We start from the raw sequence: 115,343 nt of genomic DNA on the forward strand, positions 1-115,343 counted from the left end.
CGAAGTTGAAGGCGACGATGGAGTTGCACATGAACTCGGCTTCCCGCAGCGAGTACGTGTTGATGTCGTCGCCGAGGTGCCTGATCATCAGTGAGAACAGTGCACGCCCCTGGCTGTGCATGGAACGCCAGCCCAACAGCTGATGCAGAACGACATCGGACACATCTTCGGGGTACATCGTCATCAACTGATTACGCGTATCCGGCGACGGACGCTTGATGTACTGGTCGATCTTTGCTTCGGCGCCCGGCGCGAATGCCCACGTCGCAGATGCCCAGTTGCCGGCGTACTGACGCATCGACGGCAGGAACGACACCAGATCGGGTCGAAGGTTTCCGAGAATGGGGAAGAAAGCAAGGGCTGCAATAATTCCCGCTGTGATCCAGGGTGAAGACATGGCGCCGAGGCCGTAGCCGTCCCACGCCGGGAAGCCCAGGAACAGGAAGACCGAGGCGTAAGCGAACAGAAGATTCCATTCCAGCGGAACGGCCAGCGGGAAGGTCGACGCGATGAAGAGATGGAATCCGACCATGAGGATCACGGCGAGGATGGTGAGTGTCTTGTTCGTCGAGAACAGCAGTATCAACGGGGTGACGATTTCGACCATCGTTCCGGCCACGTGTGCGACCCCGCCGCCGAGGTGCGAGGGCCGCAGATCCTCCGGGAAATTCCGGTAGTGCGCACGTTTGATCTTCTTCGACGGGATCCACGGCGTATTGCTGAGCATCGGGGGGACCACCAGCGAGAAGTGACGGCCGAACTTCGAGACACCGGCACCGATCCACACCATGACGATCAGCAGTTTGAGCGCCAGAATCATGTCGACGAAGGGCAGGAACGTGAAGAAGAAGATCGCCGGCAGGTACTGCTCACTACGGGCAGCGATGAAGGGCACCTTGTCCCGCAACCCGAGAATCACCATGAGCACGAGGAAGGAGTACAAGACCGTCGGGCGTACCAGTCCGGCATTGTCGGCGATTGCCGAATCGATTCCTGTGGTGTGAACGCCGGGAAGAACCGCGGCAACAAGAAGATTGGCGACTACGGCGACATAGATGAAGACGTCGAACACCGTGCGGGTGTCACCCGAGGTGAGCGGCACCTTGCCCGGCCACGGTGGAAGGCGAATCGTGCCGGGGCGGATCCAGTAGAGAACTCCACCGGTCATCGGTTTGAAGTGGCCGGCCAATGGACCCCAAGACCCTGCCAGGCCCAGGATTTCGAGCATCATGGTCCAGATGATGAGTTTCTGGTAGACGATCGGCTGGTTCCACCATGATCCGATGTCGAACCACGAGAGGCCGGAAGTCAAAGTGGCAACGGCTGTTCCAGCTGCCAGGTAGAGGAACAACAGTTTCATGATGTAGACGGTGTGGACCATCTTCGGTGTACCGAAGCCGTAATCCACCCAGTGCGTGGACATGTCACGCAGACGCTCGAGAAACGGCTTGTCCATGAAGGTTGCCGGATCGACGGGAGGGAAGTTTCCTTCTTTGAATCCCATGATGTGCTCCTGAAATACGGAATGTGGGCATGACGGATCGACTCGACGCACGTAGTCGAGTTGTGCTGGTATTACGGGGAAGGGACTAGTGAGCGGGAGTTGCGCTCAAAGCTCGTCTCATTCCGGGTTTGTCGATCTTGCCCACCGGGTTTCGGGGAAGCGTATCGACGACGTAGATCGCCACTGGCACCTTTACTCGGGTGAGCAAGGCCGTGACATGTTCGAGCAGTTCGCCTTCGGTGACGGGCGCGTCGGGGTAGGCAACGACATAGGCAACTGGCACCTCTCCGTAGACCTGGTGCGGAGCGCCGATGACGGCGGCCTCGAGCACGGAAGGATGTGTGGCGAGCGAATTTTCGATCTCCTTGGGGTAGATGTTCTCGCCCCCACGGATGATCATGTCCTTGATGCGATCGACCAGGGTCAGGTAGCCGTCTTCGTCGAGGACCCCGACGTCGCCGGTATGCAACCAACCATCCTTGACGGTCTTCGCGGTCTCCTCCGGCTTGCCCAGATAGCCACGCATCACGTTGCCGCCCTTGATGACCACCTCTCCGGCAATTCCGACGGGAGCAAAGGTTCCGTCCTCGGCAAGAATGGCAATCTGCTGGCCGGGCAACGCCGGGCCGACCGTACCCAGTTTGCGCAGGCCCTCCACAGGATTACAGGCCGACGCACAGGTCCCCTCGGTGAGTCCGTAACCCTCCACGATCACGAAACCGAAACGCTGCTCCGCGCGTTCGAGGAGTTCCTTGCTGATCGGCGCCGCACCGCACACGGCAAACCTCAAGGACGACGTGTTGATCGAGGCGTCTTCCGGCTGCGAGGTCAGCATCGCGTAGATTGCCGGCACCGCCGAGAAATACGTGGGGCGAAGCCGCGCAACGTCGTCGAAGAATCTCGAAACCGAGAACTTCCCGGTGACACTCACCTGTCCGCCGACAAGCAAGGGCGTCAGGACGCTGACGCAGATCGCGTTGACATGGAACAACGGCAGAATCAGCAGGCAGTGATCCGCGCCGGTAACACCGATGTTCTTGCCCATCGACGAAGCCATGAACTGCAGGTTGGAATGCGTGAGCATCACTCCCTTGGGCCGTCCAGTGGAGCCGCTGGTGTAGATGAGCAACGCCAGATCGTCTGCTGCAAAATCGATTCCGGGTCGGGGATCGGTCGGCGGCACTGTCGCCAGATCGTCGACGACCAACACCGCACGGCCACCCGAGGGCGCATCGGCAGTAGCGGTGATGACCAACTCGGCCCCGGAGTCCGCGATCTGGTAATCCGCTTCGTTCGCGGTGAACATCGGATTGATGGGCGTAGCTGCAGCACCGATGCGCCAGGCAGCCATGATCGCGATCAGCAACTCGGCGCGATTGGGCAGCATGATCGCCACCACGTCACCGAGTCCGATTCCGAGTCCGGCCAATTGCGCGGCAACAGCTTCCGTACGATCTGCGAACTCTTCATACGTGAGTTCGACGTGGTCGTCCCGCAGGCACGGCTTCTTCCCGTACTTCTCCGCAAGATCCCAAGCCAGATATCCGATGTCCGCCACGAGAGTCAGCACCTTTCATTCGTGTGTGACTCAAAACACTATCGGCGTCCTGTGGCCGAAGAAACGGTCTCAGGGGATCAACTTATCCAGGTTCTTTGTTCCCTGAGCACAACGCCGCAAGGGCGGCGAACATCAGATCGAGGGCTGATGCAACACTTCGTGGGCACGTCGGGTCACCACTTCGGAGATCCGGCGCAAGACGGGTGACGACAGTTTCCACTGCTGCCAGTACAGCGGAACGTCATCCACGAAGTCCGGATCGAATCCGATCAGCACTCCGCCGCGATCGTCTTCGCCGCACTGCAGGTCCGGTATCAACCCCCACCCGTATCCCCGTCTGACGGCGTCCGCGAAGTCTGCCGATGACGGAACAAGATGGCGAGGCGGATCTGCCGGGTGGCCGACCTTTTGATCGAGGTACCGATCCTGCAGCAGATCCTTGCGATTGAACACCACCAGCGGTGCCTCCGAAAGGGATTCGGCCGTGACACCATCTGCGAACCAGCGACGGCAGAACTCTGCGCTCGCCATCGGCCGATACCGCATGATGCCCAACCGACTGGAGGTACACCCTTGAATCGGTGACGCAACCGACGTGACGGCAGCCATGACCGAACCGTCGCGCAGCAGTTCGGTGGTGTGGTCTTGATCGTCGAGATGAAAATCGAAACTGACTTCTTGCGTGAACTCCGCGAGGGCCCCGAGAACCCAAGTGGACAGCGAATCGGCATTAACCGCGATCGAGACGCGGGCGAAGGTGTTCGAACCGTTTTCCAAACCGAGTTCTCGCACGGTGTCACGCGACAGTGCGTCTATCTGACGGGCAAGACGCAGGACTTCTCTCCCGGAATCGGTGACCTGGATGGGTTTGGTGCGCTGCACCAGGATCCGGCCAACTGAGGTCTCGAGAGCTTTGATTCGTTGGCTGACCGCCGAAGGCGTGATGTGCAGCTTCCGCGCCGCCGCCTCGAAGGTTCCCTCGTCGACCGCAGCGTGCAATGCCCTCAGTTGCTCGAAATCCAACATAATCTGAAGCTACTCTGATGCGGCCTAAGAATCATTAGCTGGACTGAATGAAATCTGAGCGGCAGGCTCGACAACATGCTCAGCACCAACGACCCTGCGTCGGCCCTCGTCGGTTTCGGAGTCGGACTGTCATTGATCGTCGCAATCGGCGCCCAGAATGCGTTTGTTCTTCGCCAAGGTCTGACGCGATCGCACGTACTCCCGATCGTCGCAGTGTGCGCGTTGTCAGACGCAATTCTGATCCTTGCAGGCATCAGCGGAATCGGGACCCTCCTCGAACACGCACCGTCGCTGATCACGTTCGTTCGTATCGCCGGTGCGGTCTTCCTCCTCAGCTATGCAATCTTCGCCGCCAAGCGGGCGCTTCGACCCCAGACGCTGGCGCCGGATCAGCACGGCAACGGTTCGAGGCTGGCCGCCGTCACGATGGCATTGGCTCTCACCTGGCTCAATCCACACGTTTACCTCGACACCGTGGTGCTCATGGGTTCAATTGCCAACGGTCGCGGCGAAATCGGACGTTGGTGGTTTGCGGCCGGTGCCATCACCGCGAGTGTGGTCTGGTTCAGCGCCCTCGGTTACGGCGCACGTCTGCTGACGCCGCTTTTTGCGAAACCCAACGCCTGGCGGATTCTCGACGCTCTGATCGCCGTGATGATGGCGGTTCTCGGAATCAGCCTGCTTGTCGAATTGTGACTCGGCTGCACAACCTCGATCCGACACTGCGGTATCGGGATGGGTTACCGTCCAAGGTGAGCAAGCTCAATTCACCTGTCGCGAGTTGTGACCATCAGGTAGGGCTGATCACGATGACCGAGGACGACGGCGGCACCGAACCGCGTGACTCCAACCGCGGACTGAGTTTGCTGTGCCTTCTCGCTGCGGTCGCCGGCGTCGGGGTCGGATTTGTCGGCGGCGCGTTCCGTTGGTGTCTGATCAGGGCCGACGAACTCCGTCGGACGATCGTGAATTGGGCGCATCACGTTCCGTACGTCGGGTGGCTCGTGCCGGTCGTCCTGGTGGCCTTGTGCACCGTGCTGGCCGTACTGATCGTCAGACGAGTCCCCCTCGCAAAGGGAAGCGGCATCCAGCACGTCGAGGCGGTGTCCCGCGGCGAAGCGAAACCGCCGGGAATCAATCTCGTGCCTGCCAGATTCATCGGCGGCCTCTTGGCGATCGGCTCCGGTCTGGTTCTCGGCCGCGAGGGCCCCACCGTACACATGGGTGCGGCGATCGGGGCAGAAGCGGGACGGCGGGCCCGCCTTGCCGAACCGGACGTCGCCATGCTGCAAACATCCACGGCCGGAGCAGGACTCGCCGTCGCGTTCAACGCGCCGATCGCCGGGGCACTGTTCGTCTGCGAGGAGGTGACGCACTCATTTCGGCTGCGCACCGTGCTGCCAACACTTTTCGGTGTTTCGGTCGCGGTGGGCTGTGCACGACTTGTCATCGGTGACCAACCCGATTTCGAGGTCGGCACCGTCCCGACGCCTCAACTCGCACTCTTGCCACTGTTTGTCGTCTTCGGAATCCTCACGGGGCTACTCGGTATCGCCTACAACCGCTTGATTCTGGGTCTACTCGACGCCGTTGCACGACTCGACAGGATCCCGCCGACTGTCATCGGCGCAACGATCGGCGCCACCATCGGCCTGACGCTGTTCCTCGACCCGCTGGCCAGTGGGGGCGGCGACGTTCTTGAACAGATGATCGTCGGCGGAAGGACCTTCGTACTGCCGATCCTGCTGCTGTACTTGGCGGTTCGGTTCTTCACTGGCCCGCTCTCGTATGCCGCTGGAACCCCCGGCGGACTGTTCGCTCCCTTACTTGCACTCGGCGCACTCTGGGGGTCGATCTTCACCGGACTGTCGAGCTTCGTGCCCGGAGTGGACGCCGGGCTCACGGTCACCATGGCCACCATCGGCATGGCTGCCTTCTTCGGCGCTGTAGTGCGCGCACCGTTCACCGGCATCGTGATCGTGGTCGAGATGACAGCGGTGACGTCGACGCTAATTCCGATGCTCGCTGCCACTGCGGCAGCGGTATTCGTCGCCACCGCGGCAGGGTCGGCACCTATCTACGACAGTCTCCGAGAACGGATGTTGGAAACTCGACACCCACCTCTGCGATGATCACGATCGACATCGTACCCGACCAATGCGTAGGCAGAGGAGCATTCATGACCCCACAAAGTCTTCACCGAGATAGGCGCGTCGGGTAGCGTCTGGGACCTACCGTCGACCGTTGAATCACTGCGAAACGAACCCATCGACAGCGACGGCATCGAAGTTCACAACTTGACCGGTCGCATCATCGACGACGGATACGTCCTGACACAGTGGGATTCACTCCGTGGCGTGCGTCGAGCGCGGCGCACATCCCTGTGGCGCCGCGCCCCGGCCGGATGGCGACTGGTACACCATCAAGGCACCCCGCTCCACTGATTACGCACCGCAAAATCTGCGACAACTCTCTAGATCAAGGGTGTTCCGACGTAGTTCTCGGCGATCAGCGTTCGTCCGGCGACCGAACGCGTGACCATGTCCAACTCGGCCAGTTGACGGCGATGCCCGAAACCGCTGTCGTCTGGCAAGCGATGGAGCATCGACGACATCCACCACGAGAAGTGCTGCGTCCGCCACACACGCGGCAGCACCGTTTCGGTGTACCCGTCCAACATCTTTCGGTCGGACGAGGTGAAGAAACTGTCCATTGCCTTCGCCAGAGCGTAGACGTCGGCGATCGCGAGATTCATACCCTTCGCACCGGTCGGCGGCACGGTGTGCGCCGCATCGCCGGCAAGAAACAGGTTGCCGTGCTGCATCGGTTCGCATACGAAGCTGCGGAACTGAAGGATCGATTTCTGAAAGATCCTGCCGTCCTTGATCTCTGCTCCGTCGCCGTCGACGCGCATGTGCAGCTCGTCCCAGATTCTATCGTCGGACCAGTTGTCCACGGAGTCGTCCGGATCGACCTGAAGATAATGACGCTGAACCTCGGGGGTCCGCGTGCTGATCAGTGCAAACCCACGCTCATGGTTGGCGTAGATCAATTCTTCCGATGACGGCGGAGCCTCGGCCAGGATGCCGAACCACGCGAAGGGATACTGGCGGAAATGATCCGTTCGGATCGACGGTTCGGGAATCAGCTTTCGCGTTTGCGTACGTGATCCGTCGCAACCGGCCACCAGGGCGCACTCGAGCTTCTGGTCGTTTCCGTCCGAGTCGACAAAAGTGATGCTCGGGCGATCCGATTCGTGATCGTGCACTTTCGCGTCGGACACTCCGAACCGAATGTCCCCGCCGTCAGCGAGACGTCGCGCGATCAGATCCTTGAGCACCTCGTGCTGCGGATACACCGTGACGGCGCGCCCGTCGGTCAATTCGTCGAACGCAATTCGGTGCCCTCGCCCGCCGAATCGCAGCTCGATTCCGTGATGTTCGAGGCCCTCCCGCTTCAGTCGATCACCGAGTCCGGTCTCGACCATGAGATCAACCGTGTTCTGTTCGAGCACGCCGGCACGAATGGTGCCTTCTACCTCTTCACGGGTGCGACATTCCAGGACTACCGAATCGATTCCCTTCAGATGCAACAGATGCGAGAGCATCAACCCGGCGGGACCACCACCGACGATTCCGACCTGGGTGCGCGAAGAAGACATACAGAGAACTCCTGAGGTGAGTGACGATTGAGACCACCATCGACCACGATCACTCCCCTGAACAGCTGTAATTTCACTCAGTGAAAGACCGAATACGAGCTATCCAAGTCCGCCGCCACCAAGCCCGCGTGAAATTCCACGGGCGGCCGCGACCAAGGCCGGCAGTAATGGAGCCGGATCCTGCTCCACCGGAACAACTGTCGAGACCGCTGCGACGACATTGCCGCCGGCTTCGCGGACCGGAGCGGCGACGGCAAGGGTTCCGACGTTCAGATACTCACGGCAGACGACAAATCCGGTGCGTCTGATCTCGTCGAGAGTTGCTCGCAAAATCCGCTCGGACGTAATGGTTTTGGGAGTGAACGACTCGAGACCGGCCTGGAGGACGTCGTCGAGAAGCTCGGTTCCGCCGTGCGCGAGGAGAATCAATCCACCGCTGGACGCGTGCAACGGCAATCTTCCCCCGGCCCGACCGACAACGGTGACAGCACTACGCGAGGACAAGCGCTCGAGGTACAGCGCCTCGGTACCCTCACGAACGACCAACTGCACATTCTCCCGGGTGACCTCGTACAGGTCCTCGAGGAACGGCAACGCCACCTGCCGCAGGCCGTGAGCGCCGGGAGCAAGAGCGCCGATCTCCCACAACCGCACTCCGACCTGGTACTTGCCGTCACTCCGACGCTCGAGTGCGCCCTCAGCCACCAACTGCCCACACAGCCGATGAACGGTGGGCAGAGGTAAACCGCTGCGACGACTGATCTCCGACTGCGTCAACCGCGGCGATTTCGCGTCGAAGGCACCGAGCACGATAAATGCCCGGCCGATCAACGAACGGTCGCCTGATGCCATTCACACAGTGTGACAGGGCAGTGCCACTAAGAATCCACTGTGACTGGCATCAGGCGAAACGTGTTCAGGCGGTGCGGAGCTACGCGGAGTGCGCCAATTCCGGTTCGCGTTCGGTCACCGGCGGCGCGGCCTCGATCTTCATCGGTTCCTGCGCGTAGTGGAAGTGCGGACGACGGTGACCGATGAACGAACCGAACCACGACATCACAGCGACGTACCGGTTGCGGAAGCCCACCAGATACATCACGTGCACGGCCAGCCACATGAACCAGGCGATCGTGCCCTTGAACTCGACCTTGCGGACGCGACATACAGCGCTGAATCGGCTGATGATCGACATGCTGCCCTTGTCGAAGTACTTGAAAGGCGTTCCGGCCTTGACCTTTCCGTTCACAGTCTTCGCGGCGTGACGGCCACCCTGCATCGCAACGGGCGACTGACCGGGCAGACCGTTGAGCGAAGTCATGTCGCCGATGGCAAAGACGTTGGCGAACCCGCCGACGGTCAAGTCCGGATTGATGAGCAGACGACCTGCGCGGTCACTCTCACAACCGGTTGCCTCTCCGAGCACTGCGGCGAAGTCGTTGGCGCGTACACCGGCCGACCAGATGACGGTCTCGGCGTCGATGCGCTTCTCTTCCTTGGTCTTTGCCGAAGAAACGGTGACACCGTGCTCGTCGATGGCGGTGACCATGGTGTTGAGGACTACCTCGACACCCGACTTCTCGAGCGAGGCCTGCGTGTACTCACTGAGCTTGCCGCCGAAGGCCGGAAGCGCAACGCCGGCGCCCTCGACCATGGTGACCGTGACCTCGTCGGCACTGATGTTGTTGATGGCCTTCGCAAAGTAGCGACGCGCCAGTTCCTTGATCTGTCCGGCGAGCTCGACGCCGGTCGCGCCGGCACCCACGACAACGAAGCTCAGCAGGTTACGGCGAACCAGCGCGTCGTTGGTGGTGTGCGCTTCCTCGAAGCAACGCAGGATCTGCTTACGCAGTACCTCGGCGTCCTCGACGGTCTTGAGCTTGTAGGTGACCTTTTCGAACTCGTCATGACCGAAGTACGCCTGCGTGGCACCGGTGGCTGCGATGAGCGAGCGGTACCCGAGCGTGTGGCGGGTGCCCGAGGCTTCGTAGACGACGGTGTTCTCTTCGGCGTTGACCTCGACGACGCGGCCGAGGCGGACGTCGGCGTTGGGGTACTTCTGCAGGATCGTGCGGATGGGCGGAGCAACTTCGCCGGCCGACAGGACACCCGTCGCCACCTGGTAGAGCAGCGGCTGGAAGAGGTGCTCGGTGGTGGCGGAGATGAGAACGAACGGCGTCTTGGACTTCGCGAGGGTCTTGGCCGCGGCGAGGGCTCCGAATCCCGAACCGACGATCACAACCTGAGTCTTCTCGTGTCCAGTCGCGTCGATGTCGGCGCGACCCGCAGCTGTTCTATCCACAACGAACTCCTCAACCAAATTGAAAGTATGACTATTACGGTATGGACTGATCATGGGTCGGGTCCAGCTAGCTGGAGTATTCGCAAGACTGTTATCTCGATTGCTCATAAGTAAGCTGTCCTCATGGACTTCCGCCAACTCAAGTACTTTCTCGTCGTGAGCGAGGAACTGAGCTTCAGTCGCGCCGCCGAACGCTGCTTCATCTCGCAGTCGGCGATCAGCCATCAGGTCGCACGGCTGGAGAAGGAGCTCGGGGCGACACTCTTCGAGCGCTCGACCCGGGCGGTTCGCCTGGCCCCGGCAGGATCGCGACTGGTTCCCATCGCGCAGCAAGTCCTCAGTCTCGAAACGATGGCGTACTCCGTCGCACGAGACCCGAGAGCCCGGATCCGAATCACGGGAAACATGAGCTTTGCCGCTCAGACGCTGGACGCCATCGCACACGTGCGCGAACTTCATCCGGACCTGGACGTCGAGTTCGTCATCAAGAGCTTTGCCCACCGCATGGATGCTGTGGCCTCCGGTGACGCGGACATCGCCCTGATTCGCGGCGGCGTCGACCGCCCCGGACTCGAACCCTTGGACCTCGGCGTCGAAGATCTGCTGGTCGTCATGTCGAGCCGACACCCCCTAGCCGGCCAGCAAAGCGTCGACCTCAATGATCTGGCCGCATATCCCCTGCTCCTGCCGCCGCGCCAAAGTCAGGTGCTCATTCACAAGGTGGTCGAGGACGCATTCCGCGAGATCGATCGACGCGTCCAACTGGGCCCCGCAATCCCGAGCGATCACACAGCCACACTGGACGTGATCACCAACCCGCGCGCCTGGACCCTGCTCTATTCGATCACCGCAGGCGAATCTCCGCGCGCTGGAATCAGCTTCATGCGAGAATCGCACGGCCGCTTGCGCATTCCCGTCTCGGGTGTGACCCGCAGCGGCGCTACCCACTCCACCGAGTTCGCCGATCTGATCCAAGCACTCAAGGACGCCATGAATCCGTCTTTCACTGAGTGAAAGTGTGATGGCGATCGACCCCCTCACAGAGCAACGTGGTGGGCAACCATGTGATGCGGCGCGCGGTTGCATCCCTTTACCGAGGAGCGGCCATGACGCGTTTGCTGAGCGAACCTGTGTGGGAATCGAAGATCTTCGACGGCGAATGGGTTCGCGGTAGCGCCGACGATCGTATTGTCGTCGAGCCGGCCACCGGCAAGCAGTTGACGACGGTCGGCATGGCAACACCCGACGACGTGGCGGCCGCTGCAACAAAAGCTACTGCAGCTCAGAAGAATTGGGCGGCAAGGCCATACACTGAACGAGCCGCCGTTCTACGCCGCGCCGGTCAACTGTTCGAGCAGTACGCCGACGAAATCGGCGAATGGGTAATCCGCGAGGCCGGCAGCATCCCGGCCAAGGCCGGGCTGGAAACCCATACCGCTGCCGAAGAGTGCTACAACGCAGCAGCTTTGGCCGCACACCCTGTCGGAGAGGTTCTGCGCTCGGAGCAACCTCGGCTGAGCTTCTCTCGTCGCGTACCCGTCGGAACCGTCGGCGTCATCGCGCCGTTCAACTTCCCCATCATTTTGTCGATCCGTGCAGTCGCTCCCGCACTGGCGCTGGGCAATTCGGTGATCCTCAAGCCTGACCCGCGCACGGCGATCTGCGGCGGTGTGGTTCTCGCTCGCATCTTCGAAGAAGCAGGCTTGCCCGCCGGAGTGTTCAGCATGCTGCCGGGCGGCGCTGACGCCGGTGAGGCAATCGTGGTTCATCCGAGCGTTCGCGTCATCGCATTCACCGGGTCGACCCGAGCTGGACGCGCGGTCGGCGAACTGGCGGGCCGCTATCTCAAGCGCGCTCATCTTGAACTCGGCGGCAACAATGCGCTGATCGTCATGGATGACGTCGACCTCGAAAAGGCGGCATCTGTCGGCGCTTTCGGATCGTTCATGCACCAGGGACAGATCTGCATGACCACCGGCCGCCAACTGGTCCACGAAAGTATCGCCGCCGACTACACCGCACTCCTTGCCGAACACGCCGACAAGCTTCCGGTAGGCGACCCGTTCACCGGTCAGGTCGCACTCGGACCCATCATCGACGCCAAACAACGCGACCACATCCACTCTCTGGTCAACGGAAGCATCGCGGCCGGAGCAAAACTGGCTGCCGGCGGCACCTACGAGGATCTCTTCTACCGGCCCACCGTGCTAGCCGACACCCCACTGACCGCGCCGGCCTTCGCCGACGAGGTCTTCGGGCCGGTCGCACCGGTGACCTCCTTCGCCACCGTCGAACAAGCCGTCGCCATAGCCAACGATTCCGAGTACGGATTGTCGCTGGGCATTCTGACCTCCGACGCCATGCGCGGACTCGAACTCGCCCAACAGATTCCCACCGGCCTGGTCCACATCAACGATCAGACGGTCGGCGACGAAGCCGTCATCCCGTTCGGCGGCATGGCGTCTTCGGGTAACGGCGGCCGTGTCGGCGGTATCGGTGCAAACCTCGATGCCTTCACGGAAACACAATGGGTGACGGCGCAAAGTGCACTCCCGGTATACCCCTTCTAGAACGAATTCACAGGGCACGTCCCACTCGGTCGCTGACCAGCATTGACGGGATCGATCTCGCGGACTTACCATCCAGAGAAAATTACTTCGCCACATTAAGCATTTTCTCTTGTTGTTCCCGAGAAGGACCCGTTGACGAACACAGTTACGACGAGCAGTGCCGCGAGCCCCAGCGCTACGCCAACTGCCACCGATTCCCCGGACCAGTCCGTAGCAAGATCGCCGCGCCGGGAGGCCGTGATCATCGGCGCTTTGAGCCTGGCAGCGATGATCGTCTCGATGATGCAGACGCTGCCGGTTCCGATCCTGGGACGGATTCAGTCCGACCTCGGAGCCTCGTCCGCCGGCGTCAGTTGGGTGACGACGGCGACCCTGCTTTCCGCTGCCGTCTTCACTCCCCTGCTGGGACGCTACGGCGATCAGCACGGCAAGAAGCGCACCTTGGTCGGCGTCCTCGTCGTCATGGTGATCGGTTCGATTGTCGCGGCATTGGCGCACAATCTGCCACTGCTGATCCTCGGCCGTGTACTCCAGGGAACAGCCACCGCGATCTTCCCTCTCGCACTCTCGGTCTTGCGCGAAGAGATACGACCACAGAAGCTTCCCGGCGCCATGGCCCTGGTCAGCGGAACTCTCGCGTTCGGCAGCGGTCTCGCCCTCGTGGCCACCGGTCTGCTCACATCGGCTCCGGATGCCGACTACCGCAACGCCTTCTGGATGGCCACCGGATTCGCAGTGCTGGCCTTGATTGCCGTCGCCACGCTGGTCCCGCCCACCACGCACAAAAGCGGTGGGCGCGTGGACCTCATCGGTGCGCTGAGTCTGGGCGCGGCACTACTTCTGCTTCTTCTGGCGATTTCTCAAGGCCACCAATGGGGGTGGTTGTCGCCCTTGACCGTCGGTGTTTTCGTGGCCTCGATCGTGATGTTCGCAGTCTGGGTGTGGATCGAGAAGATCGTCGACGAGCCGCTTGTCGACATGCGGATGTTCGTCCACCGCCCGGTGATGATGGCAAATCTTGCCGGCGTCGTGGTGGGCTTCGGCATGTTCGCGAACTTCCTCGGGATCTCGTATCTCGCACAACTTCCCCGCGATCTCACCGGATACGGCTTCGACGCGAGCATTCTGCGTGCGTCGGTCGAATTCCTGCTGCCTGGCGCGATAGTTTCGCTGATCGCCGCCCCGATCGGCGGTCGTCTCATCAGACTCCGTGGGCCGCGATTCGTTCTGGGACTCACTGCGATCCTGGGCGCGGTGCCGTTTGCGTGGCTCGCGTTCGATCACACCCACACCGCGTCGGTCATCGGTGCGGGCATGGTGATCGGCGCCGCCCTGAGCCTCGGCTATGCAGCCATGCCCGCCATCATCATGTCCAATGTGCCGCATCATCAGAGCGGCATCGCCAACGGCATCAACTCGATCTCACGTTCCACCGGTAGCGCCATCGGCAGCGCAGTAGTGACAACGATTCTGGCGTCGATGACAATCGCGAACCTCCCCGAAGGGGTTCCGGCGATGCCAAGCGAATCTGCCTTCACCGTCACGTTCGCGACCGCGGGCGTTGCCTTCGTTCTGGTGGGACTTGTGGGGTGGCTGGGGCTGCGACCGGCACGCTCCCCTTCCGCTTCCGAACAACCTCCCGCTGCGTGAGATCGGCAGTACCGCAGAGACTTAGACGGAACGTAGCCTGCGCACATGGCAGGTGAGACTCTCTACGTGATCGACCGGATCGTCACGAATCCCGGATGCGGGCAGAAGTTCGTCGACGAATGGCGTGCCGGCTACCTGCCGAACGCCCGGCGACGCAGCCTGACCCTCGACAACATACTTGTCAGTCCGCCGTTGTGGTCCGAGTACGAACCCAACGTCGTGACTATCACGTGGACCGTCGACGGAGCCTCCGGTTGGTGGGCAATGACTCGTCTGAGTCGCGGCGACACCACGCTTCGGCAGTGGTGGGATGCCATGGAACCACTCATCTGCGAACGTAGCCGCACCATGGCGGCTGCTGCCGACGACGTCGAGGCACTGGCCGATGTATAACGTCACGAGGGTTGTTTTTGCTGCCGACAGCACGGACTCGGACGGCTGGGCGAATGCGGTGAACACCATTGCGGCAGTGGCAGAATCGTCGGGCGCAGTTCGCCATCTCGTCACCGCTACTCTGCCCGGCGCCATCAACGGCGGAGATCTGATCGTTTATCTTCAGTTCGCGAATGAAGCCTCGTGGCGGGCCAATAGCGATTCCGTCGACGCCGAACTTCACCACGATGCCATCGAACGCTTTCACGGCGCCGAGTACGTTTCCGGAACCGAGGGTCGCTCGCGCGCCACGGGCCCGAACGGGGTGTATCGAGCGTTGCTGATTCGCGTTGAACCCACTACCTCCGAGGACGAAATCGAACGCTTCGAAAGCGACTTGCTGAAGATGCCCGGGCATATCTCCTCGATCGCTGCCTGGCGACTCAGTCGGGTGAGTGCGGCGACCGGCGCAACACCTGCATGTGACGAAGCACCGTGGACCCATGTGTGGGAGCAGGAGTTCACCGACCTCGAATCACTGCAGACCCAATACCTCGATCATCCGATCCACTGGGGCGTCGTTGATCGATGGTTCGATCCCGAATGCACCGAAGTCATTGTGCGCGAAAGAATCTGCCATACCTTCGGCGAACTGGGTGACGAGATCCTATCGAGCGGCGGCTGATACCTCGCGGATCATCGCCCAAACTTTCTGGCGTGCCGGCTCTGTGAGCGACAATGACGGAATCGTGAGGAACCCGTGAAACAACCCGTCGAAGCGATGATGCTGCACGGGGACGCCGGCCGAGGCAAGCAGTTTCGCGTACTCGTCACCGGACGAGCACGGCGGATCCAGCTCGGCTGTCACGACAACAGCCGCGGGAAGATCAGCGAACGACTCTGTCCGAGTGGGTATCACCCGCACGTCATCTCGGCGTTCGGGAGCATATTGGTCCCAGTACCACTTCATGGCCGTGGTCGTGTTGTAGTGGTCGGTACCGTAGAGACGGTAGGACTCGGTGTCGAAATCGTCGTCGATCACCGGATAGATGAGAACCTGCGCCGCAACCGCCGGCCCCCCACGATCGCGGGCGGCGATGGCAACTGTCGCAGCAAGATTGCCGCCCGCGCTGTCGCCGGCAAGGACTATCTTGCTCGGGTCTGCGCCGTACTGTGCCGCGTGTTTCGCCGCCCACTCCAATGCGGCGTAGACGTCGTCGTGTGCTGCCGGCGCGGGGTGCTCAGGGGCCAGACGATAATCGACGGAGACGACGACGGCGCCAACCCCTTCTGCCATGGACCGGCAGAATTCGTCATGGCTGTCCAGGTCACAGAACACGAAGCCTCCGCCATGAGCGAAGACGACCAGCGGTATGGCGTCGGAGGAAGTGTGCGGGCGGTAGACGCGGATCGCCAGATCTCCACCGGGGCCCTCGATTGCGAGGTCTTCGACCGTACGCAAATCGGGAAGCCGCTCCAACGGGGCGCGTCGATTCCGAAGCAGAGCACGTAACTCCGACGGCTCGAAGCTGGTGACATCCGGAAATGCGGCGTTGAGCGTGGCCAGCATGGTGATGACTTCCGCGTGAATTGTCATGTGCACTCCTGATCTCGGACGTCGGGCATCCGCCAAGGTAGATCGCGCGCGGCCGAGTGAGAACACACCTTCCCGATCAGTGGTCTGTTTGGTTACGAGAAGTCGTGAGAAACGAAAAGGGAGACCACACCTCGTTGTGTGGTCTCCCTTTTCGATTAGTTCAGCCGATCAGGCGTCAGCTCCTACTGCGAGCATCCACCTTGTCGTCATCGTCGTCGTGCTCGCCGGCAGCAAGCGCGATGTCGGAAGACTCGACGCCCCCATTCGGGCCTGTCTTCTCGAGGTCGACCGGTGCATCACCGGACGCAACCTCTTCGGCCTCAGGCTCTTGCGGTAGCGGCTTCTTGAGGCTCAGGATGATCGAGCCTGCCAAGACCACGATGATCACCGCGAGGCTGACCAGCGAGGGGATCTCGGGGATCGACGTGCTGATCACCTTGTGGCTGGCCTGCATGATCAGCTTCACGCCGATGAAGGCGAGGATGATCGACAGACCCTTGGAGAGGTAGTGGAACTTCTCGAGCAGACCCGAGAGCAGGAAGTACAGGGCACGCAGACCCAGGATCGCAAACGCGTTACTGGAGTACACGATGAACGGGTCGTCGCTCACTGCCAGGACTGCCGGGACGCTGTCGACTGCGAACACGAGGTCGGCGGCTTCGATGGCGACGACGACGGCGAACAGCGGTGTTGCGACGCGCTTTCCGGCTTCCTTGACGAAGAACTTGGTTCCCGCGTACTCCTCGCGAACCGGCATGATCTTGCGCAGCAGGCGAACTGCCAGCGACGTACCCGGATCGAAGCTCTCGTCGTCGTCCTTGAGCAGCTTGTAAGCGCTGTAGAGCAGAATGGCGGCGAAGACGAACAGCACGGCCGTGAACTTGCTGACCACGGCAACGCCGGCAGCGAGGAAGATTCCGCGGAAGATCAGGGCGCCGATGACACCGAAGAACAGCACACGGTGCTGGTACTCACGGGGCACCTTGAAGTAACCGAAGATCAGGGCGAACACGAAGAGGTTGTCGACCGAGAGGCTCTTCTCCAACAGCCAGGCTGTTGTGAATTCGACGCCCGAGTTCACCCCCAAGGTCAGGGTGACAACCACCGCGAACACGAGAGACAAACCGACCCAGAGTGCACTCCACCAGGCCGCTTCCTTGAAGCCGATGACATGCGCGCCGCGGTGGGCGAGCAAGTCGATGAGCAACATGACGACGATGACTGCGGCGAACGCGGCCCACGCCCACATGGGAACGTTCATCGCTGACCACCTACCCGAATGGCACTGATGACTGCGGTCACGGGGAGCTCCTTCACTGGGTTCGGACGGCCGTCTCGCCGTCTTCTCCAGTGTTCCTTGCCGACTTCTATCCATCCCTGTCGAAATATCGACGACTTTTGTATCTAAAGTTGCCGAGATCATGCAATCTAAAGGTGTTGCATCCGAAACCGCCGTTGGAAGGCAACTTGTTCTAGCCTGGCAAACATGAGCACCTCGTTGTACTACTCCGCCGTCCGCTCCACACCGCTGACCGACGACGAGAAGGCCGAAGTCGACCGACTCATCGCCGTCCACAACGACGAATTTCCGTTCGACTACGAGGTCCTGGACCTCTACCCGTCGGATATCCCCAACACTCTGCTCAACGGCTCGACCAAGATCTCGAGCGATCCGACCGAGGTGATTCCGTCACTCGTCTACTGGTTCAACGCACTGACCGAACTCCGGCGAGCGGTGCCCGACGCCGACTGGGACGTTTCACTCGACGACACCCCCGCAGATTGGGATGACAACTCCGGCTACTCGCTCCCCGGACTCGATGACATGCAGTAGCGAATCACGGCGCCGGCGCGATGGTGGCTCCGTAGCTCTCCAGTGCGATGAGGGCCAACTCCGTCGGCAGCCGACGCTGGTCGACGCTGCGACCCAGTAGCTTTTCGGCCTGATCGAGTCGATACCGCACGGTGTTCTTGTGCAGGCCGAGGGCTGCGGCAGTAGCGGCCGCGGTGCAGTTGTTCTCGTAGTAGACCCGGACGGTGTCACGGATGCGCGTCGTGACGCCGTCCGCGCCGGCCAGGCCTTTCAGTTCCCGAGCCACCAACTCACGCAGTTCGCCCAGATCTTCGGTGAGCAGACAGGGAACCTGAACATCCTCGTAGACGGTGATACCCGGCGAGCCCCCGGAACGGACCGCCACGCGCTGCGCGGCGAGCGCCTCGCGATGACTGCGAGCGAATCCTTCCATTCCGTAACCGCTCGCTCCCACTGCAACGCGAAGATCCGAATGCCGGGCATCAACATGTGACGCCCACTCCTGGCCGTCGAAATGCGCGACCCACGACCACAGCTCACGCGCGCCCGAAGGCAAAGTCAGAACACGCTCGCCATTGGACTCGTCCACAAAGGTACGGGCGTACGAGTCCAACCGCGCCAATACGTCTGCAGCCGGGTCGGTGTCGTCCGTCCAGAGAACAAACGCCGTGTGGTGGCGCCGCATCGGATAGTCCAGGATCCGGGACGCTTCGTCGGAGTGAAGGGCTTCGCCCGCGACAATCGCGTGCACCGTCTCGGACCGACGCGCAAAAGCGCCGCGCGCCAAGCTCTCCCGCTCCTTCGCGTACGTCGCGACCAACAATTCGGTGGTCACTTCCAGCCATCTCATCGCCGAACCCCACACTCGAACCAGAAGTGCGCGTTTGAGTTCCGGACCTATCGGGAGTGCTTCTATCGACTCGTCGACGAAACCCAGCATCGCGAGGCGTCCGGTGCCGTAGATCTTGAGCAGGACCCGAAGATCCATACCGCGCCGAGCGACGGTGAGTGCAAGCGCAACCGACTCCGCCGGCGGCGTGACCTCTTGGGAACCGCCCGCGATCGCCGCCACGATGACGCGGAGCTGCGCCGCGGTGCTCGCATCCACATCGCGTCGTAGCTCCCGATCAGCCGCTACCTCGGGATTGGCCTCGGCAATGGCGTCGTCGATGCGTTGGACGAAACCGTCGATCACCTCCGGCTGGAGATAGATGGGTGCGAGATTCGCAATCCAGCCGTCCAACTCCGATGTTTCCATGGCGCCTCCCCGAATTGTGACTTAGTCATAAATCTATCGCCTTGGTTCGGCCAACAAGGCCTATCTACCCAACTTCAACTGGTCCACAATCACATCTCACTGCAGTTTCACGTCGCTGCAGATTTACGTCACTGCAATCCCATCCCTCTAGTTTTTGGAGACGCTCGCGATATGAACAAGCCTTTCGACGGTCAGGTAGTGGTCATCACCGGTGGCGCCAGGGGCATCGGATACGCCACCGCGAAACGGCTCATCAGCCTGGGCGCGAGGGTCGCGATCGGCGACATCGACGAAGCCACTCTCGCGCAGGCTGCAAAAGATTTGGGCATCCGTACGTTCGGGCGTCTCGACGTCACCGACCCCGCGTCGTTCTTCGACTTCCTCGACACCGTCGAAGGTGAACTCGGCCCGATCGACGTACTGGTCAACAATGCGGGCATCATGCCGGTCGGACGGATCGTCGACGAGGACGACACCGTGACCAGACGCATCATCGAGATCGACGTCCTCGGCGTGATCACGGGAACCAAACTCGCACTGCGACGGATGCTTCCACGCGGACGTGGACACGTCATCAACATCGCTTCGCTTGCCGGCGAACTCCCGTGCCCCGGTTTGTCGACGTACTGCGGCGCCAAGCATGCGGTGTTGGGCTTCACCGATTCTGTCCGCAAGGAAGTTCGTGGCACCGGAGTGAACGTCTCGTCCGTACTGCCGACGCTCACCAACACCCAACTCACTTCCGGGACTTCGGGAATGAAGGGTTTCCGTGAGGTTCAGCCGGAGGAAATCGCCGAAGCAATCGTCGGCTTGATCACCAAACCTCGACCACGCGTGCGCATTACGCGAGTGTCCGGACTGCTTGTCCAGGCACAGGGTTTCGTACCCCGACGGCCTTACGAGGCATTGAGCCGACTGTTCGGCGTCGAGACGCAGTTTCTCGGCGACGTCGACACCGCCGCCCGTGCTGCCTACGAGGAACGGGCGCGCACCAGCTGATCAGGCCAGCTCCGTGGCCGGCCAGTCGAGCAACTTCGCGCCCAACACGGCAGCGTGGAGCGCGAAGCTGTCGTTGGGGTCGTTGACGTTCTGGCCGGTGAGTTCACGGATACGGTCCAAGCGGTACGTGACCGCCCGGACCGACAAATGCAGGTCTCGGGCGGTCTTTGCCGTATTGCCGCCGGCGGAGAAGTATGCGAGCAGGGTGTCGATCATCGGCCCAGCGCCGCCACGCGCCTCGAGCAGCGGCGTGAGCAGGGTGTGGATCAGGTCGGTGACCGCCGGCCTGTCGTTGACCAGAACGCGGTAGACCAGCAGGTCACGAGCATCGATGATCGGTGCGGTCAACGACAGGCGCTGCGCCAGGTCCAGTGCGTCGAGCGCCTCCCGGTACGACGCCACGACGCCCGAAGCAGTGGTGCGAGGGCGCCCGACAGCGATCTGCCAGGTGCCGTCCAAAGCACGCCGCTGCAACTGAACTCGCCCGTCGTCATCGGTTCCCGGTCCGAGAGCCGACCGAATACCCGCCAGCACGTGGTCGACGGCATCACGGTCCGGCGCCGCGAAAACGACGACCAGTTTGCCGCTCTTGCTGGCAACCAACGCGTCGGCGTCACCCTTGCTGCCGAGCACGGCACGTTCGACGGCCCGCACCAAGGGATTGTCGTCGGCGAACTCGCGCGTCGCGGTCACGACCGCGACGGCATGCGGACCGCTGAGATGGAGCCCGAATCCCGAAGCACGACCTAACAATCCGACGACATCGGCTCCACCGGTCAACAGGTCGTCGACGAACTCACGGCGTGCCGATACCTGCGAGCGGACCAGAGAACGCCTGGCCAACTGAAATCCTTCGGCCAGTTCGGCGACGGCATCGTCGACGGCGCGGAGCATGACTTCGCCGGCCGAGACGACGGCAGTCGGATCCGATTGTGCCGCAATAACAGCGGGGAGCTCACTCCACAGGCGCCAAGCCGAGGAGAGATAAAGATCGAGCAAGGCTCGCAGGGCAACACCCTGCTGCGCCGCTTCTTCACCACGGGCGCGGAAACGATGCAGCTGACGACGCTGCAGCGGTTTTCCTTCACAGACAGCATCGCTGAGCACGTCCAGGAAATCACCCAGCAACTCGACGGGTAGGCCACCGGCGTCGTCCGCCCCTGCCGCGGCAACCCGGCGGATGGCGTCGTCAGGTACCCCGGTTCGGCTCACCCTCGCATTCTCTCACTGTCAGCGGAATTGCCCGGCGTCAGGAAAGGCGCATCGAACCCGTGTCGATGTACCGCTGATGGAACGAGAATGCCTCGCCCAGGATGTGCGGCGTCTGCCCCGCGCCCGGCTGAGCGTCGGCGCGAGCGATGTAATCGCGGAGCAGTGGCCGGAACTCCGGGTGAGCACAGTTGTCGACGATCAGGCGCGCGCGTCGCCGCGGAGACAGACCGCGCAGATCGGCCAACCCCTGCTCGGTGACCAACACCTGCGTGTCGTGCTCGGTGTGGTCGACGTGCGGAACCATCGGCACGATCGCCGAGATCTCACCCCCGCGGGCCGTCGACGGACTCAAGAACATGGACACGTAGCCGTTACGAGCGAAGTCTCCCGAGCCGCCGATTCCGTTCATGATCTTCGTCCCCATGACGTGCGTCGAGTTCACGTTGCCGTAGATGTCGGCCTCGAGCATGCCGTTCATGGCGATGATTCCGAGTCTGCGCACCACCTCTGGGTGGTTGCTGATTTCCTGCGGGCGGAGCGTGATGTGGTTGCGGTAGAAGTCGATGTTCGCGGTCAGTTCTTCGATGCCCTCGTCGGTGAGCGCCAAGGCCGTCGACGACGCATGCGCGACGGTTCCGTCCTTGATCAGCTTGAGCATCCCGTCCTGGATGACCTCGGAGTAGCAGGTCAGGCCGCGGTACGGCCCCCGATCGAGACCGCCGAGGACCGCATTGGCAACATTGCCGATGCCTGCCTGCAGCGGAAGCAAGGTATCCGCCGGCATCCGTCCGGCGCGCACCTCGAAGTCGAAGAATTCCAGGACGTGGCCGGCGATCGCCTCACTGACGGCGTCGGGTGCAGTGAGAGGGCTCGCGCTGTCTCGGCAGTCGGTCTCGACAACGGCCACAACCTTCGCGGGATCCACTCGGAATGTCGTCTGGCCGATCCGGTCTTCGACGCGGGTGATCTCGAGAGGCTTGCGATGCGGCGGCAACGCGGTGCCGTAGTAGACGTCGTGGATGCCTTCCATCGCCTCGGGCACCCAGGAGTTGACTTCGAGAATGACCTTGTCTGCGACGTCGAGCCACGTCTTGTTGTTGCCGATCGACGCGGAGGGAATCAGTTCACCTGATTCGGTGATACCGGCGACTTCGACGACCGCGACGTCGACGTTGCCGTAGTAGCCCTCCCACACCTGCTGAGCAACGTGGGAGAGATGGATGTCGACGTAGTCCATGCGACCGTCGTTGATGCGGCGACGCGCGGTGGCCTCGGACTGATACGGCATACGCAGCGCGATTCCGTCGACCTCGGCGAGCAGCCTTTCGGTCTCGGTGGACACCGAAGCACCGGTCAGGAGATTGATCGTGAAGTTCGATCCGTTGCCGCGGGTGTGGTGAATGCGCTCGGCCAGTGCCGGAATGATCACCTTGGGAGTACCGGCGCTTGCGAAACCGCTGATCGCGACCGTGTCGCCGGGGTGAATGAACTTCACAGCGTCGGACGCGGGCATCACCTTCGACGCAAAGGCTGTGGCGCGGATGCGGCTGGAGGTGGCTTTGTGTCCGGTCTCACCGAAAGATGAACTCACGCCACCAGGATAAACAGGGCACATCGGAGCGATTTACGGGGATAACCCAGACAGAATCGCTCCGACGTGCTATCCGCTCGGGTCAGCTGACGACGCCGTAGGCGCCCTCGCCGACCAGGCTTGCAATTCGATATTTCTGAATCTTGCCCGAGCCGGTCAGAGGAAATGCTTCTGCACTGAACCACTCCTTGGGTGCTTTGTGGCGTGCCAGTCGCTCGGTGCAGAACTCGACCAGTTCGGCTGCGGTCGGCTGGTCGGACTCGTCTTTCCACCTGATGACGGCAACCACCCGCTCGCCCCATACCTCGTCAGGCACACCCACGACCGCCACATCGAGGATCTTCGGATGTGTGAAGATCACGGACTCGACCTCTCGCGGATAGATGTTCTCCCCGCCGCGGATGATCATGTCCTTGAGCCGGCCGGTCACCCGGACGTATCCACGCTGATCCATCGTCCCCAAGTCGCCGGTATGTAACCAACCGTCCTTGTCCACGGTGGCGGCCGAAGCCTCCGGGTTGCGGAAGTATTCGGTCATGACGAGGTACCCGCGCGCGCAGATCTCACCTTGTTCGCCGAGTGGCACGCTGTCCCCGGTCACCACGTCGGAAATCTTCACCTCGACCTGCGGCAACGCGAGACCGACCGTCTCCGATTTGTCTTCGGGGGTGTCGGCGGGGCTGGTCTGCGTGATCACGGGGCTCGCCTCGGTTTGTCCGTAGACGATGCTGAACCCCGCACCGAAGGCCGATTCCACCGTGCTCACGAGTTCGGGCGGGACCGACGACCCACCCGACACGACCACCGAACAGGCCGAGAAATCGCGGCTCGCGAAGCTGGCGTCGTTGATCATCGCGATCAGCATAGTCGGAACTCCACTGACCACGTCGGCCCGAAAGCGTTCCGCCGCATCGAGAACCGCAGTCGGGTCGAAATACTGGATCAGACCGATGGACATTCTTCGCTGTGCGGCGCCGAGGACCAGGATGCCGCACCCAGCGGTGTGGAAGAGCGGCATCGCCGAGACCACCGAACCCCGTTCGGGGAATTGACCTCTCCGACTGACGAAATCGGCATTGTTGACCAGTCCTCGGTGATGCAGCAGCGCACCTTTGGGAACTCCGGTGGTTCCCGACGTGTACTGGATCTGCGCATTGTCGTCAGGAGAGACTTCCGGCAGTGCGCCCCGTTCGCCGGCCCAACCTCGAACCTGACGATCCCAGTCCTCGAAGTTCACTGCCAGAACTTCTGCTCCCGCAATCGAAATCGCCTCGGATGCCACCGCTGCCATGTCGCCGCCGCGGAACTTTCCGGTGTGGAAGAGCCCGCGGGACTGGGACTGCGACAGGACGTACGCCAATTCCTCCGCACCCAATGCCGGATTGGCAGTCACCAGAACCATTCCGGCAAGCGCGGCGCCGTACTGCAGAATCATCCACTCCGGAATGTTCGGAGCCCAGACCGTTATCCGGTCGCCGCGGTCGAACTGCGACAAGAGGTAGTGCGCGCACCCCTCCGCTTCACCCAGGAGTTCCGCAAAGGTCCAGGTGCGATCCGTCTCGGAGGCACCGGACAACGAATGCGATTGCGTCGGAACCACTTCTCGGATTGCAATCAGGTTCGGCGAGTCCGCGGCGCACTCTCGGAGCAGCCCGCCGACCGTTTGTTCCACTATCGGGTCCGACACGTCCGCGGGGAAGTACGACGTTTCGAGAACACTGCTCATCTCACATCCACTTTCTTTTCGGAAGGGGTGTCGGATTCGGGAAGCGGCCCGCCTCCGTCTGGAATCTTGCGGCCGGAATCGCGGTACTGCACCGCGGCGTGAAATCCGTCGCGTTCGGCAAAATCCTTGAACCAGCGCCCTTCCGGCGAGTGACGCGTAATTCCGTCGAACAGGGTTGCCAGTACCTGGGTGCCCTGCAACCCCATGTTGTCGTACGCCTGATTGATCATCATCTTCTGCATTGCCAATTGATTGAGCGGGACACCGGCGATGCGATCCGCCAACGCCTCCACCGCAGCGTCCAGTTCGTCGGCCGGCACCGATTCGAGCGCCAATCCCCAATCGGCGGCGGTGACACCGTCAATGGTGTCTCCCGTCAACAACATTCGCTTGGCGCGTTGCGCCCCGAGGCGGTACACCCACATAGCTGTGGTCGGGCAACCCCAGACGCGAGCAGGCGGGTATCCGATGCGGGCGTCGTCAGCCATGATCAGCATGTCGCAGGACAGCGCAATATCGCTTCCGCCTGCGACTGCATGACCCTGAACTTTGCAGATGGTCGGCTTGAGCGATCGCCAGAGGGTGAAGAAGTCATCGGTGTTCTGCTTCATGCCCCGAAAGTCCTTGATGGGGTCCCACACCGGGCCTTGATTCCACTTTCCGTCGAGATCTCCTTCGGCGAACTTCTTGAGGTCGTACCCGGCGCAAAACGCCTTGCCTGCGCCTTGCAAGATGATCACGCGAACGTCGTCGTCGTCATTGGCCGCCGCAACTGCATTTCGGATGTCCGACGGCATCCGATCGTCGATTGCGTTGAGCCGATCGGGGCGGTTCAGGGTGATGTACGCCTTACCACCAGAGGTCTCGTATTTCAGGGTCGCAAAATCTGTCATCATCGGTCCTGTCGATCGAGCGCATCTCGAACGAAACGAGTTGCGCTAGTTCTGGGTGAGCAGCAGGCGAACGACGCCCGCCCATTGACTGATCGAACGACGCGCAGAGGCATCGCTCTTGTGTACCGCCCGGGACAACGCCAAACCACGGAGCATCAGCACGGTTAGATCTGCAATTTGCGAATAGTTCTCGGAAGCAACAATTTCAGGCCCGAACGCGTCATGGACAACTCGCTGCAAATCCCGCCCGGCGACGCGCTCCGATTCGCGGAGAACCTCCGCCAACACCGGATCCGTCCGAGCCGCCGACCACAGTTCGAGTTCCGCTTGGAACGGCGGCTGAGTCAACGCCGAATACAAAGCGGAGATCGAATTCTCGATCGTATCCACCGACGGGTCTTGTCGAGACATCGCCGACCTCACCGCCGCCTCGTTCCGCACGACGATATTCGACACCAACGCGGCAGTGAGCTCCTGCATATTCGGAAAGTGGTGCAGGAGAGCGCCCCGACTGACTCCGGCAGCCGTTTGAACCGACTGCGTCGTCAACGACGAATACCCGTCCGCTATCAGTAAATCCGTTGCCGCATCGAGAATCCGGTGGCGCGTGGCTTCGCGCTGCGCGTCACGCAGGGTCACGGTCACACCTCCAGTCTCTCGAGTGGCATGGCTCACAGTTTCACAGTCCATTCAGACTGTCAACGGTTGAAGACCTCCGGCGTACCCTCGATCCACCGGACCTCGGACTGATCGGAGCAACAAGTGAGAACCTCACCGCCGACCGTCTCGCTGACGCTCGATCAACTTGCCTCACGCGCCGCTTCACTGATCACCGACAACGGCCGATACATCCTCGGCATCGCGGGAGCCCCTGGAGCCGGGAAATCGACGGCTTCACAGGCAATTGCGCAGAAACTGGACTCACTGTGCACCGTCGTCGAGATGGACGGCTTTCACCTTGCCAATCGGGAACTCGACCGACTCGGCAGGCGTGGACAAAAAGGCGCTCCGGAAACTTTCGACGCCGACGGATACGCGGCGCTTCTACACCGCCTCCGATCGGCAGACTCCATTGTGTACGCGCCCGTCTTCGATCGCGAGATCGACGAATCAATCGGCAGCGCAACCGCTGTCGAGCCTCGAACACCGTTGATCGTCACCGAGGGAAACTACCTCCTCCTACCAAACGGCAGCTGGCCACAAGTACGAGCGGCGATCGACACCGTCTGGTACCTCGAGGTTCCGGAGGCGACACGCACGCAGCGGTTGGTGAAACGCCACAGCCGCTTCGGGAGGAGTTCCGAAGCGGCCGCGGACTGGGTGAGGCGGGTGGATCAACCGAACGCCGACGTAATCGCAGCGGCCAGGTCACGTGCGGATCTGATCGTGGAGATCCGCACGTGACTGCCAAAGTTCGGCAGCTCCCCACACTCACCCGTCATCCAACTGAACGGCGAAGACTACGGTAGTTTGGATTAAAAACCCTGGTCAAGTCGATTTCAGATCTCCATACATACGTACGTATGGATCCTCTTTCGCCATCATCCTCGGGGCAACAAACTCTACCGCTGGTCGTCGCCGTCAGTTTGTCTCCTCAGTGAAACTCGACAGTTGCGCAGCAAACAGATTCAGTACGTTTGCGGTTATTCGTTCGGTGAAAGGATCCCGGTGAATCAGTCCACTGACCCACTCGGTCGTCCCGGCATTGAAAACGGTTCCGAGACCGCGCTGATGTGTCGCCACCATTCCCGAACCGTATTCGAACTCGCGCAGATGCTCGGGGAGTTCTCTCCCATAGGCACTTTCGAAGATTCCCGACAACTCGGCGAAGGGCACACCAATCGGAGCGGTGCCGTTCCAGTTGTCCCGTGACCCCGATACTGCCGGCGCCATTGCGATGATTTCCAGATCCTCTGGTGCACCGTCGACACCGGTGGCGTACGGCAGACCCTTCCTGAACGTGTAGTCCGCACCGTCCATTGCGAAGGCGGCAATACAGACCGGCGCGATTCCGAAGTTGTCACCGTAATACAGGTCGGTTCCGTTCAATGCCCAATGATCGGGCCGGTATACGGTAAAGCCGCCGGATGACCTCGGAGTTGTTGCACCGTAACGGTTGTACACCCCCGCCATCGCGGTCAAACCCATCGTCCACGCGCCCGGCCGAGCAATCTCGGGGGAATCCCATGCCGTGGTGACGCGGGTGGGGTCTACTTCTCGTATGGGATCGTCGAAGGGGTTCTTGTAACAAATCTGCGCGTCACCTTCGATGCGTACCTGCCACAGGAAGTTCCCGCCGAATCGCGCCAGGCCGCCTCCTCCTTCGACAAATGCGTCGAGACGATCACGCATTTCCCACGACCAGTACTCGTCGTGACCGACGACGACTGCACACGAATATCCGCGCAGCGCTGAAGGATCCTCATGTAGGTCGTGCTGGGTGATGTGGTGTACGAGAAACGCTTGCTCCTCCGCCCACACCGTGAACGGGCGTTCGTACGTCGCCCAGAATGCGTCGGCGTGATGGCGCGAGTATCCGTTCACCCAAGCCCATTCGTACGGCGGGTGCCGCGGAACCCATCCGATTCCCGGCATATCGGTGTGAATGTTTCGCGCTGCACCTTCGGGTTTGCGCAACATCCCGCGCGCGATGGGACGCTGCGTCGACGAAATCGGTGTCGCCACGTCGCCGAAACCGTCCGGGGCACCACGGAAATTGTTGGCTCCGCCCCAGTCGTTGTAGGCCAACATCGTGCTCGTGGTGTGGATGAGGACCATGTCAGCGTGCTCGGGTTCACGTGCCTTGACAATGAAGAAGCCCTCACGTTCGACGACCACACCTTCGTGGCGCATTCGAACCAGGATCAGGTACATCCCCGAAGCCCAATTCGGTGCAACGGTGAAGGCAACGGATTCCGACCAATCACACCCGGTCGCATAGGCGTCGTCCGGCGTCGACTGTTGTTTGCCTGGTAGCCCGATGTACTTGACGATGCTCTGTGGGCGCGCGCCGTCACGGACCACCTCGATGTCGTATTCGTCAGCGGTGGTGTGGACCCGCACCGAGACGGTGTCGCCGGCGAAGTAGGAGAACTTGTCTGCGTAGACCCAGATCTCAGGTGCACCCGGAATCAATCCCGGCCGTTCGACCAAACCACCAGTGGCCGACCACGCGGCAGCAGCACCCGCGCGACGTGGACGGGTTTTCTCTCTCATGGGGTAACTCCGTGGATCGTCGTATTTAGGCGCATGGACTGGGAATGAGGGTGCCCGAGGTCGACCGAATTTCACTCGAAGTTGTCCCGGTGTTCTACGAGCGTGCCGAAACGTTTCGGCATAGTCAATAGCTTTGATGAAACGATTCGGCGCAATTTCTTCGACTGAACAATCGTCCGCCAGGTTCCCCCTGCCGAAACGATTGGGCGTTACTCTTGAGTAGAAACCGCCCAGCAACTAGAGGACGCGACCCCGATGATCACGCCGAACGTCCCGACGCTTCGCGATGTCGCGACAGCCGCCGGCGTCGCCGTGTCCACAGTTTCCTACGCACTCAACGGCAAGGGCAGAGTCGACTCTGCCACCCGGGCGCGTGTTCAAGAGGTTGCGGATCGCTTGGGTTACCGAGCCAATCGGTCAGCACAAAACCTTCGCTCGGGTCGAACCGCCACCCTCGGGTTGATGCTCCCGGCTCCGGACGAGCCTTCCTCGGCCGAGTACCTCAACTTCGACTGGTACGGCCGTGTGGCGACCGCCGCCACACAGGCAGCGTTCCACGCCGATCACTCACTCCTGTTGTTGCCGTCGATGAAAGACCCGAACGGACTGCGTCGCATCGAGATGGACGGTGTGATCGTCGTCGACCCGATGATGCACGACCCTCGCGTCGACATCTTGAAGAAACTCGGAATACCTTCTGTCGTAGTGGGTCCCGGCAACCCTGAGCAATTCGGATGGAGTATTTCGCCGGATCTCTTCGCCACGACCGAAACGCTCTTGAACCACCTCACCGAACAGGGCGCAACGGATATCCTTGTCCTCAATCCCGGAATGGATTCGGCATGGACTCGCGCAACGACCATCGCTTACCTCGAATGGTGCCGCATCCACGGCGTGTCGCCCCGAGCCACCGACGACCTGGCGTCGTTCGAGGGCGTCAATTCCGTCGAACAACTCGTCTCCGCGGCATACGGGGCGACTCACAAAGCACTGACATCCGAGAATCCCCCTGACGCGATTCTCTCGGTCATCCTCGGTTGCGCCCCCGCCGCTGCACGAGCGGCGCTCGATCTCGGCCTGTCAATTCCCGGAAGTATCTTGATCGCCCAGGACAGTGACGAGCCCGCTCTACTGATCTCCGATCCCCCGATCACCGCCGTCGACTTCTTCCCCGAAGAACAAGCAGCTTTGGCGGTGGATGCACTGCTCGCCCTGATCGACGGTGACGAACCCTCTGCGCCGACCCACACCCGTAGCGAACTACGAATACGAGCAAGCACCGCAAATTCGCTCACCCCATGAATTCACTCGGCACCGATAGACTGATTTCCTGACAATCGTCCGTCGCAGACCGAGAGGAATCAAGCCATCGCGCACCGCTCCCGCGACCGCTTGGCCAGGTACCTCGCCGTAGCGCTCGTCTGCATCTTCACGCTCGTGATCTCGGTCGCCAGCGCCACCGGTCTCGACCGCGATGTCCCTGCGGTACGCATCGCTTACGCCGCTGCCGCAGATGCTTTCGGCGATCTGTATCTTCCACCCGGATCGGACGGTGACCTGCCAGTCGTCGTATTGATCCACGGCGGCGGCTGGGCGCAGAAGAGCAATCTGGAGTACGCGGGTGCGTGGGCAAAAACGCTGACCCCCTACGGAATTGCGGTCTGGAACATCGAATACAGACGTATAGGTGGGCAGGGCGGTTGGCCGACTACTCTCGCCGATACCGTTGCGGCGACCAACGCGCTTGCCGGCATCGTTCAGGAAAAGGCCTCCGGGCGACTGGATTTGGGTCGCGTGCACATCGCCGGATACTCCGCGGGCGGACAACTGGCCGCGTGGGTCGCGTCGCGACCACAACAGGACACGGATGCTCCCGCGCCTGACCTCACCGTGCCGATTCGTTCGGCGACGATCATGGCCGGCGTCTTCGACATGACACTCGCCGCAACCGCGGGCAAAGATCGATTTGTTCGAAATCTTCTGGGCGGCATGCCGGTCGATCACCCTGACCGTTACCGCATCGCGTCACCGATCGAACATCTCCCCACCGGGCTCCCCGTCACGGCGATCCACGGACTCGGCGACAAGGTCGTGTCGGTCGAACAGAGCCGGCGCTATGCCCGTGCCGCACGAGCAGCAGGTGACGTGGTCGATCTGATCGAACTACCCGGCGTCGGCCACGGCGACTTCGGCAACCCGACAACCAACGCCTGGGCTATCACCAAGCAAGCAATAATCGATCACGTAAACACTCCTTGAGCAGGTGAAACCGCCTACTGTGAGCATGATCGCCCGCAAAAGGATTAGCTGAAACCAACTCCATGACGTACGGTGGGCTTATCAGAGGGCAGCCGTCAGTCAGGCAGCCGGTCGCTTCGCCCGGAACGACAGTTCCAATATTCGTTCCAGGGGCAGACTTCCAGTTCGGTGCAAATCCGCGCCTTTGATCACTACGCACTTTCATCAGTCCCGCAGATTGTTGACCAGGCCGAAGGCTCCGACAGAGTCCGCCGCCAATCGCGTACCGACTGCACCAGTATCAACATGCGCTACACACCGCACGGGTCCAAAACCCATGTGGTTCAAAGGAATACCTTGTACAACACCATGATTCACCCCGACGACACGAACAACCAGACGAACAGTGTCCCGACAAACGGACTACGGATCCCGACCAATTCGGGCCGTCTCCGCGAACGGGCTCTCGAAATTGTCTGCACGCTCTACCGCTGCAGCACCGACGAAGCCGCCGACCTGCTGGTACGACATTCTCAGACCAACAACCTCAAGGTCACCAGCCTGATCAAGGCGCTTGTCGCCTTGATCGACGAGGACACCTCCGGCACCGGCTACGGAAGCAACAACGCTCTGGCGTCTCACTTCTGGCTTCGCGAGATCAGGAATCTCAGCCAGGCCCACCGACGCAGCGATCACTTTCACCGCCATCTCGTCGGCGCGTAACAGTCGCTGAACGACAACTGACCTGAAACGACAACTGGGGCAGTACACGGAAATCGTGTACTGCCCCAGCTTCGTATTTTCAGTTGTCAGGCGGAAGCTGATTCTCGGCAGTCAGGCGGAAGCCGATTCTCGGCAGTCAGGCGGAGGCCGATTCCTTGTTGAGGTCCTGCCGGACGTCGTCGGTATCCGTCGCCTCGTCCACATGCTGCGGAGCGAAGAGCAGGCAGACGATGCTCAGGATGCACATGCCGATCAGCAGTGCGATGACCGGCCAGATGCTGCCGGTTGCCTTGTACATCAGCGTCGAGACCAGCGGAGACAATCCGCCGAAGATCGCGCCGGCACCCTGGTACGCCAACGAGATGCTCGTGTAGCGCGCCTGCGGCTTGAACATCTGCGAGAGAACGGCGGCGATCGGACCATACGTGGCAGCAAGCACCAGTCGCATGACCGCAAACGTCAGGAAGATCAGGAACACGGATCCGGACTTCAGCACCAGGAACTGCGGCGCTGCGAGTATTGCGACCGCAGCAAGACCCCAGATGACCACGCGGACGCGCCCCACCTTGTCGCCGAGCCACGCCACGCCCAGGGTCGCGATCAACTCGACCACTGCAGCGACACTGAGCGCGTTGAGGATCAGCGTCTCCGACAAGCCGACGTCGGGGTCGGTCGCGTATGCCGTGATGAAGGTCGTCACGAGGTAGTAGCCGCCGACTGCGACCGGCAAAATGCCGATGCCCAGGATGATCGGACGCCAGTTGGTCACCAGCGCGTACTTGAGCGGCAGCATCTCCGGGACGTCCGCGGACTTCACCTCGGACTCGAAGACCGGGGACTCCTCGACCTTCAAGCGAACGACCAAGCCGACCAGAATCAGCAGTGCCGAGCAGAGGAACGGCAGACGCCAGGCCCACTCGCGCAGAGCGTCGTCGCCGAAGGTGGAGAGAATGCTGAAGAAACCGGTGGCAAGAAGGGCGCCGGCCGGGTTGCCCAGCTGAGCGAATCCGCCGTAGAAGGTCTTCTTGTCCTCGGGAGCATGCTCGACGGCCATCAGGACTGCGCCACCCCATTCGCCGCCAACGGCGAAGCCCTGGACGAAGCGGAGCACGACCAGCAGCAGCGGCGCCCAGAACCCGATCGACGCGTACGTGGGCAACATGCCGATGAGGAATGTTCCTGCACCCATCAGCGTCAGGGTGACAACAAGGGCGGTGCGTCGGCCCATCTTGTCACCGACATGGCCGAACACGATTCCACCAAGGGGGCGGGCGAAAAACCCGACGGCGTACGTCGCGAACGCCGCCGCAACGCCGGTCAGGCGATCGGTTCCGGGCGGGAAGAAGATGTCACCGAACACCAGGGCGGCTGCCGTGGCATAGACGTAGAAGTCGTACCACTCGATGGTTGTACCGACGAAGGCTGCAAATCCCGCCTTGCGGGCCTTCACGATCTGTTGCTCTCGGTTCATTACTTTTCCTCGGTGGTCGAAGTGCTCGACAATAGGTGGTTATAACCTGAATGTGCGAGTTCGCCGTCGATCCAGGTCTCCCGGACCTCGATCTGCGCAATCGCGTCGGCCGGAACCTCGAGGAGATCCGCGCCCAGAATCACGAAGTCGGCCCGCTTGCCGACCGAGATGCTGCCAAGTTCCGCTTCACGACCCAGCGCACGCGCGCCGTTGAGCGTGTGAGCCTGCAGTGCCTGGTCGGCGGAGATGCGGAGTGCATCGGAGCCGAGCTGATGGCCCTGACGCGTCACACGAGTGACGGCCGCCTGAATGGCCTCGAGCGGCTTGGGCTCTGCGACCGGGGCGTCGGAGCTGATGGTCACGGGAACCTCGGCAGCGATGAACTCCCCGAGCGGGTTGAACCGCTCGCCCGGAGTGCCGATCGCCGCGGTGACGCCCTCACCCCAGTTGTAGTAGTGCTGCGGCTGGTTCACCGGGTAGACACCGGCCAGGTTCATCCGGGCGATCTGCTCGGCCGTCGGGAGTCCGCAGTGCTCGATGCGGTGACGCGCGTCGGCGTCGGGGTGAGCCTTCTGCGCTGCTTCGATGGCGTCGAGCACCATGTCGATGGCGGTCGGCGACTGTGCGTGCGTGGCGGTCTGCAGACCCACGGAGTGTGCCTTGGCAATGAGCTCCGAGTAGTCCGCCGGCTCATGGTAGAGCTGGCCGGTGCGGCACGGGTCGCCCACGTAGCCGTCGGGGAAGTACGCGGTCCAGCCGCCGAGAGTGCCGTCGGCGTAGAACTTGATGCCGCCGAACGCGAGCCGCGAATTGCCGAAGGCGCCATGCATTCCCGTGTCGATGACGTGATCGAGGAGATGGCTGAGCATGTACATGCTGACACGCGTCTTGAGCTGATCCTGCTCGGCCAGACGCAGGTACATGTCGAATTCACGACGCGTCACCTGGCAGTCGCCGATGGTGGTGACGCCGCCGGCCAGGAACTTGTCCTGAGCGACCGACAGCTGGCGAAGGTGCTCTTCCGGCTCGTCCTCGAGATGGAAGTTGGGTCCGTGATGGCCGACCTTCACACCGTTGACACCGGTGAGGATGTTGCACGCGGCGTCGGACAGCTCGCCCGTCAACTCGCCGTCTGCGTCTCGGAAGAACTCGCCACCGGCCGGGTTCTCAGTGCTCGCATCGATGCCGTGCTTGTCGAAAGTGAAGGAGTTGACGACGCCGCCGTGACCGCTCGCGTTCATGAGGTAGACCTCGCGATCGGTGGCCACCTGATCGAGCTCTTCCTTGAGCGGATGACGCCCTTCGATCAGGTTGCGGTGCTCATAGCCGTATCCGCGAATCGGGACACCTGCAGGAGCTGTGAGTGCCGCTTCCTGAAGCAGGGCAATGATTCCGGGAATCGAGTGCGCCTTCTCCGGCCCGCAGTCCACCCAGCTGAGCATCTGTCCGTACATCAACGGGTGTGCGTGCGGATCGACGAATCCGGGGACGACGGTGGCGCCGTCGAGTTCGACCACCGCGGTCGTGCGAGTGCTCAGGCGTCGCGCCTCCGTGCGGCATTCCTCGAGTGTCCCCACCGCGGCAAAGCGGTTTCCGAACACCAGGAACGCTTCGGCTCCCGCCGTGCTGTCGTCAACGGTGTGGATCTTGGCGCCGGTGAAGATCGTGGCGGTGGCGTCGAGCGGCGAGGCTTCGTGCGTGTGCAACTTGCGCATGGTGGTCCTTCGTCGAGATGGTGGTGCAGGTCACTGCGTGTTGAGCGAAAACTACGCCCTGACCTGGAGCTATGCAATGCATCAAAGTTTCAGACCAGGTGGTACACAACTTTTTTGTACAAGTTTTCGAGCATTTCTGCACTTATCCACATCATCTATGCCCACATGCGACTGTTCTAATAGGAAGCTCATACAGAAAAATCTCTGGAAAAGTTGGGGCATCCATGACGGTCGATCTCGATTCCAAGCTCATAGCTGCTCTTCAACGCAATGGGCGAGCGACGTACCGCGAACTGTCCGTGGCGGTCGATGCCCCACGCGCGGCAGTGTCCACCAGGGTGCAGGCACTACTCGACTCGGGAACGGTGTCCGTGGTTGCCGTCGCACACCCCGAACTTCTCGGCCTGAAGGCACTCGCACACGTGTCGATCGCCGTGTCCGGACCGATGACCCCGGTACTGGACGCGTTGATCGGATCCGAGGCTGCGGTCTACATCTCGGCAGTCAGCGGGCAGTACAACGTGATCGCAGAACTTCGGGTGCCCAGCCACGACGATCTGTACCGCGCCATCGCCGAACTCCGCTCACAGCGTGGCGTCAGATCCGTGAGCACGCTGGTCTACGTCGACGTCATCAAGGGAATCTTCATGCCCGAAACCGCTTTACAAGCCGACATCCGACTCGATTCGACGGACGTCACCTTGATCGAACTGCTCGAACGCAACGGGCGCATGCCATTTCTCGAGCTGGCCGAACACACCGGCCTGTCGCCGAGCGCTGTGCGCAATCGCGTCAATCACCTGATCGCGAGCACGGCACTGCGCGTCGGCGCTGTCGTCAAGCGGCGAGGTGGTGGCCGGACGCTGGCGATGGGCATCGGCGTCAATCTGGGCTCACGGGACGACAACGCGGTATCGGAGATCGAGTCCCTGCCCGGAATCGAATTCCTCGCGCGGACCCTGGGACGGTACGACGTGATCGCGACGGTCGCCGCCAACTCGTCCAACGACCTCCATGCCCTGTCCGAGCGAATCCGGGGCATCGACGGTGTCAGCGGCTTGGAATCATGGGCGCATCTCGAGGTTTTCAAGGAGCACTACGCCCGCAGCCTGGACGTGCGCGGATAATTCCCAAGTCATTGACCCACTCGTGAGAGCACGCTAACCTCGGACAAAGTCATTGACTCACTTACCCGAGGTGGCACACATGTCCGACTCCGGACGCAAGGTAGACATCGTCGCTGCAGCGATCGAGGAGGCGATATCGACCGGTCGATGGCCCGTCGGATCAAAACTCCCGCCGGAGACCGCACTGGTCGAGGAATTGGGAGTCGCCCGAAACACCATGCGCGAAGCGGTACGGGCGCTTGCACACGCCGGAGTTCTGTCCGTTCGTCATGGTGGCGGCGTGTACGTCATGGCGGCGTCGCCGGTCGAAGGACTACTCGGGCGCAGGCTCGCCAGAGGTGACGTTCTCGACGTACTGAGCCTGCGACGCGGACTCGAGGTCGAAGCCGCGCGACTTGCAGCGCAGCGCCATACCCCCGAAGATCTCGCGCGGATACATGCAGCCTGGAATGCCCACCCCGGTCACGTCGGCGGCTTCACTGTCGAAGCCGGCATGGCCCTGCACCTTTCGATCGTCGAGGCGTCCCACAATTCCGCACTGATCGACGTCTACCGGGGAGTCCTTGCCGCCGTGACGGATTCGCTGTCCGCCGTCAGTGTCGGTCCAGGTTTCCACGTCGACGAGCACCGACCCTTGATCGCAGCCATCGAGGAACGCAACCCCGACGAAGCAGCGCGCGCGGCGGGCGCAGCGCTCGATACGGTCATCGACGCAGTCGAAAGGAGCTTGGCGTGAATCAGGGAAACTGGAATGGTACGACGTATTCGCCTCTTGCCGAGCAACTCTCACCGGCATCGACGGAGGCACTGCGCACGATCGGGCATGTGAGCACGGTGTACGACGTCTGCGCCGGAACCGGGAACTTTGCGCTCCCGGCGGCTCAGTCAGGCATGACGGTCCACGCACTCGACCTCTCCGCCAGCCAGCTCGAGGTCGCACGCAAACGCTGGATTCCCCACCCCGGCACTACCCAACCCACCTTCACGATCGGCGATGCGCAGTCTTTACCCTGGCCGCATTCGAGTGCCGACGCCTGCGTCAGCATCTTCGGGATCATCTTCTGCCCCGACCCCTCGATTGCCCTCGCAGAGATGATGCGGGTGACCCGGCCAGGCGGAAAGATCTGCGTCGCAACGTGGTCGGAGAACGGGTGGGCAGCAGCACTCCGCCGGGAGGCCGCCTCGGCATGGAATGGCATCACACCACTACCGACGACATGGTCGAGCTCGAGCGAATTCGAGAAGGCGGCAGCCGGATTGGAGTCGGTGAGCTCGGCCTCCCACCTGCTCGAGTGGGAACTACCAGCCGAATCGGATCCCGTCGAGGAACTGTGCGACCAGGCACCGGCGTTGAAGAACTTTCGCGAGGCCGTTCGAAGCACCGGGAATTGGGCTTCGATGTCAGCGCATCTCCGCTCGACGCTCGAGCCCTATCTCAGGTCGAGTGCGACAGGCCCCGTCGCCACCAGCGAATACATCCTCCACGTTGGCACTGTCCCGAACTCTGACACCGCGCTCTTCCGAACGCGCGGGTAACCCTTTTGGCCGGATACGGTCTCTTCACCGTCCACCGACCCGAAGAGGCCCGCTCGATGTCCGAATCGAACTCCCTGCCCGAATTGAAGCAAGCATCGCAGCAAGCATCGAAACAAACGTTGTCCATGACCGTCCTCATGACGCCGGACATGTCCAATTTTTCGGGCAACGTTCACGGCGGAACGATTCTGAAGTTTCTCGACCAGGTCGCCTATGCGTGCGCGAGTCGATACGCCCAGACGTACGTCGTGACCCTGTCGGTGGATCGTGTGGTGTTCCGCGAACCGGTGCATGTCGGAGAACTCGTCACGTTCAGCGCTTCCGTCAATTACACCGGGCGCACCTCGATGGAAATCGGAATACGCGTCGAAACCGAAGACATTCTTCTCGGAAAATCTCGACACACCAATAGTTGCTACTTCACGATGGTCGCAATGGGCAGCGACGGAAAACCGGCCGAGGTACCCCAACTCCGGCCGACCGGAACAATCGCGAGGCAGCGATTCGAGGCCGGTCGTCGGCGTCGTGAACTGCGCAGAGAGAACGAGCTTCGTGAACAGTCCATCCGGGCTGCAGTTCGGGACTTAACGCCCGAACACGATGACTAAATCCAGTAAAATTTAAGTTATAACCTTATGCATTAAACTGATCGAGTGACTTCGAAGGCACGGGAAAACTATGACGTTGTGATTGTCGGCGCGAGCATCGCGGGATGCGCGGCCGCAATCATGTACGCCCAGCAAGGTCTGCGGATAGCGCTTCTCGACGCTCGCTCCGACATCCGGGCGCACAAAGTCCTGTGCACTCACCACCTACAACCCTGCGGTGCCCCGATCTTGCAACGACTCGGCGCCACGGAAAAACTGCTCGCCCTGGGAATGGTGGAAACCGTTCCGAAATTCTGGACCCCGTGGGGAATGATCACCCCTGATGCTGCAGAGAACTCACCGCCGCCTGGATTCAACGTCCGAAGGGAAACTCTCGACCCCCTCCTGCGCCAACTCGCGAACGACTACCAGAACGTCGACCTTCTTCTCGGACATCGCGTTTCCGGACTACTGACCAAGAACGGCACTACTGCAGGCGTCTACGGCACCGAACAGGGTTCGGCCTTCACTGTCGAAGCACGATTGACCGTCGGAGCAGACGGCAAGGATTCGACCGTCGCACGATCCGCGCGTTGCGACTCGGTGAGTGCGTCCAACGGGCGCTTCAGCTACTTCGCTCAACTCTCCGGACTCGAACGACCCGACGGAGAATCTTCATTGTCGTGGTTCATGGATCCCGACGTCGCCTATCTGCTCCCCAACGACGGCGGAATCAGCGTGCTGGTCGTCTTCCCTGCCCTCGACAAGCTCGGCCCGTTCACTGACGACCTGTCTACTGCTTTCCTCGCGTACGCCAACGCATTACCCGGCGCTCCGCCAGTTCGCCGAGAGCACATCGTCGGGAAGATCGTTGGTACCAAACACTTCTCCACAATCCTCACCGACCCGGTAGGTAACGGGTTCGCACTCATCGGCGATGCCGCGGCAACCAACGACCCGTTATGGGGCATCGGATGCTCGTGGGCACTGGAGACCGCTCAGATGCTGGTCGACGCGACCGCCCAAATGCTGACGGAGACGACGTCACACACACTCGACTCGCATCGGAACGTGAACGCTGCCTTGGCCGAATACCGCAGTGCCAGAGCGAGTATGACGAAACACATCGATTACATGAGCGGTTACGCCGGTGGGCGAAAGTTCACCGCGATCGAACGTCTGCTCATCTCCGCGGCCACACATGACCACGACGAAGCCCAAAGGTTCTACTTGTTCGGTTCCCGGTTGATACCCGCCGAGCAGTATCTCTCGACTCGCTCGGTCGCGCGGGCAGCACAAAAACATCTCAGACACCGTCTGCGTCGTAGATCTGTGGCCGGGACGTAATCTGCCAAGCGTTTTTTCGGCGCCGGCAACGGGGAACCCTCCGATCGCAACCGAGCCGGAGGAGCGACCATGCGTGCACACATCGCCATTCCGAGTGAATCGACTTGTCACAGGTACGTAGTCGCCGTCGCCAGCTCCACCTTCGCCGAATCGGTCATCTGGTGCGACGGCCCCGCGTTCGACGCAGTACTCGTTCTGGGCAGCGAGATTCCGCAGCACAGTGGCCACCGAGCCGTACTCGCCTGGAATCACTACTTCGGGTGGGCGCTCGGCGTGGAAACGACACCGGATACGTCGTTCGCCGTTGTCGAATGCCTCGGTATCGGGAGAATGCCGGACCCGGAACTGTGCGCCGACCGCGCTGTCGAGTTGATTGCCCAGGCGGGTAGTTAAGGAACTCGTCGCGCGGCGCGCAATCCAGCGGGCATAGGATCGAGCGCGAGTTTCGCACGCCCGACGAAAGAGAGCCCGACATGGACCCGGTGAACAGGCCTGCCGGTCAGCTGGCTCTCGAGAACGAACCGGACGGCAGGGCGACTTTGCGGGCGCGTCAGACGCCCCGCAGTGAGCGTCGCAAAATCGGGAAGGGCCTGCGCAAGCGAGTAGCACGATCGTCGCTCGGTGATTGGACGCCCCCGCCCAACCGACGCGATCCGGTCGATCAGGTCAACACGGCACACGAGGGAAGACTCGACTGGTTGGTTCCGATTCGTGTGGGACGCATGGTCGCTTCACCGTACGGCTTCCTGCGCGGTACCGCCGGCTTGATGGCAGAGGACATGGCGCAGCTCCCGTCCACCGGCATCACTCCCGTCATCTGCGGGGATGCGCACGTCGGAAACTTCGGGTTCTACGGGTCCCCGGAACGCGAACTTGTCATAGACCTCAACGATTTCGACGAAGCACATCCGGGCCCCTGGGAATGGGACCTGAGAAGGTTGGCTGCGAGCATCTGGGTGGCCGGGCGGCAGAACGGTCTCACCGAAGCTCAATGCAAAACAGCGACAACCTCGTGTGTGTCCGCATATCGCCTCCACTTGGCAAAGCTGTCCGAGCGTCCACTGTTCGATCGCTCCTTCGACCGGGTCGATCTCGACGGACTCACCGACCACGTCACTGATCCCGGGTTGCTGGCCGAGATCCGCCGCGCCGCGGAGCGCGCACGACGGCGTACGAGCGATCACGCGGTGCCCCGGTTCACTGTGGAGGATCACGGACGGCGCCAGTTGCTCGAGAACCCACCGCTCACAACACGACTCACGCCGCAGGACACCGACTTCCTCCTGGAGGGTCTGGACGAGTATCTCGAAACCCTTGCACCACACTGGCGCCGAGTCGTCTCGGGATACAACGTCATCGACGTTGCGCACCGGGTTGTCGGAGTCGGAAGCGTCGCTCTGCGTGCGTATGTCGCCTTGTGTGAAGGGAGCATCCCGGACGACGTCATCTTCTTGCAGCTCAAGCAGGCTCGCCGATCCGTCGTCGCCCCCTTCGTGCACGGCGACTCGGCCTGGCACTACCATCAAGGACGACGCGTCGCGGAATACCAGCAGGCTCTCCAGACAGTCAGCGATCCACTGCTCGGGTGGTGCACCGTGGACGACCGCCAGTACTACGTCCGTCAGTTCCGGAACATGAAAGGTTCTGTGGACCTGAACAATATCGATGCAGCAGCCTTGACCGACTATGTCGCGATCTGCGGTCGCCTACTGGCCAAAGGACACGCACGAACCAGTGGCGCGTCACTGATTTCCGGTTACCTGGGAACCTCGGACACGGTCGACACCGCCCTCACCCGGTTTGCTCGGCTCTACGCCGATCAAACCGAACGTGACCACGACGCTCTGTGCCGGGCGGTATCGGCCGGTACGATCGCCGCGGAGCCGGGAATCTGATCCCTCACGCCGCGACGATCCTGCCCTGCTCGAACTTCACTCCACCCCAGATTCCGGTCTGACCAGTGGCAGAGGCGAATTCACGACACGATTCCGCAATCGGGCACCTGTTGCACACGTCGGTCGCGTAGTCGTATCCCTCGGACGGGAAGGGAAACCAGCGGTCCGGCTCGGGGTCTCCTCGACATTCCGCCTGCCACCAGGTTCGGTCGTCCGAGATCGGCAGAAGCTCAGCCAGATTCGAGATTTCGTCAGCGCACATCACTTACTCCTTTCGACCGTCACGTCCGACTCAATTCACGCCAGATCTTCTGCTGCACTTTCTCGATGCGTCGAGGTGCCTTCGGTTCCCACAGCAGCCGCATGCCGGCCTCAGCCGGTGTGCGATCCGCTTTGCGCTGATTGCAGGAACTGCAGCACGCCACCAGATTCCCCCACGTATTGGGCCCGTTGCGGCTTCGCGGCTGGACGTGGTCGATGGTCGTTGCTCTGGCGGCGCAGTACGCACATTGACGACCGTCCCGGTCGAAGATGCCGGCGAAGGTCGCTCGGCTGGAATCGGTGACCGTAACCCGGTGGGCGACATACACGTACTCGGCAAGCAGGATCGTCCGAGGCAGTGGGATCTCGACGTGCTTGGAGCGCACCGGAAATATCGGGATCACGTCTTCGGTGGACTGCGCAGAACCGGTGGCGATCAGGACGACCGCACGATCGGCGCTCACTTCACCGAGGTACTCGTACGTTGCGTTGAGTACCCGGACGGACCGGTTCATCCAGCTGTGAGAAGCGGCGGTAGATGCGCGGTTCGGGTTCCGCATGAGACGTCTCAGTTCATGTCGAGGAGTGGAACTCCTGGACACGAGGACGGGTCAGGAGCAAATACAAGAAGCAGGGAACGGCATATATCCAGCGCCACTCTGTTCCCCGAATGCAGGAAGGGAAATGCCGCGGGGTGAGTGCCCGCGCAGGTGCAACGCTTGCTTCGAGTCGCGCATGCCTGTCCCCTTCCACTTCTTGTTCTCTTCACCGACGATTGCCGGCGCCCATCATCACACGGAAGGCATCCTCAGCGATATTGATTTATCAGGCCGGAATAGCCGTCCAGCAAAGGCCGCGGTTTGACGCCGGAACACGCGGCTTGATCGAATGAGCCATGACTTCGTCGTACATCGACCTACGCTCGGACACCGTCACCAAGCCTGATGCGGAGATGCGGAAGGCGATGGCTGACGCCGAGGTCGGTGACGACGTCCTCGATCACGACCCGACCATGGCGGCGCTCGAGGAAGAGGTCGCACATACTCTGGGCTTTCCGGCGGCCATGTGGGTACCGAGCGGATCGATGGGCAACCTGATTGCGCTGATGCTGCACCTTCGCCGCGGCGATCAGTTCCTCGCACCGGAACACTCTCACGTCTTGGGGTCAGAGTTGGGCACCGCTGCTTGGCTCGCACAGGGAATGCCGATGGCGCTGCCGCACGACGGCGGACCCGGACGTCCCAGTCCCGAGACCGTCGTGAAGGCGGCGGGCTCCCCCGGCCCGTACTTCACGTTGAACACCACGCTGCTCTGTCTCGAGAACACCCACAATTTCGCCGGCGGCGCCGTCATGAATCCGACGGAGTGGACGAAACTGGTCGACGCGGCGAGATCACGCGGCTTGAAGATTCACCTCGATGGCGCCCGCCTCTGGAATGCCGCTGCTGCACTCGATGTTTCGCCCACCGAATTGACTTCCGGCGCCGATACCGTCCAGGTGTGCCTGAGCAAGGGACTCGGTGCGCCGGTCGGCTCGATTCTGGCCGCATCACCTGAATTGATCACCGAAGCCCGAAGGATCCGCAAGATGCTCGGCGGCGGCGTTCGCCAGGGCGGGGTGCTTGCCGCAGCCGGCATCGTCGCGCTTCGCTCACAAGCTCGCCTGTCCGACGATCACGACAATGCGCAACGCCTGGCGTCGGGCCTTCGTGAACGCGGTTGGGCTGTCGACGAACCCGCAACCAACATCGTTCTCGCCGCCACAGCCGATCCGTCGGCCACCGTTGCTCAGCTCGCCGCTGTCGACGTCGGTGCAGTCACCGTCGCCGGGAAGGTTCGGTTCGTGACACATCGAGACGTGAGCACTGCCGACATCGACGACGTTCTGTCCCGACTAGCCGCCTGAGCTACACCATCAGCGGTTGAACCTCCTGCGCGACAAGGCGAATGAACTCACGGACGTCCGGCTCGTCAACGGTCGGTTGGAGTACCACGGTGGTTGCACCCGCGTCCACCCATCGCACTGCTGCGGCCGCAACGTCGGCCGCGGTCCCCACGGCAATCGCTTCCTCCGGCGACTCGCACCCTGACGCTGCTGCCTCGGCAAGGGCGCGCTCACGACCGCTGGAACCAAATGCACAGATGACGTAAACGACCACCTCGAGATCCTGCGCTCCGATATGAGCGATCGCCCGGCGAACGCCTTCCGGGGTCGTCCCACCCGAGAGCACGGTGCCCTGCGCCAACTCACCACTGAGCGCCAAAGTCTTTGGCCCCGTGGCACCGACGAGCAACTGCGGCACCTTCTCGGGCGGCCACGCCAGCTTGACGTCCGTGAGATTCACGTATCGACCGGATACCGTCACCGACTCACCGCGCAGTAATCGCTCGAGTGCTCCGAACTGCTCCCGGAGGAGGGTCAACGGCGATTCGACCTTGGCGCCGATCTGCCGCATCCAACTCTGAACACCGTGGCCGAAGCCAACCCGCAGTCGATCCGGATGAACTCTGGCCAGCGCCGAAATCTCCATCGCCGTGATCGCGGTGTTGCGCATCGGCGTCGGCAGCACACCGATCGCCACTCCCAGGCGCGTGGTTTCGGCCAATACAGTTGCAGCAGTGGCTATTCCTCCACCGAAGAAGCAGTCCTCCCACAGCCAGACCTCGTCGATACCAACTTCGTCGGCATACCCCGCATGCCGAACCAGATCTTCCGGGGATTGCTCCGGGCGCAGGACCACGGCAATCCGTGCGGCGCTCATGCCGTCACCAGAAACGCAGCGATCTCGTCAGCTGTTCGGCGACCCTGTTCGCGTCCCAGTTCAGCTGCCGGGCGCCTTGTCGCCGGCGAGAGGGAGTTGGTTCCGATCGCTTCCACGACGGCGTCGTCGGCGAAGACCGCCAGTACCCGTGACTGCGTCATCGCGTCGATTTCCTCTCGTAGGCTGCCGCCCAGCAGATTCGGGGCGGGATCGGCAGCAGGTGAAAGAACCACGACCACATCGCAGTCGGCAGCCAAATGAACATTCGAGCCACTTGCCATTCCGCCGTCCATGTACCGGTCGCCGTCGATCGTGACCACCGGCCACACCCCTGGTACGGCGCAACTCGCTCCAACTGCGTCGATCAGGTCTACGCCGTCAGCACTGCCGAACACCCTCAACTCACCGGTCTGTGCGTTGATCGCCGGGATGCGCAACTCCCGCTCGGGCCACAACCGATTGGGCAGCCTTGCCTCGATGACCGCACGACGCACGGCGGGTTCGACGGTGTCGGCGGCCATCGCTGCCTCGCCGAGCGCACGAAGTTGTTCGGACCGATCCGCGGAGCCCGCGATCGCGTCGACGAACATCTGACCGAGGACTTCGACATTTACCTCCGGATCGATCTCAGCGGTCGCAGCGGCCGTTTGTGCGTCGAAAAGCTCCTGAAGTGTCGCGCCGCCCGCAATCTGAGCAGTCACGGTGGAACCTGCAGAAGTGCCGATCAATACGTCCGCTGCCAGCAGCGCTGCGGCAGCGTCCGGCGATTTGTCCTGAACGCCCAACAGAAAACCGGTTTCCCAGGCGATTCCCGCAACACCGCCACCGGCAAGTACCAACCCCAATTTCACGCCGTCCACCTCTCGTCGATCACGATCCGTGCCCGAACTCGACGTTAGACCTACTCTGAAGTGATGTTCATGCGCAGCGCAAAGACATTTGTTCCCGACGCACTCCGCGGGTTGATCGCATCCACCGACGACATCGCGTGGAACCCCGATCCCGGATACCTCACTCGTGCACAGCCCCTTCCGCGCGGGCGAGTCGCGCTCGTCTCCGGCGGCGGCTCGGGTCACGAACCCATGCACGCCGGATTCATCGGCGAAGGAATGCTCACGGCCGTCTGTCCCGGGTTGATCTTCAGCTCACCCAACGCACTGCAGATCCATGAAGGATCCAAAGCTGCCGACGCCGGTGGCGGCGTCCTGCACATCGTGAAGAACTACACCGGCGACGTGATGAATTTCGGTATCGCACGGGAACTACTCCGCGAGGACAAGATCGACACGGACGTCGTCTTGGTCGACGACGACGTCGCGACCGAACGCGCAGACGGTAGCGGCCCGGGGCGACGCGGCACTGCGGCAACGATCGTGGTGGAGAAGGTCTGCGGCGCGTCGGCCGCCCGCGGTGACGACCTGGCCGAGGTGACCCGGATCGGACAACACGTCGCGCACTCGGCTCGCAGCATGGCCGTCGCTCTTCGCCCATGCACCTTGCCGGGGTCTGACGAGCCGTCGTTCGACCTGCCGGAGGGGCAGATGGAACTCGGTATCGGAATCCACGGCGAACGCGGCACAGAACGCGTGGACGCCCTGCCCGCACCGGAATTGGTGCGACGGCTGACGGATCCGATCATCGAGTCCCTGAGTCTCGCCGAAGGTGATCACGTCATTGCAGTCGTCAACGGGCTGGGAGCCACCCACCCAATGGAGCTGCAACTACTGTTCGCCGAACTCGGAGATTATCTGGCCGACCAGGGAATTCACATCGAGCGGACGCTGATCGGAACGTTCGTCACTGCATTGAACATGGCCGGAGCATCCATCACCCTTGTTCGCACAAACAAAGAAATCCTCGAATTATGGGACGCGCCAACAAAAGCGCCCGCCTGGCCGAATGCTATGGCACGTGAGTACAGCGGCATGGGCAAGCGTGAATCATTCGGTCCCACATTCACACCCGACACCTCACGCACTGCCGAAAGCAGCTTCGTCGGCGGCTGGATTGCGGACTGGGCCGCGAAGGTACTGGAGCAGGAACCTGCCCTGACCGATCTCGACCGACGAGCAGGAGACGGCGACTTCGGGACCAACATGGTGGCCGCACTGGATCAGCTCGACATCTCGGCGATCCGTGACACCTATTCCACTGCAACGATATTCGATGCAGTCTCCCAGGCGTACCTCGGTCACGCCGGCGGTACGTCCGGCGCGTTGTTCGGCATCTGGTTCCGGCATTTCTTCCGCGTCGCCGCAGAATCAGCGGACTCCGAACTCGACCTCGGTGCGATCGCGACTGCAGCACGGGCGGGGCTCGACAACATCACCTCGCTCGGCGGCGCACGCGTCGGCGACAAGACGATGGTCGACGCGATAGTTCCGGCGGTCGAGTCGTTGGAGCAATCCGTGAACTCGGGAGCCGATCGGGACGCTGCTCTGGCCAGCGCAGCGGCAGCGGCGGCGGCCGGCGCGGAGTCGACCGAAACCATGCTCGCGAACCGCGGACGTGCAAGTTATGTGGGCGAAGCCGCTCGCGGAGTGGTCGATCCGGGAGCGCTACTCATAGCGTGGTTTTTCGCTAGTGCAGTGGGTCACTAGCGAGCACTTCGCAGCTGTGACTAATCTGGCAGCCACAGCACATCGTTTGTGAGGGCCCGTGGGCAAAAGCACCGGTCTCACACACCACACAGGAGCAGCCCATGCTGAGCACCATGCAAGACGCCCCCCTCTCCATTGCTCAACTTCTCCGCCACGGTGCCTCCGTTCACGGCGCTTCCGAGGTTGTCACGTGGACCGAGTCCGGCCCGCGCCGTGTGTCATACGCAGACGTCGGCAAGCGCTGCGCACAGCTTGCGCACGCCCTGCGCGGACTCGGTGTCGAGGGTGACGAGCGAGTCGCCACGTTCATGTGGAACAACTCCGAGCACCTCGAGGCGTACCTGACGATCCCCTCGATGGGTGCTGTGCTCCACACGCTGAACATTCGCCTGTTCCCCGAGCAGTTGATCCACGTCGCCAATCACGCCGAGGACCGCGTGATCATCGTCGATCCGTCCCTGATTCCGCTTCTCTCTCCGCAGCTTCCGTCGCTGACAACCGTCAAGCACATCATCGTCACCGGTTCCTCCACTGCGGGACTCGAAGCTCCCGAGGGCGTGCAGGTTCACACATACGAGGGCTTGATCGCCGATCAGCCAACCGAGTTCGACTGGCCCGAGGTCGACGAACTCAGTGCTGCCGCAATGTGTTACACGTCCGGCACCACGGGCGACCCCAAGGGCGTCGTCTACTCCCACCGCTCGATCTACCTGCACTCCATGCAGGTCTGCATGAGCGACGGCCCCAACCTCGCGCAGGGCGATCGTGCACTCGCCGTAGTGCCTCAGTTCCACGCCATGTCGTGGGGACTTCCCTACGCCGCGTTCATGATCGGCGCCTCGCTGATCATGCCCGATCGCTTCCTCCAGCCTGCTCCGTTGGCTGCGATCATCGCCAGCGAGAAGCCGACGTTCGCCGCGGCCGTACCCACCATCTGGCAGGGCCTGCACCTCTACCTCGAGCAGAACCCACAGGACATCTCCTCGATGCGTGAGGTTCTGATCGGCGGCTCCGCGGTACCGCCTGCCCTCATGCACGCATTCGAAGCCGACCACAACGTCTCCGTCCTGCACGCCTGGGGCATGACCGAAACCTCCCCACTCGGATCCGTTGCCCGCCCGCCGGCCGGTGTCACCGGCGACGCGATGTGGAAGTACCGCTACTCTCAGGGCCGCTTCCCGGCATCCGTCGAGGCACGTCTCATCGACGACGACGGCAAAGTTGTTGCACACGACGGCGTTTCCGTCGGCGAGCTCGAAGTGCGCGGCCCCTGGATCACCGGGTCGTACTACGGCGTCGATGCGGAAGACAAGTTCAACGACGGCTGGCTCAAGACCGGTGACGTCGGATCCATCACGGCCGACGGCTTCCTGAGCCTGTCCGACCGCTCCAAGGACATCATCAAGTCCGGCGGCGAATGGATCTCATCGGTCGACCTCGAGAACGCCGTCATGGGTCACCCCGACGTCACCGAAGCTGCCGTCATCGGCGTGCCGGACGAGAAGTGGGACGAGCGCCCGTTGGTCGCGGTTGTTCTGCGCGCCGGTTCCGAGACCACGATGTCCGAACTCCAGCAATATCTTTCGGACAAGGTCGCCAAGTGGCAGCTCCCCGAGAACTGGGCTGTGGTTCAGGAAGTTCCGAAGACGAGCGTCGGCAAGTTCGACAAGAAGCGTCTGAGGGCCGACTACCACGAAGGCGGACTCGAAGTCACTCGCCTCTGACACGGAGTGAATGCTGAAGCATGAATACTGAAGGTGGGCAACAGGTTTTCAATCTGTTGCCCACCTTCGTTTAACGAGCAATGCACTTTACGGACGATAACCGACCGTGTGAAAAGCGATGTCGACGTACTTCTGCGCCAATTGCGTCGGCGACATCGGCCCGCCGGTCTGGAACCAACGCGGCAGTGACTGCGCCATACCGAGTATGGCCCGGACGGTCTCTTCGGTGTCGGTGACCGCGAAATCTCCCGATGCCACACCGTCGTCGACGATCCTGCGCATGAGCAACTCGAGCCGCTTACGACTGGCGGCGTATCGACTTCGGCTTTCCGGTGAGACATGCCGAATCTCGGTGTCCAACGCAGCATGCCGCGACCGGTGGGTCATGTAGAGAACAATCGCCTCCACCACCAAGGCGAAGCGTCGTACCGGATCTTCGCCGGCTTCCACCTCTGCCGCTTCGGTTCTGGTATTCAGCTCACTCATCGAGATCTCGAACAGAGCGACGAGGACTGCCTCTTTGTTCGCGTGGTGATAGTAGAGCGCGGGAACGGTTACCCCGACACGGTTGGCAATCTGCCGCACCGTCGTGCCGTGGTAACCGTTCTCATCGAACAGCTCGAGCGAAGCCATCAGGATGTCGGTCATCACCAGCGGCGGGAAAGTCCTCCAGTCCACTGCCACCGAATTCACGGGCTCCACCTCGCCAGTCATGAATAGCCGAAATTACCGCGGTGCCATACGGATTGCACCGTCGAGGCGGATCGTCTCACCGTTGAGCATAGGGTTGGAGACGATATGCGCAGCAAGCGCGCCGTACTCGCTGGGATCGCCCAGGCGAGAGGGGTGAGGCACCTGCTGACCCAGCGACGCCTGAGCTGCTTCAGGCAGTCCGGCCAGCAACGGGGTCTTGAACAGGCCGGGAGCGATGGTGTTGACGCGGATCAGCAGCGACGCGAGGTCACGGGCGATGGGGAGCGTCATACCGACGACGCCACCCTTCGACGCGGAGTACGCAGCCTGCCCGATCTGACCGTCATAGGCTGCGACGGAGGCGGTGTTGATGATGACGCCGCGTTCACCGTCGATGGGTTCGGTCTTCGAAATACGTTCCGCAGCAAGACGAAGAACGTTGAAGGTGCCGATCAGGTTGACGTCGATGACCTTCTTGAATGCGTCGAGCGGGAAAGCACCCTTCTTGCTGACCGTCTTGACTGCGTTGCCGATTCCGGCGCAGTTGACTGCCACGCGCAGGGGTCCGAGGGACTCGGCCACGTCGAGTGCAGCGGTGACCGCAGCCTCGTCGGTGACGTCTGCAGCCGCGAAGCGGACCCGGTCGCCAAGTTCCTTGGCGATGGCTTCACCGTTGGACGACGGAAGGTCGATGATGACGACGCTGGCACCGTCGGCAAGAAGGGCTTTGGTCGTAGCCAGGCCGAGGCCGGATGCTCCACCGGTGACGACGGCGACGCTGTCGTTGACGATCATGAGAGTTCCTTTCGAAAGGTTATGTGTTTCAGATGCGTTCGATGATGGTGGCGTTGGCCATGCCGGCGCCCTCGCACATGGTCTGCAAACCGTAGCGTCCGCCGGTGGCCTCGAGGTGGTTGACCATCGTGGTCAACAGTCGAGTACCCGAGGACCCCAGGGCATGGCCGAGTGCAATCGCGCCGCCCCACGGGTTGAGCTTTGCCGGATCGGCGCCGAACTCGTGAGCCCAGGCGAGCGGGACGGGAGCGAAGGCCTCGTTGACCTCGTAGGTGTCGATGTCGTCGATGCTCAAACCCGCGCGAGCGAGCACCTTGTGGGTGGCTGGGATGGGTGCGGTGAGCATAAAGATCGGGTCGTCGCCCGCAACGGAGAAGGAATGGAAACGAGCTCGCGGGGTCAGCCCCAGCTTCGACGCCATTTCTTCGCTCATGATCAGTGCTGCGGACGCGCCATCGGTGAGCGGCGACGAGTTACCGGGAGTGATCGACCACTGCGCTTCGGGGAAGCGCTGCGCGTACTTCTCCGAGTAGAACGACGGCTTCAAGCCGGCGAGTCCCTCGGCGGTAGTAGACGCGCGAACCGTCTCGTCGAAGATATGCGAGACGGTCTCACCGGCGGCGTTGGTCACCGAGATCGGCAGAATCTCCTTGTCGAAGAGCCCCTTCGCCGCTGCCTCTGCTGCCCGCTGGTGGGACTGCGCGGAGAATGCGTCGAGAGCGTCGCGGTCAAGCTTCCACTTGGCGGCGATCAATTCTGCAGAGATTCCCTGGTTGACCAGGCCTTCGGGGTAGCGAGCCGCGATGCCCGGACCGGAAGCATCCTTCCCCATCGTCGTGGTACCCATCGGGACACGACTCATGGATTCGACGCCTGCCGCGATCACGATGTCGTAGGCCCCGGCGATCACGCCCTGCGCCGCAAAGTGCGCAGCTTGCTGACTTGATCCGCACTGGCGATCGATCGTGGTGGCGGGTACCGACTCGGGGAACCCTGCCGACAGGACCGCGCTGCGGGTGATGTTGAGCGCCTGCTCACCGGCCTGGCCGACGCAACCGCCGATCACGTCGTCCACCAGGGCGGGGTCGAGGCCGTTTCGCGAGGTGATGGAACGCAGAACGTGGGCCATCAGTTCGACAGGGTGCGTCCCGGACAGTGCTCCACCCGGCTTTCCCTTGCCGGACGCGATCCGGACTACATCGACGATCACTGCCTTGGTCATCTTCGTTCCCTTCGAGGACGTGCATTGCTGGGGCGGTCCGGCACCCGAGTTCGTGGCACCGGATGCCGGACCGAGATCGTGGGAGCATCCTGACTTAGCGCTCGCTAAACAATTACCACCGAGTCGGACCGTCCGTCAAGAGAGGGCTACCGAACTCGAAGCAAATATGGACGGACAAAAAAGTTGGACGATCAGGAAACCCTGACCAACGCCCTTCATTAGTACTTTCGAATGATAGGTTTTCAATCTTCGCCCGAAATGTCCGGAATCGGATAACCTTCCGCCACAAGCAATCCAAGCCACAGGGGATTCGGGGCGTGGCACCAATCGATGACAAACCGCAGGGGGACTGACCCGGAGGTAGAGCGTGGACCTGCGATACGTTGCATTCACACGTGCCGACTCGCATTTCTACGACCGAATCAGAACGGTCACTCGACCTGACGCACCGACTGACCAGCACTTTAAGCCTGCAAAGTCGGTGGACTGGTCGCTCTGGCGACGCGGTCCCCAAAGCGGACCGTGGAACTACTTCCAACCGCCTGACAGCGTGCTGCCAGAACAGGGATGGAAGATTCACTGCTCCGCTACCCAAGCCAACGCGCAGGAGTTGCTCGATACCGTCTCCGCGTATTGCGGCCACAATCTGGTGCCTTTCAAATTTCTTCGGACGGCAGCAGACCTCATGTTCTCCAACAGCAAGCAGGCCAATCGAACATCCAGCGGAAAATTCATCACGATCTATCCGGCGGATAGCGTTGCCACACAACGTGTCATCACCGAACTGGACGAGCTTGTCACGGCTGCCGACGGGCCATACATCCTCAGCGATGTGCGATGGAACCGGGGACCACTGTACTTACGGTACGGCGCGTACCTGCCCATGCACACCAACGATTCATTCGGCGATCGCGTCCCGGCAATACGGCGCCCCGACGGATCGCTCGAACCCGATCTGCGCGGCACTTCCTTCAGAACTCCAGACTGGGTACAAATCCCGGACTTCGTTCGCGCGCAGCAAGACAAGCTGAAATCACGCGACGCCTTCCCCTATTCGATCACTGAAGCCCTGCACTTCAGCAACAGCGGGGGGATCTACTCCGCGCTGGACGACGCCGGCATCAATCTGGTCATCAAAGAGGGTCGGCCCTTCACCGCCCCGGACGCCAACGGCCGGTACGCAATCGACCGCATCCGCAACGAGTACGACACGCTGACTCACCTTGCCGACAACCCGTACTCACCTTCCGCGCTCAACTTGTTCGAGCGCGAAGGACACCACTTTCTTGTCACCGAGCGCGCACCCGGCGCTCCCCTGAATCAGGAGATTGCGCTCCGCTATCCGCTGATACGCGCGGATCAGACACTCAGCTCCCGAACGGAATACAGAACCTGGGCGCTCGGTATTGCACAACAGCTGACTACCGCAGTCGAGAGCTTCCACAACGCCGGAATCGTTCATGCCGATCTTCACCCCGGCAACGTGATGTGCTCACCGTCGGGTATTCGGATCATCGATTTCGAGATGGCCCACAACATCGACGAGCAACCGCCCCGGTCCACCGGGGCTCCCGGGTACACCGCACCGCAACAGTTGACAGGAATCGAGGCAGATCGATACTCCTTGGGATGCATCGAGCTGGGACTCTTTGTCCCACTTACTACATTGCTCCCCCTCGACCGCAACAAGATTCCCGAACTCATCGGCTACGCGGTGTCTCGATTCGATCTTCCTCGTGCCTTCTGTGCCTCGCTCTATTCGATGCTCGACGCACAGCCGCCGGAACCGGCGGATCACCCGCATCGTTGGGACACGTCGTCGAGGGAAACCTTGCAACGTATGGACGCTCGATTGCGCTGCGGCATCCTCACCACACTTGATCTCTCCCGCGCTGATCGACTCTTTCCCGGTGACATCGCCCAGTTCGAAGTGAACGGTTACGGCATTGCTCACGGCTCGTGCGGAAACCTACTCGCCGATGATCTTCCCACCGACACCTTGGAGACAGTTCTGGAATGGACTGAACATCAAGTTGATTCGGATACGCAACCACGGTTCGGTTTCTTCGACGGGCTCGCAGGTGCGGTGCATACCTTTCGGCAGCTAGGACGACACTCGACTGCCGACAGATGGGTCGAGACTTTGCGTGGACTCCCACTCGACGATCTCGACTCCAGCCTCTTCGGCGGCCTTTCCGGAATCGGGTGCCTTCTACTCGAGGAATCGGAGTCATGTCCGGCGGCATCGTCAACTCTCGCTCTCGTCACCGAAACTCTGCGGGATCGCCTTCCGGCTGCTCGCGCACACGTCCGCTTCACCGACGGAACATCTTGGGCGACAACGGGTCGCGGAGGCTTGATGAGAGGGCCGAGCGGGCAAGCGCTGTTCTGGACTCGCCACTACGAACGGACCGGTGATCCTCGATCGCTGGAACACGCGCGACAGCTTGTCGACATCGACCTGTCCGTGATGCAGATGTGCCCTGACGGTTCGATGCAGCTGAGAGAGGAGCGCCGGACAATGCCGTACCTCGGATCGGGATCCGTCGGCGTGGGCCTGGTACTTCTTCAACTTGTTCGACATGTCGACGAGCCGCGCTACGCGTCTGCGCTACTTGCCATATCCCGCGCTGCCGCCGTCGAATTCACTGCCCAAGCCGGACTACTAAACGGGCGAGCCGGGCTGATTCTCTTCCTCGGCGAACTCTCCAAGAGTCCATATGCCGGCGCCGATTGTGAGCAGACGCTTGCCCAGCAGTTGCAGCTTCTGGGCTTACACAGCCTCAATCACGCAGGAGGACTGCACTTTCCAGGTGAACAGAACCTGAGACTCTCGACAGACTGGGCAACCGGATCTGCAGGAATACTGGCGTCGCTCCGACATACCGGATCGGCAACTGCCCGACAGTCGTTTCCACTGATGTGCGCGTCGAACTGCCACATCGCCTAATTGTTCGGAAGTTATCACCCACGGCAGATTGGAGCACAGAAGTACCAGGCGAAAAACCTGGAATTGAATCAACACCGCAAGCAAACTCGATCGATCAAATCCATCGGCAAGAACGCCGATCAACAAAGGAAATGACAATGGACGCTATTCTCTCCCTTCAAGATCTGTCAGTCGCCGCCGGCAACGTCGGAGACGCAGGCCAGCTCGACCAGAACGCGGCAATCAGTTCGCTCAGTTTCTTCTGCCTCTGACCTCAGGCCGATACCTCGGAGAAGGTCCGGGGTATCGGCTTTCGGAATCCGTGCGGATCACCAGACGAACAGTATTGTTTCATCATGAGACGCATCCGCACTTCACCGAGCTGTATTTGCCGATGATGTGCGCGACCTGGCGGCAATGCCGAGGGCAGATCGGGCGGCCAGCGGCGGTGATATTCCTCCTGATCCTGACAGCCGCGTTTTCAGGTTGGTTCGTTCAGCGTTCGGCGAGAGTTGGGACTTCGGGGACATCTGCTCACGCTGGTACGACGGAGGTGGCAGTTGCCGCACCGACACCGCCTTGACCTTCACGACGCTTTTCGTACTCCTACTTCCCTTCGCCTCCGGAATGCTGGTCGGCGTCACCACATTCGCCCGAGACTTCGAGCGGAGTGTCTGGTGGTTTGAGGATCAATACGTGTCAACGACGAGATGAGGGAATCGGTACCATCCGCCCCCGATGTCTTCCAACTGGAGCTGATTGAAGGTCTTGTCGGACACGCCATCGGGTGCGTACACCCAGCCTGGATTGTCCAAGATGTCCAATCCATCTCGTGCGTCATAGAAATAGACGTGGCCTTCACTGCTGACGTTGGCATAGGAGATATCGAATCTGCCGATTCGTAGATCACGATGATACCCATCGGAATAGGGATCGTCAGGTTCTTGAAGTAGTTGCTGTGCAACGGTTTCGAAGTCTGCCCGATACTGATCGAAATGTGGCTGCCCCGCGGCCGCGATGCCGAGCGCGATCACCACGAGAACCGGAACAGCGACAACGGACCACAACCATCGGCGTCGCTGCCACCAGCATATTCCGAGCAGCACGATTGCAACAGTCGCGGTGAGGACCCAGAGAACGATCGCACCGGCGATCGAGAGTGCACTATCCCCAGGTTCGGGCCAGGTGAGATGGCATTTCGCTGCGACATACATCGCCGACGCCGACGCTGCGATAAGTGCGTTTACCAAACCAACCCAACGAAGAGCACCGGACCTTCTCGTTGCCTGCGAGTTCGACACTGCCTGATCCATTCGATGAGGATAGCGAGCTGTTTGTCGCGGACTAGCAGTAACCACTTCCCCGATCTCACGATCGATTGTTTCTCGGCACGGAGAAAGTGTCCACGGTGCTATCTTTGCTGAGTATGGGAGGCAGGGCTGCGAGAATGGTCGATTTGGACTACCGATGTCAGGAGAGTTCGGCGACTCCCAAAGTCGACAGGTCAATTTTTAGCACGGCTGGATTCGGTGGATCGCAGCAACCAATACCATCGTCACCTCATGATGACGTGACTGTTGCGGGCGAGTCGTGAAGATTCGATTATTACGAGCAAGCCAAGCGTCTTTAGCAATATCGCTGATCGCACTAACCTTGGTCTATTTGTTGGACGCATTTTCTTTGCGCCTCCAACATCAGCCCAGCTGGTGCATTGATCACTATGGAATCCCATCACGATTCAATTATCTCCTTCCCGACCGGGCGGAGAGGGTAGCGGCAGGAATTACAGACTTCTGGGGATGGTTCCCTCCAGGCATAAGCTGTACATTCACTGATGCAGTGACCAAAGAAAGCGAAACGGTGGCACCGGCCGCGGACAGGTCGTACATCGTCGTCGTTCTTGTGGCGCTGATCATGATCTCGGCTGTCGGCGTATTGTTCGGCCGCCGGAAGCGCTGAAGATTGGTTCTGGCTCGGGACTGCAGATGCGCACTCGACACCAGACCGATGAGTAACAAATCGGTGTCCGTCGTGTCCGGCGCTTCCACTACTCGTCGATCTTCGCGAATCCACCGGCCTTGTTCGAGGGCATTTCTTGCGGGTCCTGGTGGTCTTCGTTCCCATCACGCTGGCGATGACACTCCTGGGCCTGGTGCTCGGCTGAACCCATGCGCTTGCCGGGGACAGGCGGCAACATGATCGACGCCGATTACACAATGTGCTGGGGCTCAGACAATTCCGACGTGATGCTGTTGCGCTCCGGGTTGATGGTGGCGCTCGCACTCGTCGGCGCACGTGGACTACGTCGGCGACCCGCCTATAACCGACTGTCCGAAATGTCGAAATCGATTTGATAGCAGCAATTTTCGATCCACATTCTCTTGTGTTCGAAACTTTGTTCGATTAAGCTTTCGGCATGGACAGTCGGGATGCGTGGCAGCTGGATGGCGAGGACCTCAAGAGTGAGGTTCTGGATCTGGTGCGTGTCCGGCACGAGTTGCAGTCGCGGATGGTGTTGCTGATCGTGGAGATGTTTTCCCGTGAGGTTCTCGGTGGGAAGGGTTTTCGGGCGATCGCGCAGTGGTTGCATGGTTCGACGAATCTGGAGATCGGTGAGTGCAGTCTGCTGGTCGGGTTGGCGCGGTTGTTGATGCTCGAACCCGTGGTCGGCGATGCGTTTCACCGTGGTGATGTTGATGCGTTGAAAGCCCGTCAGGTCGCGTCGTTCTGTCAGCATCCACCGAAGAACATGACCCCGGCGGATGTGGACAAGGCTCGCGGGATTCTGTTGGGGTTGGCGTCGAAGAACATTGCGGATTGTGATGCGGTGCGGGCGGCGATCCGGCGGATCGAGAAGCAGTACGGCAAGCGCGAGGACGGCGTCCCGGTCGGCGAGGATTCCGAGCGGAATGAGTTCTACGCCTCGAAAGGCTTGTACGGCAGAGTAACGGTGAAGGGTGATCTGGATGCGGTCAACGGGGCGCGTCTGATCACGCTGCTGTCGAGCCTGTCGGCTCCGACGCCGGAGAAGGACGGTGTCAAGGACACCCGCACGCCGGCATTACGACGGGCGGACGGGTTTTGCGAGTTGTTGCGCCGGTACGAGCGGGCGGGGTTGGGTCCGATCGAAGGCGGCGTGAAACCACACATCACGGTCACCGCATCGGCTAAGGACATGACGGACCTTAAAGTTCTGAAAGACCTCTTGCCGTCCACCGAGGAGCTGGGATTCGCGTGGACCGATTGGGTGGGCCCGATCAGCATCGACACCGCCCGGATGCTCGCCTGCGACTGCACCGTCACCCGAATCTTGTTGGATGAGAATGGTGTTCCGCTCGACTGCGGCAAGGAAGCGAGAACAGCGACCGTTCCACAGAGGCGGGCGTTGGCAGTTCGTGATGGCGGGTGTGCGTTTCCGGGGTGCGGGACTCCGTCGGGGTGGTGCGATGCCCATCATATTGTTCACTGGAACGATGGTGGCCCAACAGATCTCGACAACCTGATCTTGTTGTGCGGTCATCACCACCGGACGATGCACCACACGGAATGGCGGGTGGAGATCGGACCGGATCGAAAGACGGTGTTCTATCCACCGATGTCGATCGATCCGTATCAACAGCCGATCGGCGGGAACAGCCCACCCACAGCGGCGTGAATCGCGACAATCGAATACATCAGCACCGGGGACGAACCATGCCCCGGTGCTGGTGCACGTTTCTGGTCAGATCCCAACCCCTCAGATCCCAGCCCCTCAGATCCCGGCCCTTCGCACGAGAGCGTCAGTGACAGAAGGGGATACAACGTCAATCGCTCGTAACAGCCCCGCGTACCGTGGATACAGCTCGACGGGACGCGTATTGATCGCCCTCAAGATCCACGATGCAGCTTGATCGGCCGTCAGCGCCGGCTGGCTCACGTAATCCGCCGTCGGCGCGATCATCGGTGTTCGTATGAGTGGGAATTGCACTGTGGTGACATCGACACCGGTGCCGTGACATTCCGCGCCGAGGCTTCGGCCGAAGGCACTGAGAGCAGACTTCGACGCGTGGTAGGCACTGAACCTCGGCATCACGCCGGCAGTGACTCCCCAGGTTCCGACGTTGATGATGTGTCCGGACTTCGCCTCGAGCATCGCGGGCAGCAGACGCAACGTCAGTCGTGTAGGTCCGAAGTAGTTGAGTGCCATAGTGCGCTCGTAGTCGTGGAATCGGTCGACCGAATCCAACGCGGTACGCCGGATCGAGCGACCCGCATTGTTGACGAGGATGTCGACCGACCCGAATCGATCCGCGATCGTCTCCGCGAGTTCGTCGACGGCTTCACCGCGGGAGAGGTCCGCAGGCACGATGTGCGCCCACCCTCCCCTGCGGTGGATCTCGTCCCGTACGTGTTCGAGGTTTTCCTCACCGCGCGCGACCAGGATCATCTCGGCTCCCCGACGAGCCAAGAGATGAGCTGTCGCCTCGCCGATCCCCGAGGAAGCTCCTGTCAGAACGATCGTCTTGTCGGAGAGCGTGACACCGCGTGACGGAACAAGAGAGCGCAGACGCGTCGGCGGACTCAAGGCAATATTGCTGAGCAGCGTTCTGATCACATCGGCCTCGGTTCGATCTTCGCGTGCGTTTCGGTGCGAACCCATCCCTGAACAGCCAACTTCGAGCGCACCGCGGAAATTACTCAAAAGTAAGTTATGGCGCCGTTTCGACCGTGTCAAGAATTCGTCGAGATCCAGGAGTATCTGCCACTAGCTTTTCCTGATACCTCGGGTTACATTAAACCCAGACCGAGTGCCAGCGATCACACAACCGGCCCTCGATTCCACCGAACACCGCGAGAAATACCAGCGGTGACCGAAACGAAGAGGAGACGCCATGACGCTCACATCGCCGCTCGACAAGCGCGGAGAAGCATCCGACGACTCGTACAACGAGACGCTTCGACTCCTGTCCGAGGGCTCGGTGCACAAGCACTTCGACCCGTACCTCGACATCGACTGGGACTCCCCCGAGTTTGCCGTCGTCCCGAACGATCGCCGCTGGATCCTCCCGGCCGAGACAGATCCGCTGGGTGCTCACCCGTGGTACCAGTCGCAGTCCGAGGCCAGGCAGATCGAAATCGGCATGTGGCGCCAGGCCAATGTCGCGAAGGTCGGTCTCCAGTTCGAGAACATTCTGATCCGCGGCATGATGCAGTACGTCTTCTCGCTGCCCAACGATTCGGCCGAGGCGCGCTACTGCACGCACGAGTCGGTCGAAGAGTGCAACCACACGATGATGTTCCAGGAGATGGTCAACCGCATCGGTGCCGACGCTCCCGGCATGAGCCGTCCGATGAAGATGCTTGCACCCTTCATCCCCCTCGCTGCGGGTCCGTTCCCCGAACTGTTCTTCGTCGGTGTCCTCGCCGGTGAAGAGCCGATCGACCACATTCAGAAGAGCATCCTGCGCGCCGGCGGCCAGATCCACCCGATCATGCAGTCGGTCATGGCCATCCACGTAGCCGAGGAAGCGCGTCACATCTCGTTCGCGCACAAGCTTCTGAGCCGTCGCATCCCGCTGATGTCACGCCCGAACCGGTTCGTCCTCTCGCTGCTGTTCCCGATCGTCATGCGCATTCTCTGTGACGCCATCGTCATCCCGCCGAAGTCCTTCTGGAAGCAGTTCGACATCCCGAAGTCCGTGAAGAAGGACCTGTTCTGGGATCTGCCCGAGTCACGCCAGACCCTGCGCAACTACTTCGGTGACGTCCGCATGCTGGCCACCGACACCGGCCTGATGAACCGTGCCTCGCGCCTGGTGTGGAAGGCCTGCAAGATGGACGGCCGCGCATCACGCTTCCGTAGCGAACCTCACCGCAGCTCGCACAACGCCGCCGCGTAGCTCCCGGACAGTCGAGATCGGACTCATAGCGCCATGCCACACGTAGTCACGCAGTCCTGTTGCAGCGACGCCTCGTGCGTCTACGCCTGCCCGGTCAACTGCATCCATCCGACGCCGGACGAGCCGGACTTCCTCACCGCCGAGATGCTGCACATCGATCCGCAGGCCTGCGTCGACTGCGGCGCATGTGTCTCGGCCTGCCCGGTCGACGCCATCGTCCCCGAGTCGAAGCTGACCGACCCGCAGCGAGTCTTCCTGTCCATCAATGCGGACTTCTACAAGGAAGAGCGGCCCAGGCCGCTTCTCGCCAAGGTCATCCCGGCAGCCCACGTCGACAAGGGCCGACCTCCGTTGCGCGTTGCGATCGTCGGTTCCGGACCGTCGGCGATGTACGCCGCGGACGAGTTACTGACTCAGCCTGACGTGCAGGTCAACGTCTTCGATCGCCTTCCTGTGCCTTACGGCTTGGTTCGCGCCGGCGTTGCTCCGGACCATCAGAAGACCAAGCAGGTCACTCGCTTGTTCGACAAGATCGCCGCACAAAAGGGTTTCGAGTTCTACCTCAACGTCGAGATCGGCAAGCACATCTCGCACAGCGAACTGCTCGAAAATCACCATGCGGTGCTCTACGCAGTCGGCGCTTCGTCCGACCGTGGTCTCGGCATTCCGGGTGCTGATCTGCCTGGCACGGCATCGGCCACCGACTTCGTGGCCTGGTACAACGGCCACCCCGATCACGCCGACGACGTCTTCGACCTCTCGCATCGCCGCGCGGTCATCATCGGAAACGGAAACGTCGCGCTCGACGTCGCTCGCATTCTCACGGCCGATCCCGAGAAGTTGGCGGGCACTGACATCTCCGCTCACGCACTCGCCGCTCTGCGGAAGAGTCGCGTCGAAGAAGTTGTCATCGTGGGTCGACGCGGAATCGCGCAGTCCGCGTTCACAGTCCCCGAGTTCACCGGCCTGATGGCACTGCCGGACATCGAACTCTCTGTCGGACCCGACGACATGGTTCTCGACTCGGCCACCGAAGAACTGGCAAAACGCGGCGAGCTTCCGCATGCCGTCGAGCAGAAGTTGCGTCTACTCGAAGCCCTGAAGAACCGCGATCACGTCGACGTCGGCAACAAGCGCATCACGTTGCGCTACCTGCTCACGCCGACGTCGATCACCGGCGACGATCAGGTCAGTGGAATCGAGTTCGCTCGCAACGCCCTGGTCGACGCCAACGGAACCGTGCAGATCGAGGCGACGGGCGATACCGAGACCATCGATGCCGGCTTGGTCCTCACCTCGATCGGCTACCGCGGAGTGCCCATCACCGGCGTCCCGTTCGACGAGCGTGCTTCGGTCATTCCGAATGAGAACGGCCGCGTCCTCGAAGCTCCGAACGGCGATCCCGCAACCGGCGTCTACGCGACCGGTTGGATCAAGCGCGGACCGAGTGGGTTCATCGGCACCAACAAGTCCTGCGCGCAGGAAACGATCAGGATGCTCGTCGACGACTTCAACGACGGACGCCTGACCAACCCGGTCGCCGACGACTCCGCAGTCGATCGTCTGGTCCGGGCGCGACAGTCCGACGTAGTCGACCGCGAGGGCTGGCACGCCATCGACAAGGCGGAACTGGAACGCGGCGCTGCGCACGACCGTGTCCGCGAAAAGGTTCTGGATCAGGTCGAGATCACCTCCATCCTCGACGCTGCGGCCCGGGTGAAACCGACGCGTCGATTCGGTCGACCCGTTCGCGCTCGCTGATCCGCTACAGGTAAACAGCTACTTTCACGCACACGGCCCCGCCTGCAGACTCGTCTGCCCGGCGGGGCCGTCTGCGTTCCGGCAGCGTCCCACTCAGCGAAAATTTTTGCCCGTCAGCGGCTAAAATCGTGTAATACTGCAACCTGTTCCAGTAAGCGGCACAGCGGGCCCAAGATCCCCCGGATCAGGCTCGCCAACCAGATGAGGATTGCATGAGCGAGACTGCAACGCCGGCGCCGAACGGGAGTGTGACACCTGCAGTAGAGGGTTGGTTCACCACCGGCGACGAACCTGCTCTGATCGGCACGAAGTGCCAATCCTGCGGCACCATTTCCTTCCCTCGTGAGGCGACGTTCTGCAAGAACCCGAGCTGCTTCAGCGAGGAGTTCGACGACGTGGAACTCTCCCGCCGCGGCACTGTCTGGTCGTACACCGACGCGCAGTACCAGCCCCCGCCGCCGTACATCCCTCGCTCGGATCCGTACGAGCCTTTTGCTCTCGCAGCAGTCGAGCTGCCCGAGGGGATCGTCATCCTCGGCCAGGTGGCCGACGGATTCGGCGTCGACGATCTCAAGGTCGGCAATACCGTCGAATTGGTTGTCGAGCCGCTGTACACCGACGAAACCGGAGTACGTACGACGTGGCGCTGGAAGCCTGTCGCCGCAGCTGATCAGGAGTCGCAGTCATGAGCAAGGACGTCGCAGTACTCGGTGTCGGTATGCACCCCTGGGGCAAGTGGGGGCAGTCGTTCGTGAAATACGGCGTTGCCGCCGCTCGCGCCGCGCTCGCCGATTCGGGTGTGAATTGGCAGGACGTCGACTTCATCGTCGGCGGCGAAACTGTCCGCAACGGATACGGCGGATACGTCGCCGGAGCCACGTTCGCTCAGGCCCTCGGCTGGAACGGCGCTCGCGTCGCCACGTCGTACGCAGCGTGCGCGACGGGAGCCCAGGCACTCGACACCGCTCGCGCACGAATCCTGGCCGGCCTCAGCGAAGTTGCCCTGGTCGTCGGAGCCGACACCACCCCCAAGGGTTTCCTCGCTCCCGTCGCCGGTGAGCGTTGGGACGACCCGGACTGGTTGCGCTTCCGCCTCATGGGTATGACCAACCCGGCGTACTTCGCGCTCAACGCGCGTCGTCGCATCGACCTCTACGGCGCCACCGCGGAGGACTTCGCCAACGTGAAGGTCAAGAACGCCAAGCACGGGCTCAATAATCCGAATGCGCGCTACCGCAAGGAAGTCACCGTCGAGAACGTGTTGGCCTCCCCCGTGGTGTCCAATCCCCTTCACCTGCTCGACATCTGCGCGACGTCCGACGGCGGCGCCGCAATCTTGCTGACGTCGATGGAATACGCCCGAAAGATGGGCATCGCGGAACCTGTTCGCATCAAGGCTATTTCGACGGTCACGCCGACGTTCCCGCAGACGATCATGGATATGCCGAACTTCTCCACCGATTCCAGCTCCGCCGTCCCGGCTCCGGAGCGAACGTTCAAGGAATCCATCGGCTACGCCGCGTACGAGGAAGCCGGGATCTCTCCCGAAGACGTCGACGTCGCCGAGGTCTACGACCTCGCTACCTCGGTGGAACTGGACTGGATCGAAGACCTCGCGCTGTGCAAGCGGGGCGAGGCCGAGCACCTTCTGCGTGCGGGTGACACCAGTATCGGGGGGCGCATCCCGGTCAATCCGTCCGGCGGTCTCGCATGCTTCGGCGAAGCCGTTCCCGCACAGGCACTTGCGCAGGTGTGCGAGCTCACCTGGCAGCTGCGCGGACAAGCCGAAGGCCGTCAGGTCGAAGGCGCTCGCATCGGTATCACCGCCAACCAAGGTCTGTTCGGACACGGCTCCTCGGTGATCGTTTCCGCCTGACCCTGTTCTACTTTCGTGGCGGTCGCACACTCACCCGTGAGCGGCCGCCACGATCACGTCTGCCACTGCCCCTGGCTGTGAAACCAGCGAGGCATGGGAGGTCGGGAGTTCGCTGGTGTTCGCGCCCATCCGGTTTGCCATGAACCGCTGCGCCGAAGCTGGGATCACGCGATCCTCACCGGCGACCAGATACCAGCTCGGTGTGTTCGCCCACGACGGCGGCCCGCCGAGTTCGAGGTTCGCCCACAAAGCGGCGGACTTCTGGTGAGCCAACATGGTTGCCGCCGTCTCGTCGGAAACGTCTTGAGCGAAGACGGAATGGAAATACTCGTCCGTGACGTAGCCGTCGACGTTCTTCCCGCCGATCGCGTGAGGATCGTCGACGATCTTCAATCCCAGAGCGGGAGGAAGCAATTGGCTGCCAGGGAATCGAATCGGGTCGATCGTGATCTGTACCGGCTCACCCTCCACCGGACCGAACGCCGCGATGTAGACCAGCGACTGGACTTTCGGATCGTGGACATTGGTGATCACCGCGCCGCCGTACGAGTGCCCGACGAGAACGACGGGGCCGTCGATGTCCGCAACCGTCTTCTCGATCACGGACGCGTCGTAAGCCGGCCCGCGCAAAGGATTGTCCGGCGTCACGACGCGATAGCCACGCGAGCGTAGGTCGGCGGCAACTCCGTCCCAACTGGTCGCGTCGGCAAAGGCTCCGTGAACCAGAACGACAGTTGGCTTGGGGCTTGCCACCGCAGCACCGGAACCGAAGATCAGTCCGGCCGCGACTGTCATGAGCATTGCCAGAACTGCTGTGAATACACGTGAGATCTTCATGCGTTTCCTTCACTCTCGTAGGCAAGCGAGAAACTGCGGTAGGCCGGGACACGCCCGTTTCGATCCTAGAAATACCTGCTGCGACGGACGTGACTGTCCGTGCAGACTTCTGGGCTCACGGTGCACAAATTCTGGTTGAGCGTCCACATCCCGGGGTATCAAGGCTGCATGGCTTTGCTCCTGGATACTTCCGTGCTGGAGCCTGACCAACGCACGGACGCCTTCGTCGACGCGATGGGACGCGCATCGGTTCCCTGTGCGATCCACTTGGAGGATCCGGCGGGCGTGAGCGCCCGGATGAACGTGTGGAATCTGGGCGCAGCATCACTGTTCCGCTCCGAGTCGACGGGGATGCGATTGACCAGAACGCCGCGGCACGTGCGATCAGCGTCGATGCCGGTTCTCGCGATTGCCCTGCAGGAGAGCGGAATCGGCCATCTTGATCAGCACGATGAGCAACGCAGAGTCCCGGCCGGTGAACTACTCATGACGGACCTGACGTCGACCTACGATTTCTCCTGGACGGGAACGGGCGCTTCCCAGTGCCTCTACGTTCCGATGGATCGGCTGGGACTACCGATCGACACCGTGCGAGACGCTGCCACGCGACCTCACCACAGCAACCTGTACCCCTTGATGATCGCGCACGTTCGTGAATTGTTCCGCAGCGCCGATCAGTTGGAGACCGATCCTGCCGCCGAACAATTGGGCGAGGCCTCGATCGAACTGGCGCGCGCTTTGGTCGCATCGATCGCGCATGCAAATCCCGACGCCTCCGCTCCGAGATCGGCACTCACGTTGACATCGATCCGCAGATACATCCGCGAACACCTTCACGATCCGGCGCTGCATCCTGCACGAATTGCCCACGCCCACAACATCTCACTGCGTCAGCTGTACAAGATCTGTTCGGACAACGAATTCCGGCTCGAGCAGTGGATCATCACCCAGCGCCTGCAGAAGGCTCGGGACGAACTGGCTCGACCCGCTACCGTCGACCTGCCGATCGCCACCATTGCCCGCCGTGCGGGATTTGTCGACGCCGGACACTTCAGCCGACGGTTTCGGCAGGCCTACGGAGTCAGCCCGACTCGTTGGCGTCAGCTCCGCGATTGCAGCAGCGCCACAACGTCTGACTGACCACGGCTTTCGGCATTGTCCAATGCGGTCTTTCCCGACGCATCCCGGATCGAGGGATCTGCCCCGGCGTCGAGAAGCTGAGTGATCACGTCGACGTAGCGCGCCGAGCCGTCGCCGTACACAACGGCCTCGAGAAGCGCCGTCCACCCCGGATCATTGACGTGATTGACCGGTACCCCGGCAGCAATCAGCATCCGGACGGTCTCGACATGCGCGTGTTCACTCGCGGGAATCAGAGCCGTACCGCCGTAACGGTTCACGCTGTCGACATCCGCGCCATGGCTGAGCGTCAGTGCCAGAATCTCGTTCAATCCCTCGGCTCCGGAATACAGGAAGGCCGAATCCTGCATGGAATCCTTCGCATTCACGTCAGCACCGGCAAGAATCAACGCAGAAGCCGCAGCGACGGCGTTGTTCTTGGTGGCCTCGACGAGTGGAGTCCGTTCGCCCTCGCCGCGCGCTTCGATGTTCGCGCCGGCAGTCAGGGCAGCGGTAACAGCTGCGGGATCATTGCGGTCCACAGCATCGAAGAGCGCGCGTTCGGATTCCGGCGTCGATGCTGGATTTACACCCGCAGGTGGTACAGCTGCCGTTGTTGTCGCTGACGCCGCGGTGGTCGGCGTCAGCGGGGTGTCGGACGAACTGCAACCCGCCAACGCTCCGGTCACTGATACCGCGAAGATTGCGCAGGCGAGGACAGACCTGCGCGGCCGCGCCGTCACAGCGAATCACTTTCTTGGACAAGTGTTTCGAGCGTCATCCTGACGGCGTCCAGGTGTTCGGCCATCGCTCTGGAGGCATGGTCGTAACTCCCGGATGCAATTCCTTCGACTATTCGTTCGTGTTCCTCGTTCGACTTTTCCTGGCGACCGGCAACAAGATTGAGTGTCTCGGATTGCCTTGTCAGCGCTTCACGGATATCGACGATTACCGACTCGAAGACACGATTCCTACTGGCTTTTGCAATCAGTCCGTGAAATTGGGCATCGAGTGCAACCCATACGAGCGGATCGTCCTCGTCACGCATCTGCTGTACCAGTCCGCGGAGTGCTGCCAGTTCCTCCGCGGTGTGCCGTTGCGCAGCCCATCCTGCGGCCGGAATTTCGACATGAGGCCGTGCTTCGACCAATTCGTTGGCCGCATAGCTGCCGAAATCGAGGTCTCGCGCTATCGAATCACTGACGACGAACGTGCCGAGCCCGGATTTTGTCTCGGTGAGCCCGAGAGCGTGGCACGAGCGCAGGGCTTCGCGGATAACCGATCGACTGACCCCGTGCCTTTCGGCCAGGGACGCTTCGGACGGGAGACGCTCTCCGACTGCCAGATCGCCGGAGGCTATTGCGGCACGAAGGTCTGCGAGGACTGCCTCGGCAGCACTCACCCGCGCGGCGACTGGTCGCCTGGTGGCCCAGCTGTCTGACAGGTTCATGCCGTCATTGTTGCGACTGCCGAAGTCCCGCGTCAAACATCGCACCTGGTGACGGGTTGACGTGCAGGAGTGAGCGAGGTAACAATTAGACCTGTCAGACAGCCTGATAGCCCGATAGCCGGGCGGGTCTACTACTTGTCCGTCAGCGCTGCGATCCCGAAATACACCCACCGCGCAGAGTGATGCTTGCGCGAAGAGACACGAGGAATTGATCAAGTGCTCGAAACGCGAACAGAACACGATCTGCTCGGCGATCGCGAAGTTCCAGCCGATTCGTACTGGGGAATCCACACCTTGCGCGCGATGGAGAACTTCCCGATCACTGGTCGAACAATTTCCACGAACCCGCATCTGATCCGCGGCATCGCTTACGTCAAATGGGCCGCAGCCAGCGCAAACGAGAAGCTGGGCATCCTCGACGGCCCGCGAGCCGAGGCCATCTCACAGGCATGCAAGGAAATCGTGGACGGCCGGTGGCACGAACAGTTCGTGGTGGACGTAATCCAGGGTGGTGCCGGAACGTCGACGAACATGAATGCCAACGAGGTCATCGCCAATCGCGCATTGGAAATCCTCGGCCACCAGCGCGGCGACTACGAACGACTTCACCCCAATGAGCACGTGAACCTGAGCCAATCGACCAACGACGTCTACCCCACGGCCGTCAACATCTCGACGATCTTCGCGATCGAGGACCTGCTGGATGCACTTCGTGTACTCCAGAATGCGTTCACGACCAAATCTCTCGAGTTCGCCGACACGGTGAAGATGGGGCGCACCCAACTGCAGGACGCCGTGCCGATGACTCTGGGTCAGGAGTTCGGCACCTACGCGGTCATGATCGAGGAGGATCGAGCGCGCCTGGCTGAGGCTGCTCTTCTCGTTCACGAGATCAACCTCGGCGCCACTGCTATCGGCACCGGTCTCAATGCACCTGCCGGCTACGCCGAGGTGGCCTGTTCCGACCTGGGCGCACTAACCGGGCTGCCGCTGGTGTTGGCAACGGATCTGGTCGAAGCGACCCAAGACGTGGGCCAGTTCGTCCACCTCTCCGGCGTACTCAAGCGGGTCGCTGTGAAGTTGTCCAAGGTGTGCAACGATCTTCGGCTGCTCTCTTCTGGTCCGCGAGCCGGATTGAACGAGATCAATCTGCCGCCGGTGCAGGCAGGTTCGTCGATCATGCCGGGCAAGGTCAATCCGGTAATTCCCGAGGTCCTCAATCAGGTCGCGTACGAAGTCATCGGCAATGACGTGACGATTACGATGGCTGCGGAATCCGGGCAACTCCAACTCAACGCTTTCGAGCCGATCATCGTGCACTCACTGTCCGAAGGAATGCGACACCTCGGTGCGGCTTGCCGCATTCTGGCGGACCGGTGCGTACTCGGTATCACGGCCAACACCGAACTGTTGCGCGCGCGAGTCGAAGACTCCATCGGCCTCGTCACCGCGCTCAACCCCTACATCGGATATACCGCGTCCACACGGATTGCCCAGGAGGCGTTGATTTCCGGGCGTCGCGTCGCCGATCTCGTGATCGAAGCGGGCCTGCTCGACCGCGAGGAACTCGATCGGTTGCTCAGCCCCGAACATCTCGCCAATCTCCGCGTTGCGGGCGAGAAGCCTCATGCTACCGCCGTTGCGGAGGAGGTTTGATGACCGTCGAACGGGAAGAGACACCCCACGCCGAGGTCGCCGCTGAAGAGGATCTCGGGTATCAGAAGGCGCTCGGCCCCAGACAGATTCAGATGATCGCGATCGGTGGTGCGATCGGAACAGGCCTTTTCATGGGTGCGGGAGGGCGACTCCAACAGGCGGGCCCGGCCTTGGTTCCCGTGTACGCGCTGTGCGGGTTCTTCGCGTTCCTGATCCTGAGGGCACTCGGCGAACTGGTGATGCACCGACCGACTTCGGGATCCTTCGTTTCCTACGCACGCGAATTCTTCGGCGAGAAGATGGCTTTCGCCGCGGGTTGGCTGTACTGGATGAACTGGGCAATGACTGCCGTGGTCGATGTCACGGCTGTGGCGTTGTACATGAACTTCTTCAAAAAGTACTGGGCGCCACTGGGGCACATCGATCAGTGGATGTTCGCTCTGATCGCGGTGGTGTTGGTTCTCGGACTGAATCTGGTGTCCGTGAAAGTCTTCGGAGAGCTGGAGTTCTGGTTCGCGTTGATCAAGGTCGTTGCGTTGACCGCGTTCCTCGGGTTCGGTGTCTATTTCGTACTCTTCGGCACGCCCATCGAAGGGCATTCCTCCGGATTCAGCCTGATCACCGACAATGGTGGGCTGTTCCCCAACGGAATACTTCCGGCAGTCGTGGTGATTCAGGGCGTCGTGTTCGCTTACGCCTCAATTGAACTCGTGGGAACCACGGCCGGAGAGACCGAAAATCCCCGGAAGGTGATACCCAAGGCAATCAACACAGTGATCATTCGGATCCTCGTCTTCTACGTGGGATCGGTACTACTGCTCTCGCTGTTGCTCCCGTACACGGAGTACCACGCCGGTGAAAGTCCATTCGTCACATTCTTCGGTTCGATCAACATCCAAGGCGCGGATGCGATCATGAATCTGGTCGTTCTCACTGCAGCCTTGTCTTCCCTCAATGCCGGATTGTATTCGACCGGACGAATACTCCATTCGATGGCGATGGCAGGCTCGGCGCCTGCCTTCGCTGCCAAAATGAACAAAGCCGGAGTGCCGTACGGGGGAATCGCACTCACCGGCGTGGTCATTCTGTTCGGCGTCGGGCTCAATGCTGTTGTCCCAGCGCAAGCCTTCGAAATAGTCCTCAATCTTGCAGCCCTCGGCATCATCAGTGCGTGGGCAGTCATAGTGTTGTGCCAGTTGAAGCTCTGGCAACTTGCGAAACAAGGCAAAGTCACCCGCCCTCCCTTCCGCATATTCGGCGCACCGTACACCGGGATCGCGACACTGGTCTTTCTTGCGGTCGTTATCGTATTGATGGCATTCGACAACCCTGTTGGAACATGGACCGTCGGCTCCATCGCGATCATCGCACCGCTGTTGATGATTGGTTGGTACGGCGCCAGGAATCGCATTCGCGAGTTGGCCATCCATCGCCCCACAGCTTGACGTGAAAGGACCTCAGTGCCGAAAGTCGCAGTCGTCACCACTGGTGGCACCATCGCCAGCACCCGAGATGCGCACGGAATCAGTCGGCCCGCAATCACCGGTGCAGATCTGCTCGGCAATGAGCAGACCGACATCGATCTTCGAGTCGTGGACGTGATGTCGAAGGACAGCTCGAGCATGACCTTCGCGGACATGGATCGTGTTCGCGACGCCGTAGCCGACGAATTGAAGGATCCTGGACTCGACGCGGTGGTCGTGCTTCACGGCACCGACACGATGGAGGAAACTGCGTTCTTGTTGGACCTGCACCACGACGACCGACGTCCGGTGGTCTTCACCGGGGCGCAGCGCACTTTCGACCATCCCGAGTCCGACGCTCGTTCGAATCTGGCCGCGGCGATCGCGGCCGGACTCGACATCTCGTCGCGGGGACGTGGTGTCCTCATCGCCTTCGGCGGTTCGGTCCACCCGGCCGCAGGTACGCGAAAGGCCGACACGACGGCACTTGATGCCTTCCGCTCCTTGCCCATCGATCCGGCACTGCTGCACACTCCCGAACCATTGCCGTGGCATCCCATTTCGAACACCCGCGTCGACATCATCGCCGTGTATCCCGGGGCAGACCGCGTACAGATCGACGCTTGCGTGAGCGCCGGGGCAAATGGACTTGTTCTCGACGGACTCGGTTCGGGAAATGCCAATCCGACGATCGTCGAGGCCGTCCGAGACTGCGTAGGCGCTCACATTCCGGTGGTCGTGACAACTCGTGTGCCCTCGGGGCCAATCTCCCCGGTTTACGGTGGTGGTGGCGGCGGCCACGACTTGATCGCCGCAGGCGCTGTATTTTCCACCGATCTTCGGGCCGGGCAGGCACGTGTACTTCTGGCGGCCTTGTTGTCAGATCCGGATCTCGTGGGCCTGGAAAAGGCATTCGACCGATATTCGAGGTTTGCTCGCACCCCGCCGTTCAGGCGGTAGCACTGGCGACGCCGTTCGTAGTTCGAACGCACCCCTCGCCAAATCAGGGACTTTGGTCCGAATCTTTTGATTTGGACGCTTAACAAGTGTCCGAATTGGGTAGTTTCACATCATCTAACTCGTTACGTATGTCGATCCAGCGGTCACGTCCAGTGCAGCCAGTCGAACAGGAGTCGGATGAGCAGCCCATTTCGTGATGCCGCTGCAGTGACGCTCGACGCGTCTCACCGCGTCGGGCACACTCACGCGTCGGACGCGCCTGTCAGCGGGCGCTTTCACCCACCCTCTGCAATCAAGGGACTGGTTCCACGTCCCCGGTTGCACCAGAAACTCACCGCGTCCACCACTACCGAGGGCTCGGGGCCCGGGTCCGTCGGGCTGCTTTCTGCACCGGCCGGAGCGGGAAAGACCCTGCTCCTGGCGAATTGGGCTCGTGAGTATTCGCGGGCGTCCCCTGACGTGGACCTCGCCTGGCTGACGTTGGCCGAGCGCGACAACAACGTGTCGGTGCTGTGCGAATCCCTCGCCGAGGCCATCTCGACGCCTCTCGACCCGGCCGGTCGCGCGCCCACCGGGCAAGGGTTCCCGGCACAGGCGGGATCGAGACGACCCGTCGAACAGTGGCTCGCGCACTTCGCGGAAACCGTCGAAGCTCACGATCGCCGAACGACGCTGATCCTCGACGACGTCCACACACTTCACGATCCGATGTCGATCGGTCTTCTCGACCAGATACTCACGCACACGCCGGACAATCTGTCGATCATCGTCGCTGCTCGATACGAACCTCCGCTCACCTGGCATCGTCTCGCGCTCGATGGCCGACTCACTCGCTTCGCATCCACCGATCTCGCCTTCGACCGCACCGAGATCACTGCGATGTTCGGCGAATACGACATCACCCTCGGCGACGACGAGCTCGCAATCGTCGAGAACTTCACCAAGGGGTGGGGCGCTGTTGTTCGCCTGACCGCGGCGTTCCTGGCAGGCCGGAGCGACATCGGTGATGCATTGAACGAGTTCACCCACACGCCGCGCCCGATCGCCGACTTCCTCGTCGACGAGGTCCTGACATCCTTGCCCGAGCATGTCACGACATTCATGTTGCGGACATCCGTCGTCGATTCGTTCTCTGCTCAACTCGCAGAAACGTTGACCGATTCGAATGCTCGGTCCGAGATCGACGCTCTGATTCAATACAACTTCCCCGTGACGCGGACCGACTCCGCTGACCACACCACGTGGTTCAGCTACCACCCCCTTCTCCTCGAACACCTCCGCGCGGAGTTCCGCCGGGTCGATCACGAGGAGAGAAATCGCGCGCACCTTCGAGCAGCAACCTGGTTCGAGAGTCATCACTTCGAACTCGAGGCGCTCGAACTCGAGGTGTCGATCGGCGACCCGTGCCGCATCCTCGCTTTTCTCGAGCGCTGCGGACTGGGCCTCGTACTCGACGGGCACAGCGGAGACGTCGTCCGAGTGCTCGAATCCGCACCGACGCAGGTCTCCGAATCTCCGATCACCCGCCTGGTCCTGGCTGCGGCCGCCCTCCATTCCGGTGACATGACCTCTGCGACAACGTGCCTCGACCTTCTCGAGGCAACTCATCCGCCCATTGCAGACGACCCTCTGTTCCTGGCCATGAGTCTGGAAATCTCCTGCGCTTCGCCAACTTCTGACAACAATCCATTGGTTTCGCGCCTGGTGCGGCGTCAGAACAGCACTCACTCGGACGTCGAAGCCTACGCTCACCTCGAGGTAGCGACGGCCCTGCTACTCAAACGCGAGTTCGACAGGGCAACTGTCGAATACACCCAGGCGGTCGCGCTCGGAACACTACGAGGCAGGTCGCGATTCGTACTGAAGGCACTGACCGGGCTAGGATTCGTCGCCTCACTCAGCGGGGACATCGAGGCGATGAGGGCACACTCCACCTACGCCATCGACTACGCGGTCGAACACCGAATCACAACGACGGCGGAGTACGAGTTGTCCGCGTCCGTGGTGGCCTTCGCTGCATATCTCTGCGCCACCAGCGAACTTCCGTACCGCATACCGACTATCGGAAACTACCGGAGCACAGATGTTCTCGGCGCCAGCGTCCCGGCATTCGGGTGGCACACCGTCGTCACGTTCGGGCTCCACAGTCTCGGCGACGCGGCCGATCGACGGTCGACCGCTGCCGACGTCCGCGATGCGATGCTCAGCGCGATCGCACTGCGCACCTTCTCATTGGCGACTCTTGCCCTACTCCCACCGGTCGTGAACGCATGCCTGTCGGTCGGCGAAGTGGAATGGGCCGGCCGACTCGTGCGCGATGCGGCTGATCAGTTCGGCGAGACTTCCGAGATACACCTGGCGCGAGCTGCCGTGGCTTTCTCGTCCAACAAGTTCGCAGAAGCACTCGTCGAGGTTTCCGAAGCCCTCGGATCCACCGAAGAGCCTGTGCTCGCCCACACCGTCTACGCCTGGACACTCGAGGCTGGGATCCACGCTGCCACCGGTCACGAGCGCAAGTCGTTTCGTTCGCTGCACAAAGCCCTGCGAGCCGCAGAAACCGGTGGGCTGTTGCGACCTTTCCTCGACTACGGCGCGTCACTGCGTCCGATCTTCGACGAGTTCAGTGGGCACTTCGGCGATCAGGAGGCTTTTGCCGAACAGGTACGCAACCGCATTCGTCCACAAGAGCTGGTGAGTGCACCGATCCTCACACCGGGCGAATACACCGTGCTGCGCGAACTGGCCTCGGGAGACACCACCGAGTCGATCGCCGACACGCTGTTCCTGTCCGTCAACACCATCAAGACGCATCTACGCGGGATCTATCGGAAGTTGGAAGTAAGTAACCGACGCGACGCACTCAAGGCTGCGCGTCGCGGCGGACTCATCTGAGCAAGACTGCTTCCATGCCCCCGAAGCTGTACTCCGATACGCGCGATCGAATGACTGTCTGGGCGAGACGCACACCGAGCCGACGGTTGGCTACCGACGCGACGATCGACGTCTTCGAAGTCGGACTCGTCGACAGCGCCATGACTTTGGCAGCCCAGGCGTTCACGTCCTTGCTGCCGGTGATGATCGCAGCGTCCACCCTGGAAAAGTTGAAGCCCTTGGCCGATGTCGCCAGAGACGACCTCGGGGTGCAGCTTCCCGACGCCGTGATGACCGACACCTCCACTGCGGCCGCGTTCGGGATTGTCGGCTTGCTCATGCTGTTGATCAGTTCCACGTCCTACGCTCGCGCCCTTGGCCGGATGTACGGACGAATCTGGAGCGTGCCGACTGCGACGCTTCGCCAGGCATGGAGGTGGATCGCGGTCGTGTTCGTCGTCGCCGCGTCAGTGGTCGGTGCGGCGCTGTGCCGCGAACTGAATGCCGTTCCGAGAGTGGGCAGTCTCCTGGAATTTGTTGCTGTCTACGCAGTGTGGGCACTGGTCTGGACTGCTGTGCCCATGCTGTTGACCGCCAATCGCATGACCACTCGTATGTGTGTCGGGTCCGGCTTGCTTACTGCGACGGGTCTGACCGGACTGCACGTGGCCGGCACTCTTTTCCTGCCGCGGATGACCAAGACGTCTCAGGACGAGTTCGGCCTTCTCGGCGTGATGTTCACCGTGATCGGGTGGCTGTTCATCTTCTCTGCCATCGTGGTGGTCGCGTCGTCGATCGTCGGATCGGTCGCAAAAGATGCGGGGCCACTGGGAATCTGGCTGCGGACGTCACGCTGAAGTGTTGTCCCGGCCCTCGAGTGCCTGCGAGACGGTCGGATAGACGTCGACCTTCAGCGCACCCTCGTCGGCCCCGGACAAGACATCGCGGAACTGACCGATGTCGCGGGCCACCCGGAAGCTCACATTCTTGCGAGCCAACGAATCTCGAAGCTGAGCCAACATCTGGGCCGCGCTGACGTCGATGAATGGTGAAGTCTCGGCGTCGAGGATGACCGTCGTGGTCCCGGTGGTCACCATGCCGGTGATCTGATCACGCACGTGATCGGCATTCGCGAAGAAGAGTCCGGATTCGACCCTGACCACCACGACGCCGTCGAGTGTCCTCAGATCAGGATGGCTGCTCGTGTCGACCCAACGCGTGCCGTCCTTGGCCAGAGCGGCCACGTGCGGCTTGGAGACTCGATACAGGAGCAGCAGCATCGAGACGACGATTCCGATGATCAGACCGGGCAAGGTATCGAACAGGAGAACTCCGAACATCGCCGCGACAGCGGCGGCGAAATCGGCCCGAGCGGCGTGCCCGTAGATGCTGCCCAATCGCTTCGTCCAGACCCGGTACAGCGCTGCGAGAGAAGAGAAATCCACTAGTTCGATCACTGCGGCGATCACCACCGCCGATAGCGTCGCTTCCGGTAGTTTCTCGAACAACCCAGTCAGGAACAGCAGTGTCAGCAGCGTCAATGCGGCGACCACCAACCCGCTGACCTGTGATTTGGCACCCGCTCCCCCGTTGACAGCCGTCTTCGAGAGGCTGCCGTTGACCACCATTCCCGAGCAGATGCCCGATCCGAGATTGGCGGCCCCCAGTCCTACCAGTTCCCGATTGGCGTCGATCGTGTATCCGGCCTTCGCCGCGTATGTCTTTGCAGCGCCGAGACCTTCGGCGAAACCGATGAGTAGAACACCGACGGCCGGCCCCACTAGGTCGAGGTAGTCCTCGGCTCCTACTCCACTCGGCAGGCCCATAGTCGGCAAGCCCGAATCGATGTGTCCGACGATGTCGATGCCACGGTCGTCGAGTCCGAACAGCGCTACTGCGGTAATCCCCAGTAACACAACCAGAAGCGAACCTGGCACCAGCGGGAGCCATCGCTTGACTCCCAGAACCATTGCCAAGCTGAGCAATCCGATGACCACCGTCGGACCGTCGACCTCGCCAAGTTCCTTGATCACCGTCCACGCCTGGACGAAGAAGTTCCCCTCGCCCTTGTCCACGCCCAGGAGTTTGGGTACTTGACCGATGATGATCGTGAGCGCCAAACCGACTATGAATCCCTTGAGAACCGGCTCGGAGATGAAGGATGCGATGAATCCGAGGCGCATGAATCCTGCGAGCAGTCCGACGAGTCCGGTCACTATCGCGAGCCCGACCGACAACGCGACAAATCTGGTGTCGTCTCCCGACGCCAGTGGAGCGATCATCGCCGCGGACAACGCGGCAGTGGCCGACATCGGTCCGACGATCAGATGCCGCGAACTACCAGCTGCTGCATACAGAATCAGTGACGGAACTGCAGCATAGAGCCCGACCACCGGCGGAACTCCGGCGATGGTGGCGTACGCGAGCGCTTCCGGGACAAGGACAGCCCACACCGTGAGGCCCGCGATGATGTCTGGTCGAAGCCAGCCTCGCTGATAGTCGGACAGTGATCCGAAGACCCACCACGTCCGTGTGTGCGGAGCACTCATAGCCCTTGCACCCCTTTACTGATCTGCATCGCCGCGATCAGGACGAGGAGCCCGACGTTCAGCAAGTGCGTGTTGGTGGCTATCCAGGTGCGGATCTTCTGCAGCGGTTCGGTGGCCTCCTCCTTCTTGATCAGGAGAAGGGCGACAGGCACGGCGACCGAGGTCACGGACACGAGAGAAAAGATCACGGCCGAGACGATCTGCGACGTCGGCGCCACGGTGCTGAGGCGAAAGTTCATGGCAGCGGCAATCGCACAGGACATGTCGATGGGATTGAGAACGAACAGCGCGAACCCGAGTACACCCGATCGCATCGGCTGGAAGTGTTCTACCGACTGGAGCATTTTCGGCAGTTGAGGGGCCGCCGCGACAACATCTCCCGGAGCCACTGCAGCCGCCATCGCCTGCACTCCGCGCCGACTACGCGTGTAGACGAACCAGGCACCCGCGAGCAACGTCACGCCGAGAACGAGGTGGAGGATGGGCACCCACAGGGGTGGGTGTGTTCTCTGATGAACTTGGAGTGCGGTCAAGATGATGTACGACCCGGCCAGGGCGACAACTATTCCGAGATACCACCCGATCAGATACGCGATGCTGTTGAGACGCGCTCGTTCGGAAAAGAGCACGGCGACAACGGCGACAACCGCCAGCGGGCTCATGATGATACCGAGTGCCAGCGGGATCTGTTGCAGTAGCAGCGATCCCATAACTACCTCCCGTTGTCAGAGACCGCCGATGCCCTTACCGATGAGAACAACACCGATAACCAGGATCAACACACTCATCACAGTGGCATTGTTGTCCTGCAACCACACCTTCAGCTTGGCCAGCGGACCGCGCAGTCGCTCCGCGGCAACGAGGTAACCGATCACGGGCACGCACACTGTCGAGGCAGCGATGATGGTGAAAACCAGAACCGCGACGACTACTTCGCCGGAGCCCAATGACGCAGAGCCGATCGAGATTCCAGCCGCGATACACATCATCAGATTCTTCGGATTGATCGCTGCCAGCGCGAAGCCCAAGCCGAGGCCCTTGGCAGCGGTCATGTCGTCGATAGCTTGCATCCACTTCGGGGTTTCATGCTCGCCACCGCGGCCGCGCCATTGCTTGACTCCGAACGCAAGTAGCAACACACCCAACGCCAGTTTGATCCACGACACCGTCGCAGAGGGATCGCCTTCGGAGTCGCCGAGCTTGCTGGACAGGAGCACGAAGATCACAGTGGCGACAACGATTCCGAGTATCCAGCCCAGGGCGAATCCGACGCTGGTGCTACCGGCTCGCTTGGACAACAACATCAAGATCGCCGCGATGATCGGGATGGGCGATACCGCAACACCGACCGCTAAGGGTAGAAGATCCCCGATGACAGATCCCATGCCGACCTCTTCTCTCTCCCGGTCGACACTAGGGGTGACGTTCCTTCGCAGCCTCACACAAAAGGGATGAACGGAGCCGCGATGACATTCACCCGTTGGGGATGACGCCTCGGGAGCGTGTGGGAGCAAGACTGGATCTCACGGATACGGAGTCCTGGATCGAGCGGCGACGCCGATTACCCCTGACGACACGTGATTTCGAGGCTCGACGCGGTGCTGACCGAACCTCATGGCCCTACGAAATGGAGCGGACACTGATGAATGCTCCCACTCGGTATCAATTCCTCATCGACGGCGAAGTGTCGGACCGCGTCAAAGCGGCGTTTCCCGAACTCAGCGTTGCCAGTGCCGCCGGCGGATTCACCAGTTTGTACGGGCCCGTCGCGGATCACACTGCTATGCGAAGCATCATGGCCCGCCTCGATTCCCTCGGCTTGACCGTAGCCGAACTACGAAGGCTCCCCGACTGATCCGAGCCGACTGATCCGAGCCGGCCATCCGTCGGGTCGTCCCCCGTGCACGAGCGATGGTCCCGACCGAGTCGATTCGGTCGGGACCAACTGCTCTCGAGTTGTTCGGCGCCTAGACTCTGTCTGTGTCCCAGGTCGCGACGGCCCAGATCACAACGACGTCGAGCGCGATGACCAGGATCGACCACAGCGGGTAGTACGGCATCCACAAGAAGTTGGCGATGATCGAGAGCGACGCAATAACTATTGCCGCCGCCCTGGCCCACACTGCACCGGTGAAGAGGCCGAGAGCCACCACGATTCCGATGATGCCCAAGATGATGTGGATCCAGCCCCACGTCGTGATGTCGAACTTGTACGTGTAGTTGATACCCACGACAAACAGATTGTTGTCGGCGACCGCCGCAATGCCCTGAAGCAGAGCGACAATGCCTGCGGTGAGCAGCAGAATTGCTGCTGCAAACGTCGTACCTACCGCGAAACCCTGCCGGACAGGGTGATTCGCGGGTTCCCGCGGTGGAGCAGTCATCAGCGTTCCTTTCGACAGAATGCACTTCCCATACTCAGTCTCGAGGGGCTGGGAAGCGAAAACATCACCCGTCGCGGATGAACCGCAGGTCACCGACCCGTACCCGCTTGCCGGCATCGCAAACCAACATTGGCAGACTGGCACTGTGCAACACACCGTGGTCGTGATCACCGATATCTACGCTCCACCGGCAGTGATCTTCGATCTCGAACTCGACATGGACGAACACTCCGCCTCGCTCCACGCAACAGATGAGGTGGCAGTCACGAGTACGGGTAGATCGACGCTGGGAGAGGGCGACGAGGTGTCGTTCACTGCTCGGCATTTCGGGTGGAGATTCTCGATGACAAGCCGAATCACGCAGTACAACCGTCCGTACTCGTTCACAGATGAGCAGGTCCGCGGCCCGTTTGCCGCAATGCAGCACGAGCACGTGTTCGTGGATCAGCCGGGTGGGTGGACGCGGATGCATGACCGCTTCACGGTTACGGCCCCTTTCGGCGTGCTCGGACACCTGGCACTGAGGTTGGCTGTCAGCCCGTATCTGCGCCGTCTTCTCGAGCAACGCGCGGCGCACATCAAGACCCGCGCAGAAGGTGGCACCCCTTTTATCGAGTGAGCACCCTCTCTGACGCGCTGCAGACGGTGTTCACTCAACTGAACCTGTGCTCACTCAGCAGCAGTCGCACTCGTCACCGCTCCCGGGCACCGCCACAACCGGGCAGCACGGATCACCCTTCCACGCGTTGATGCCTTCCTTCACGGCGATGACGGCGATCACCAGTGCCGCAATCGGGTCCGCCCACGACCAGCCGAGCACCGAGTTGAGCAACAAACCGACCAGCAAGACTGCAGAAAGGTAGGTGCAGAGCAGCGTCTGCTTCGAATCTGCGACCGCCGAAAGCGAACCCAACTCCCGACCTGCTCGGCGTTGCGCATAGGACAGGGCCGGCATGATCGCCAAACTCACTGCAGCCAATACTATTCCGACGCTCGTGTGCTGCGCTTCACCCAGACCGAACAGCGACCGAATCGCGTCGAACGAGACATACGCAGCGAGCCCGAAGAACGAGAATGCGATCACTCGCAGTGCCGTCTTCTCACGGCTCGTCGGATCCGGAGCCGAGAACTGCCAGGCAACCGCTGCCGCCGAGGACACTTCGATCACCGAATCGAGGCCGAAACCGAACAGTGCTGCGGACGACACCCGCGTGCCCTCCGCCAGCGCGATGATCGCTTCGACGACGTTGTAGCTGATCGTGATCGCCACGAAGATGCGAATTCGTCTCGACAAGAGCGCACGCCGGGCAGTCGAGAGGCCGCCACCGTCAACGGGCGCAACCATCAGCAGCATCCTTCTGATTCACTGTCCGGGCAGTACGACGGATCCACCGCGAGTACGACCCCGAGCAGGTCGTCGAGGGCCTGACCGATATGTGCGTCGGCGAGTTCGTATCTGGTCCGGCGCCCTTCCGGGACGGCCACTACCAAGCCACAACCGCGCAGACAAGCCAGATGATTGGACAGCTTCTGCCTGGTCACAGCCAGTGCTTCAGCGAGGTCGGACGGATACCGAGGGGCGGTTTTCAGTTCGAGCAGTATCCGTGTCCGAGTCTCGTCGGACAAGGCATGCCCGAACCTCGCAAGCACCGCCACGTTGGTCACCACATCTACGCCCTCGACATCCATACGTACGACAGTACATCGAAATCTGTATTCAGAAAACAGTGAACTCAGATGGTTCAAGATCTCTCCATCGGGTAACGCAAGCGTGAAGCCACCCGACCGGATAAGCGAACACCGGGAGTCCACATCCGATGAACCGTACAAAAGTCGACGATCACGTAGCGATGGCCGAACTACCGACAACCGGCAGCATCTTCCAGGCCTCCTGGCCGGTGCGTACGGGCGACATCCACACCGACAAGCAACTGCGCCTCGACGCGATCGCGCGCTACCTCCAAGACGCGGGCTTCGACAATCTCGTCGACCGCGGCGCCATGGATACACACCCGCTGTGGATGGTGCGAAGGACGGTGATCGACGTACTCGAACCCGTCATCTGGCCGGATCGAGTTCATCTGCAGCGCTGGTGTTCCGGACTCTCCAGCAAGTGGTGTTCGATGCGGGTTCGGATCAGGTCCGACAGCGGTGGATTGATCGAGACCGAGGCATTCTGGATCAACATCGACCCGAAAACCGGAATGCCGGCAACCATCAGTGAAAAGTTCACCGCTGCCCTGGCATCGACGGCCGTGGACGAGCATCTTCACTGGCGTCGGTGGATCGACCCCGACACCGACAATCAGGCGGATTCTCCATTCCCGTTGCGCTCGAGCGATTTCGACCCTTTCGATCACGTGAACAACGCGATCTATTGGCAACCCGTGGAAGATGCACTGCCCGAAAAACTACGAAGCGAACCCTTTCGCGCGATCCTCGAGTACACCCAGCCCGTCAAGAGAGGTGAGCAGGTGAGCGTGCGAACCGGCACGAACACGCTGCACATCGACGCCGGCGGCGAGGCACGTGCATCCGCTCGATGGTTTGCCCTGACCTCGAACCACAGCGATCAGGGGTGAAGTTTTCCGAACCCCACGACGGCGGAGTCGGATTGCCAGTGAAGATCATGGACCCGCACCTTGCCGAACTCGTTGCCGCCGACCGTGATCGCCGAGTCACCGTCCACTGCCACAACGATGTTGGTGTGCTGACCTACCCATCTCGAACTGTCGTAGATCACCACATCACCCACGCTCGGGGTGTACCCGCTGCCGTTCTCGGCGTACGCGCCGATCCCCTGGTAGTACTCCTGCAAGGTGTACACCCCCGGGATACGCCAGCTTCCGGAGTTCGGGTTCGACAACGGTCTACCCGCTTCCCTCATGATCCAGCTGACAAAATCGGCGCACCATTCTTCGTCGATACCGTCGGAATAGAAAGTGCCCGGACGGTCCCGCTCGTGCTCGGATTGCAGCAGTTCGAGCACTCGAGCCTGGTCCGCAGTCACCGAACTGGCGTCGACCGTCGGGAACTCGGCAGTGTCCCAGGGCAGATACCGCGAAGGCGCGACCGCGACGACAACCGCCCCGACCACGATCACGACGCCGAGCACCCCGGCAATCCAGAGCAAGATACGGCGGCGACGGTTGGGTTCGGCAGGACTCACCCTTACGAGTGTGCCAGCCTGCCGAGAATCGAAGCGCCAACCACCCCGATGACCTGGCACTTCTCATCAAACTCACACGAATGTGCCACCAAACTATTGCTATGGCACCAAAGTGGTGCCATAGTGGTGCCATGGACTTGACACCGTACGTAGACAACCTTCGCCACGAACTCGCGGTGGCGGCCGAAGCAGGCGGAGAAGACGCAAAGGCCCTCGCCGATCGTTTGACCGCACCGCTGGAATCAGCAGTGCGACTCACCCTTCTCGACGCATTGTCTGCGGCAGTCGCCGAGATCACGCGTGACCTCGCCCCAGGCTCGGTGGACCTGCGCCTACGGGGACGCGAACCCGAATTCGTGGTGGCACCAGCCATCAGCGAACCGGCTCCGGCCCCCGCCGAAGAGGAACCGACTCCGGCTCCGCGCCCCGTCACGGAGTCCGACGACGCCTCGATGACTCGAATCAACCTGAGGCTGGGGCAAGACCTCAAAGACCGGATCGAGGCGGCGGCCAAGGAAGCCGGGATCTCCGTGAACGCGTGGCTGGTTCGCGCGGCTGCAACTGCACTGGAAGGCGGCATGAGCAGAAGCACTCCGAGACAGCGCACGTCCCAAGGCTCCGAAAGCTTCAGCGGCTGGGTGCACTGACACCGGCTTCACCTTTCGCACGACCCTCTATCACCAACCGAGACAACCTCATCGGGAGTATCACCATGCCTACATTCAGCACACCTGACCCCATCACCTTGAACTTCGACGTGGCAGTCGGACACATCCGGATCGCTGCGAGCAGCCGCAACGACACTGTCGTGGAAGTGTTGCCCAGCAACTCGTCTCGCGAGGTAGACGTTCGAGTCGCCGAACAAACGCGCGTCGAATTCGCAGGTGGCCGGCTACAGATCAAGACTCCGAAACAACGTGGCCTCGGCATTTTCGGGAAGACAGGATCTGTCGACATTGCCGTTCAGCTTCCTTCCGGCTCGGAACTCGAAGGCACTGCAGCAGTTGCCAGCCTTCGCGCCGAAGGCACTCTCGGACGCTCACGCGTGAAGGTCTCGGCCGGAGATTGCACACTGGACACCACCGGACCGCTCAACGTCAGCACCGGCGCCGGAGCGATCATCGTCGAGCATGTGGCCGGTGACATCGACACGAGCACCGGGTCCGGAAGCATCCGCATCGGCCGCGTCGACGGCAACGCGGAGGTCAAGAATTCCAACGGCGACATCAACATCGGCACGATCACCGGCGCGCTGAAGGCGAAGACCGCCAACGGAAGCGTCGCCGTCGAACACGCCGAATCCGACGCGAGCGCCGCAACCGCCAACGGCGACATCCGTTTCGAGACCATCGAGAGTGGAGTCGTATCCGCCAAGACGGCCGCCGGACGAATCCATATCGGCGTTCGATCCGGAACCGCCGCACGATTCGACGCTCATACGTCCTTCGGCCGTGTCGACAACCAGATGAATGCCACGCACGGTCCGGCTTCCACCGAACGCCGGGTAGACGTCCGGGCGCAAACCAGCTACGGCGACATCGTCATTCGACGTTCGGAGCCCCGAGAAGAATCCAACAAGAAGATCTAGCGAAAGGAACGCTGATGTCCCGTAAACCAGCCATCACCGCGACGGGTCTGAAGAAGGCCTACGACGACAAGACGGTACTGGACGGAATCGACATCTCCGTCGACCGCGGAACCGTCTTTGCACTGCTCGGCCCCAACGGCGCCGGCAAGACCACCATCGTGGAAATCCTCTCGACCCTCGTTCCCGCAGACGGCGGCGACATCCGCATCGCCGGGTACAACCCTTCCGACGATCCTGACGCGGTACGGTCGCGCATCGGTGTCACCGGACAATTCTCGGCGGTAGACGACTACCTGTCCGGCGAGGAAAACCTTCTCCTCATGGCCGATCTTCACCACCTGGGCAGGGACGAACGCCGCACTCGCACTGACGAACTCCTGGAGAAGTTCGATCTGCAGGGCTCCGCGGACAAACTCGCGTCGACGTACTCGGGCGGAATGCGCCGACGGCTCGACCTGGCAATGACGTTGATCGGACGACCGGAGATCATCTTCCTGGACGAGCCCACCACCGGCCTCGATCCCCGGAGTCGACGCACCATGTGGCAGATCATCCGGGAGTTGGTCAAGGGCGGTGTCACCATCTTCCTCACGACGCAGTACCTCGAGGAAGCCGATCAACTGGCCGACCACATCGCCGTCCTCGATCAGGGACGGATAGTCGCCCAAGGTACGGCAGCGGAACTCAAACGACGCATTCCCGGCGGCCACATTCGTCTTCACTTCATCGATCGAGACCAACTCGACTCTGCTGCTGCTGTTTTCGACGAGTCTACCCGTGACGATGCCGCGTATGTTCTGCAGGTTCCCAGCGACGGCGGTGTCCGCTCGCTGCGCTCTCTTCTCGACCAACTCGACGCTCACTCGATCGACGTCAAGGAACTCTCCGTGCACACACCGGACCTGGACGACGTGTTCCTGACTCTGACCGCCACCGAAAGGACCGACGCGCGATGACCACCATGACGCTTGCCTATCAGGACTCGAAAACCATGCTGCGTCGCAGCATTCGACACATCCTTCGATATCCGTCGATGACGGTGATGCTTGTCGGGATGCCAGTCGTCTTCCTACTGCTGTTCGTATACGTGCTCGGCGGAACGCTCGGGAACGGCCTCGGCCCAGGCGGTGGCGGCCGAGCCGAGTATGTCAATTACGTTGCACCGGCGATTATTCTGATGACTGTGGCATCAGCGGCACAAGGTACTGCCATCTCCGTCGCAACCGATATGACCGCGGGGATCATTGCACGATTCCGCACGATGGCGATCACGCGCACGTCCGTCCTGACCGGTCACGTTCTCGGCAGTCTCCTTCAGACGGTCGTGAGCCTCGTTGTAGTCATCGCCGTGGCGATAGCCGTCGGCTTCCGGCCTACTGCAGGCTTCGTGGAGTGGGTTGCCGCGTTTGCTCTCCTCATCCTGGTCTCCATCGCGATGATCTGGTTGTCCGTTGCCTTCGGCCTCGTCAGCAAGAGCGTCGAGACGGCCAGTAATCTTCCAATGGTGTTGATCCTCTTACCTTTCCTGGGAAGCGGATTTGTCCCCACCGACTCGATGCCGACCGTGCTGCGATGGTTTGCCGAGTATCAGCCGTTCACTCCGATCATCGAGACTCTTCGAGGACTTCTTCTCGGCGAAGCGATCGGGAACAACGCCATACTCGCGATCGGATGGTGCGTCGCAATCACCTTCCTCTCCTACCTCTGGGCGCGGAGTTTGTTCAATCGACGCCCGGTGCGCTGACCTCGAAACACACGATCTTCGAGAACAGGTACGGTGTCGCTGTCGTCGAGTTCCGAGGCGATGGCGACGTCGTGTGGAAACCCCATGACGATCAACTCGCGTCCTGAGGCACAGTCTCGCAGGCGGTCCTCGTACGAATCCGACACCGCTGTCCAGGCATCCGCCGCCATCTGCGCCTCGGGCGACAGGGAACCTTCCCAACCAGCCGCGGTCAACGCCGTGACAACCCCGCCGGCGCCCCACAGATCCTCCACTGCCGGGCGCAACTCTCCACCGGGCCACTTCTCCCCGGATGCGACTATCGCAACCCGCGATCCCGGACCATGTTCGTGCACAATCCAATCAGCGACGGCGGAAGCGTTCCTCAATGAAGCGCCGACACACACCGCAACCTCGGACGCCAACGCAAACGCGATGGTCGACCCGTTCGGCGACGGCAGTACCAGCCGACTCGGCACCTCGGCCCCGCGAATCGTCTTGGGAGACAGACTGATCTGTCCCTCCCTGGCCACACTTCGTCGTACTGCAAGAACCGCATCGGCATCACGCGCGTAATCGACCGCACTCTCGTCGTTCCAGGAATAGGGAAGTACGTCGATTCCCGCATCGGCGGCGACGCTCAGCGTCGTCGTGAACGAGAGGACGTCTACCACCACTGCCACATCGACGCCGACAGCAATTGCTTCGGCGCCGCGCAGGCCCCAGTCGAATCGAAGTCCGTACTCGAGTTGGCGATGCTCCGGATTCATCGCACCAGCATCTCAGAAACGAATCAGCTTGTCCGGCACGCACAAATCCTCGTGCTCGTACAGCGCTCGCACGGCAACTGGATCGTCGCCGGCGCACACCTCGGCTATATCGTCGAGCAGTAGGTCGTAGTCGGCGCCGGTCTTTCCGTCGTAGGCGTCCGTCATACGACCCCACTCGTCCCACGGCAGGGTTTCGACCTTGTTCATCGCGGCAAGATCCTTCACTGCGTTGCCGCGGATCTCGGCAGGCCCCCAGTTCTGGGTGCCGTACACCCCGAACTGGGACCCGTCGATCTCGCCGCGTCGATACGCCAGCCACGCCTCACCACCACTGAGGAATTCTCCCGGCTGCAGGTTATGGGCGCGAGGAAGGACGTTCTGTCCGAGGATCTCCGAATCGATGCGGATCCACCGCTTGCCGGCGTCGTCCCAGTACTCGGTGATCCAGTGGTCCACGCCCTGTCCCGGTTGAAAGTAGGTGGCAAAACCACAGCGGACGCGAGCGGCAATTCCGCGATAGCGCAGAAACGCACAACTCAAAACAGCAAAGTGCCGACAGGTTCCGACGAGCCGCTTGTCGGGTTCTCGGGCGGAGGTCACCGGTGCCGGATCGAGCGCAAGCAAGCGTTGGAGCAGAACGCTTGCCGGCCGGATCTGGTTTTCGTCGAATCGGTCGGTGGGCAGATTCAGCGACCGCGCATCGGTGGGTTGGACCACCAGGTACGGCACTACCCGGCATATTTGCACGGGGTCGGTGGGGAGCGACTCGAGGGCGAGCGGGTCCACTCCGTCGATGCGGGTGAACGGTCCTGCTGATGTGTAGTCGAGAACCGCCGTCATGGGCGGAGACTAACAAACACTGCCGACACTGCCGCTCCATTATGGTTAGGGTCCCATAACCATGAAACCCGAGGTTGCTGTGAACCCAATGTTGAGCCGCCGTGCCATGCTGTCCGTCACCTTCGCAACAGCAGCAGGTTTTGCCCTTGCTGCCTGCGGCGACAGCGCGAAGGACGAATCCACTCCCGGCACCGAAGGTGCTCACGCCGAGGCCAACGCCTTCCCGGTGACGATCGACCACAAGTTCGGCTCCACCACCATCGGGCAGGCGCCCAGCCGCATCGCAGCGGTCGGCATCGGCGACGCAGACGTTCTGCTTTCCCTCGGGCTGACGCCCGTCTGGTCCCGGTGTGGAAGGGATCGACCGACGACGGAATCGGAGTCTGGGCCGACTCGGCAGTCCAGGGCGCCGAGCCGACACCACTGGCCAACGCCACCACCGATTTCGACATCGAAACGATCGTGGCAGCAGCGCCTGACCTGATCATCGCCGTCAACAACGCGATCGACGAGGATCTGTACAAGCAGCTCAGCGCCATCGCGCCGACTGTGCTTCACGCCGCCGATCAGACGGATTGGGTGCTGCCCTGGCAGGAAGTCACGACCCGCATCGGTACGGCTGTGGGCGTTCCCGCGCAGGCAAAGCAGGAGGTCCAGGAAGTCGAAGACCTCATCGTTCGCACCCGCGCGGAGAACCCCCAGTTCGAAGGCAAGACAGCAGCTCTCGTCATTCGCTGGAGCGACGGAAATCTGCGGGCGTTCAGCCCTGAGGCAGCGCGCGCTCAGTTGCTCACGCAATTGGGATTCACGGCTCCTGCCGCACTGAAGGATCGGTTCGCGGGCAAGCTGAACTACGAGATCTCCGCCGAAAACTACGACCTCCTCGAGTGCGACTACCTGCTCTTCGACAACTACGAAAAGGCTCGCCCCGAGATGGAGACGCAGCCGGCGTTCACCAATCTGAACGTGGTCAAGACCGGCGGCCTGATCAGCTTGGACCCCATCGTCAGTGACGCGGTGTCCATGCCGAACCCGCTCACCATTCCGTTTGTGCTGGAAGATTTTGTAGCAAAGATCAATCAGACGATCGCGGGTCGATAACCTTCGTTCGACCGGACCACACCCACAACACCACAGCCGACACGGCCACGCAGACCGAAACGATCACCCATTGTGACGCCGGCGCTGCGTGGCCGTTGTCGACTAGGTCGTACACGAATCCGACTCCCACGGTTCCCAGGAGCGCGAGCAGACCGCCGATCGTGTTGAGCATGCCGAAGTGCGCTCCGAGGTTGCTTTCACGACCGAGGATGGCAATGGTGTCTCGCATCGGCGGCACCATCAACATCTGTCCCAGGTGCAGCAGCCCGATCCACACCGCCAGACCGACTATCTGCGTCGACGCCGAAACTGCGGAGTCGACGCCGGTGACCAGCGGAACCAGGAACGACACCGAAATGAGCACAAGCCCGAAGGTGATCGCGCGTCGATGCCCGATGCGGTGGGCAACCGCGACCGTCGGTCCCTGCCCGACGATCACCAACACCGCTGCGCCCACGTAGAACCATCCCAGCGCCGACTGTGAACCGATACCGCGCTCGAGCTGTTCCGGCAGCATCAGGTACAGCTGGCTGTACGCAACCAGCTGAAAACTGCAGAGCGTCGCGAAGAGCAGAAAGTTGTTGTTGGTCAGCACGCTTCGCCAGACGTCGCGCAGCGTATAGGTCGACACCGGGCCGTCGTGGGCATCGCCCGGCCGCGGGAACCAGATGAAGAACCCGACCCACATGATCGCGAACAGCAACGCCGCGCTCGACGCCGTCCACGAGAACGGAAACATCAACAGAGCAGCACCCAATGCCGGACCGATCACGGTTCCCAGACGACTGCACATCTGTTCCACTGCAAACAGATCCGTACGACGCATGACTCCTGAGGTTTCGAGTTCGCGTCCATATTCGGCGTTGGCCGACTCCACTGCGGGTGCGAACAGAGCCGCGGCGAACCCGACCAGAAGCACACCGACGATCACCGCCGCCATACTCTCGGCCAATCCGAGCATCAGGAAACCGACCACGCGAACTGCGATGCCCAGCAGAATGATCGGACGCTTGCCGAACCTGTCGGCGAGGCTTCCACCGATGAAGAACATGCCCTGCTGACTGAACATCCGGAGTCCGAGGACCAGGCCGACAATCCAGGCCGCGAATCCGAGGTCCTCCGAAAGGTGCACCGCGAGAAAGGGGACAACCAGATAGAACCCGATGTTGAACAGCACCATCGAAAGAAGGAGCAACTTCACCACCGGCGGCAGGACACGAACCTTCGCGAAGGTCTTGTTACCGGGGAAACGCTCACTGAGTACCACGACCAGAAGACTATTGCCCGCGCGGTGTTCTGTGGAAATCTGCCATTTTGCAATTGGTTAACTGTCCGTTTAGGTAGCGATGGTAATCATCTTCCGGGGGTTCGAGCACACGACAACGAGAGCCGGGATTTGATGAATGGATTGACGCGCCGTCAGATGGTCAAGGCGATGGCGGTAGCCGCAGGGACAGTCACCGCAAGCGCATTTACCTTGGGTGCTAATACCTCCGTCGCGGGGGCGAACCCCGCGCAGGAGATCAAAGTGCTCTCCCTCAATACCTGGCACGGCGGAACCAAGATCAACGGTGGCCTGCAGCTGATCGCCGACATGATCATCTCGACCCAGGCGTCGATAGTTCTCCTGTCGGAAGCCGGCACTGCGACAACTGTATTGGCCGACATGCTGACCAAATCAGGAACCACCTTCTACGGAGCAGCGTCCTCCGACGTGGGGATTCTCTCCAAGTTTCCGATCGAGGAAACAGCCAACCTGAACTCGATGATCAAGGCAGTCGTGACGGTCGACGGCAAACAAATCGCTGCTTACTCGGCACATCTGGCCTACACGTCCTACGCAACCTATCTACCGCGCGGATACGGCGCGGGTGTTCCCACGCCTGGAGAGTTCTCCGAGTTCGGCTGGAACAAGATGCCGTCCGGTCCGGTCACGGACCCCGAGACGGTTCAGCGTGTGAACGTCAATTCGGGACGACCCCTGGCAATTTCGACGTTCATCGACGATGCGGCCGCAGAACGGGCGAGGGGCAGGTCCGTCATCCTCGGCGGCGATTTCAACGAACCGTCGGCCCTGGACTGGACCGACGGCACGCGAAATCTGTTCGACCACAACGGTGTCGTCATTCCGTGGGAATCCACCCGTCTGCTCGACGAAGCCGGATTTGTCGATGCATACCGCAGCAAGTACCCGAACCCGGCTACACACCCGGGCTTCACCTGGCCGTCCGACAATCCCGACGTCGACACCTCACAGCTCACCTGGGCACCCGAGGCAGACGAACGCGATCGGATCGACTACATCTTCGCCGACCGCGCTTCCGAGCTGAAGTTGGGATCTGTAGGAATCATCGGACCCCGAAAGACGATCGTGCACAACAAAAGAGTGGAGGAGAACTCCCAGGACAACTTCATCGCTTCACCGACGCCGTGGCCGACCGATCACAAGGCCGTTCTTGCGACGTATCGTTTTGCCAGCTTCGGCGGCGGATCATCTACCGGTTCGTGGAGCGGTTCCTGACAGGGCATCTCGTAGCCAGTCGATCATCATCGGCGTCAACTCGGGCAGCTTGGTCACTGCGCAGTGCCCCGCATCCGGGATGACGTGTACCTGCGTGTTCGGGCGCTCTTCGAAGAGTGTTGTGTCCGAGAGCGGGATGTGAACGTCGTCGGCCCCGTTGACCACAAGCATCGGGGTCCGGCCGTCGTCGGCGGTCATCAAGACACTGCGATCGAACGCACGGAGACCCTGTACCAGCGCCTCTTTGGTTGCCGGGGCATCGAAACCCAGTGCGTTTCCGACGATGTCGCCCATGCCGTAGACCAGGCGCTCGGCATTCACGGTCTCGAACGCACCCTTGACCGGGGCGCCGATGTTGATCACCGCATCGACGGCGCCGGTCAACCCCGAGCGCACGGCGAAGTTGCCGCCGAAGGAGACTCCCAGGTGCGCCACCTGCCCGTTGCCGAGAGCGCGAGCCGTCGATACGAGCCCGTCGATCACCTCGTCACCGAAAGCATCAAGAGGAACGGGTGATTCACCAGTTCCCGGCTGATCGAAAGCAACAACCGTCACCCCGGCGTTCGTCGCGAACGCACTGGCCAACGGATGCATGTCCATCTTCCAGCCGTCGACGCCGCCGCTGAGCAACAGGACGGGTGCGTCTTCGTACCGTCCGTCCGCCGAGAGGATGTGTACCGGTAGCTCGATCTCGCCGTTTCGGTAGGGCAGGGAGAGGATTCGACGCTCGAACTCGAGCCCGAATCCTGTTGCTGCCTTGACGTATTCGTCCACCTGATTGCGCAGAGCCCGTCGACGGGATTCGTTGGCCAGCACCGGGAACTTGGCGATTCCGTAGATCATCGCTGCCAGGGAATGATTGCCGGCCGCGGAGTACTTCGCCGCCAGCGCCGACCACTCGTACGACCAACCACCCGGCGCGTCGGCCCAGGTCGAGTTGATGGACGCGCGCAGTTCCTCGAGATCCGAGACGGGGAGCCCGAAGCTCAGAAACTGTCCTGTGCGCTCTTCGAAGAGGCCTCGGTGATCGACAGGAAATTCGTATGACATGGGAAACACCCCTCAATTCATCTCTAACGCAACGATCAGTTGCATTAGCTCAGTGAACCATGTGTCTCCAGCTAACACAACACCTTGTTGCGATAAGGTTGACCCATGACCTCGACACCACAACGGCCCGGAGGGCGTAGCGCCAGGGTGCGCGAGGCCGTCCTGGCGGCCACCGCGGCCGAACTGTCCGAACGCGGATTTGCAGCGATGACCATCGAGGACATAGCCGCCCGTTCCGGAGTCCACAAGACCACGATCTACCGGCGATGGAGCACGCTGTCCCAACTGGTGGCCGACGCGGCCGTCGAGGTATCGGCAACTACCGTCCCCATCCCGGATACCGGTTCCATCGAATCCGACCTGCGCGAGATGGCCAGATCGATAGTCGCACTGGTGACAAGCGAGTCGGGCGGCGCGTTGGTGGCTGCACTGTTCTCGGACGCGGTTCGTACGCCAGAAGTGGCGAGACTCAAGCGCGAGTTCTATTCCGCACGTTACGAACTGGCCGACATAGTGGTCCGCCGAGCAGTCGAACGCGGGGAAATCTCCGAGAAGGTCTCAGCTGCTGATCTTCTGGCGGCCGTCGCCGCGCCCATCTACTATCGCCTGTTGGTCGCCGATCTACCTGTCGACCAGTCGGTTGCCGATCGCGCTGCTGCCGGCGCGCTCGCTGCGGCGCACGCCGGAGCACTCGATCAGACCGAATGAGCCAGTAAATTCAGCGCTTCCACGATTGCCTCGTTGAATCCACCCCCGCCATGCCCGGCGTCGTCGAGCACCACCAACTCACTGCCCGGCCAACGCTGGTGGATCGCCCAGGCAGTGTCGAGTGGTCCGGAAATGTCATACCGGCCGTGCACGAGAATCGCGGGAATCTCGGCGAGACGGTCCATTCCGTCCAGGATCTGATTCGGCGCGAGGAAGCAATCGTTGGCCCAGTAGTGCGTGACCAGCCTGGTCATCACCCGACGGAAGTCCGGATTCTGGTATCGAACACTCGGAGTCCACCCCGGCATCAGCGACACATGTACGTCTTCCCAGCGGCACCACTGCACCGCAGCATTTTCCCGCACAACAGGATCCGGATCGGCGAGCAGTCGCGCGTATGCCGCCGGGACGTTCCCGTCACGCTCTTCCACCGGCAGCGGCGCGACGAACTCTTCCCATTCACGCGGAAATATCCTGCCCATGGCACGGGTGATCCATTCGATTTCCACTCTCGTCCCGCCGGTGATCGCGCCCAAAGCCATCGCGATCACCCGCTCGGGAAACGCTTGGGCGTACACCAGACCCAAACTGACGCCCCAAGAAAGGCCGGAAACGATCCATCGTTCGATACCGAGATGTTCACGAAGACGCTCGATGTCGTCGAGGATGTGCGCCGTCGTGTTCACGGTGAGATCGACGTCCGGGCTACTCGCGAGAGGAAGGCTGCGCCCACAGCCTCGTTGATCGAACAGAACTGCGCGAAAGGTTTCGGGATCGAAAAAACGCCTGGCGCCGACAGTGCATCCCGCACCGGGACCGCCGTGGAGATAGAGAACCGGGACACCGGCCGGGTTACCGACGGTCTCCCAGTAGAGGCTCTGACCATCGGGCACTTCCAACAGTCCCGACTCGTACGGTTCGACGGGCGGGTACAGGACAGCGCTCATGGGCGGTAATTCTTCCATCAACCGACGTGTCCGGTAAGCAGCACGCGTCCGGGCTATGGCCTAGCGTGGACAGGACACCTCTGCGACGGGAGTACACCAGATGCGTGATGGGTTCAGGTTGCCGGGGTACGGCGGCGCCGCGGTATTCCTTCGCAGTCATGCGGCACCCGCCGCTGTCTTCGAATCCGACGTACCCACACTCGTTTTCGACGTAGGCCTGCTCAGCCCCGATCGGTTCAATCAGTATCTCAGCAGACACACCGACGAAGGATTTGTCGAACGGCTGGCGGCGTTCTTCTTTCACGCGGCCGCAGACTTTCATCCCGAGAAATCGCTTCCGGCGTTCACCGACGAACGACTCGGGCTGATGATCTCGGTCTGTTCCAGCACCGATCGAGAGGTGGAACTCGACTTCTCACTCGCCGAGGATCCCGAATCGGAGGACACCGAACGCGACGAGATGACCTTCGAGACAAGCCGAGTCGTCCTCGCGACCTCGGCTCAAACGGTTTCTCGACTCACCGGTGGAGTAACCACCCACTTCGACGGAGAGTGGTGACGACATGGGATTCCTCTTCGAGGTTCTCGATTTTCCCGACGGCAGTCGGATGACCGACCTGTGGAACAACACGTGGGCCGAGCCGGCAACCGGAGAGGAGATCGCGTCCGGCCACTTCATTCACCTCGGAGACGATCAGCACGTCGACGTGGAGACAGATTTTCTCAGTAGCCACCTCCCCTTCAACGTGGCAGGCTTCGGCGGAGTCTTTCCCGACGGCAAACCCTGGATGTTCGTCATGCAGAAGGCACCGGCCGACCTCGCGACCAGGCTGCGCGGTGAGGACGATCCACACTCGCTTCTGCGCGGATCACTCGACCGCGCCATGTCTTTCAATCCCGATGCACTGGTGGCCGAGGAATTGTCCTGGAGGCATGACGATCTGGTGAAGGTGTACGAGGAAGAGGGGATCCCAGCAGCATCCATCGCCGGCTGGTCGGCCGCGGACCTCCTGCGCGGCCTCTTGGCGCAGTGTTGTAATGCCGAACTTGCCGCCGTCGTCGCCGGATACCCCGAATGTGCCTACCCCGAATCGGCGCATGCGTGCGAAGCAGACGTGTTCTCCGACGTGTTCGCCGGTTGGGTCAGCGGACTGCGGTGATGTGACGGAGGAGACCCCACCCTCTCAATATTTCGGAGTAGACTCATTTATGAGCGTGATCCGAAATGAGACGAGGTGAGCGGGATGACGAAATCGAACCAAGAGTTGGGTCGTCGTGAACGCAACAAACTCGAGAAGCAGACACGCATCTTCGACGCCGCGGCCGAACTGTTCGCGGAAAAGGGCTACAGCGCAGTCACAACTCAAGAAATTGCCGATCGCGCCGATGTAGCCGGTGGCACCCTCTTTCGTTACGCCGCAAGCAAAGCCGAGCTACTGCTCATGGTGTACAACGCGGAGTACCGCAAGCAGATCGAACTGGGAGAAGAGCGTGAGGCCAAATCGACGGGCACAGAAGATCGTGTGCTCGAGCTGGTTTCACCCCTGCTGATCGCGAGTCGCCGAAACGACGAGAACACCGGCATCTACCAACGCGAAGTGTTGTTCGGCGAGCCCAGCGAGTGTTTCCGGGCCGAAGGTCTGGAACTCTCGCAGCGCCTGCAAACGCGGATTGCGCAAATCTTGCTCGAGGGGCACCCCAACCACACCACCCGAACCATCACTGCAGCGCGAACGATTTCCAACGTGCTGCACTTCGAAATAGCCCGCGCGGCATTGGACCGGATCACGGCTGACGAACTCACGAACATCGTTGCCGCACAAGTTCGATTGACGCTTGCCGGACTACCCACCGAAAAGGATTGAGGATCGAAAATGACTGAACTGAAGCAGATCACCGTTCTGGGTACCGGAGTTCTCGGCTCGCAGATCGTCTATCAGACCGCCTATCACGGATTCGACGTCGTCGCGTACGACATCAACGCCGAGGTCATCGAAAAGGCCAAGGCTCGGTTCGACTCGTTGGCCGCGGCCTACAAGGCCGAAAACGTCGAGGGCGCCAAGGAAGGCAAGGCCGACGAAGCGCTACAACGTATTACGTACTCGTACGATCTCGCCGAAGCCGTGACCAAGGCCGATCTTGTCATCGAGGCAATTCCCGAGGACATCGCCATCAAGCGCGACACCTACGAGAAGCTCGCCGCAGTAGCTCCTGAGCACACGGTGTTCGCAACCAACTCCTCGACGCTTCTGCCGAGCGACCTCAAGGAGTTCACCGGCCGCCCCGAGAAGTTCCTCGCACTGCACTTCGCAAATCACGTGTGGGTCAACAACACTGCCGAGGTCATGGGCACCGAGTCCACCGACCCCGCCGTGTACCGCGAGGTCGTCGAATTCGCGAAGAACATCGGCATGGTGCCGATCGAACTCAAGAAGGAGAAGGCGGGCTACGTACTCAACTCGCTCCTGGTCCCGCTCCTCAATGCAGCATCCGACCTGCTGATCGACGGCATCGCCGATCCCGACATGGTCGACAAGACGTGGCGTATCGGCACCGGAGCCCCGTTCGGCCCCTTCCAGATCATGGATGTCGTCGGGTTGACCACCGTCTACAACATCTCCTCCCAGGGAGGCGAGAAGCAGCGCGCGTTCGCCGACTACATCAAGAAGAACTACATCGACGAAGGCAAGCTCGGCGTCGCTGTCGGCGAGGGCTTCTACAACTACAAAGGCTGATCAAAAGCCGGGCTGATCAACTGCAGGGCTGATCAACCAACAGAGCTGATCAATCAACAGGCTCACCGCGCGGTGCCTACGACGTGAATTCACGTGGTAGCCACCGCGCGGACGTCTGTTGTCAGTAAGTCCGAAACCACCCTGAGCGATTGTGACGCAAGCTTCTTCACGTGCGAACCCATCCTCAGGAGAGATCCCCACATGCGTCGTTCCGCCATCTCGGCACTCACAACACTGGTACTGCTCGGCGCCGGAACACTGGTCAGCACACCCGCTGTCGCCGCTCCCCTCGCGTGTGGCGGAATCTCCACCGGTTCGTTCTCAGGCTCCGCCGGCGGCTCGGAGTACCTGTGCGCCAAAGAAGGTGACCTTCTGGACGTGCGCATCGGCGACGTTCATGCGACGCAGCCTTCCCTCGGCTACGACGAGGTGTACTACAAGCTCGGGCGATACACGCTCGGAAAAGACACGATCAACAAGAAGTTCGACGACTGGTGCGAGGCGAACGGCCAGATCCAGGCTGCGACCGCTACTCCTGCCTCGACGCTGAAGGACCCGTCGTCCTTCACCTGCCAGCTTCCAGTGGGTCAGGAAACCGCCGAGAGCATCGCGCCCATGAAGACCGTGGTCGTCGGACCCCGCGGCGATCTCTACCTGACCGACGGTCACCACACCCTCACGTCCTTCATCGAGACGGCCGACGGAGGCCCCGACCTGCACGTGCGACTGCGGGTTCTCGGCAACCTCAGCGGCCTGAGTGAAGGCGCCTTCTGGACCGAGATGGAAAAGAACAAGTGGGTCTGGTCGCGTGACGTGGACGGAAACCAGGTACCGGTCCAGTCCCTGCCGAAGAGCGTCGGCCTGGCCAACTTCGCCGACGACAAGTACCGCAGCCTGATGTACTTCTCCCGCGACATCGGATTCGCCGCCGGTACGATCCCGTTCCAGGAGTTCTACTGGGGTGCGTGGGTCCGCGACGCCGCGCCCGTCGACCTCACCAACTGGAATCGCGACGACCTCTCCAGCTACCTGGCCACCGTGAAGTCGGTGACCAAAGCACAGACCGCGTTGGCGGGCGATGCCGTCGTCGACAGCGGGTTCACGGCTACCGATCTCGGAGTCCTGCCGGCCTGGAACGACGGCAAAGCGGAGTCAAAGGGCGAGTTCGGAAAGCTGTCGAAGCCGTACACAGACGACAAGCCGGGCAAGATCGCCTACACACTTGCCTACAAAGCAACCCTCTGACCTGCTCGGATCCAAGTCACACCCAGCAAACTTGACTAAGGTAAGCCTCTACTCAGTAGTCTGATCCCATTCGGGTGCCGCTTCATCGAAGCAGCGACGCCCTGCCCTGACGGAAACCATGCCGTCGTATCTGCCCGGTCGATCAATCTCCGGGCAACCAGGACAGGGAGAAGGTTGCTGCAGTGAGCACGTCCATCGTCGGTTTGTACGACCCCGCAGATGACAAGAGCAGTTGCGGGGTCGGGTTCATCACGCGCAAGGACGGCGTGCAGACCCACGATGTCCTGATCAAGGGCAGCGAAGCGCTCTGCTCGGTTCCGCACCGCGGCGGTATGTCCTCCGAGGGCGTCGGCGACGGCGGCGGCGTCTCGGTGGACCTCTCCCTCCGGTTCTTCCGCAAGGTAACCGGGCGCCCCGACCTTCGCGCCGGACGCTTCTGCGTCGGCAACTTCTTCCTTCCGGACGACGACGCCCAGCATGCACGCGCTGCCGCCCTGGTCGAACGTGAACTTCTCGATCGCGGTTTCACCACTCTCGCAGTGCGCGACGTCCCGGTCGACAACTCGGCGATTCGGCCGGCCGCGATCGCGCATCAACTTCCGGTCAGGCAGTGGATTTTCGAGGTCCCCACTCCGCGTCCCGAGCCTGCGGTAGTCGATCGCCTCGTGCACGAGGCCCTGCTCGCCATCGAGGCAATCGCGTACAACACGCCTGCACTACGCGGTTTGTACCCACTGTCCCTCAGCGCGAGGACTCAGGTTCTCAAGGGCCGCTTGAACTCCGACGAAGTGATCCCGTACTTCCGCGACCTGGTCGACCCCGATCACGCTGTCCACACGATGTACTTCCACACGCGATTCTCGACCAACACGGACCCGCATCCCACGATGGCGCAGCCGTTCCGGTTCATGGCTCACAACGGAGAACTGAACACGGACAAGAAGAATCGGCTCTCCGAAGCTGCGGTGGCGAGCGCAAAACGACGTGCGATCGTCCGTCCGCCCGGTCAGTCCGACAGCTGCCGGCTCGATCAGACTCTGGAAGCACGCGTCATCGAGGACAGCGTCGATTTGGTGACAGCTGTGGTCTCGATGATGCCCCCTGCCTGGGAAAACGACACCACCCTCTCCCCCGCAGTGCGTGCGATGTTCGAGTACTTCTCGCTGTACGAGGAGAAGAACGACGGACCGGCAGCGCTGGTGTTCGGCGACGGCACCATCATCGGCGCCCGCCTGGACCGCCTCGGCCTGCGTCCACTTCGCACGATCGAGACACACGAATACGTGTGCGCATTCTCCGAAGCCGGACAGATCGCGTTCGCACCCGAGACGGTGATTCACCGTGGACGCGTCGAGGCCGGCGGAATGCTGTACTTCGATCATCGCGATCGCCATACCTACACTGCCCGTGAAGCTCTGGAAAAGATCGCCGCACAGCGTGACTACCGGTCTCTGCTGGAGCAGTCACGAATCCTGATCGAAGACATCCCCGCTGTACCTGCGGAGAAGGTCAGCTCACCGACGCGCTACAACGGAACGTTCGAGGTTCATCAACGCTACATGGCGTACTCCCTGGATCAGGAGAGCTTCAAATTCCTGATGGATCCGATGCTCACGCACGGAGCCGAGAAGGTATCGGCCATGGGTTACGGCAACGCCATCAACGCGTTTTCCGATCGTGAAGGCGGTGTGGCACGCTACTTCTCGCAGCGATTCGCCCAGGTCACCAACCCTCCGCTGGACAGCATCCGGGAAGCGGACGGCATGACCCTCCGGGTCGCGTTGGGCGCGAAGATGACAGCCGGACAGGGCAAGCAGATCGTCATTTCGTCGCCGATCCTCGGGCATCTGGACATGCTCAAGATCCGCGAACAGAAGCACACCCCGCATCGCCGATTCGAAATGCTCTACCCCGCCGCGGGTGACGCGCAGGCGATGGTTGACGCGATGACCGCGCTCGGCGACGCCGTTGTCGCCTTCGCAGCAGAACAGGGCGGGATCGCAGTCCTGACCGACCGGCACGTATCTCATGAGCGCGCAACGCTTCCCGCGATCATGGTCGTCGGAGCACTGAACCAACGCCTCATCGACGCAGGCCTGCGATTGCGTGTCTCTCTCATCGTGGAGAGTGGCCAGATCGAGTCCTCCCACCACGTTGCGGCTGCACTCGGATTCGGCGCTTCCGCCGTCTACCCGCTCTCCGTTCAGTTACGAGCCGAGGAGAAGTTCGCCGCTGATCCGGATGCCGCGTTCAGACGTTTCGCGAAGGCTGCCGAGAAATCCCTCATGAAGACGATGGGACGCGTCGGCCTGTGCACTGTCGAGAGCTACATCGGCGGAGAGTTCTTCGAACCCAACTTCCTCGATACGTCCGACCCTGTTCTGCGCCAGTGGTTCCCCAACATGAAGTCACCGGTGGGCGGCGTCGGTTTCGACACCGTCGCGGTGACCTCGAAGCAGTGGCACGAGCGTGCAAGCGAAGTCGAGGGTGAAAAGGACCTGCCACTGCTCGGCCTGTTCAAGGAGCGCGCAGACGGCGCAGGGCATTCGTTCGGTACCACCGCAGTCCGCAAGTACGTCGAGCTCACCGAAGAGAAGATCGCGTTCGACAGTCCCTCCGGCACCGAACAATTCGACGCTCTTCGCTTGCTTCCGCTCGGGCGACTCGACGACGCATTCCGCCTCGATGCCGGGGCCTACCGGGCAACGAGTTTCGACCGGTTGACCACCGAACAGATCGACGACTTCGACATCACCGCGGGGTACCGGGACTTTTCTACCGTTATGGCCGCGGAACGATCGCGTCGGCCCGCAGCGTTGCGTGACGTCATCTCTGTTCCCGGCGACGTCACGTTTGCGGTCACGACAGCCGAGTTCGCCGAGCAGATCAGCCGATTCTCGGTGCACGGCAACACAACGATCGTGATGCGCGGAGTCCAGTGTGAATCCGCCGCAGACGACCGGTACACGCTTAGCCTGGACGGTCCACTGGCCGGTGACAGCGCGCGAGCAAAAGCGCTCGGCGACGCTCTCTGCGCCACCTTTGCCGCCGATATCACCATTGAAGCCATCACACCGGATCTTGCGCTGAGGGCAACCGGCATCGGGGCAGAGTTCCTGTCCAAGCTGAGGGTCGCACCGGCAGGTGTTCCTCTCTCCGCGGTACAGAGCGCCAGCGACATCACCCCGAAGTTGGCGTCGGGTGCCATGAGTCATGGCGCACTGAACGCTCCGGCGCACGAAGCCGTCGCACACGGCACGAACATGGTCGGCGCGATGTCCAACAGCGGCGAAGGCGGCGAACACCTTTCGCGCTACAACACGATTCGTGCGTCGCGCATCAAGCAGTTTGCATCCGGACGCTTCGGAATCTGGGCGGGATACCTCGCCGACCCGATGCTCGAAGAGATCGAGATCAAACTCGGCCAGGGCGCAAAACCCGGTGAGGGCGGGCAGCTTCCGGCCGCCAAGGTCACCGTCGACATTGCTGCTGCCCGCGGCGGAACGCCCGGCGTCGAACTGGTATCGCCGCCGCCGCACCACGACACCTACTCCATCGAGGACCTCGCTCAGCTCATCCACGACTGCAAGGCAGCGCGCATCCGGGTGATCGTGAAGTTGGTGTCCTCGGAAGGAATCGGCACCATCGCCGTCGGTGTCGCCAAGGCCGGCGCCGACGTCATCAACGTCGCCGGAAACACCGGTGGCACCGGCGCCGCTTCGGTGACCAGCCTCAAGTACGCGGGCCGTGCGGCAGAGGTCGGTATCGCAGAGGTCCATCAAGCTTTGTGTGCCAACGGCCTTCGCCAGAAAGTCGTTCTGCGATGCTCGGGCGCGCATCAGACCGGCAGCGACATCATCACTTCCGCGCTACTGGGCGCAGACAGCTTCGAGTTCGGTACGTCTGCGCTGATGATGATGGGCTGCGTCATGGCCAAGAACTGCAACATCAAGTGTCCGGCCGGTCTGACCACCAACCCGGAACTGTTCGACGGCGATCCCCGCGCCATGGCGCAGTACCTTCTCAACATCGCTCACGAAACTCGGGAACTGCTCGCGAATCTGGGAATGCGATCCCTTCAGGAAGCGCGGGGTCGAACTGATCTCCTGCATCTGCTCGATCACCCGTCCATCGTCGGCAATCTGAAACTGGACGCGATGTTCGAGTCCGCCCCGGACATCACCGTCGACAATCCCGTGTACCTCGAGCGTGAGTACGCGCTCGACGAGAAGATCATGGACGAGGTTCGCACGGTGCTCTTCAACCGTGGCGAGGCCTCGGTCGCCGTGTCCGGACCTGAATTCGCCGAAGGTGCACTACACCTGGGTAACCGGAACAAGAGCGTCGGTGGGCAGTTGGCGATCGACCTCGAACGCGAACTCAACTACGGAGCGGCCGGCCTTCTCGCTCCGGGGGTACTGACTGACGAGCGTGGGCGACGATATCTGGCTCCGGGCAGCGTTCGCGTCCTGACGACCGGATCTGCGGGCCTCTCGTTCGGCGCATTCTGCAACGACGGCATGCACCTGGAACACACCGGGACATGTAACGACGGTGTCGGAAAGAGCATGAGCGGCGGTGTGATTGCCGTGCGCAGCCCAGGCGGCGGCTCCAGTGACGCCGGCGGAAACGTGTTGATCGGCAACTTCGCGCTCTTCGGCGCCACCGGCGGACGAGTGTTCGTCGAAGGTGAAGCAGGCGATCGCTTTGCCGTTCGCAACTCCGGCGCCAGTGCTGTCGTCGAAGGTGTCGGCGACTTCGCCGGCGAGTACATGACCAACGGTGCTGTCGTGAATCTCGGCGAGTTCGGCAAGGGTGTCGGCAACGGCATGAGCGGCGGGTTCTTCTACCAGTACGACCCTCGCGGCGAACTGGCACTGCGAGCAAGCACCGATTCCGTACTGCTGGGTTCGATCACCGCTGCGACCGATCCTCTGGCCGCCGTCCACAACCACGCGGTACAACTCCTGCTCGAACTGCATGTGGAAGCAACGGGATCCGCACTCGGAACCCGACTGCTCGAGAACTGGGAAGTCGAACAGCACTCGTTCGTCTACGCCATGCCCAAGGCATTGATGCTTTACCAGGACAGCGATGCAATCCTGGCTGCGAAGTCGCACAAAGAGCTTCTCGAAGAATTGGCGTCCGCCATCGCAGCACGTCAGGTCCGCACGTTCAAACTCGCAGTGCGCGATGGGCGCCCCGCGCTGAACGGAGCAGTCCCCGCCTACGGCGAGACCGATACCGCGACGATGTATGCGCTGCTCAGTGCGTACACCGTGCTTCACTTCGCACAACAACTCGCCGCCGCCCGCACGCCGGGTGCGTCCGGGCCCGACGATCCAGCAGTGCAGAAGGCGGCCCGAAACCTGGTACTGACCGAGGACTTCGCCCTCGTCCAGCACTTGGTCAAGTACTCGAAAGAGATTCTGGCCGGCTACTACGACGAACAGCTGGCTGCGCTGATTGCAGCCAAGCGCGTCGACGACTACAAGCAGGCGCTGAGCCTGCGCAACGTGTTGGCCATGGACAGCCCGGCGACGTACGGGTGGATTCTGTTTCAAGACAACAAGAATCGGGACAAGCTCGGATCGCTGCCGAACTTCGACGAACTGTTCGCTTCGCGCACGATCCCCGACCTTGTGTCCTGACCTCCTCCCCCGAACGTAGGTGAGCTTCAAAATGGAAATCCCGTTCATCCCCGAATACGCACCGTTCACCGGCGACCAGCGCGCGTGGCTTTCCGGATTCCTGGCCGGTCTACACTCACGAACTGTCATGCCCGGTCAAACCGGTGCTGCAACAGCGACAGTGGAGAGAACTGCCGGCGCGGCAGTGCACATCCTCTACGGAAGCCAGACCGGCAACGCGGAGTCCGTGGCCGAAGACGCGGCCGCAGCTGCTCGTGCCCACGGTCTCGAACCACTTGTCGCGGGTCTGGACACCGTGGATATCAATGCACTTTCCGCCATGCGCCGGGTGCTCGTCATCACCTCCACCTACGGCGAGGGCGAGATGCCTGACAACGCGCAGCTGTTCTGGGATGCAGTCGAATCCGAGAGTGCGCCCAGGCTGGAGGGTCTCTACTTCGGAGTACTCGCACTCGGTGACACCAGCTACGACGGGTTCTGCCAGTCGGGAAAGAACATCGACGCCCGATTCGAAGCACTCGGCGGGTCCCGGGTTGTCGACCGCACCGATTGCGACGTCGACTACGAGGATCCGGCGGCCGAGTGGATCGTTCGGGCGGTCGCTGCGGTAGCCGGTGTCGACGGTGATGCGGGGGCCGCTGCCTCGCCGGTTGCGTCCACTCCGACGAAGACCAAGTCCCAGTGGACTCGCAAGAACCCTTATCCTGCAACCGTCCTCGCCAACCGACTGTTGTCCGGCGAGGACTCCGCCAAGGAAGTCCGCCACTTCACCTTTGCGCTCGGCGAGGACGGTCTGGACTACGAGGCCGGAGATGGATTGGGCATCCGCCCGATCAACGACCCCGCTCTGGTCGAGGCGATCATCCTTCAGCTCGGTGCGAGCAGTGACTACGTCGTCACCGCGAAAGACGGCTCGTCCGCACCGTTGGACCAGGTGTTGACCAGCGACTACGAGATCTCGATTCCCTCGCGCGATTTGATCGAAGACATCGCCCGACGCAGCGGCGACGCCGAACTGCAGCACATTCTCGACACGGAAGATCGGGAAGCGCTCGATGCGTGGCTGTGGGGCAAGGACGTTCTCGATCTCCTGCAGTTGGACAACAGCATTCGATTGAATCCCGAAGATCTGCTTGCACTTCTGCGCCCGCTGCAACATCGGGTCTATTCGATCTCCTCCAGCCCGCTGGCCCACGACGGCACCGTGCATCTGACGGTAGCGAGTGTGCGCTACCGCTCGGGCGAGCGGGACCGCGGCGGCGTCTGCTCGACGTACATGGCGGACCGCGTCGGCGAGGGAGATCGGGTCGGAGTTTTTGTCTCCAAGAACAATTCGTTCCGCCTACCTGCCGATGACACTGCTCCCGTCGTGATGATCGGACCCGGCACCGGTATCGCACCCTTCCGTGCTTTCCTGCACGAGCGTCGCGCACGCAACGCGTCGGGGCAGAATTGGCTTTTCTTCGGCGATCAGCATCAGTCGAGTGACTTCATCTACGAGGACGAGTTGAACGGTCTGACCCGTGACGGTGTCCTGACGCGTCTCGATCTGGCATTCTCGCGTGATCAGTCCGAGAAGGTCTACGTCCAGACTCGTATGCGCGAGCATGGCCGAGACTTGTTCGACTGGCTCGAAAACGGTGCGCACGTGTACGTCTGCGGCGACGCGACCCGGATGGCAAAGGACGTCGACGACGCGTTGCACGAGGTGGTCGCCGAGCACGGTGGGTTGGATGCGGACGCCGCCGAGGATTACGTCAACAACCTCAAACGATCGAAGCGGTATCTACGGGATGTCTACTGAGATGTGCCCGCACCGTGGCGAATGCCGTTGCGCAGCTTTGGCGCGTATGTCGGACCTGGACGCACTACTTGCGCGTCCAGGATTCCGCGGCGGACTGATCGACACCGCACCTGAGGTAGTCGGCAAAATGCTGCCACTCTTGGACGACGCCGTAGCAATCACCGTTGCAGGTCCGGTGGCTGTCAACGACTCGGGCAAGTACGCCGTTCCAACAGTTCCCGGCGATCCGCTGGTCTGCACGCCCGGACTCGTCTCTCTACGTTTGAACCCTTCCACCCTCGGTTCGGTGGTGACCACTGACGCAGAACAGCACCTGCCCCCGACGCTTCGGATGTTCGATACCCACGGATCGAGTTCACACACAACATATTTGACCCCGAACTCGGATCGTCTCGCCTTCGAAGCGATGCGAACTGCGCCCAACACTGCGAGGGAATCAAGCACTCCCGTCCAGACATCGAATACTCCCGCCTTTTGGGCCGAGGCCGATCAGCTGACACAGCTCGACTTCATCCTCGCGGACAGCGGCACCGAACGTCGTAGCGGCTTGGTCGCTTTGGGTGCCCTCGGCTACCGGCGAGTCGATCCTCACCTCATGGCTGCCGGGATGGAGCACCTGTCCTACCACCAACTGCCCGTCACGAGTGTCGTCGCCGGCAACGGCTGCCTGCAGATCCACCGCGGTGATCTCGACGCCGCAGCCATGTTCGGCGGGACATTGACTGTAGCCTCGGACACCTGCCGAACGATGATCGATCTGAACGGCGTCTCGGAGTGTTGGCTGACCCGCACCCACGGAGTGCACGGTTTGACGACGTCTGTCGAGGTGTACGACTTCCGCCGCAAGTGCGTAGCCGTGTTCACTCAGACTGGCCCAACCGAATCCGCGGTCATGAGCGTATGGGAAGACGTCATGAGTTCCATTTCGGCCGCATCCTGAAGACCGAAGTACGACCCATTCGGGTGTAAGAAATCGGCGCATCGCGATAACTGGATGTGACGACCGAAGCCTAGCCTTGGGTTTCGGTCATTTGTCGTGTCTGCACCCGGACGCTGATTCAAGGAGTTATCCATGCCCCGCCCTCTCGTCGAACCGTCGCTGGTCCCGGCTTTGCGCCCGGCGCTGCCTGCATTGGCCGCCGGGGTGCTCGCGGCGGCAGCGTCAGGGGTCGCGACGCTCGGTGCGCTCTGGAGCGTCGTGCAACTCATCGGTGAACCGTCGATGACTTGGGCCGGGTGGGCATGTGGGCTGTGGCTCACCGGGGTAACGCTCGCGGCCACGTCGTCGTGGCTCTCGCATCACGCCGAGTCGCTCTTCGAGGCCAGGCTCAGGCGCCAGCTCGCAGCTCATCTCGTTCGACTGCCCGCAAGCACGCTGTCCCGCTACAGCGGAGACGCACTGAGGAGGCTCGTTTCGGACGACATCTCGGCGCTGCACCATATGACTTCGCACCTACCGGCCGAGTTCGCGACACTGATCGTGGTCCCGGCGGTCACGATCGCGGTACTGGTTGCCTCAGCCGGCCCCGTAGCGCTTTTCGCTCTCGCTCCCGGCATCGTGGCAGCACTGTTCTACTTGTTCGTGATCCCCCGAATGGCCGCTCGGCACAGCGCCGAAAGTGCGGATGTCATGGGCGACATCGTGACCGCCGTGGACGACTATGCCCGCGGTATCCACGTCTGCCGGATCTACGGCGCGCAGACCGGCGCTGCCGCCGACTATGCAGAATCGACAGCACGGTTCACCCGGGGAATGCAGGAGCGCGTTCGACTCGTGGCTACCCCCGCGGCCGTCGCGGTTGCCCTCATGCAGGCGACGGCGACGTTCGCGATCGCCTATGCCGTCGGATATCGCTGGGATGCAACGACGTTGGCCGCCACTATTCTCTTCAGCCTCGCAATCGTGACACCGGCCCTGCGGCTCGGGCACGGCCTCGACTACGTCGAGGCTGGACGCGCTGCGGCAGTCCGGCTCGCCGCTGCCCTGGACGAACCCACCCTCCCTGCCGGCGAAGCACTCACCGTTCCGGCGTCGAGTCCCTCCGACCGCCTGGAGATCGTCGACCTGACTGTCATGATCGCGGACCGCAGAGTCGTCGACGGCGTCACGCATGCATTCCGCCCAGCCGCGATCACTGCGATCACGGGACCGAGTGGAGCGGGCAAGTCGACGCTCCTGAAAGCACTGGCCGGCTTCGAGATCCCGGAACTCGGTACCGTCCGCTACGCGGGCCAGAGCGTCGTCACGATCGACGAGAACCTGCGGCCACAGTCCATTCTGCACTCCCCCCAGGGCGCAGACGTGTTGCCGGCCACGGTGCGCGAGAACATCGCACTGGCCGCCCCCGATGCAACGGACGCGGAATACACCGCCGCACTACGCCGGGCACAGATCGACATCAGCCTCGACACCGACGCCACTTCACTCTCCGGCGGAGAACGTCAGCGAGTCGGGCTCGCTCGGGTATTCCTCTCGCCCGCAGCAGTACTGCTGCTCGACGAGCCGACCAGTGCGCTCGACGATCGGACAGCGGCCGAACTGCTGAAGGAACTGCGCCACTTCGCGCACGCTGAAGGGAAGACGATCGTGATCGTCACCCACGACCCTGCTCTTGCAGACGACGCCGACGATCGACTCGACCTCGACAGTCCCAACTCGCACAACGCCGCCTCGCGTAATGCCGCCCTGACTGGAGCCGAATAATGAACAGCGCCAATGCAGCCCGTCGCCGCTTGATCACCATCGGATTCGGTTGGGTATCCGTTGCTGTCCTCGAGGCGATCGCGTACACCACCCTCGCCCTCTCGATCGCTGATCACCGGTCGCCGGTTCTCGTGCTGGCCACGGCCGCAATCGCTCTCTTCGTGACCGTCCTGGTCTCGCGGGGTGGTTACTTCACCGGGGCTCGACTCGTCGGCGATCTCTACGATGCGCTCGGCGACGCCTTCGCCCGCACCAAGCTGTCGTGGTTCACCGACGACAACCGGGCGCTGCTCGCCACCGTCGCCGGGCGCGGAATCCCGTCACTGATGAGCGTTCCCGCGCACCAACTTCAGACCTTCCTCGTTACGCCGCTGATACCGCTGCTCCTGCTTCCTGGAGTCGCGGTCGTCGCGGGGCTAGGCGTCATGCTGATGGTCGGCGGACTGCTCGCCGTGTCCCTCGCGGCTCAGACGCTCGCCCAACGCGCTCTCAGCCGAGCGGACGCTCGCCGGCATGAGGCCGAACTCGCAGCAACGCAGTCGACTCTCGAGCTCACCGATCATCTCGAATTACTGCGCACGGCAGCCGGTCCCACACGTTCCGTCGAACGTATCGAGCGAAGTTGGCGGGATCAGGAAACCGCGCTTGCACGGACCAATCTCGCCGCGGCACCAGCGACATTCATCTCGGCGATCGCCACCATTGTGCCGCTGGCAGGCGCAGTGATCTTCCTCGCCGCCACCGGATTCGACGATCCCGCAGCCGCTCTGGCGCTCGTCATCCTCACCGCCCGCGCCGCTGCCCCGCTCGACGAACTCGCTCTGGCCGGAATCGGAGTCAATGAACTGCGCGCAACGGTTCGCGATTACCGCGCCGCGACTTCGGCTCCCGCACTACCCGAGCCCTCGCGCCAGGACGCCGCGCGCCCTGTTGGAACTGACATCAAGGTCGTCGGAGTGGACCACGCTCCGGTTCTGCGCGGCATCAACGCGGAGATCCCCGCCGGTGAGCGTGTTCTCGTCGCAGGGCGCTCAGGTACGGGGAAGAGCACCCTTCTCGGGCTGCTCATGCGCTTCGACGACCCGGACGAAGGCAGCGTCACTCTCGGCGGAGTTTCATTGCGCGACTTGCCATACGACGACCTGGCTGCTCACATCGGCTACGTGCCACAAGATCCACTCGTGTTCTCGGGCACGCTCGGCGAGAACATCGGACTGGGAAGACCGGGCGCTACCGAAACCCAGATCGAGGAAGCCGCCAGGCGCGCTGCCCTCGGCGCCGTTCTCGACCGCTCGACGCTCGGCATTCATCAGGACATCGGTCACCAAGGATCCGCTCTCTCCGGTGGCGAACGTCAGCGGGTGGCGATCGCTCGTGCCTTCCTCAAAGACGCTCCCGTCCTGGTGCTCGACGAGGCTACTTCGGCTCTCGACGAGGGCACCGAGCGCCGCATCGCCGGCGCCGTGCGGGAAGTGGCGGCTACCGTCTTCGTCGTCACCCACCGCGACCCCGCCATCTGGGAGCCCACCCGCACGATCACGCTCTGACATCGCAAGCCCTAGTGCTCGCGTTGCAGTCCTTCTACTTCGGTAGGTGTACGACGGACAACCCTTGCAGGCGATCCAGCAGCAACGACGTGATCGGGAATGTCATGCAACACCACACTTTCCGGCACCGATCACGGCGTTATGACCGATCGAAACTCCTGCACCGACGGTGACGGAGGCACCGAGCCACGTGTTCTCGCCGATGACGATCGGAGCGGCTCGCTCCCATCCCTCGCGGCGCCGTCGATGATCATCGACAGGGTGCAACGCTGTCATCAGCTGGGCTCCAGGCCCGATCCTCACGTCCGCGCCGATCGTGATCAGCGCATCATCCATGAAGAACCCGTTCGCGTTGACGAATGCGTTGGCTCCGAGCCGAATGTTGTGTCCGTAGCTGCATTGGAACCGCGGCACCACCAAAGCTCCGTCACCTACCTCACCAAAAAGGCTGGCGAGAGCCCGTGAGCGGACAGCGTCGTCGTCCGCCGCAGCCCCATTGAACGAGTCGAGTCGACGCCAACACTCAAGCCGCCGTTCCCGCAGCTCGTCATCATCGAGATACCACTCGCCACGAGCAAGACGATCCGCCTGTTCTCCCACCCGCGGATCGTCGCACACCGCGCCACCGCACTCCGACTGGGCACACCGCACCCCACCGAGCGCTATAACAGAGCGGATCCAATGCAGCCCGGACGGCGAACGAGATCGCACACCTTTACCGCCGGACCGATCACCCCAGGTTGCGCGGCTTTTTTCGTTCCATCGGTGACCCCAACCCGGGACACCTGCTGTACGAACAACCCGTCGCCACACAATCATGTGGCGACGGGTGAGTGCTTTCCGTTCTCCAGTTGTACGCCTACAGCTTCGCGCTGATGAGCGGCACGATATGTTCAGCCGCCCACGTCGTTCCGATCGGGCCACCGCTCGTGATTGCCCACAGAACATCCCCGCCGTCGGCGGTGCGAGGAGGCAGGCTAACCCAATGACCGGAGGACACAGCGCCGAGAGCTTGGAAGAGCTTCCCGCCGGTCAGCTTGTCGAAATCCTCTTCGCTGCCGGCGGCACTGCGACCGATCAGCAGGAAATCCGCATCGATGTTCTCGAGAAGTTCCTCTCCGACCGTGCTCTGAGTGACGAACTCCTTCGCACGCGGATTCTCGCCGAAACCAAGCTCACCCAGGAATGTTGCCGGCGCCGAACCTGGCGCTGAAAGATACTGCAGCCCATTGCCGGTGCCGTAGAAGATCGCCCAAGTCGCAGTCAGACCCGCGAGTTGCGGGTTCTCCTCACGCACTTTGGCGAAGTACTGATCATGCTCTGCCACAACCTTTTCAGCCGCATTCGAGAGATCGAGGGTCTCGCCCAGAACACGGATCGACTCCTTCCACGGCACGAGCATCCGCGACTTCGTGTCGGGGCTCGTCACAACCGGTGCGATGGAGGACAAACGCTCGTAGTAGTCGCCCATGGACAAACCACCCAGGCCGTCAGCCCAGCCGACGGCGACGATGAGGTCCGGTTCGCTCGCGGCGATGGCTTCGACGGGAAGTGTTCCGCCCATCGCGAACTCGAAAGTGTCGAGATCCTCTGCGTCGTAAGGCAACAAGTACGACTGGGAAGCCGATTCCTTCACCATCGACGAGGAGAGCACGGGTTTGACGCCGAGCGCGAGGAGCATTTCCGTGTCGACGGCATTGGGCACGATGGCGGCGATCCGCTCCGGTCGCTTCTCGAGAATACTTGTACCGTATGGCGATTCCAGGGTCAGCGGGTAGGTAGTCGTTCCTTCCGCAGCGGGCAGGGCGTTCCCCTCCGAACCGGGAGAGGATGCCGTTTTCGAGTCTTCGGCCGAGGCCGAGCACCCGGTTACGAGTAGCGCTGCGGCGAGCGCGGCCCCGATCAGTCCGGTGATCCGTGATCGTCTGGTGCGCAGGACTGTCATTTCTGCCTTTCGGTGTTATCGAGCACTTTCGGTGTTGCTGAGGTGAAGGGTGTTGGGTGAGCGATGGAGCCAGGTCAGGAATCTGCGCGCACGGCCCCGCCGCGTTTCCAGTAGCCGGTGAAATCGATGTCGGTCTTCGCAATTCCTCGATCACGAATCAAATGACGCCGAAGCGAGCGAACCGTCGCCTGTTCGCCTGCAAGCCAAGCGAATACGCGTCCGTCAGGCCATTCGGCAGCACTGACCGCGTCGAGCAACAAAGTAGTAGCGCCGGGCTCGGCCCCCTCGCGTGGCAACCACGTGACACTCACCCCGGACAACTCGCGCACCGATTGGATGTGAGCCGAGTCCGCAATTTCGACGAACACATGCCCCCTGGCATCGGCGGGCAATTCCTCGAGCAGACGTGCGATCGCCGGCAACGCGGTCTCGTCACCGACGGCCAGCAGATACTCGTGATCTTCCGGGAGTCCCTGCGATACAGAGGGGCCCGCGATGTGCATTCGGTCGCCCGGGCTGGCGTCCCGCGCCCAGGTGGTAGCCACTCCGTCGCCGTGAACGACGAAATCGACGTCGAGTTCCCTTGTTTGCGGATCGTAGCGGCGCACGGTGTATGCGCGGGCAAGCGGACGGCGCCCCGCAGCGAAAGTCACACTGCCGTCGACCATTACCGGCAGGACCGGGTCGGATTCGCCGGGGTAGGTGAACAGCAACCGGATGTCGTCGTCGAAGCCCGTACTCGCGAAGGCGGGTTCGGCAATTCCGTCGGCGTTGGTGAAGGTGTCGAGTTGGGCTCCGGTGAGCGTCACTCTCCGCATGCCCGGCGTCACCTCTGTCACCCGATGTACCTCGAGTTCACGCAAGGTAACGGGGTACGCCGTTGTCGGACGGGTGTTTCGGGGCACGGAAAGTCTCCTCGGAAGCGCACAGACGGGGGTCCGGCCCACGTTCGATCACGACGGGAGGGCCAATAAATAAAGCTAGCCTGCCCTAATCAGTTAGGGTTATCCGTGCGTGCCGACTTCTTACACTCATCGGTCGGCTGGAAGAGAATGCATCGACGTCGGGAGGGCATCGTGGGACCACGGCTGGTGTTCCCCGCAGGCGAAGTCCCCGAGATCCCCGCTGCTCGGCTCGCCTCGACCGCGAATGAACGCGAGCCACTGCTGTTCTGGGTACATACCGGGCGCGCAGAATTGCAGATCAGCGGCCGTACCCGCAGTGTGACTGCGGGGGCGGCAATCTGGGTACCGGCGGGAATCGCGTACAGCATCCGGGTCGATCCGGGCGCGGTCGCATTTCCCATCCCACTGCCCGCGGCCGACCTGCCGCCCGCGTTGAACCGGGTCATCGACTTCGAGATCCCAGCAGACTGGGAGGACTGGCTCGTCCACCAATTCGCGCACAACTTGGGATTTCTTCGGGGTGAGACGGCAGCGGGAGCCGGACTGATCGAGCTTGTCGCGGGTGTTCACTCCGACGTGGACGACAACTCCCCGTCATACTCCCCACCGCGCTTGCCACGCTCGGCCGAAACCCTCGAGATCGCACGCACGCTGCTGCGGACACCATCCGACGACACCGAACTTTCCCGGTTCGCCCAGCAACTCAAGATCGGTGTCCGCACCCTGCAGCGCCGATTCACCGAGGAAACGGGATTGTCATTCGTGCGCTGGCGTACTTCGGCCCGGATCGCGGCAGCGACCTCATATCTGGCCGCCGGCCGCGAAATCGGCTGGACGGGTAGCCAGGTCGGATTCGCGACACCCGCGGGCTTCACCCGCGCCTTCCGAGAACACACCGGCATGACACCCACCGACTACGCACGCGCCAACCGGCGCCCGACGCCGCCCCGTGAAGACGAGACCCTGGCACAGGGCGTTGCATTGTTGTCCGAAGAAGGCGCCCGGTCAGGATCGGCACCAGCACCCCCGACGATCCCCGCAAGTGGAACGTGGGCACGGGTCAACGACTTTCACGTCGTTGTCTGGATCTACCGAGGCTCCGCCCGGGTCACTTTCGGCGACCGAACCTGGAATCTGAGACGGGGTGACGCGATGTGGCTTCCCGCTGGAGTGCGCAACAGCGTCGAGATCGCCGAAGGCTCTTTGTTACTTCCCCTCGGATCCCAGCCGGGTGCCTCTCCCGTCACCGCACCGCCCCCACGTGTGCTGCACTTCGCGCGCGAAGCGCAGGCGTATCTGCTGCACACGGTGGTCGCGAATTACACCCACCTGCGCCCCGAGATCCACGACCCCGCCCGGATCGCGAGGCTGATTCGAAGTGCCGCGGCAGCACCCCTACCCAGCGGCGATCAGGCCGATCCAGTCGAAACGATCCTTGCCGCACTCCGGAAGAACCCCGCCGATTCGCGCACGCTGCCGGATTGGAGCGCTCGGCTCGGCGTCGACGAGGACTTGCTCCTCAAAGACTTCGTAGCGGCCACCGGCCAGAGCTTCCCGCGCTGGCGCGGTCAGTTGCGGATGACCCTCGCCCGCGCTTATCTCGAGGAGGGCCTCGCGGCCGGGGAGGCTGCCCGTCGACTCGGCTACGCGCACGCGTCCGGATTCACCAAGGTCTTCATCGCGGCTCACGGCATGTCGCCCCGGGACTACCAGCGCCGCGGATGGCGAGGAACGGTCGAAGGACTCATCGACTCGTGACCTTCCGTCGGATAATTCCTTCAGTTCCCACTACACGAACAGTGCGGCAGCCATTCCGGCAAAAACCAGCGAGATGGCAAACAAGTAGAGACGCAGAATACTGCGGTACCTCTTGCGAGCATGCTCCACTTCATACGAGCTACTCAGCGTTCGGAAGAGAACTATGAGCATCAGAGCGACGGCTGTGAACAGTGTGACCACGATGACCCAGTCCGTCGTGGTTTCCACTGGCGCTTTGCCGTCGTCGCGAATTGCCCACTGAGCCAAAAAGTTCAATAAGAACCCCAAGATGATGCCAAGCGAAGTCACCATCGGCTGGCGGGTATCCCGAATGTCATCGTTCATGATCACTACTTTCTTGACTAAATTTTCAGTCAGGAGCTAGTCTCTGTGCAAGCAAGTGAGCGCCAGACGCACCTGGTGTGATCGAACAGTAGCTGGATGTTGCCCCACTCGCGCGCGATGAACAGAGTTCTCGAAGACCACACGAGCCCGCGAGAAGCAGAAGGAGTCACCGCAATGCACAGACGTCGGTTCATACAGGCAGGCGCAGCCGCGCTCAGTGGCCTCTTCCTGGCAGGTTGCGGCGATTCCGACTCAGCCTCGGGCGGGAGCAATGGCAGCGACGATCTTCGCGAGTGGGTGATGCCGGAAGAGGGCGATCCGCACAAGCGCACCTGGATGGCGTTCGGCGCCAGTGAAGCGATCTGGGGAGCCGCCCTCCTGCCCGAGGTCCAGCGCAACCTCGCGACGATCGCGCAGACTATCGCGCAGTTCGAGCCCGTCTCGATGCTTGTCCGTTCCGAGGAACTGGACTTGGCACGAACCCTCGTCGGCCCATCGGTCGAACTGATCGCCGCCCCTCTCGACGACCTCTGGATGCGCGACACCGGCCCCGTATTCGTGAAAGGCAACGGGACCAAAGCGGGTATCGATTTCAACTTCAACGGTTGGGGCGAGAAGCAGGATTTTGATCAGGACGGCCAAGTCGCAGCGTTTGTCGCCGCCCGCGCGGGAGTCGAATCATTGCCTACCGACCTGATCCTCGAAGGCGGCGGCATCGAGGTCGACGGCGAAGGAACAGCCATCATCACCGAAAGCTGCGTCCTCAACAACAACCGCAACCCGGGATGGTCGAAGTCGGACGTCGAAGCCGAACTCGGTCCCCTGCTCGGCCTCGACAAGATCATCTGGCTACCGGGAATCGCGGGCAAGGACATCACGGACGGCCACACGGACTTCTACGCCCGCTTCGCG

At 61.8% G+C, this 115,343-nt stretch carries 103 protein-coding genes (2 of these 103 cut by a window edge); 58 read left to right on the top strand and 45 right to left on the bottom strand.

Translation table 11 applies throughout. The features are described 5' to 3' along the window. From AC3WQS_RS21665 to AC3WQS_RS21675, 3 genes are all read right to left on the bottom strand, one after another. A protein-coding gene (locus AC3WQS_RS21665) for a DUF3556 domain-containing protein (protein WP_317830306.1) crosses the window boundary here: on the bottom strand, window positions 1–1,504 show its 5' portion. It extends 344 nt beyond the left edge of the window; 1,504 of the gene's 1,848 nt are visible here — the first part of the coding sequence; the start codon lies at window positions 1,502–1,504; its stop codon lies beyond the left edge, outside the window. An 85-nt stretch (window positions 1,505–1,589) separates the two neighbouring features. Beyond that, complete coding sequence (locus tag AC3WQS_RS21670; RefSeq protein ID WP_492711750.1) at window positions 1,590–3,062, bottom strand: class I adenylate-forming enzyme family protein; 1,473 nt, start codon at window positions 3,060–3,062, stop codon at window positions 1,590–1,592. A gap of 132 nt (window positions 3,063–3,194) precedes the next feature. Beyond that, entirely contained in the window at window positions 3,195–4,088 is an 894-nt protein-coding gene (locus tag AC3WQS_RS21675) for a LysR family transcriptional regulator ArgP (protein WP_020909504.1), read from the bottom strand. A gap of 75 nt (window positions 4,089–4,163) precedes the next feature. Here AC3WQS_RS21675 and AC3WQS_RS21680 point away from each other — a divergent pair, with 75 nt between their 5' ends. From AC3WQS_RS21680 to AC3WQS_RS21690, 3 genes are all read left to right on the top strand, one after another. Continuing rightward, window positions 4,164–4,784 carry a LysE/ArgO family amino acid transporter gene (locus tag AC3WQS_RS21680; protein WP_020971145.1) on the top strand — a complete coding sequence of 207 codons (621 nt, stop codon included), beginning with the start codon at window positions 4,164–4,166 and terminating at the stop codon, window positions 4,782–4,784. A gap of 113 nt (window positions 4,785–4,897) precedes the next feature. Next, the gene (locus tag AC3WQS_RS21685; RefSeq protein ID WP_492711924.1) at window positions 4,898–6,220 is read left to right on the top strand and encodes a ClC family H(+)/Cl(-) exchange transporter; all 1,323 of its coding nucleotides are present in this window, start codon (window positions 4,898–4,900) and stop codon (window positions 6,218–6,220) included. Window positions 6,221–6,292: 72 nt separating this feature from the next. Beyond that, window positions 6,293–6,532 (top strand): hypothetical protein, encoded by a 240-nt coding sequence (locus AC3WQS_RS21690; protein WP_492711926.1) that lies wholly within the window; start codon window positions 6,293–6,295, stop codon window positions 6,530–6,532. A 29-nt stretch (window positions 6,533–6,561) separates the two neighbouring features. On the opposite strand, the gene AC3WQS_RS21695 is transcribed toward AC3WQS_RS21690, so the two are convergent. The 3 genes from AC3WQS_RS21695 to AC3WQS_RS21705 all read right to left on the bottom strand — a co-directional run bounded on the left by AC3WQS_RS21695 (window position 6,562) and on the right by AC3WQS_RS21705 (window position 10,048). Beyond that, window positions 6,562–7,749 (bottom strand): 4-hydroxybenzoate 3-monooxygenase, encoded by a 1,188-nt coding sequence (locus tag AC3WQS_RS21695; protein ID WP_046379489.1) that lies wholly within the window; start codon window positions 7,747–7,749, stop codon window positions 6,562–6,564. Window positions 7,750–7,848: 99 nt separating this feature from the next. After that, window positions 7,849–8,601, bottom strand: a complete 753-nt coding sequence (locus AC3WQS_RS21700; RefSeq protein WP_019745792.1) for an IclR family transcriptional regulator — start codon at window positions 8,599–8,601, stop codon at window positions 7,849–7,851. 79 nt (window positions 8,602–8,680) lie between these two features. Then, the gene (locus AC3WQS_RS21705; protein WP_019745793.1) at window positions 8,681–10,048 is read right to left on the bottom strand and encodes an NAD(P)/FAD-dependent oxidoreductase; all 1,368 of its coding nucleotides are present in this window, start codon (window positions 10,046–10,048) and stop codon (window positions 8,681–8,683) included. A gap of 123 nt (window positions 10,049–10,171) precedes the next feature. Between AC3WQS_RS21705 and AC3WQS_RS21710 the strand changes: the two genes are divergently transcribed. The 5 genes from AC3WQS_RS21710 (at window position 10,172) to AC3WQS_RS21730 (ending at window position 15,325) form a co-directional block, all read left to right on the top strand. Further along, window positions 10,172–11,062: a LysR family transcriptional regulator gene (locus tag AC3WQS_RS21710; protein WP_003943104.1), complete on the top strand. Its 891-nt coding sequence runs from the start codon at window positions 10,172–10,174 to the stop codon at window positions 11,060–11,062. 92 nt (window positions 11,063–11,154) lie between these two features. Next, window positions 11,155–12,618: a benzaldehyde dehydrogenase gene (locus tag AC3WQS_RS21715; protein ID WP_020971149.1), complete on the top strand. Its 1,464-nt coding sequence runs from the start codon at window positions 11,155–11,157 to the stop codon at window positions 12,616–12,618. A 132-nt stretch (window positions 12,619–12,750) separates the two neighbouring features. Continuing rightward, window positions 12,751–14,268 carry an MFS transporter gene (locus AC3WQS_RS21720; protein ID WP_030243841.1) on the top strand — a complete coding sequence of 506 codons (1,518 nt, stop codon included), beginning with the start codon at window positions 12,751–12,753 and terminating at the stop codon, window positions 14,266–14,268. 45 nt (window positions 14,269–14,313) lie between these two features. Continuing rightward, window positions 14,314–14,661 carry a hypothetical protein gene (locus tag AC3WQS_RS21725; RefSeq protein WP_019745797.1) on the top strand — a complete coding sequence of 116 codons (348 nt, stop codon included), beginning with the start codon at window positions 14,314–14,316 and terminating at the stop codon, window positions 14,659–14,661. Beyond that, entirely contained in the window at window positions 14,654–15,325 is a 672-nt protein-coding gene (locus AC3WQS_RS21730; protein WP_387403454.1) for a Dabb family protein, read from the top strand. The genes AC3WQS_RS21725 and AC3WQS_RS21730 overlap by 8 nt, the downstream gene beginning before the upstream one ends. Here AC3WQS_RS21730 and AC3WQS_RS21735 read toward each other — a convergent pair. Next, window positions 15,308–16,237, bottom strand: coding sequence for an alpha/beta hydrolase (locus tag AC3WQS_RS21735; RefSeq protein WP_031330713.1), 930 nt, complete (start codon window positions 16,235–16,237; stop codon window positions 15,308–15,310). The two genes, AC3WQS_RS21730 and AC3WQS_RS21735, sit on opposite strands and share 18 nt — an antisense overlap. A gap of 175 nt (window positions 16,238–16,412) precedes the next feature. Then, complete coding sequence (locus AC3WQS_RS21740; protein ID WP_019745800.1) at window positions 16,413–17,498, bottom strand: TerC family protein; 1,086 nt, start codon at window positions 17,496–17,498, stop codon at window positions 16,413–16,415. 225 nt (window positions 17,499–17,723) lie between these two features. Between AC3WQS_RS21740 and AC3WQS_RS21745 the strand changes: the two genes are divergently transcribed. Beyond that, the gene (locus AC3WQS_RS21745) at window positions 17,724–18,071 is read left to right on the top strand and encodes a hypothetical protein (protein WP_020909514.1); all 348 of its coding nucleotides are present in this window, start codon (window positions 17,724–17,726) and stop codon (window positions 18,069–18,071) included. Between the two features lie 4 nt (window positions 18,072–18,075). On the opposite strand, the gene AC3WQS_RS21750 is transcribed toward AC3WQS_RS21745, so the two are convergent. After that, window positions 18,076–19,308, bottom strand: a complete 1,233-nt coding sequence (locus tag AC3WQS_RS21750) for a PucR family transcriptional regulator (RefSeq protein WP_492711752.1) — start codon at window positions 19,306–19,308, stop codon at window positions 18,076–18,078. Between the two features lie 171 nt (window positions 19,309–19,479). Between AC3WQS_RS21750 and AC3WQS_RS21755 the strand changes: the two genes are divergently transcribed. Next, window positions 19,480–20,307, top strand: a complete 828-nt coding sequence (locus AC3WQS_RS21755; protein ID WP_019745803.1) for an SDR family oxidoreductase — start codon at window positions 19,480–19,482, stop codon at window positions 20,305–20,307. Here the strand turns inward: AC3WQS_RS21755 and AC3WQS_RS21760 are convergent, their stop codons facing one another. The 5 genes from AC3WQS_RS21760 to AC3WQS_RS21780 all read right to left on the bottom strand — a co-directional run bounded on the left by AC3WQS_RS21760 (window position 20,308) and on the right by AC3WQS_RS21780 (window position 26,374). After that, window positions 20,308–21,519, bottom strand: a complete 1,212-nt coding sequence (locus tag AC3WQS_RS21760; protein WP_492711755.1) for a PucR family transcriptional regulator — start codon at window positions 21,517–21,519, stop codon at window positions 20,308–20,310. 37 nt (window positions 21,520–21,556) lie between these two features. Next, complete coding sequence (scpC, locus tag AC3WQS_RS21765; protein WP_019745805.1) at window positions 21,557–23,110, bottom strand: succinyl-CoA:acetate CoA-transferase ScpC; 1,554 nt, start codon at window positions 23,108–23,110, stop codon at window positions 21,557–21,559. An 82-nt stretch (window positions 23,111–23,192) separates the two neighbouring features. Continuing rightward, on the bottom strand, window positions 23,193–24,836 hold the full coding sequence (locus tag AC3WQS_RS21770) for an AMP-binding protein (RefSeq protein ID WP_021345892.1): 1,644 nt from the start codon (window positions 24,834–24,836) through the stop codon (window positions 23,193–23,195). Next, entirely contained in the window at window positions 24,833–25,729 is an 897-nt protein-coding gene (locus tag AC3WQS_RS21775) for a crotonase/enoyl-CoA hydratase family protein (RefSeq protein ID WP_241840798.1), read from the bottom strand. Before AC3WQS_RS21775 ends, AC3WQS_RS21770 begins: the two co-directional genes overlap by 4 nt. A 45-nt stretch (window positions 25,730–25,774) precedes the next feature. Next, window positions 25,775–26,374, bottom strand: a complete 600-nt coding sequence (locus AC3WQS_RS21780; RefSeq protein WP_021331692.1) for a TetR/AcrR family transcriptional regulator — start codon at window positions 26,372–26,374, stop codon at window positions 25,775–25,777. Between the two features lie 117 nt (window positions 26,375–26,491). Here AC3WQS_RS21780 and AC3WQS_RS21785 point away from each other — a divergent pair, with 117 nt between their 5' ends. After that, entirely contained in the window at window positions 26,492–27,133 is a 642-nt protein-coding gene (locus AC3WQS_RS21785) for a nucleoside/nucleotide kinase family protein (protein ID WP_020909520.1), read from the top strand. 177 nt (window positions 27,134–27,310) lie between these two features. Here AC3WQS_RS21785 and AC3WQS_RS21790 read toward each other — a convergent pair whose 3' ends face one another. Continuing rightward, window positions 27,311–28,945 (bottom strand): N,N-dimethylformamidase beta subunit family domain-containing protein, encoded by a 1,635-nt coding sequence (locus tag AC3WQS_RS21790; protein WP_172932720.1) that lies wholly within the window; start codon window positions 28,943–28,945, stop codon window positions 27,311–27,313. A gap of 255 nt (window positions 28,946–29,200) precedes the next feature. Here AC3WQS_RS21790 and AC3WQS_RS21795 point away from each other — a divergent pair, with 255 nt between their 5' ends. The 3 genes from AC3WQS_RS21795 to AC3WQS_RS21805 all read left to right on the top strand — a co-directional run bounded on the left by AC3WQS_RS21795 (window position 29,201) and on the right by AC3WQS_RS21805 (window position 31,906). After that, window positions 29,201–30,247, top strand: a complete 1,047-nt coding sequence (locus tag AC3WQS_RS21795; protein ID WP_070385036.1) for a LacI family DNA-binding transcriptional regulator — start codon at window positions 29,201–29,203, stop codon at window positions 30,245–30,247. Window positions 30,248–30,337: 90 nt separating this feature from the next. Beyond that, window positions 30,338–31,204, top strand: coding sequence for an alpha/beta hydrolase family protein (locus AC3WQS_RS21800; protein ID WP_492711759.1), 867 nt, complete (start codon window positions 30,338–30,340; stop codon window positions 31,202–31,204). Between the two features lie 336 nt (window positions 31,205–31,540). Continuing rightward, window positions 31,541–31,906 (top strand): ANTAR domain-containing protein, encoded by a 366-nt coding sequence (locus AC3WQS_RS21805; protein ID WP_029537179.1) that lies wholly within the window; start codon window positions 31,541–31,543, stop codon window positions 31,904–31,906. A 136-nt stretch (window positions 31,907–32,042) separates the two neighbouring features. Here the strand turns inward: AC3WQS_RS21805 and AC3WQS_RS21810 are convergent, their stop codons facing one another. Together AC3WQS_RS21810 and AC3WQS_RS21815 are read right to left on the bottom strand one after the other, a co-directional pair. Then, window positions 32,043–33,377 (bottom strand): MFS transporter, encoded by a 1,335-nt coding sequence (locus tag AC3WQS_RS21810; RefSeq protein ID WP_019745814.1) that lies wholly within the window; start codon window positions 33,375–33,377, stop codon window positions 32,043–32,045. After that, window positions 33,377–35,092, bottom strand: coding sequence for an amidohydrolase (locus AC3WQS_RS21815; RefSeq protein WP_020909525.1), 1,716 nt, complete (start codon window positions 35,090–35,092; stop codon window positions 33,377–33,379). The genes AC3WQS_RS21810 and AC3WQS_RS21815 overlap by 1 nt, the downstream gene beginning before the upstream one ends. Before the next feature lie 224 nt (window positions 35,093–35,316). Between AC3WQS_RS21815 and AC3WQS_RS21820 the strand changes: the two genes are divergently transcribed. The 7 genes from AC3WQS_RS21820 (at window position 35,317) to AC3WQS_RS21850 (ending at window position 41,584) form a co-directional block, all read left to right on the top strand. Beyond that, window positions 35,317–36,219 carry an Lrp/AsnC family transcriptional regulator gene (locus tag AC3WQS_RS21820; protein ID WP_046379499.1) on the top strand — a complete coding sequence of 301 codons (903 nt, stop codon included), beginning with the start codon at window positions 35,317–35,319 and terminating at the stop codon, window positions 36,217–36,219. 79 nt (window positions 36,220–36,298) lie between these two features. Next, window positions 36,299–36,955 carry a FadR/GntR family transcriptional regulator gene (locus AC3WQS_RS21825; protein ID WP_020909527.1) on the top strand — a complete coding sequence of 219 codons (657 nt, stop codon included), beginning with the start codon at window positions 36,299–36,301 and terminating at the stop codon, window positions 36,953–36,955. Further along, a complete protein-coding gene (locus tag AC3WQS_RS21830; protein WP_492711763.1) occupies window positions 36,952–37,755 on the top strand; it encodes a class I SAM-dependent methyltransferase in 804 nt (267 codons plus the stop codon). Before AC3WQS_RS21825 ends, AC3WQS_RS21830 begins: the two co-directional genes overlap by 4 nt. A gap of 56 nt (window positions 37,756–37,811) precedes the next feature. Beyond that, entirely contained in the window at window positions 37,812–38,363 is a 552-nt protein-coding gene (locus tag AC3WQS_RS21835) for an acyl-CoA thioesterase (protein WP_020909529.1), read from the top strand. A gap of 45 nt (window positions 38,364–38,408) precedes the next feature. Continuing rightward, on the top strand, window positions 38,409–39,689 hold the full coding sequence (locus tag AC3WQS_RS21840; RefSeq protein ID WP_020971174.1) for an NAD(P)/FAD-dependent oxidoreductase: 1,281 nt from the start codon (window positions 38,409–38,411) through the stop codon (window positions 39,687–39,689). 69 nt (window positions 39,690–39,758) lie between these two features. Further along, the gene (locus AC3WQS_RS21845; RefSeq protein WP_019745820.1) at window positions 39,759–40,082 is read left to right on the top strand and encodes a DUF6292 family protein; all 324 of its coding nucleotides are present in this window, start codon (window positions 39,759–39,761) and stop codon (window positions 40,080–40,082) included. An 80-nt stretch (window positions 40,083–40,162) separates the two neighbouring features. Beyond that, window positions 40,163–41,584, top strand: coding sequence for a DUF2252 domain-containing protein (locus AC3WQS_RS21850; RefSeq protein WP_492711765.1), 1,422 nt, complete (start codon window positions 40,163–40,165; stop codon window positions 41,582–41,584). A 4-nt stretch (window positions 41,585–41,588) separates the two neighbouring features. Here AC3WQS_RS21850 and AC3WQS_RS21855 read toward each other — a convergent pair whose 3' ends face one another. After that, window positions 41,589–41,846: a WhiB family transcriptional regulator gene (locus AC3WQS_RS21855; protein ID WP_003943196.1), complete on the bottom strand. Its 258-nt coding sequence runs from the start codon at window positions 41,844–41,846 to the stop codon at window positions 41,589–41,591. Between the two features lie 19 nt (window positions 41,847–41,865). Then, window positions 41,866–42,405 carry an HNH endonuclease gene (locus tag AC3WQS_RS21860; RefSeq protein WP_031333862.1) on the bottom strand — a complete coding sequence of 180 codons (540 nt, stop codon included), beginning with the start codon at window positions 42,403–42,405 and terminating at the stop codon, window positions 41,866–41,868. A gap of 335 nt (window positions 42,406–42,740) precedes the next feature. On the opposite strand from AC3WQS_RS21860, the gene AC3WQS_RS21865 reads away from it, so the two are divergent. Continuing rightward, complete coding sequence (locus AC3WQS_RS21865; RefSeq protein WP_492711767.1) at window positions 42,741–43,751, top strand: threonine aldolase family protein; 1,011 nt, start codon at window positions 42,741–42,743, stop codon at window positions 43,749–43,751. 1 nt (window position 43,752) lies between these two features. Here AC3WQS_RS21865 and AC3WQS_RS21870 read toward each other — a convergent pair whose 3' ends face one another. Then, window positions 43,753–44,607 carry an LLM class flavin-dependent oxidoreductase gene (locus AC3WQS_RS21870; RefSeq protein ID WP_020971177.1) on the bottom strand — a complete coding sequence of 285 codons (855 nt, stop codon included), beginning with the start codon at window positions 44,605–44,607 and terminating at the stop codon, window positions 43,753–43,755. Then, a complete protein-coding gene (locus tag AC3WQS_RS21875) occupies window positions 44,604–45,467 on the bottom strand; it encodes a patatin-like phospholipase family protein (RefSeq protein WP_416315919.1) in 864 nt (287 codons plus the stop codon). Before AC3WQS_RS21875 ends, AC3WQS_RS21870 begins: the two co-directional genes overlap by 4 nt. A 54-nt stretch (window positions 45,468–45,521) precedes the next feature. Between AC3WQS_RS21875 and AC3WQS_RS21880 the strand changes: the two genes are divergently transcribed. Continuing rightward, window positions 45,522–47,207 carry a dihydroxyacetone kinase family protein gene (locus AC3WQS_RS21880; protein ID WP_041815377.1) on the top strand — a complete coding sequence of 562 codons (1,686 nt, stop codon included), beginning with the start codon at window positions 45,522–45,524 and terminating at the stop codon, window positions 47,205–47,207. A 101-nt stretch (window positions 47,208–47,308) separates the two neighbouring features. After that, entirely contained in the window at window positions 47,309–48,931 is a 1,623-nt protein-coding gene (locus AC3WQS_RS21885; RefSeq protein WP_019745828.1) for a long-chain fatty acid--CoA ligase, read from the top strand. An 87-nt stretch (window positions 48,932–49,018) separates the two neighbouring features. Here the strand turns inward: AC3WQS_RS21885 and AC3WQS_RS21890 are convergent, their stop codons facing one another. Genes AC3WQS_RS21890 through AC3WQS_RS21900 form a run of 3 tightly spaced genes read right to left on the bottom strand, consistent with a single transcriptional unit; the run spans window position 49,019 to window position 51,641 of the window. Beyond that, complete coding sequence (locus tag AC3WQS_RS21890; protein ID WP_029256551.1) at window positions 49,019–49,645, bottom strand: TetR/AcrR family transcriptional regulator; 627 nt, start codon at window positions 49,643–49,645, stop codon at window positions 49,019–49,021. A gap of 12 nt (window positions 49,646–49,657) precedes the next feature. Beyond that, entirely contained in the window at window positions 49,658–50,419 is a 762-nt protein-coding gene (locus tag AC3WQS_RS21895; RefSeq protein ID WP_003942978.1) for a 3-hydroxyacyl-CoA dehydrogenase, read from the bottom strand. Between the two features lie 28 nt (window positions 50,420–50,447). Further along, a complete protein-coding gene (locus AC3WQS_RS21900) occupies window positions 50,448–51,641 on the bottom strand; it encodes a thiolase family protein (protein ID WP_020971181.1) in 1,194 nt (397 codons plus the stop codon). 367 nt (window positions 51,642–52,008) lie between these two features. Here AC3WQS_RS21900 and lanKC point away from each other — a divergent pair, with 367 nt between their 5' ends. Next, entirely contained in the window at window positions 52,009–54,591 is a 2,583-nt protein-coding gene (lanKC, locus tag AC3WQS_RS21905; protein WP_492711770.1) for a class III lanthionine synthetase LanKC, read from the top strand. Window positions 54,592–55,259: 668 nt separating this feature from the next. On the opposite strand, the gene AC3WQS_RS21910 is transcribed toward lanKC, so the two are convergent. Beyond that, complete coding sequence (locus AC3WQS_RS21910) at window positions 55,260–55,883, bottom strand: hypothetical protein (RefSeq protein WP_355332588.1); 624 nt, start codon at window positions 55,881–55,883, stop codon at window positions 55,260–55,262. A gap of 1,103 nt (window positions 55,884–56,986) precedes the next feature. Here AC3WQS_RS21910 and AC3WQS_RS21915 point away from each other — a divergent pair. Beyond that, on the top strand, window positions 56,987–58,225 hold the full coding sequence (locus AC3WQS_RS21915) for an HNH endonuclease signature motif containing protein (RefSeq protein ID WP_492711773.1): 1,239 nt from the start codon (window positions 56,987–56,989) through the stop codon (window positions 58,223–58,225). A 96-nt stretch (window positions 58,226–58,321) separates the two neighbouring features. On the opposite strand, the gene AC3WQS_RS21920 is transcribed toward AC3WQS_RS21915, so the two are convergent. Continuing rightward, the gene (locus AC3WQS_RS21920) at window positions 58,322–59,209 is read right to left on the bottom strand and encodes an SDR family oxidoreductase (protein WP_492711775.1); all 888 of its coding nucleotides are present in this window, start codon (window positions 59,207–59,209) and stop codon (window positions 58,322–58,324) included. 232 nt (window positions 59,210–59,441) lie between these two features. Between AC3WQS_RS21920 and AC3WQS_RS21925 the strand changes: the two genes are divergently transcribed. The 4 genes from AC3WQS_RS21925 to AC3WQS_RS21940 all read left to right on the top strand — a co-directional run bounded on the left by AC3WQS_RS21925 (window position 59,442) and on the right by AC3WQS_RS21940 (window position 64,086). After that, window positions 59,442–60,449, top strand: coding sequence for an AurF N-oxygenase family protein (locus tag AC3WQS_RS21925; RefSeq protein WP_003943163.1), 1,008 nt, complete (start codon window positions 59,442–59,444; stop codon window positions 60,447–60,449). A 33-nt stretch (window positions 60,450–60,482) separates the two neighbouring features. Next, the gene (locus tag AC3WQS_RS21930) at window positions 60,483–62,210 is read left to right on the top strand and encodes an FAD-dependent oxidoreductase (protein WP_060937797.1); all 1,728 of its coding nucleotides are present in this window, start codon (window positions 60,483–60,485) and stop codon (window positions 62,208–62,210) included. 212 nt (window positions 62,211–62,422) lie between these two features. Continuing rightward, entirely contained in the window at window positions 62,423–62,899 is a 477-nt protein-coding gene (locus AC3WQS_RS21935) for a Zn-ribbon domain-containing OB-fold protein (RefSeq protein WP_019745839.1), read from the top strand. After that, entirely contained in the window at window positions 62,896–64,086 is a 1,191-nt protein-coding gene (locus tag AC3WQS_RS21940) for a lipid-transfer protein (RefSeq protein ID WP_020909545.1), read from the top strand. Before AC3WQS_RS21935 ends, AC3WQS_RS21940 begins: the two co-directional genes overlap by 4 nt. A gap of 30 nt (window positions 64,087–64,116) precedes the next feature. Here the strand turns inward: AC3WQS_RS21940 and AC3WQS_RS21945 are convergent, their stop codons facing one another. Further along, complete coding sequence (locus AC3WQS_RS21945) at window positions 64,117–64,923, bottom strand: alpha/beta hydrolase (protein WP_080910312.1); 807 nt, start codon at window positions 64,921–64,923, stop codon at window positions 64,117–64,119. Window positions 64,924–65,091: 168 nt separating this feature from the next. Here AC3WQS_RS21945 and AC3WQS_RS21950 point away from each other — a divergent pair, with 168 nt between their 5' ends. After that, window positions 65,092–66,063, top strand: a complete 972-nt coding sequence (locus AC3WQS_RS21950; protein WP_020971187.1) for a helix-turn-helix domain-containing protein — start codon at window positions 65,092–65,094, stop codon at window positions 66,061–66,063. On the opposite strand, the gene AC3WQS_RS21955 is transcribed toward AC3WQS_RS21950, so the two are convergent. Both AC3WQS_RS21955 and AC3WQS_RS21960 read right to left on the bottom strand, forming a co-directional pair. Further along, entirely contained in the window at window positions 66,024–66,785 is a 762-nt protein-coding gene (locus tag AC3WQS_RS21955; protein ID WP_492711778.1) for an ankyrin repeat domain-containing protein, read from the bottom strand. The two genes, AC3WQS_RS21950 and AC3WQS_RS21955, sit on opposite strands and share 40 nt — an antisense overlap. Then, a complete protein-coding gene (locus tag AC3WQS_RS21960) occupies window positions 66,782–67,492 on the bottom strand; it encodes a FadR/GntR family transcriptional regulator (protein ID WP_021333372.1) in 711 nt (236 codons plus the stop codon). Before AC3WQS_RS21960 ends, AC3WQS_RS21955 begins: the two co-directional genes overlap by 4 nt. A 216-nt stretch (window positions 67,493–67,708) precedes the next feature. Here AC3WQS_RS21960 and AC3WQS_RS21965 point away from each other — a divergent pair, with 216 nt between their 5' ends. The 5 genes from AC3WQS_RS21965 to AC3WQS_RS21985 all read left to right on the top strand — a co-directional run bounded on the left by AC3WQS_RS21965 (window position 67,709) and on the right by AC3WQS_RS21985 (window position 75,299). Continuing rightward, window positions 67,709–69,148, top strand: coding sequence for an aspartate ammonia-lyase (locus AC3WQS_RS21965; RefSeq protein WP_021345919.1), 1,440 nt, complete (start codon window positions 67,709–67,711; stop codon window positions 69,146–69,148). Continuing rightward, the gene (locus AC3WQS_RS21970) at window positions 69,148–70,593 is read left to right on the top strand and encodes an amino acid permease (RefSeq protein ID WP_492711781.1); all 1,446 of its coding nucleotides are present in this window, start codon (window positions 69,148–69,150) and stop codon (window positions 70,591–70,593) included. The genes AC3WQS_RS21965 and AC3WQS_RS21970 overlap by 1 nt, the downstream gene beginning before the upstream one ends. A 15-nt stretch (window positions 70,594–70,608) precedes the next feature. Next, window positions 70,609–71,571, top strand: coding sequence for an asparaginase (locus AC3WQS_RS21975; protein WP_020909550.1), 963 nt, complete (start codon window positions 70,609–70,611; stop codon window positions 71,569–71,571). Window positions 71,572–71,748: 177 nt separating this feature from the next. Continuing rightward, a complete protein-coding gene (locus tag AC3WQS_RS21980; protein ID WP_492711784.1) occupies window positions 71,749–74,463 on the top strand; it encodes a winged helix-turn-helix domain-containing protein in 2,715 nt (904 codons plus the stop codon). A gap of 14 nt (window positions 74,464–74,477) precedes the next feature. Beyond that, window positions 74,478–75,299 carry a hypothetical protein gene (locus AC3WQS_RS21985; RefSeq protein WP_020909552.1) on the top strand — a complete coding sequence of 274 codons (822 nt, stop codon included), beginning with the start codon at window positions 74,478–74,480 and terminating at the stop codon, window positions 75,297–75,299. On the opposite strand, the gene AC3WQS_RS21990 is transcribed toward AC3WQS_RS21985, so the two are convergent. From AC3WQS_RS21990 to AC3WQS_RS22000, 3 genes are read right to left on the bottom strand one after another with little or no spacing between them, the layout of a single operon-like run. Next, the gene (locus AC3WQS_RS21990) at window positions 75,291–76,991 is read right to left on the bottom strand and encodes a SulP family inorganic anion transporter (RefSeq protein WP_019745850.1); all 1,701 of its coding nucleotides are present in this window, start codon (window positions 76,989–76,991) and stop codon (window positions 75,291–75,293) included. The two genes, AC3WQS_RS21985 and AC3WQS_RS21990, sit on opposite strands and share 9 nt — an antisense overlap. Further along, a complete protein-coding gene (locus AC3WQS_RS21995) occupies window positions 76,988–77,701 on the bottom strand; it encodes a GAP family protein (RefSeq protein WP_019745851.1) in 714 nt (237 codons plus the stop codon). The genes AC3WQS_RS21990 and AC3WQS_RS21995 overlap by 4 nt, the downstream gene beginning before the upstream one ends. Before the next feature lie 15 nt (window positions 77,702–77,716). Beyond that, window positions 77,717–78,376: a GAP family protein gene (locus AC3WQS_RS22000; protein ID WP_019745852.1), complete on the bottom strand. Its 660-nt coding sequence runs from the start codon at window positions 78,374–78,376 to the stop codon at window positions 77,717–77,719. 257 nt (window positions 78,377–78,633) lie between these two features. On the opposite strand from AC3WQS_RS22000, the gene AC3WQS_RS22005 reads away from it, so the two are divergent. Next, the gene (locus AC3WQS_RS22005; RefSeq protein ID WP_078377385.1) at window positions 78,634–78,846 is read left to right on the top strand and encodes a DUF8691 family protein; all 213 of its coding nucleotides are present in this window, start codon (window positions 78,634–78,636) and stop codon (window positions 78,844–78,846) included. Between the two features lie 112 nt (window positions 78,847–78,958). Here the strand turns inward: AC3WQS_RS22005 and AC3WQS_RS22010 are convergent, their stop codons facing one another. Beyond that, on the bottom strand, window positions 78,959–79,375 hold the full coding sequence (locus AC3WQS_RS22010) for a DUF7144 family membrane protein (protein WP_020909554.1): 417 nt from the start codon (window positions 79,373–79,375) through the stop codon (window positions 78,959–78,961). Window positions 79,376–79,520: 145 nt separating this feature from the next. On the opposite strand from AC3WQS_RS22010, the gene AC3WQS_RS22015 reads away from it, so the two are divergent. Continuing rightward, on the top strand, window positions 79,521–79,994 hold the full coding sequence (locus AC3WQS_RS22015; RefSeq protein ID WP_259118232.1) for an SRPBCC family protein: 474 nt from the start codon (window positions 79,521–79,523) through the stop codon (window positions 79,992–79,994). Window positions 79,995–80,048: 54 nt separating this feature from the next. On the opposite strand, the gene AC3WQS_RS22020 is transcribed toward AC3WQS_RS22015, so the two are convergent. Next, on the bottom strand, window positions 80,049–80,729 hold the full coding sequence (locus tag AC3WQS_RS22020) for a cation efflux transmembrane domain-containing protein (RefSeq protein ID WP_492711787.1): 681 nt from the start codon (window positions 80,727–80,729) through the stop codon (window positions 80,049–80,051). Then, the gene (locus tag AC3WQS_RS22025; RefSeq protein WP_020971196.1) at window positions 80,720–81,064 is read right to left on the bottom strand and encodes an ArsR/SmtB family transcription factor; all 345 of its coding nucleotides are present in this window, start codon (window positions 81,062–81,064) and stop codon (window positions 80,720–80,722) included. The genes AC3WQS_RS22020 and AC3WQS_RS22025 overlap by 10 nt, the downstream gene beginning before the upstream one ends. 128 nt (window positions 81,065–81,192) lie before the next feature. Here AC3WQS_RS22025 and AC3WQS_RS22030 point away from each other — a divergent pair, with 128 nt between their 5' ends. Then, the gene (locus tag AC3WQS_RS22030) at window positions 81,193–81,957 is read left to right on the top strand and encodes an acyl-[acyl-carrier-protein] thioesterase (protein WP_042953235.1); all 765 of its coding nucleotides are present in this window, start codon (window positions 81,193–81,195) and stop codon (window positions 81,955–81,957) included. On the opposite strand, the gene AC3WQS_RS22035 is transcribed toward AC3WQS_RS22030, so the two are convergent. Further along, the gene (locus tag AC3WQS_RS22035) at window positions 81,948–82,544 is read right to left on the bottom strand and encodes a CHAP domain-containing protein (protein WP_021345932.1); all 597 of its coding nucleotides are present in this window, start codon (window positions 82,542–82,544) and stop codon (window positions 81,948–81,950) included. The genes AC3WQS_RS22030 and AC3WQS_RS22035 overlap by 10 nt on opposite strands. A gap of 131 nt (window positions 82,545–82,675) precedes the next feature. Here AC3WQS_RS22035 and AC3WQS_RS22040 point away from each other — a divergent pair, with 131 nt between their 5' ends. From AC3WQS_RS22040 to AC3WQS_RS22055, 4 genes are all read left to right on the top strand, one after another. Continuing rightward, on the top strand, window positions 82,676–83,191 hold the full coding sequence (locus AC3WQS_RS22040) for a toxin-antitoxin system HicB family antitoxin (protein ID WP_020971199.1): 516 nt from the start codon (window positions 82,676–82,678) through the stop codon (window positions 83,189–83,191). A 65-nt stretch (window positions 83,192–83,256) separates the two neighbouring features. Further along, window positions 83,257–84,132, top strand: a complete 876-nt coding sequence (locus AC3WQS_RS22045) for a DUF4097 family beta strand repeat-containing protein (protein WP_020909560.1) — start codon at window positions 83,257–83,259, stop codon at window positions 84,130–84,132. A 14-nt stretch (window positions 84,133–84,146) separates the two neighbouring features. Then, window positions 84,147–85,088 carry an ATP-binding cassette domain-containing protein gene (locus tag AC3WQS_RS22050; RefSeq protein WP_492711789.1) on the top strand — a complete coding sequence of 314 codons (942 nt, stop codon included), beginning with the start codon at window positions 84,147–84,149 and terminating at the stop codon, window positions 85,086–85,088. Then, window positions 85,085–85,876 carry an ABC transporter permease gene (locus AC3WQS_RS22055; RefSeq protein ID WP_080910301.1) on the top strand — a complete coding sequence of 264 codons (792 nt, stop codon included), beginning with the start codon at window positions 85,085–85,087 and terminating at the stop codon, window positions 85,874–85,876. Before AC3WQS_RS22050 ends, AC3WQS_RS22055 begins: the two co-directional genes overlap by 4 nt. On the opposite strand, the gene AC3WQS_RS22060 is transcribed toward AC3WQS_RS22055, so the two are convergent. Both AC3WQS_RS22060 and AC3WQS_RS22065 read right to left on the bottom strand, forming a co-directional pair. Then, complete coding sequence (locus AC3WQS_RS22060) at window positions 85,831–86,625, bottom strand: 2-phosphosulfolactate phosphatase (RefSeq protein ID WP_197941472.1); 795 nt, start codon at window positions 86,623–86,625, stop codon at window positions 85,831–85,833. The two genes, AC3WQS_RS22055 and AC3WQS_RS22060, sit on opposite strands and share 46 nt — an antisense overlap. 12 nt (window positions 86,626–86,637) lie before the next feature. Beyond that, complete coding sequence (locus tag AC3WQS_RS22065; RefSeq protein WP_080910299.1) at window positions 86,638–87,465, bottom strand: transglutaminase domain-containing protein; 828 nt, start codon at window positions 87,463–87,465, stop codon at window positions 86,638–86,640. Between the two features lie 348 nt (window positions 87,466–87,813). Between AC3WQS_RS22065 and AC3WQS_RS22070 the strand changes: the two genes are divergently transcribed. Then, on the top strand, window positions 87,814–88,566 hold the full coding sequence (locus AC3WQS_RS22070) for an ABC transporter substrate-binding protein (protein WP_492711791.1): 753 nt from the start codon (window positions 87,814–87,816) through the stop codon (window positions 88,564–88,566). Here AC3WQS_RS22070 and AC3WQS_RS22075 read toward each other — a convergent pair. Continuing rightward, entirely contained in the window at window positions 88,541–89,833 is a 1,293-nt protein-coding gene (locus tag AC3WQS_RS22075) for an MFS transporter (protein ID WP_492711792.1), read from the bottom strand. The two genes, AC3WQS_RS22070 and AC3WQS_RS22075, sit on opposite strands and share 26 nt — an antisense overlap. 132 nt (window positions 89,834–89,965) lie before the next feature. On the opposite strand from AC3WQS_RS22075, the gene AC3WQS_RS22080 reads away from it, so the two are divergent. Continuing rightward, a complete protein-coding gene (locus AC3WQS_RS22080; RefSeq protein WP_492711793.1) occupies window positions 89,966–91,087 on the top strand; it encodes an endonuclease/exonuclease/phosphatase family protein in 1,122 nt (373 codons plus the stop codon). Here AC3WQS_RS22080 and AC3WQS_RS22085 read toward each other — a convergent pair. Continuing rightward, a complete protein-coding gene (locus AC3WQS_RS22085; protein ID WP_029256572.1) occupies window positions 91,058–92,137 on the bottom strand; it encodes an alpha/beta fold hydrolase in 1,080 nt (359 codons plus the stop codon). The two genes, AC3WQS_RS22080 and AC3WQS_RS22085, sit on opposite strands and share 30 nt — an antisense overlap. Before the next feature lie 105 nt (window positions 92,138–92,242). Here AC3WQS_RS22085 and AC3WQS_RS22090 point away from each other — a divergent pair, with 105 nt between their 5' ends. Then, on the top strand, window positions 92,243–92,845 hold the full coding sequence (locus tag AC3WQS_RS22090; RefSeq protein WP_020971207.1) for a TetR/AcrR family transcriptional regulator: 603 nt from the start codon (window positions 92,243–92,245) through the stop codon (window positions 92,843–92,845). On the opposite strand, the gene pip is transcribed toward AC3WQS_RS22090, so the two are convergent. Beyond that, window positions 92,833–93,792: a prolyl aminopeptidase gene (gene pip / locus AC3WQS_RS22095; protein WP_070795481.1), complete on the bottom strand. Its 960-nt coding sequence runs from the start codon at window positions 93,790–93,792 to the stop codon at window positions 92,833–92,835. The two genes, AC3WQS_RS22090 and pip, sit on opposite strands and share 13 nt — an antisense overlap. Window positions 93,793–93,892: 100 nt before the next feature. Between pip and AC3WQS_RS22100 the strand changes: the two genes are divergently transcribed. The 10 genes from AC3WQS_RS22100 to AC3WQS_RS22145 all read left to right on the top strand — a co-directional run bounded on the left by AC3WQS_RS22100 (window position 93,893) and on the right by AC3WQS_RS22145 (window position 109,478). Next, window positions 93,893–94,351, top strand: a complete 459-nt coding sequence (locus tag AC3WQS_RS22100) for a hypothetical protein (protein WP_029256574.1) — start codon at window positions 93,893–93,895, stop codon at window positions 94,349–94,351. A 4-nt stretch (window positions 94,352–94,355) separates the two neighbouring features. Further along, window positions 94,356–94,952: a hypothetical protein gene (locus tag AC3WQS_RS22105; protein ID WP_020909569.1), complete on the top strand. Its 597-nt coding sequence runs from the start codon at window positions 94,356–94,358 to the stop codon at window positions 94,950–94,952. Between the two features lie 84 nt (window positions 94,953–95,036). Further along, a complete protein-coding gene (locus tag AC3WQS_RS22110; RefSeq protein ID WP_029256575.1) occupies window positions 95,037–95,657 on the top strand; it encodes a TetR/AcrR family transcriptional regulator in 621 nt (206 codons plus the stop codon). A gap of 9 nt (window positions 95,658–95,666) precedes the next feature. Continuing rightward, on the top strand, window positions 95,667–96,527 hold the full coding sequence (locus tag AC3WQS_RS22115) for a 3-hydroxyacyl-CoA dehydrogenase (RefSeq protein ID WP_097386684.1): 861 nt from the start codon (window positions 95,667–95,669) through the stop codon (window positions 96,525–96,527). Window positions 96,528–96,728: 201 nt separating this feature from the next. After that, window positions 96,729–97,772 (top strand): ParB/Srx family N-terminal domain-containing protein, encoded by a 1,044-nt coding sequence (locus AC3WQS_RS22120; protein WP_492711798.1) that lies wholly within the window; start codon window positions 96,729–96,731, stop codon window positions 97,770–97,772. A 182-nt stretch (window positions 97,773–97,954) separates the two neighbouring features. Next, window positions 97,955–103,423: a glutamate synthase-related protein gene (locus AC3WQS_RS22125; protein ID WP_492711800.1), complete on the top strand. Its 5,469-nt coding sequence runs from the start codon at window positions 97,955–97,957 to the stop codon at window positions 103,421–103,423. Window positions 103,424–103,454: 31 nt separating this feature from the next. After that, window positions 103,455–105,227 (top strand): sulfite reductase subunit alpha, encoded by a 1,773-nt coding sequence (locus tag AC3WQS_RS22130; RefSeq protein ID WP_492711801.1) that lies wholly within the window; start codon window positions 103,455–103,457, stop codon window positions 105,225–105,227. A gap of 46 nt (window positions 105,228–105,273) precedes the next feature. Further along, window positions 105,274–106,167, top strand: coding sequence for a ChuX/HutX family heme-like substrate-binding protein (locus AC3WQS_RS22135; protein ID WP_492711802.1), 894 nt, complete (start codon window positions 105,274–105,276; stop codon window positions 106,165–106,167). A gap of 132 nt (window positions 106,168–106,299) precedes the next feature. Further along, window positions 106,300–107,931, top strand: a complete 1,632-nt coding sequence (locus AC3WQS_RS22140; protein ID WP_492711803.1) for an ATP-binding cassette domain-containing protein — start codon at window positions 106,300–106,302, stop codon at window positions 107,929–107,931. Further along, window positions 107,931–109,478 (top strand): ABC transporter ATP-binding protein, encoded by a 1,548-nt coding sequence (locus tag AC3WQS_RS22145; protein WP_492711805.1) that lies wholly within the window; start codon window positions 107,931–107,933, stop codon window positions 109,476–109,478. The genes AC3WQS_RS22140 and AC3WQS_RS22145 overlap by 1 nt, the downstream gene beginning before the upstream one ends. Before the next feature lie 102 nt (window positions 109,479–109,580). Here the strand turns inward: AC3WQS_RS22145 and AC3WQS_RS22150 are convergent, their stop codons facing one another. From AC3WQS_RS22150 to AC3WQS_RS22160, 3 genes are all read right to left on the bottom strand, one after another. After that, a complete protein-coding gene (locus AC3WQS_RS22150) occupies window positions 109,581–110,078 on the bottom strand; it encodes a sugar O-acetyltransferase (protein ID WP_492711807.1) in 498 nt (165 codons plus the stop codon). A gap of 259 nt (window positions 110,079–110,337) precedes the next feature. Then, a complete protein-coding gene (locus AC3WQS_RS22155) occupies window positions 110,338–111,423 on the bottom strand; it encodes an ABC transporter substrate-binding protein (protein ID WP_492711808.1) in 1,086 nt (361 codons plus the stop codon). A 74-nt stretch (window positions 111,424–111,497) separates the two neighbouring features. After that, entirely contained in the window at window positions 111,498–112,328 is an 831-nt protein-coding gene (locus tag AC3WQS_RS22160; protein ID WP_141488192.1) for a siderophore-interacting protein, read from the bottom strand. A gap of 171 nt (window positions 112,329–112,499) precedes the next feature. Between AC3WQS_RS22160 and AC3WQS_RS22165 the strand changes: the two genes are divergently transcribed. After that, a complete protein-coding gene (locus AC3WQS_RS22165) occupies window positions 112,500–114,086 on the top strand; it encodes a helix-turn-helix domain-containing protein (protein WP_492711810.1) in 1,587 nt (528 codons plus the stop codon). A gap of 30 nt (window positions 114,087–114,116) precedes the next feature. Here AC3WQS_RS22165 and AC3WQS_RS22170 read toward each other — a convergent pair whose 3' ends face one another. Then, the gene (locus AC3WQS_RS22170; protein ID WP_042953267.1) at window positions 114,117–114,431 is read right to left on the bottom strand and encodes a hypothetical protein; all 315 of its coding nucleotides are present in this window, start codon (window positions 114,429–114,431) and stop codon (window positions 114,117–114,119) included. 174 nt (window positions 114,432–114,605) lie between these two features. Here AC3WQS_RS22170 and AC3WQS_RS22175 point away from each other — a divergent pair, with 174 nt between their 5' ends. After that, on the top strand, window positions 114,606–115,343 hold the 5' portion of the coding sequence (locus tag AC3WQS_RS22175) for an agmatine deiminase family protein (RefSeq protein ID WP_042953257.1). It continues 378 nt past the right edge of the window; only the first 738 of its 1,116 coding nucleotides appear in the window; the start codon lies at window positions 114,606–114,608; the stop codon falls past the right edge of the window.

It is taken from the genome of Rhodococcus sp. FW305-130 (genome assembly GCF_058788335.1).

Coding starts and splice junctions, on each gene's coding strand:
- AC3WQS_RS22020 (WP_492711787.1), bottom strand. CDS start 80,729: ATGCTGCTGATGGTTGCGCCCGTTGACGGTGGCGGCCTCTCGACTGCC.
- AC3WQS_RS22025 (WP_020971196.1), bottom strand. CDS start 81,064: ATGGATGTCGAGGGCGTAGATGTGGTGACCAACGTGGCGGTGCTTGCG.
- AC3WQS_RS22110 (WP_029256575.1), top strand. CDS start 95,037: ATGACGAAATCGAACCAAGAGTTGGGTCGTCGTGAACGCAACAAACTC.
- AC3WQS_RS21935 (WP_019745839.1), top strand. CDS start 62,423: ATGAGCGAGACTGCAACGCCGGCGCCGAACGGGAGTGTGACACCTGCA.
- AC3WQS_RS21820 (WP_046379499.1), top strand. CDS start 35,317: ATGACGGTCGATCTCGATTCCAAGCTCATAGCTGCTCTTCAACGCAAT.
- AC3WQS_RS21750 (WP_492711752.1), bottom strand. CDS start 19,308: ATGGAAACATCGGAGTTGGACGGCTGGATTGCGAATCTCGCACCCATC.
- AC3WQS_RS21870 (WP_020971177.1), bottom strand. CDS start 44,607: ATGAGCGCCGCACGGATTGCCGTGGTCCTGCGCCCGGAGCAATCCCCG.
- AC3WQS_RS22135 (WP_492711802.1), top strand. CDS start 105,274: ATGTCGGACCTGGACGCACTACTTGCGCGTCCAGGATTCCGCGGCGGA.
- AC3WQS_RS22090 (WP_020971207.1), top strand. CDS start 92,243: ATGACCTCGACACCACAACGGCCCGGAGGGCGTAGCGCCAGGGTGCGC.
- AC3WQS_RS21985 (WP_020909552.1), top strand. CDS start 74,478: ATGCCCCCGAAGCTGTACTCCGATACGCGCGATCGAATGACTGTCTGG.
- AC3WQS_RS22120 (WP_492711798.1), top strand. CDS start 96,729: ATGCGTCGTTCCGCCATCTCGGCACTCACAACACTGGTACTGCTCGGC.
- AC3WQS_RS21925 (WP_003943163.1), top strand. CDS start 59,442: ATGACGCTCACATCGCCGCTCGACAAGCGCGGAGAAGCATCCGACGAC.
- AC3WQS_RS21790 (WP_172932720.1), bottom strand. CDS start 28,945: ATGAGAGAGAAAACCCGTCCACGTCGCGCGGGTGCTGCTGCCGCGTGG.
- AC3WQS_RS21855 (WP_003943196.1), bottom strand. CDS start 41,846: ATGTGCGCTGACGAAATCTCGAATCTGGCTGAGCTTCTGCCGATCTCG.
- AC3WQS_RS21685 (WP_492711924.1), top strand. CDS start 4,898: ATGACCGAGGACGACGGCGGCACCGAACCGCGTGACTCCAACCGCGGA.
- AC3WQS_RS22005 (WP_078377385.1), top strand. CDS start 78,634: ATGAATGCTCCCACTCGGTATCAATTCCTCATCGACGGCGAAGTGTCG.
- AC3WQS_RS21710 (WP_003943104.1), top strand. CDS start 10,172: ATGGACTTCCGCCAACTCAAGTACTTTCTCGTCGTGAGCGAGGAACTG.
- AC3WQS_RS22065 (WP_080910299.1), bottom strand. CDS start 87,465: ATGACGGCGGTTCTCGACTACACATCAGCAGGACCGTTCACCCGCATC.
- AC3WQS_RS21740 (WP_019745800.1), bottom strand. CDS start 17,498: ATGAACGTTCCCATGTGGGCGTGGGCCGCGTTCGCCGCAGTCATCGTC.
- AC3WQS_RS21860 (WP_031333862.1), bottom strand. CDS start 42,405: ATGCGGAACCCGAACCGCGCATCTACCGCCGCTTCTCACAGCTGGATG.
- AC3WQS_RS21735 (WP_031330713.1), bottom strand. CDS start 16,237: ATGACAATTCACGCGGAAGTCATCACCATGCTGGCCACGCTCAACGCC.
- AC3WQS_RS22155 (WP_492711808.1), bottom strand. CDS start 111,423: ATGACAGTCCTGCGCACCAGACGATCACGGATCACCGGACTGATCGGG.
- AC3WQS_RS22040 (WP_020971199.1), top strand. CDS start 82,676: ATGGACTTGACACCGTACGTAGACAACCTTCGCCACGAACTCGCGGTG.
- AC3WQS_RS21680 (WP_020971145.1), top strand. CDS start 4,164: ATGCTCAGCACCAACGACCCTGCGTCGGCCCTCGTCGGTTTCGGAGTC.
- AC3WQS_RS21810 (WP_019745814.1), bottom strand. CDS start 33,377: ATGAACCGAGAGCAACAGATCGTGAAGGCCCGCAAGGCGGGATTTGCA.
- AC3WQS_RS22060 (WP_197941472.1), bottom strand. CDS start 86,625: ATGAATCCGGAGCATCGCCAACTCGAGTACGGACTTCGATTCGACTGG.
- AC3WQS_RS21940 (WP_020909545.1), top strand. CDS start 62,896: ATGAGCAAGGACGTCGCAGTACTCGGTGTCGGTATGCACCCCTGGGGC.
- AC3WQS_RS21715 (WP_020971149.1), top strand. CDS start 11,155: ATGACGCGTTTGCTGAGCGAACCTGTGTGGGAATCGAAGATCTTCGAC.
- AC3WQS_RS22115 (WP_097386684.1), top strand. CDS start 95,667: ATGACTGAACTGAAGCAGATCACCGTTCTGGGTACCGGAGTTCTCGGC.
- AC3WQS_RS22010 (WP_020909554.1), bottom strand. CDS start 79,375: ATGACTGCTCCACCGCGGGAACCCGCGAATCACCCTGTCCGGCAGGGT.
- AC3WQS_RS21895 (WP_003942978.1), bottom strand. CDS start 50,419: ATGATCGTCAACGACAGCGTCGCCGTCGTCACCGGTGGAGCATCCGGC.
- AC3WQS_RS21825 (WP_020909527.1), top strand. CDS start 36,299: ATGTCCGACTCCGGACGCAAGGTAGACATCGTCGCTGCAGCGATCGAG.
- AC3WQS_RS21885 (WP_019745828.1), top strand. CDS start 47,309: ATGCTGAGCACCATGCAAGACGCCCCCCTCTCCATTGCTCAACTTCTC.
- AC3WQS_RS22030 (WP_042953235.1), top strand. CDS start 81,193: ATGAACCGTACAAAAGTCGACGATCACGTAGCGATGGCCGAACTACCG.
- pip (WP_070795481.1), bottom strand. CDS start 93,792: ATGAGCGCTGTCCTGTACCCGCCCGTCGAACCGTACGAGTCGGGACTG.
- AC3WQS_RS21970 (WP_492711781.1), top strand. CDS start 69,148: ATGACCGTCGAACGGGAAGAGACACCCCACGCCGAGGTCGCCGCTGAA.
- AC3WQS_RS21915 (WP_492711773.1), top strand. CDS start 56,987: ATGGACAGTCGGGATGCGTGGCAGCTGGATGGCGAGGACCTCAAGAGT.
- AC3WQS_RS21835 (WP_020909529.1), top strand. CDS start 37,812: ATGTCCGAATCGAACTCCCTGCCCGAATTGAAGCAAGCATCGCAGCAA.
- AC3WQS_RS21865 (WP_492711767.1), top strand. CDS start 42,741: ATGACTTCGTCGTACATCGACCTACGCTCGGACACCGTCACCAAGCCT.
- AC3WQS_RS22170 (WP_042953267.1), bottom strand. CDS start 114,431: ATGAACGATGACATTCGGGATACCCGCCAGCCGATGGTGACTTCGCTT.
- AC3WQS_RS21770 (WP_021345892.1), bottom strand. CDS start 24,836: ATGAGCAGTGTTCTCGAAACGTCGTACTTCCCCGCGGACGTGTCGGAC.
- AC3WQS_RS21920 (WP_492711775.1), bottom strand. CDS start 59,209: ATGGGTTCGCACCGAAACGCACGCGAAGATCGAACCGAGGCCGATGTG.
- AC3WQS_RS22105 (WP_020909569.1), top strand. CDS start 94,356: ATGGGATTCCTCTTCGAGGTTCTCGATTTTCCCGACGGCAGTCGGATG.
- AC3WQS_RS21730 (WP_387403454.1), top strand. CDS start 14,654: ATGTATAACGTCACGAGGGTTGTTTTTGCTGCCGACAGCACGGACTCG.
- AC3WQS_RS22045 (WP_020909560.1), top strand. CDS start 83,257: ATGCCTACATTCAGCACACCTGACCCCATCACCTTGAACTTCGACGTG.
- AC3WQS_RS21910 (WP_355332588.1), bottom strand. CDS start 55,883: ATGGATCAGGCAGTGTCGAACTCGCAGGCAACGAGAAGGTCCGGTGCT.
- AC3WQS_RS21960 (WP_021333372.1), bottom strand. CDS start 67,492: ATGAACCTGTCAGACAGCTGGGCCACCAGGCGACCAGTCGCCGCGCGG.
- AC3WQS_RS22085 (WP_029256572.1), bottom strand. CDS start 92,137: ATGTCATACGAATTTCCTGTCGATCACCGAGGCCTCTTCGAAGAGCGC.
- AC3WQS_RS21930 (WP_060937797.1), top strand. CDS start 60,483: ATGCCACACGTAGTCACGCAGTCCTGTTGCAGCGACGCCTCGTGCGTC.
- AC3WQS_RS21995 (WP_019745851.1), bottom strand. CDS start 77,701: ATGGGATCGCTGCTACTGCAACAGATCCCGCTGGCACTCGGTATCATC.
- AC3WQS_RS21850 (WP_492711765.1), top strand. CDS start 40,163: ATGGACCCGGTGAACAGGCCTGCCGGTCAGCTGGCTCTCGAGAACGAA.
- AC3WQS_RS21880 (WP_041815377.1), top strand. CDS start 45,522: ATGTTCATGCGCAGCGCAAAGACATTTGTTCCCGACGCACTCCGCGGG.
- AC3WQS_RS22055 (WP_080910301.1), top strand. CDS start 85,085: ATGACCACCATGACGCTTGCCTATCAGGACTCGAAAACCATGCTGCGT.
- AC3WQS_RS21725 (WP_019745797.1), top strand. CDS start 14,314: ATGGCAGGTGAGACTCTCTACGTGATCGACCGGATCGTCACGAATCCC.
- AC3WQS_RS22100 (WP_029256574.1), top strand. CDS start 93,893: ATGCGTGATGGGTTCAGGTTGCCGGGGTACGGCGGCGCCGCGGTATTC.
- AC3WQS_RS22050 (WP_492711789.1), top strand. CDS start 84,147: ATGTCCCGTAAACCAGCCATCACCGCGACGGGTCTGAAGAAGGCCTAC.
- AC3WQS_RS21945 (WP_080910312.1), bottom strand. CDS start 64,923: ATGAAGATCTCACGTGTATTCACAGCAGTTCTGGCAATGCTCATGACA.
- AC3WQS_RS21890 (WP_029256551.1), bottom strand. CDS start 49,645: ATGACTGGCGAGGTGGAGCCCGTGAATTCGGTGGCAGTGGACTGGAGG.
- AC3WQS_RS22140 (WP_492711803.1), top strand. CDS start 106,300: ATGCCCCGCCCTCTCGTCGAACCGTCGCTGGTCCCGGCTTTGCGCCCG.
- AC3WQS_RS21990 (WP_019745850.1), bottom strand. CDS start 76,991: ATGAGTGCTCCGCACACACGGACGTGGTGGGTCTTCGGATCACTGTCC.
- AC3WQS_RS21700 (WP_019745792.1), bottom strand. CDS start 8,601: ATGGCATCAGGCGACCGTTCGTTGATCGGCCGGGCATTTATCGTGCTC.
- AC3WQS_RS22130 (WP_492711801.1), top strand. CDS start 103,455: ATGGAAATCCCGTTCATCCCCGAATACGCACCGTTCACCGGCGACCAG.
- AC3WQS_RS21775 (WP_241840798.1), bottom strand. CDS start 25,729: ATGACAGATTTTGCGACCCTGAAATACGAGACCTCTGGTGGTAAGGCG.
- AC3WQS_RS21675 (WP_020909504.1), bottom strand. CDS start 4,088: ATGTTGGATTTCGAGCAACTGAGGGCATTGCACGCTGCGGTCGACGAG.
- AC3WQS_RS21950 (WP_020971187.1), top strand. CDS start 65,092: ATGGCTTTGCTCCTGGATACTTCCGTGCTGGAGCCTGACCAACGCACG.
- AC3WQS_RS21755 (WP_019745803.1), top strand. CDS start 19,480: ATGAACAAGCCTTTCGACGGTCAGGTAGTGGTCATCACCGGTGGCGCC.
- AC3WQS_RS21795 (WP_070385036.1), top strand. CDS start 29,201: ATGATCACGCCGAACGTCCCGACGCTTCGCGATGTCGCGACAGCCGCC.
- AC3WQS_RS21980 (WP_492711784.1), top strand. CDS start 71,749: ATGAGCAGCCCATTTCGTGATGCCGCTGCAGTGACGCTCGACGCGTCT.
- AC3WQS_RS22080 (WP_492711793.1), top strand. CDS start 89,966: ATGAATGGATTGACGCGCCGTCAGATGGTCAAGGCGATGGCGGTAGCC.
- AC3WQS_RS22145 (WP_492711805.1), top strand. CDS start 107,931: ATGAACAGCGCCAATGCAGCCCGTCGCCGCTTGATCACCATCGGATTC.
- AC3WQS_RS22000 (WP_019745852.1), bottom strand. CDS start 78,376: ATGGGATCTGTCATCGGGGATCTTCTACCCTTAGCGGTCGGTGTTGCG.
- AC3WQS_RS21900 (WP_020971181.1), bottom strand. CDS start 51,641: ATGACCAAGGCAGTGATCGTCGATGTAGTCCGGATCGCGTCCGGCAAG.
- AC3WQS_RS21815 (WP_020909525.1), bottom strand. CDS start 35,092: ATGCGCAAGTTGCACACGCACGAAGCCTCGCCGCTCGACGCCACCGCC.
- AC3WQS_RS21745 (WP_020909514.1), top strand. CDS start 17,724: ATGAGCACCTCGTTGTACTACTCCGCCGTCCGCTCCACACCGCTGACC.
- AC3WQS_RS21695 (WP_046379489.1), bottom strand. CDS start 7,749: ATGTCTTCTTCGCGCACCCAGGTCGGAATCGTCGGTGGTGGTCCCGCC.
- AC3WQS_RS21845 (WP_019745820.1), top strand. CDS start 39,759: ATGCGTGCACACATCGCCATTCCGAGTGAATCGACTTGTCACAGGTAC.